112 protein-coding genes (1 of these 112 running past the window's edge) are annotated in these 112517 nt (G+C 66.9%); 42 read left to right on the top strand and 70 right to left on the bottom strand.

Translation table 11 applies throughout. The features are described from left to right. A protein-coding gene (locus ACTWPT_RS06895; RefSeq protein ID WP_443176393.1) for an ABC transporter ATP-binding protein crosses the window boundary here: on the top strand, positions 1-573 show its 3' portion. Its footprint begins 123 nt before the window's first position; the window shows 573 of its 696 coding nt (coding positions 124-696); the start codon falls outside the window, past its left edge; its stop codon occupies positions 571-573. Next, positions 570-3005, top strand: coding sequence for an FtsX-like permease family protein (locus ACTWPT_RS06890; RefSeq protein WP_443176392.1), 2436 nt, complete (start codon positions 570-572; stop codon positions 3003-3005). Before ACTWPT_RS06895 ends, ACTWPT_RS06890 begins: the two co-directional genes overlap by 4 nt. Positions 3006-3015: 10 nt before the next feature. On the opposite strand, the gene ACTWPT_RS06885 is transcribed toward ACTWPT_RS06890, so the two are convergent. After that, positions 3016-3336 carry a hypothetical protein gene (locus ACTWPT_RS06885; RefSeq protein ID WP_443176391.1) on the bottom strand — a complete coding sequence of 107 codons (321 nt, stop codon included), beginning with the start codon at positions 3334-3336 and terminating at the stop codon, positions 3016-3018. 634 nt (positions 3337-3970) lie between these two features. On the opposite strand from ACTWPT_RS06885, the gene ACTWPT_RS06880 reads away from it, so the two are divergent. Then, complete coding sequence (locus tag ACTWPT_RS06880) at positions 3971-4906, top strand: alpha/beta fold hydrolase (protein ID WP_443176390.1); 936 nt, start codon at positions 3971-3973, stop codon at positions 4904-4906. 823 nt (positions 4907-5729) lie between these two features. Here ACTWPT_RS06880 and ACTWPT_RS06875 read toward each other — a convergent pair. The 5 genes from ACTWPT_RS06875 to ACTWPT_RS06855 form a co-directional block, all read right to left on the bottom strand. Continuing rightward, on the bottom strand, positions 5730-6836 hold the full coding sequence (locus tag ACTWPT_RS06875) for an ABC transporter substrate-binding protein (RefSeq protein WP_443176658.1): 1107 nt from the start codon (positions 6834-6836) through the stop codon (positions 5730-5732). A 138-nt stretch (positions 6837-6974) separates the two neighbouring features. Further along, positions 6975-7175, bottom strand: a complete 201-nt coding sequence (locus tag ACTWPT_RS06870) for a transposase family protein (RefSeq protein WP_443176657.1) — start codon at positions 7173-7175, stop codon at positions 6975-6977. Positions 7176-8314: 1139 nt separating this feature from the next. Beyond that, entirely contained in the window at positions 8315-9232 is a 918-nt protein-coding gene (locus ACTWPT_RS06865; RefSeq protein ID WP_443176389.1) for an endonuclease/exonuclease/phosphatase family protein, read from the bottom strand. Between the two features lie 48 nt (positions 9233-9280). Continuing rightward, positions 9281-9541 (bottom strand): hypothetical protein, encoded by a 261-nt coding sequence (locus tag ACTWPT_RS06860; protein ID WP_443176388.1) that lies wholly within the window; start codon positions 9539-9541, stop codon positions 9281-9283. Further along, the gene (locus ACTWPT_RS06855; RefSeq protein WP_443176656.1) at positions 9538-10077 is read right to left on the bottom strand and encodes a substrate-binding domain-containing protein; all 540 of its coding nucleotides are present in this window, start codon (positions 10075-10077) and stop codon (positions 9538-9540) included. The genes ACTWPT_RS06860 and ACTWPT_RS06855 overlap by 4 nt, the downstream gene beginning before the upstream one ends. 395 nt (positions 10078-10472) lie before the next feature. On the opposite strand from ACTWPT_RS06855, the gene ACTWPT_RS06850 reads away from it, so the two are divergent. Further along, the gene (locus tag ACTWPT_RS06850) at positions 10473-11837 is read left to right on the top strand and encodes an ankyrin repeat domain-containing protein (RefSeq protein WP_443176387.1); all 1365 of its coding nucleotides are present in this window, start codon (positions 10473-10475) and stop codon (positions 11835-11837) included. Between the two features lie 338 nt (positions 11838-12175). Here the strand turns inward: ACTWPT_RS06850 and ACTWPT_RS06845 are convergent, their stop codons facing one another. Further along, on the bottom strand, positions 12176-12637 hold the full coding sequence (locus tag ACTWPT_RS06845) for an ester cyclase (RefSeq protein WP_443176655.1): 462 nt from the start codon (positions 12635-12637) through the stop codon (positions 12176-12178). Between the two features lie 623 nt (positions 12638-13260). Here ACTWPT_RS06845 and ACTWPT_RS06840 point away from each other — a divergent pair. The 3 genes from ACTWPT_RS06840 to ACTWPT_RS06830 are packed head-to-tail and all read left to right on the top strand — an operon-like array spanning position 13261 to position 16698. After that, a complete protein-coding gene (locus ACTWPT_RS06840) occupies positions 13261-14760 on the top strand; it encodes an arylsulfatase (RefSeq protein WP_443176386.1) in 1500 nt (499 codons plus the stop codon). 55 nt (positions 14761-14815) lie between these two features. Further along, complete coding sequence (locus tag ACTWPT_RS06835) at positions 14816-15787, top strand: formylglycine-generating enzyme family protein (RefSeq protein WP_443176385.1); 972 nt, start codon at positions 14816-14818, stop codon at positions 15785-15787. Continuing rightward, positions 15784-16698 (top strand): HAD family hydrolase, encoded by a 915-nt coding sequence (locus ACTWPT_RS06830; RefSeq protein WP_443176384.1) that lies wholly within the window; start codon positions 15784-15786, stop codon positions 16696-16698. The genes ACTWPT_RS06835 and ACTWPT_RS06830 overlap by 4 nt, the downstream gene beginning before the upstream one ends. Positions 16699-17172: 474 nt before the next feature. Here ACTWPT_RS06830 and ACTWPT_RS06825 read toward each other — a convergent pair whose 3' ends face one another. Further along, positions 17173-17856, bottom strand: a complete 684-nt coding sequence (locus ACTWPT_RS06825) for a hypothetical protein (RefSeq protein ID WP_443176383.1) — start codon at positions 17854-17856, stop codon at positions 17173-17175. Between the two features lie 3 nt (positions 17857-17859). Here ACTWPT_RS06825 and ACTWPT_RS06820 point away from each other — a divergent pair, with 3 nt between their 5' ends. Further along, positions 17860-17985 (top strand): hypothetical protein, encoded by a 126-nt coding sequence (locus tag ACTWPT_RS06820; protein WP_443176382.1) that lies wholly within the window; start codon positions 17860-17862, stop codon positions 17983-17985. A gap of 237 nt (positions 17986-18222) precedes the next feature. Beyond that, a complete protein-coding gene (locus tag ACTWPT_RS06815; RefSeq protein WP_443176381.1) occupies positions 18223-18414 on the top strand; it encodes a hypothetical protein in 192 nt (63 codons plus the stop codon). 35 nt (positions 18415-18449) lie between these two features. On the opposite strand, the gene ACTWPT_RS06810 is transcribed toward ACTWPT_RS06815, so the two are convergent. From ACTWPT_RS06810 to ACTWPT_RS06795, 4 genes are all read right to left on the bottom strand, one after another. Beyond that, positions 18450-19370 carry an SDR family oxidoreductase gene (locus ACTWPT_RS06810; RefSeq protein ID WP_443176380.1) on the bottom strand — a complete coding sequence of 307 codons (921 nt, stop codon included), beginning with the start codon at positions 19368-19370 and terminating at the stop codon, positions 18450-18452. A 113-nt stretch (positions 19371-19483) separates the two neighbouring features. After that, a complete protein-coding gene (locus tag ACTWPT_RS06805; RefSeq protein ID WP_443176379.1) occupies positions 19484-19915 on the bottom strand; it encodes a MarR family winged helix-turn-helix transcriptional regulator in 432 nt (143 codons plus the stop codon). Positions 19916-19962: 47 nt separating this feature from the next. After that, a complete protein-coding gene (locus ACTWPT_RS06800) occupies positions 19963-21024 on the bottom strand; it encodes an alkene reductase (protein WP_443176378.1) in 1062 nt (353 codons plus the stop codon). A gap of 77 nt (positions 21025-21101) precedes the next feature. After that, positions 21102-22007 carry an NADP-dependent oxidoreductase gene (locus tag ACTWPT_RS06795; RefSeq protein WP_443176377.1) on the bottom strand — a complete coding sequence of 302 codons (906 nt, stop codon included), beginning with the start codon at positions 22005-22007 and terminating at the stop codon, positions 21102-21104. A 222-nt stretch (positions 22008-22229) separates the two neighbouring features. On the opposite strand from ACTWPT_RS06795, the gene ACTWPT_RS06790 reads away from it, so the two are divergent. After that, a complete protein-coding gene (locus ACTWPT_RS06790) occupies positions 22230-22466 on the top strand; it encodes a hypothetical protein (RefSeq protein WP_443176376.1) in 237 nt (78 codons plus the stop codon). Between the two features lie 106 nt (positions 22467-22572). Here ACTWPT_RS06790 and prfH read toward each other — a convergent pair whose 3' ends face one another. From prfH to ACTWPT_RS06770, 4 genes are all read right to left on the bottom strand, one after another. Continuing rightward, positions 22573-23235 carry a peptide chain release factor H gene (prfH, locus tag ACTWPT_RS06785; protein ID WP_443176375.1) on the bottom strand — a complete coding sequence of 221 codons (663 nt, stop codon included), beginning with the start codon at positions 23233-23235 and terminating at the stop codon, positions 22573-22575. Next, a complete protein-coding gene (locus ACTWPT_RS06780) occupies positions 23232-24392 on the bottom strand; it encodes an RNA ligase RtcB family protein (protein WP_443176374.1) in 1161 nt (386 codons plus the stop codon). The genes prfH and ACTWPT_RS06780 overlap by 4 nt, the downstream gene beginning before the upstream one ends. A 275-nt stretch (positions 24393-24667) precedes the next feature. Beyond that, positions 24668-25072 (bottom strand): hypothetical protein, encoded by a 405-nt coding sequence (locus tag ACTWPT_RS06775; RefSeq protein ID WP_443176373.1) that lies wholly within the window; start codon positions 25070-25072, stop codon positions 24668-24670. Between the two features lie 354 nt (positions 25073-25426). Further along, positions 25427-25822: a MerR family transcriptional regulator gene (locus ACTWPT_RS06770; protein WP_443176372.1), complete on the bottom strand. Its 396-nt coding sequence runs from the start codon at positions 25820-25822 to the stop codon at positions 25427-25429. Positions 25823-25871: 49 nt separating this feature from the next. Here ACTWPT_RS06770 and ACTWPT_RS06765 point away from each other — a divergent pair, with 49 nt between their 5' ends. The 8 genes from ACTWPT_RS06765 to ACTWPT_RS06730 all read left to right on the top strand — a co-directional run bounded on the left by ACTWPT_RS06765 (position 25872) and on the right by ACTWPT_RS06730 (position 31389). After that, positions 25872-26921, top strand: a complete 1050-nt coding sequence (locus tag ACTWPT_RS06765; protein WP_443176371.1) for an aldo/keto reductase — start codon at positions 25872-25874, stop codon at positions 26919-26921. A gap of 280 nt (positions 26922-27201) precedes the next feature. Further along, on the top strand, positions 27202-27372 hold the full coding sequence (locus ACTWPT_RS06760; RefSeq protein WP_443176370.1) for a hypothetical protein: 171 nt from the start codon (positions 27202-27204) through the stop codon (positions 27370-27372). A 250-nt stretch (positions 27373-27622) separates the two neighbouring features. Then, the gene (locus ACTWPT_RS06755) at positions 27623-28267 is read left to right on the top strand and encodes an arsenate reductase ArsC (protein ID WP_443176369.1); all 645 of its coding nucleotides are present in this window, start codon (positions 27623-27625) and stop codon (positions 28265-28267) included. A 77-nt stretch (positions 28268-28344) separates the two neighbouring features. After that, on the top strand, positions 28345-28686 hold the full coding sequence (locus ACTWPT_RS06750; protein WP_443176368.1) for an ArsR/SmtB family transcription factor: 342 nt from the start codon (positions 28345-28347) through the stop codon (positions 28684-28686). Between the two features lie 14 nt (positions 28687-28700). Beyond that, positions 28701-29783, top strand: a complete 1083-nt coding sequence (gene arsB, locus ACTWPT_RS06745; RefSeq protein WP_443176367.1) for an ACR3 family arsenite efflux transporter — start codon at positions 28701-28703, stop codon at positions 29781-29783. Further along, the gene (locus ACTWPT_RS06740; RefSeq protein WP_443176366.1) at positions 29776-30174 is read left to right on the top strand and encodes an arsenate reductase ArsC; all 399 of its coding nucleotides are present in this window, start codon (positions 29776-29778) and stop codon (positions 30172-30174) included. The genes arsB and ACTWPT_RS06740 overlap by 8 nt, the downstream gene beginning before the upstream one ends. A gap of 106 nt (positions 30175-30280) precedes the next feature. After that, entirely contained in the window at positions 30281-30832 is a 552-nt protein-coding gene (locus ACTWPT_RS06735; protein ID WP_443176365.1) for a tetratricopeptide repeat protein, read from the top strand. Further along, entirely contained in the window at positions 30829-31389 is a 561-nt protein-coding gene (locus ACTWPT_RS06730) for a cysteine hydrolase family protein (RefSeq protein ID WP_443176364.1), read from the top strand. Before ACTWPT_RS06735 ends, ACTWPT_RS06730 begins: the two co-directional genes overlap by 4 nt. A gap of 156 nt (positions 31390-31545) precedes the next feature. Here ACTWPT_RS06730 and ACTWPT_RS06725 read toward each other — a convergent pair whose 3' ends face one another. Continuing rightward, positions 31546-32817, bottom strand: coding sequence for a M28 family metallopeptidase (locus tag ACTWPT_RS06725; protein WP_443176363.1), 1272 nt, complete (start codon positions 32815-32817; stop codon positions 31546-31548). Between the two features lie 18 nt (positions 32818-32835). On the opposite strand from ACTWPT_RS06725, the gene ACTWPT_RS06720 reads away from it, so the two are divergent. Next, positions 32836-33132 (top strand): hypothetical protein, encoded by a 297-nt coding sequence (locus tag ACTWPT_RS06720; protein ID WP_443176362.1) that lies wholly within the window; start codon positions 32836-32838, stop codon positions 33130-33132. A gap of 213 nt (positions 33133-33345) precedes the next feature. Here ACTWPT_RS06720 and ACTWPT_RS06715 read toward each other — a convergent pair whose 3' ends face one another. The 8 genes from ACTWPT_RS06715 to ACTWPT_RS06680 form a co-directional block, all read right to left on the bottom strand. Then, positions 33346-33747 carry an NAD(P)-binding protein gene (locus ACTWPT_RS06715; RefSeq protein ID WP_443176361.1) on the bottom strand — a complete coding sequence of 134 codons (402 nt, stop codon included), beginning with the start codon at positions 33745-33747 and terminating at the stop codon, positions 33346-33348. Further along, the gene (locus ACTWPT_RS06710; protein WP_443176360.1) at positions 33744-34121 is read right to left on the bottom strand and encodes a metalloregulator ArsR/SmtB family transcription factor; all 378 of its coding nucleotides are present in this window, start codon (positions 34119-34121) and stop codon (positions 33744-33746) included. Before ACTWPT_RS06710 ends, ACTWPT_RS06715 begins: the two co-directional genes overlap by 4 nt. Before the next feature lie 31 nt (positions 34122-34152). Then, positions 34153-35391, bottom strand: coding sequence for an MFS transporter (locus tag ACTWPT_RS06705; protein ID WP_443176359.1), 1239 nt, complete (start codon positions 35389-35391; stop codon positions 34153-34155). Further along, entirely contained in the window at positions 35388-35657 is a 270-nt protein-coding gene (locus ACTWPT_RS06700) for a hypothetical protein (protein ID WP_305922982.1), read from the bottom strand. Before ACTWPT_RS06700 ends, ACTWPT_RS06705 begins: the two co-directional genes overlap by 4 nt. 14 nt (positions 35658-35671) lie before the next feature. Beyond that, positions 35672-37078 (bottom strand): FAD-dependent oxidoreductase, encoded by a 1407-nt coding sequence (locus tag ACTWPT_RS06695; RefSeq protein WP_443176358.1) that lies wholly within the window; start codon positions 37076-37078, stop codon positions 35672-35674. A 32-nt stretch (positions 37079-37110) separates the two neighbouring features. Further along, positions 37111-37248 carry a hypothetical protein gene (locus ACTWPT_RS06690; protein WP_443176357.1) on the bottom strand — a complete coding sequence of 46 codons (138 nt, stop codon included), beginning with the start codon at positions 37246-37248 and terminating at the stop codon, positions 37111-37113. Positions 37249-37389: 141 nt separating this feature from the next. Further along, on the bottom strand, positions 37390-37671 hold the full coding sequence (locus ACTWPT_RS06685; RefSeq protein WP_443176654.1) for an ArsR/SmtB family transcription factor: 282 nt from the start codon (positions 37669-37671) through the stop codon (positions 37390-37392). Between the two features lie 165 nt (positions 37672-37836). Next, positions 37837-38391 carry a TetR/AcrR family transcriptional regulator gene (locus ACTWPT_RS06680; protein WP_443176356.1) on the bottom strand — a complete coding sequence of 185 codons (555 nt, stop codon included), beginning with the start codon at positions 38389-38391 and terminating at the stop codon, positions 37837-37839. Between the two features lie 113 nt (positions 38392-38504). On the opposite strand from ACTWPT_RS06680, the gene ACTWPT_RS06675 reads away from it, so the two are divergent. The 3 genes from ACTWPT_RS06675 to ACTWPT_RS06665 are packed head-to-tail and all read left to right on the top strand — an operon-like array spanning position 38505 to position 43116. Beyond that, on the top strand, positions 38505-40220 hold the full coding sequence (locus tag ACTWPT_RS06675; RefSeq protein ID WP_443176355.1) for an ABC transporter ATP-binding protein: 1716 nt from the start codon (positions 38505-38507) through the stop codon (positions 40218-40220). Continuing rightward, on the top strand, positions 40217-41923 hold the full coding sequence (locus ACTWPT_RS06670) for an ABC transporter ATP-binding protein (protein ID WP_443176354.1): 1707 nt from the start codon (positions 40217-40219) through the stop codon (positions 41921-41923). The genes ACTWPT_RS06675 and ACTWPT_RS06670 overlap by 4 nt, the downstream gene beginning before the upstream one ends. After that, entirely contained in the window at positions 41920-43116 is a 1197-nt protein-coding gene (locus ACTWPT_RS06665; RefSeq protein ID WP_443176353.1) for an MFS transporter, read from the top strand. Before ACTWPT_RS06670 ends, ACTWPT_RS06665 begins: the two co-directional genes overlap by 4 nt. On the opposite strand, the gene ACTWPT_RS06660 is transcribed toward ACTWPT_RS06665, so the two are convergent. Beyond that, positions 43097-43240, bottom strand: coding sequence for a hypothetical protein (locus tag ACTWPT_RS06660; RefSeq protein WP_443176663.1), 144 nt, complete (start codon positions 43238-43240; stop codon positions 43097-43099). The genes ACTWPT_RS06665 and ACTWPT_RS06660 overlap by 20 nt on opposite strands. On the opposite strand from ACTWPT_RS06660, the gene ACTWPT_RS06655 reads away from it, so the two are divergent. Next, positions 43208-43675 carry a copper resistance protein CopC gene (locus ACTWPT_RS06655; RefSeq protein WP_443176653.1) on the top strand — a complete coding sequence of 156 codons (468 nt, stop codon included), beginning with the start codon at positions 43208-43210 and terminating at the stop codon, positions 43673-43675. The two genes, ACTWPT_RS06660 and ACTWPT_RS06655, sit on opposite strands and share 33 nt — an antisense overlap. Here the strand turns inward: ACTWPT_RS06655 and ACTWPT_RS06650 are convergent. From ACTWPT_RS06650 to ACTWPT_RS06640, 3 genes are all read right to left on the bottom strand, one after another. Continuing rightward, a complete protein-coding gene (locus tag ACTWPT_RS06650; RefSeq protein ID WP_443176352.1) occupies positions 43581-44057 on the bottom strand; it encodes a hypothetical protein in 477 nt (158 codons plus the stop codon). The genes ACTWPT_RS06655 and ACTWPT_RS06650 overlap by 95 nt on opposite strands. A gap of 271 nt (positions 44058-44328) precedes the next feature. Next, positions 44329-45633: an FG-GAP repeat domain-containing protein gene (locus ACTWPT_RS06645; RefSeq protein WP_443176351.1), complete on the bottom strand. Its 1305-nt coding sequence runs from the start codon at positions 45631-45633 to the stop codon at positions 44329-44331. 106 nt (positions 45634-45739) lie between these two features. Continuing rightward, on the bottom strand, positions 45740-46003 hold the full coding sequence (locus tag ACTWPT_RS06640) for a hypothetical protein (RefSeq protein ID WP_443176350.1): 264 nt from the start codon (positions 46001-46003) through the stop codon (positions 45740-45742). Between the two features lie 430 nt (positions 46004-46433). On the opposite strand from ACTWPT_RS06640, the gene ACTWPT_RS06635 reads away from it, so the two are divergent. Next, complete coding sequence (locus ACTWPT_RS06635; protein WP_443176349.1) at positions 46434-46712, top strand: CopG family transcriptional regulator; 279 nt, start codon at positions 46434-46436, stop codon at positions 46710-46712. After that, on the top strand, positions 46709-47134 hold the full coding sequence (locus ACTWPT_RS06630) for a hypothetical protein (protein ID WP_443176348.1): 426 nt from the start codon (positions 46709-46711) through the stop codon (positions 47132-47134). Before ACTWPT_RS06635 ends, ACTWPT_RS06630 begins: the two co-directional genes overlap by 4 nt. A 387-nt stretch (positions 47135-47521) precedes the next feature. Here the strand turns inward: ACTWPT_RS06630 and ACTWPT_RS06625 are convergent, their stop codons facing one another. From ACTWPT_RS06625 to ACTWPT_RS06600, 6 genes are read right to left on the bottom strand one after another with little or no spacing between them, the layout of a single operon-like run. Then, positions 47522-48994 (bottom strand): glycoside hydrolase family 30 protein, encoded by a 1473-nt coding sequence (locus ACTWPT_RS06625; protein ID WP_443176347.1) that lies wholly within the window; start codon positions 48992-48994, stop codon positions 47522-47524. After that, the gene (locus ACTWPT_RS06620) at positions 48991-50964 is read right to left on the bottom strand and encodes a beta-galactosidase (RefSeq protein ID WP_443176346.1); all 1974 of its coding nucleotides are present in this window, start codon (positions 50962-50964) and stop codon (positions 48991-48993) included. The genes ACTWPT_RS06625 and ACTWPT_RS06620 overlap by 4 nt, the downstream gene beginning before the upstream one ends. A 13-nt stretch (positions 50965-50977) precedes the next feature. After that, entirely contained in the window at positions 50978-51883 is a 906-nt protein-coding gene (locus tag ACTWPT_RS06615) for a carbohydrate ABC transporter permease (protein WP_443176345.1), read from the bottom strand. Then, positions 51880-52797 (bottom strand): carbohydrate ABC transporter permease, encoded by a 918-nt coding sequence (locus ACTWPT_RS06610; RefSeq protein WP_443176344.1) that lies wholly within the window; start codon positions 52795-52797, stop codon positions 51880-51882. Before ACTWPT_RS06610 ends, ACTWPT_RS06615 begins: the two co-directional genes overlap by 4 nt. After that, positions 52788-53990, bottom strand: a complete 1203-nt coding sequence (locus tag ACTWPT_RS06605) for an ABC transporter substrate-binding protein (protein ID WP_443176343.1) — start codon at positions 53988-53990, stop codon at positions 52788-52790. The genes ACTWPT_RS06610 and ACTWPT_RS06605 overlap by 10 nt, the downstream gene beginning before the upstream one ends. A gap of 39 nt (positions 53991-54029) precedes the next feature. Next, positions 54030-55841 carry a discoidin domain-containing protein gene (locus tag ACTWPT_RS06600; RefSeq protein ID WP_443176342.1) on the bottom strand — a complete coding sequence of 604 codons (1812 nt, stop codon included), beginning with the start codon at positions 55839-55841 and terminating at the stop codon, positions 54030-54032. A 176-nt stretch (positions 55842-56017) separates the two neighbouring features. On the opposite strand from ACTWPT_RS06600, the gene ACTWPT_RS06595 reads away from it, so the two are divergent. Then, positions 56018-57052 (top strand): LacI family DNA-binding transcriptional regulator, encoded by a 1035-nt coding sequence (locus ACTWPT_RS06595; protein WP_443176341.1) that lies wholly within the window; start codon positions 56018-56020, stop codon positions 57050-57052. Between the two features lie 385 nt (positions 57053-57437). Here ACTWPT_RS06595 and ACTWPT_RS06590 read toward each other — a convergent pair whose 3' ends face one another. After that, complete coding sequence (locus ACTWPT_RS06590) at positions 57438-58031, bottom strand: TetR/AcrR family transcriptional regulator (RefSeq protein ID WP_443176340.1); 594 nt, start codon at positions 58029-58031, stop codon at positions 57438-57440. A gap of 74 nt (positions 58032-58105) precedes the next feature. On the opposite strand from ACTWPT_RS06590, the gene ACTWPT_RS06585 reads away from it, so the two are divergent. Both ACTWPT_RS06585 and ACTWPT_RS06580 read left to right on the top strand, forming a co-directional pair. After that, on the top strand, positions 58106-58528 hold the full coding sequence (locus ACTWPT_RS06585) for a VOC family protein (protein ID WP_443176339.1): 423 nt from the start codon (positions 58106-58108) through the stop codon (positions 58526-58528). A gap of 266 nt (positions 58529-58794) precedes the next feature. After that, the gene (locus ACTWPT_RS06580) at positions 58795-58935 is read left to right on the top strand and encodes a hypothetical protein (protein WP_443176338.1); all 141 of its coding nucleotides are present in this window, start codon (positions 58795-58797) and stop codon (positions 58933-58935) included. Positions 58936-58972: 37 nt separating this feature from the next. Here the strand turns inward: ACTWPT_RS06580 and ACTWPT_RS06575 are convergent, their stop codons facing one another. The 4 genes from ACTWPT_RS06575 to ACTWPT_RS06560 all read right to left on the bottom strand — a co-directional run bounded on the left by ACTWPT_RS06575 (position 58973) and on the right by ACTWPT_RS06560 (position 62802). Beyond that, positions 58973-59500, bottom strand: coding sequence for a hypothetical protein (locus ACTWPT_RS06575; RefSeq protein ID WP_443176337.1), 528 nt, complete (start codon positions 59498-59500; stop codon positions 58973-58975). A gap of 190 nt (positions 59501-59690) precedes the next feature. Beyond that, on the bottom strand, positions 59691-60569 hold the full coding sequence (locus ACTWPT_RS06570; RefSeq protein ID WP_443176336.1) for a GIY-YIG nuclease family protein: 879 nt from the start codon (positions 60567-60569) through the stop codon (positions 59691-59693). Positions 60570-60592: 23 nt separating this feature from the next. After that, positions 60593-62095, bottom strand: coding sequence for a sensor histidine kinase (locus tag ACTWPT_RS06565; RefSeq protein WP_443176335.1), 1503 nt, complete (start codon positions 62093-62095; stop codon positions 60593-60595). Beyond that, positions 62092-62802 (bottom strand): response regulator transcription factor, encoded by a 711-nt coding sequence (locus ACTWPT_RS06560; RefSeq protein ID WP_443176334.1) that lies wholly within the window; start codon positions 62800-62802, stop codon positions 62092-62094. The genes ACTWPT_RS06565 and ACTWPT_RS06560 overlap by 4 nt, the downstream gene beginning before the upstream one ends. 135 nt (positions 62803-62937) lie before the next feature. On the opposite strand from ACTWPT_RS06560, the gene ACTWPT_RS06555 reads away from it, so the two are divergent. Further along, positions 62938-64569, top strand: coding sequence for a hypothetical protein (locus ACTWPT_RS06555; protein WP_443176333.1), 1632 nt, complete (start codon positions 62938-62940; stop codon positions 64567-64569). Between the two features lie 9 nt (positions 64570-64578). Here ACTWPT_RS06555 and ACTWPT_RS06550 read toward each other — a convergent pair whose 3' ends face one another. The 4 genes from ACTWPT_RS06550 to ACTWPT_RS06535 form a co-directional block, all read right to left on the bottom strand. Beyond that, positions 64579-64785 carry a cytochrome P450 gene (locus tag ACTWPT_RS06550; RefSeq protein WP_443176332.1) on the bottom strand — a complete coding sequence of 69 codons (207 nt, stop codon included), beginning with the start codon at positions 64783-64785 and terminating at the stop codon, positions 64579-64581. Between the two features lie 435 nt (positions 64786-65220). Beyond that, the gene (locus ACTWPT_RS06545) at positions 65221-65496 is read right to left on the bottom strand and encodes an FG-GAP-like repeat-containing protein (RefSeq protein WP_443176652.1); all 276 of its coding nucleotides are present in this window, start codon (positions 65494-65496) and stop codon (positions 65221-65223) included. Positions 65497-65567: 71 nt separating this feature from the next. Beyond that, positions 65568-66212, bottom strand: a complete 645-nt coding sequence (locus ACTWPT_RS06540; protein WP_443176651.1) for an HAD family hydrolase — start codon at positions 66210-66212, stop codon at positions 65568-65570. A 77-nt stretch (positions 66213-66289) separates the two neighbouring features. Continuing rightward, positions 66290-66709, bottom strand: a complete 420-nt coding sequence (locus ACTWPT_RS06535) for a helix-turn-helix transcriptional regulator (RefSeq protein ID WP_443176331.1) — start codon at positions 66707-66709, stop codon at positions 66290-66292. Between the two features lie 402 nt (positions 66710-67111). On the opposite strand from ACTWPT_RS06535, the gene ACTWPT_RS06530 reads away from it, so the two are divergent. Then, complete coding sequence (locus tag ACTWPT_RS06530) at positions 67112-68101, top strand: alpha/beta hydrolase (RefSeq protein ID WP_443176330.1); 990 nt, start codon at positions 67112-67114, stop codon at positions 68099-68101. A gap of 44 nt (positions 68102-68145) precedes the next feature. On the opposite strand, the gene ACTWPT_RS06525 is transcribed toward ACTWPT_RS06530, so the two are convergent. Together ACTWPT_RS06525 and ACTWPT_RS06520 are read right to left on the bottom strand one after the other, a co-directional pair. Then, positions 68146-69297 (bottom strand): winged helix-turn-helix domain-containing protein, encoded by a 1152-nt coding sequence (locus tag ACTWPT_RS06525; protein WP_443176329.1) that lies wholly within the window; start codon positions 69295-69297, stop codon positions 68146-68148. Between the two features lie 135 nt (positions 69298-69432). After that, positions 69433-69960, bottom strand: a complete 528-nt coding sequence (locus tag ACTWPT_RS06520) for a nuclear transport factor 2 family protein (RefSeq protein WP_443176328.1) — start codon at positions 69958-69960, stop codon at positions 69433-69435. Between the two features lie 303 nt (positions 69961-70263). Between ACTWPT_RS06520 and ACTWPT_RS06515 the strand changes: the two genes are divergently transcribed. The 3 genes from ACTWPT_RS06515 to ACTWPT_RS06505 are packed head-to-tail and all read left to right on the top strand — an operon-like array spanning position 70264 to position 71427. Then, positions 70264-70698 (top strand): SRPBCC domain-containing protein, encoded by a 435-nt coding sequence (locus tag ACTWPT_RS06515; protein ID WP_443176327.1) that lies wholly within the window; start codon positions 70264-70266, stop codon positions 70696-70698. Then, entirely contained in the window at positions 70685-71047 is a 363-nt protein-coding gene (locus tag ACTWPT_RS06510) for an ArsR/SmtB family transcription factor (protein ID WP_443176326.1), read from the top strand. The genes ACTWPT_RS06515 and ACTWPT_RS06510 overlap by 14 nt, the downstream gene beginning before the upstream one ends. Next, complete coding sequence (locus ACTWPT_RS06505; RefSeq protein WP_443176325.1) at positions 71044-71427, top strand: VOC family protein; 384 nt, start codon at positions 71044-71046, stop codon at positions 71425-71427. The genes ACTWPT_RS06510 and ACTWPT_RS06505 overlap by 4 nt, the downstream gene beginning before the upstream one ends. Positions 71428-71781: 354 nt before the next feature. Here the strand turns inward: ACTWPT_RS06505 and ACTWPT_RS06500 are convergent, their stop codons facing one another. The 6 genes from ACTWPT_RS06500 to ACTWPT_RS06475 form a co-directional block, all read right to left on the bottom strand. Continuing rightward, entirely contained in the window at positions 71782-72105 is a 324-nt protein-coding gene (locus ACTWPT_RS06500; RefSeq protein ID WP_443176324.1) for a hypothetical protein, read from the bottom strand. Beyond that, positions 72098-73582, bottom strand: a complete 1485-nt coding sequence (locus tag ACTWPT_RS06495) for an ADP-ribosyltransferase (protein ID WP_443176323.1) — start codon at positions 73580-73582, stop codon at positions 72098-72100. Before ACTWPT_RS06495 ends, ACTWPT_RS06500 begins: the two co-directional genes overlap by 8 nt. Before the next feature lie 2 nt (positions 73583-73584). Then, on the bottom strand, positions 73585-73824 hold the full coding sequence (locus tag ACTWPT_RS06490) for a hypothetical protein (protein WP_443176322.1): 240 nt from the start codon (positions 73822-73824) through the stop codon (positions 73585-73587). A gap of 294 nt (positions 73825-74118) precedes the next feature. Beyond that, the gene (locus tag ACTWPT_RS06485) at positions 74119-74262 is read right to left on the bottom strand and encodes a hypothetical protein (protein ID WP_443176321.1); all 144 of its coding nucleotides are present in this window, start codon (positions 74260-74262) and stop codon (positions 74119-74121) included. Then, entirely contained in the window at positions 74252-74770 is a 519-nt protein-coding gene (locus tag ACTWPT_RS06480) for a class I SAM-dependent methyltransferase (RefSeq protein WP_443176320.1), read from the bottom strand. The genes ACTWPT_RS06485 and ACTWPT_RS06480 overlap by 11 nt, the downstream gene beginning before the upstream one ends. Before the next feature lie 136 nt (positions 74771-74906). Beyond that, on the bottom strand, positions 74907-75377 hold the full coding sequence (locus tag ACTWPT_RS06475; protein WP_305925567.1) for a lamin tail domain-containing protein: 471 nt from the start codon (positions 75375-75377) through the stop codon (positions 74907-74909). Positions 75378-75888: 511 nt separating this feature from the next. Between ACTWPT_RS06475 and ACTWPT_RS06470 the strand changes: the two genes are divergently transcribed. After that, positions 75889-76089 (top strand): hypothetical protein, encoded by a 201-nt coding sequence (locus ACTWPT_RS06470; RefSeq protein WP_443176319.1) that lies wholly within the window; start codon positions 75889-75891, stop codon positions 76087-76089. Between the two features lie 381 nt (positions 76090-76470). On the opposite strand, the gene ACTWPT_RS06465 is transcribed toward ACTWPT_RS06470, so the two are convergent. Next, a complete protein-coding gene (locus tag ACTWPT_RS06465; RefSeq protein WP_443176318.1) occupies positions 76471-78087 on the bottom strand; it encodes a serine/threonine-protein kinase in 1617 nt (538 codons plus the stop codon). 290 nt (positions 78088-78377) lie between these two features. Between ACTWPT_RS06465 and ACTWPT_RS06460 the strand changes: the two genes are divergently transcribed. Beyond that, entirely contained in the window at positions 78378-79451 is a 1074-nt protein-coding gene (locus tag ACTWPT_RS06460; RefSeq protein WP_443176317.1) for a Gfo/Idh/MocA family protein, read from the top strand. A gap of 114 nt (positions 79452-79565) precedes the next feature. Here the strand turns inward: ACTWPT_RS06460 and ACTWPT_RS06455 are convergent, their stop codons facing one another. Further along, the gene (locus ACTWPT_RS06455) at positions 79566-79802 is read right to left on the bottom strand and encodes a hypothetical protein (RefSeq protein WP_443176650.1); all 237 of its coding nucleotides are present in this window, start codon (positions 79800-79802) and stop codon (positions 79566-79568) included. 258 nt (positions 79803-80060) lie between these two features. On the opposite strand from ACTWPT_RS06455, the gene ACTWPT_RS06450 reads away from it, so the two are divergent. Further along, complete coding sequence (locus ACTWPT_RS06450) at positions 80061-81902, top strand: DNA/RNA helicase domain-containing protein (protein WP_443176316.1); 1842 nt, start codon at positions 80061-80063, stop codon at positions 81900-81902. A gap of 213 nt (positions 81903-82115) precedes the next feature. Further along, entirely contained in the window at positions 82116-83321 is a 1206-nt protein-coding gene (locus tag ACTWPT_RS06445) for an HNH endonuclease (RefSeq protein WP_443176315.1), read from the top strand. A gap of 236 nt (positions 83322-83557) precedes the next feature. On the opposite strand, the gene ACTWPT_RS06440 is transcribed toward ACTWPT_RS06445, so the two are convergent. Further along, positions 83558-84067, bottom strand: a complete 510-nt coding sequence (locus ACTWPT_RS06440) for a hypothetical protein (RefSeq protein ID WP_443176314.1) — start codon at positions 84065-84067, stop codon at positions 83558-83560. Then, positions 84067-85305 carry a hypothetical protein gene (locus ACTWPT_RS06435; RefSeq protein ID WP_443176313.1) on the bottom strand — a complete coding sequence of 413 codons (1239 nt, stop codon included), beginning with the start codon at positions 85303-85305 and terminating at the stop codon, positions 84067-84069. The genes ACTWPT_RS06440 and ACTWPT_RS06435 overlap by 1 nt, the downstream gene beginning before the upstream one ends. A 1409-nt stretch (positions 85306-86714) precedes the next feature. Between ACTWPT_RS06435 and ACTWPT_RS06430 the strand changes: the two genes are divergently transcribed. Beyond that, positions 86715-88172, top strand: a complete 1458-nt coding sequence (locus ACTWPT_RS06430) for an ATP-binding protein (protein ID WP_443176312.1) — start codon at positions 86715-86717, stop codon at positions 88170-88172. After that, positions 88169-90151 carry a Druantia anti-phage system protein DruA gene (locus ACTWPT_RS06425; protein ID WP_443176311.1) on the top strand — a complete coding sequence of 661 codons (1983 nt, stop codon included), beginning with the start codon at positions 88169-88171 and terminating at the stop codon, positions 90149-90151. Before ACTWPT_RS06430 ends, ACTWPT_RS06425 begins: the two co-directional genes overlap by 4 nt. On the opposite strand, the gene ACTWPT_RS06420 is transcribed toward ACTWPT_RS06425, so the two are convergent. The 4 genes from ACTWPT_RS06420 to ACTWPT_RS06405 are packed head-to-tail and all read right to left on the bottom strand — an operon-like array spanning position 90148 to position 100878. Then, positions 90148-91374 carry a PD-(D/E)XK nuclease family protein gene (locus tag ACTWPT_RS06420; protein WP_443176310.1) on the bottom strand — a complete coding sequence of 409 codons (1227 nt, stop codon included), beginning with the start codon at positions 91372-91374 and terminating at the stop codon, positions 90148-90150. The genes ACTWPT_RS06425 and ACTWPT_RS06420 overlap by 4 nt on opposite strands. After that, positions 91371-96932, bottom strand: a complete 5562-nt coding sequence (locus ACTWPT_RS06415) for a DEAD/DEAH box helicase (protein ID WP_443176309.1) — start codon at positions 96930-96932, stop codon at positions 91371-91373. Before ACTWPT_RS06415 ends, ACTWPT_RS06420 begins: the two co-directional genes overlap by 4 nt. Further along, positions 96929-98020, bottom strand: a complete 1092-nt coding sequence (locus ACTWPT_RS06410) for a hypothetical protein (RefSeq protein WP_443176308.1) — start codon at positions 98018-98020, stop codon at positions 96929-96931. Before ACTWPT_RS06410 ends, ACTWPT_RS06415 begins: the two co-directional genes overlap by 4 nt. Further along, positions 98017-100878 (bottom strand): hypothetical protein, encoded by a 2862-nt coding sequence (locus ACTWPT_RS06405; protein WP_443176307.1) that lies wholly within the window; start codon positions 100876-100878, stop codon positions 98017-98019. Before ACTWPT_RS06405 ends, ACTWPT_RS06410 begins: the two co-directional genes overlap by 4 nt. A gap of 544 nt (positions 100879-101422) precedes the next feature. On the opposite strand from ACTWPT_RS06405, the gene ACTWPT_RS06400 reads away from it, so the two are divergent. Both ACTWPT_RS06400 and ACTWPT_RS06395 read left to right on the top strand, forming a co-directional pair. Next, positions 101423-102028: a hypothetical protein gene (locus ACTWPT_RS06400; protein ID WP_443176306.1), complete on the top strand. Its 606-nt coding sequence runs from the start codon at positions 101423-101425 to the stop codon at positions 102026-102028. Next, positions 102028-103422, top strand: a complete 1395-nt coding sequence (locus tag ACTWPT_RS06395) for a hypothetical protein (protein ID WP_443176305.1) — start codon at positions 102028-102030, stop codon at positions 103420-103422. Before ACTWPT_RS06400 ends, ACTWPT_RS06395 begins: the two co-directional genes overlap by 1 nt. Before the next feature lie 415 nt (positions 103423-103837). Here the strand turns inward: ACTWPT_RS06395 and ACTWPT_RS06390 are convergent, their stop codons facing one another. From ACTWPT_RS06390 to ACTWPT_RS06350, 9 genes are all read right to left on the bottom strand, one after another. Further along, a complete protein-coding gene (locus ACTWPT_RS06390) occupies positions 103838-104770 on the bottom strand; it encodes an HNH endonuclease (RefSeq protein ID WP_443176304.1) in 933 nt (310 codons plus the stop codon). Positions 104771-104963: 193 nt separating this feature from the next. Continuing rightward, positions 104964-105212 carry a GntR family transcriptional regulator gene (locus ACTWPT_RS06385; RefSeq protein ID WP_443176649.1) on the bottom strand — a complete coding sequence of 83 codons (249 nt, stop codon included), beginning with the start codon at positions 105210-105212 and terminating at the stop codon, positions 104964-104966. Between the two features lie 772 nt (positions 105213-105984). Continuing rightward, positions 105985-106239 (bottom strand): hypothetical protein, encoded by a 255-nt coding sequence (locus ACTWPT_RS06380; RefSeq protein WP_443176303.1) that lies wholly within the window; start codon positions 106237-106239, stop codon positions 105985-105987. A 3-nt stretch (positions 106240-106242) separates the two neighbouring features. Continuing rightward, positions 106243-107631, bottom strand: a complete 1389-nt coding sequence (locus ACTWPT_RS06375; RefSeq protein WP_443176302.1) for a hypothetical protein — start codon at positions 107629-107631, stop codon at positions 106243-106245. 5 nt (positions 107632-107636) lie between these two features. Then, positions 107637-107864, bottom strand: a complete 228-nt coding sequence (locus ACTWPT_RS06370) for a hypothetical protein (protein WP_443176301.1) — start codon at positions 107862-107864, stop codon at positions 107637-107639. 150 nt (positions 107865-108014) lie between these two features. Continuing rightward, positions 108015-108428, bottom strand: a complete 414-nt coding sequence (locus ACTWPT_RS06365; protein ID WP_443176300.1) for a nuclear transport factor 2 family protein — start codon at positions 108426-108428, stop codon at positions 108015-108017. 6 nt (positions 108429-108434) lie between these two features. Then, positions 108435-109241, bottom strand: a complete 807-nt coding sequence (locus tag ACTWPT_RS06360) for an MBL fold metallo-hydrolase (protein WP_443176299.1) — start codon at positions 109239-109241, stop codon at positions 108435-108437. 34 nt (positions 109242-109275) lie between these two features. Continuing rightward, positions 109276-109902, bottom strand: coding sequence for a DsbA family protein (locus ACTWPT_RS06355; RefSeq protein ID WP_443176298.1), 627 nt, complete (start codon positions 109900-109902; stop codon positions 109276-109278). Between the two features lie 131 nt (positions 109903-110033). Next, positions 110034-110528, bottom strand: coding sequence for a MarR family winged helix-turn-helix transcriptional regulator (locus tag ACTWPT_RS06350; protein WP_443176297.1), 495 nt, complete (start codon positions 110526-110528; stop codon positions 110034-110036). Between the two features lie 307 nt (positions 110529-110835). On the opposite strand from ACTWPT_RS06350, the gene ACTWPT_RS06345 reads away from it, so the two are divergent. Further along, a complete protein-coding gene (locus ACTWPT_RS06345; protein WP_443176296.1) occupies positions 110836-111609 on the top strand; it encodes a maleylpyruvate isomerase family mycothiol-dependent enzyme in 774 nt (257 codons plus the stop codon). A gap of 462 nt (positions 111610-112071) precedes the next feature. Here the strand turns inward: ACTWPT_RS06345 and ACTWPT_RS06340 are convergent. After that, positions 112072-112517 (bottom strand): integrase core domain-containing protein (locus ACTWPT_RS06340; RefSeq protein ID WP_443176295.1); only part of this gene is annotated, 446 nt, incomplete at its 5' end.

The following is a 112517-nucleotide window of genomic DNA, read 5'->3' as shown; positions in this document are numbered from 1 at the left end:
CGCTCGGGCAGCGGGAAGACGACGCTGCTGAACCTGCTCGCCGGCATCGACCGCCCCACCTCGGGGAGCGTGGTCGCGGCGGGCGCCGATCTGGGGTCGCTGTCGGAGTCGGGGCTGGCGGCGTGGCGGGGGCGCAATGTCGGGCTGGTGTTCCAGTTCTTCCAGCTTCTCCCCACGTTGACGGTGGCCGAGAACGTGATGCTCCCGATGGACTTCGCCGCCAAGATCCCGGCCGTACGGCGGCGTGACCGGGCCCGCGAGCTGCTGGAGCGCGTGGGCATCGGGGACCAGGCCGACAAGCTCCCGGCCATGTTGTCGGGCGGGCAGCAGCAGCGCGCGGCGATCGCCAGGGGGCTGGCCAACGACCCGCCGCTGCTGCTGGCCGATGAGCCGACGGGCAACCTCGACTCGCACACTGCTGATGCCGTGTTGGAGGTGTTCGCGGACCTGAATGCCGAGGGGCGGACCATCGTGGTGGTCACGCATGAACGCGACATCCGCTCCATCGTCAAGCGGGAGATCACCCTGGTGGACGGCCGCGTTGTGGCCGACGAGAGCGTGGTGGCACGATGAGCGGGCTGATGGCGGTCAAGCTGCGCAGGGATCTGCGGGCGTCATGGTCCAGGTTCGTGCTGATGGTGGTGGCGCTGGCGGTCAGCCTGACGGTGTTCGGCGGGCTGCTGTCGGCGTGGGCCTCGATCGGCAGGGAGACGAGCGGCGCGTACATGAGCACCGAGCCGGCCTCGGCCACCATCGTGCTCGACCAGGGCATCGACCCCGCGAGAATGGCCGCGCTCGCTGAGGAGGCACGCCAGAGGCCGGGAGTATCGGAGGCGACCGGGCGCACCCAGTTCGATGCCGCGGTCGCGGTCAGCGGCCGGACGCTGAGCGTGCCGCTGCAGGTGTTCGTGGCGGCGGAGGACGACCCGATGCGGATGGCCAGGTTCGATGTGAAGGGCGCATGGCCACCGGCACCAGGCGAGATCCTCATCGGCGAGGACTCGCTGGGCTTGCTGGGCGTGGCACCCGGTGACAACCTGACCGTCAGGCCTCCAGGCACAGAGCCGCTCCAACTCCGGGCATCAGGCACCGTGTACGACCCCAGCCTGGCCCCGTCGCCCCAGGAGCAGCGCGGGCACGCCTACTTGTCAGCGACTTCGCTCCGGTCTGTTCTGCTCGACCAGCTCAAGATCCAGGTCGCCGAGCCTGGACAACGGACACCCACACGGGACCGCGCCACAGTTGTGAAGGTCGCGGGTGAGGTCGGCGCATGGCTGCAGCGCGACAAGAGGTTGGCGGTCGCCGAGATCCAGGCGCCCACCCCCTACGCCCATCCCCACCAGTGGCAGGCCGACGTCCTGCTGCTGTCGCTCATGGCCGGTGGGGCTGCCGCGCTGCTGCTCAGCACGATCCTCGTCGCGAACATGCTCAACAACCTCTTCACCCAGCAGATCCCGCAGATCGGCATCATGAAGGCGATCGGCGCGAGCTCAGGGCGCGTCGTACGCCTCTACCTGGCGATGATCCTGCTCGTGGCCACGGCGGCGACCGCGCTCGCCCTCGTCCCCGCCACCCTGATCGGACGCTCCCTGCTCGGGATCCTGCTGGAGATCCTCGGCATCCAGCCCGCCGATCTCGCCGCCCCCTGGTGGGCGTACGTGGTGATCATCGTCGCCGGGCTCGGCCTGCCGCCCCTGATGGCACTGGCACCGCTGATCAGGGCGAGCCGTATCACCGTACGGGCGGCCATCGACCACCACGGCGGCTCGAAGCCGAGCGCGGCCACCGGCGTCGTGGCCCGCCTGAGCCGCATGCCGCGCTTGGACCGCGGCCTGCTCATGGCGCTGCGCAACACGGTTCGGCGTCCCGCCCGGTTCTGGCTCTCGGTCGGCATGCTAGCCAGTGCGGGCGCGGTGTTCGTCGCGGGCATGTCACTCAACGCCGGCACCCAAGCGGTGGAGGACCAACGCCGGCAGCAGCGCTACTGGGACGTCGAAGGCCAACTGGACGCCCCAGCCCGCGAGGACGCGGTCACCCGCGCCGTACGCAACGTGCCGGGTGTCACCCGCGTCGAGACATGGCAGCGCGCGCAGATCGGCATCGCCGGGCCGGGAACGCTGCCCTTCACCCGCACCTACCCTGACCAGGGACATGGCAGCGTCTCCGTCAACACCGTGCCCGCCGACCCTGTGTCCTCGCCCCCTAAGCTGCTGCAAGGCCGCTGGCTGAACCCGGGGGAGACCGGAGCGGTCGTGCTCAGCCAGATCGTCCGCGACAACACCGTGCCGGGGCTCGGCCCAGGCGACACCGTGCGGCTGTTCATCGACGGCAAGCCCAGCACCTGGCGGATCGCCGGGGTCGTCGAGGAGAGAGAAGGCGCCGGCGGGGGCGCGTACACCACCGCCGCAGGCTTCGCCGCCGCCACCGGGCAGCCACCACTCGTCAACCAGCTCCGCGTCATCACCACCACCCACGACGAGCAGACCCGCGAAGCGGTCGCCGCCGCCGTCGACCGGGCGCTCACCGGTACGGGGATCGATGTGGGCACAGCCGCCTCGGTCAGCCGAACCAACGCCGCCTCCGCCGGCCACATGGGGCCCGTTCTTCTGGTCCTGCTCGGTATCGCACTCCCACTCGGCGTGGTCGGCGTCATCGGACTGGCCTCCACCATGAGCGCCAATATCCTCGACCGCACTCGCGAGTTCGGCGTCATGCACGCGATCGGCGCACGACCCAAGACCGTACGCCGGATCGTCGTCGCGGAAGGCGTCCTGCTCGCACTGGCGGGGTGCGTGGTCGCGGTCCTCCCGGCGCTAGTGCTCACCGCCGTCCTCGGCACCGGACTGGGCAACCTGTTCACCAAGGCACCGCTGCCCTTCCGCGTCTCGCTGCCGGCGGCCGGCGTCTGGGTCGTCCTGTCCGTCCTGGGCGCGATCCTGGCCACCGAGGCAGCCGCCGGCCGAGCCTCGCGCATCACCGTCCGCGAGGCCCTTTCGTACCTGTGAGGCGGGCTCGTCAACCGGTGGTCTCGGCGCTCCCCCCGCTGCGTCTGGTCTGGACCCAGACACCCCCTCCCGCCTGCACCGGAGCGCCGGTGCGGTTGTCGACCAGGACGGTGTGCTGGTCGCCGTTGACGGACAGCGACACCCGGCTGGTGGGCGGGGCCTCGGCGGGTACCTCTGTGGCGGCCGCGGAGGTCCCCGGGGCGAGGCCTGCGGTCGCGGCTGCGTCACCGACAGCGGTGGTGGTCGCGATGAACGTGCGCCGGGACAGTGCGGTCGCGGTCCCCTCAGACCGCAAAGGATCGGTGCGGACCGGACCCAGCCGGACGGACAAGAAACGTTGGGCTCCCGTTGTTTCCGCAGATCGCCGTCGCCGACCGGCTCACCGGCGACACCTCAGCCAGCGTGTCCCTGTAGGCCTCGCCCTCTCACTGACCGGGGCGAGGCCTTCGCACGTCCGCCACCTCCTCCTCGATGGCGCCTTCATGGGACACCACGAACCTTGGGCACCATGCGTAACAGCATGTAGAAGATGCGTCGCCCTCGGTCCTGTGTCCCCGCGCCTGACGGTGATTCGGGGTGGCCTCCAGGGTGGGCGCGCCCGGGAGGAGGCCGAAATTTGACCGACAGTCTCCGACCCAAAGGTAAAAATTTCGGTCTGTCGCTATGCCATGACTCGCACGGCCCGTTAACGTTGTCGAAACTTTGGTGCGCTTATGACCGAAGTAGGGAGGGATGGGCGAACGCCCGCCACGATGTTGAACGTTCTGTCGTTGTCCTCAGTGGCATCTGCTGTCACCCCCATTACCCGTCTCGGGGCCGATGTGCTCCGGGCGGGGACGCAGGTCGTCGGGAAGGTCTGCGACTGGGCAGGCGGACTGCCGGCTGCGGTGCTGGCGATGCCCGCACCGCTGGTCAACCGTGGCAGGGCCATTCCGCCTGCGGTTCCCTCCGCTATGGGGTCCTTTGTGGAAGCACGCCCGCTGGGTCTGGCCCCGATGACCGTGGCGTACGAGCGGTGCGGAGCCGGTGAGCCGGTGGTCTTGCTGCATGGCCTCGGGTCGAACCGGCAGGCGTGGGACGCGGTCGTGCCGTTGCTGACGGCCGGGCGTGACGTGATCACGGTAGATCTGCCGGGCTTTGGCGAGTCCCCCGATCTGCTCGACGGCCGGCCCCGCGACTTGGCCACTGTGGTGGCTGGGCTGGGCGCGGTGTTCACCGCGCTCGGGCTGGAGCGGCCGCACGTGGTGGGGCATTCCCTGGGTGGGCTGATCGCGTTGCGGCTGGGCCAGGCCGGTCTCGCCCGCAGCGTGACCGCGGTGGCCCCGGCCGGATTCTGGAGCCATACTGAGCGGTGGTACGCCTTTGCCGTACTGAACGCGGCCCGTCAGATCGCGCGCCTGCCGGAGCCGATCACGGCATGGCTCTCGCAGACGATCCTGGGGCACGCGGCCTTGACCGGCACCCTGTACATGCGCGCTGACCAGTCCGCGACGGAGGCAGTGGCGGCGTCGCTGCGTGCACTACGCCAGGCGGTCGCGTTCCAAGCCACCATGCGCGCCGGGCGCGCACGGGACCTGTTCGTCGGGGACATCCCCGACCTCCCGGTGACCATCGCCTGGGGCACAGCCGACCGTGTCCTGCCGGCGCGCCAGGCGGCACGTGCGGCAGCCATGATCCCCATGATGCGGATGGTGTGGCTGCCTGGATGCAGCCATGTGCCGATGAACGACGCCCCCCAACTGGTCGCGCAGGTCATCCTGCAAGCCACCGCCCCAAGCTCCACCGCCGAGCGGCGTGTCGTGAACTCCAGGCAGGAGATTGCCATCCCTCGCCAGTCGACGGGCCGTGCCTCATCGGCACGCCACGGACGTTCCGCGGTTGATCAGCCACACGGATCATGAATCTGTGGCGTTACCTGTTAAAACGCGGATATAGGGCGATGGGGTGGCCGATGCCGCGTTCGGCTCGCGACGCTGCAGGATGCCGAAGGCATGTCGCGTTCTCCGACGCCGGCAACCTCGCGCTACCGGTGCAGGTCATGTGAGTAATCCTGCCAGCATCGGGAGAGCCCCTGACGCTGTTGCTCGGACATGTGTGGACCGACGATCGTCAGGCCGCGGGGTTCACCCGCATGGAGGATGCCCGGCCTGGTTCCAGGGCTCGCGGGGCGCCAGGTTCGGCGTCCCAGGCCTCCTCCTCGGTCTCCCGGCCGAGGTCGGATCCGTCATAAGGTCGGAGGCGACCGAAGGAAATGGGTACCTCGTCCTCGACAGCCCGCAGCAACCCGGCCATTCCGCCTCTCCGTCGTGATCATGCACGTATGGCTCGAGACCCTAGCTGCCACGGGCGACAATCGGGAGCTATCGCGGCCGGCGGCATCCCGCTGGACACACAACACCCGGCAAGGGCTCGCCCTGGCGTCTGACCTGCCTGCGATGGGCTCGACACCTACTGGCCCACCGCCACAATTCAAGTGGAATGACTCCGGAGGAAGCGGATGGACGCCCGCCGGAAGCTGTGATCCCTTGCCGATCGTGATGTGCGTAAGGCGACGTTAACGCCCGTTCATGGCACTCTGCCCTGGTCCTATACCGGGAGGGGGCCCCAAGGTGAGCCTCGAACACAAGTCGGTGGCGGTCTCCGGGTTGATACTGGCGAGCTCGCCTATTCAACTGTCGCGAGTTATCGGCAACATGGAGCTCGATGGTGACCGTCCGTGCTCTCTCAGCTGGCGTGAAGGATCCGAAAGCGATCGGGTTCCGCCGGATCTCGATCAACGACTTGGATTGGCGCCCAAGCCCATTGCCAAACGCTGATGTCTGGCGTGCGGGAGAACTGGATCTGCCCGCGGGTGCCTTCGACTGCAACGCGCGGCCAGGATTCGGCAGTGCGCGCCCGGTCCGCGCCGTGAGAACGCAGCACATCGGCGAGGACGGCGACCGTGTCGTAGCCCTCGAAGGCGACGAAGGAGGGCGCTTCGGCCAGCCGCTCGCGGAGGGCCGTCTCGACTCGTGCACCGAGTGGGCTGAGGCGCTCGGGCAGGTAGCGCAAGAACGGGATCGCGGCGCTGTCGTCGCCCAGCAACGTCGCCCATTCGGCGAACTCCGGTTGCCCGGCCGGAGCACCAATCATGATCTCGGCGAGGCGCCGGTCGTGGCGGACAGACTTGATGATCGACACTGCCGGCTCCGGGTGGCCGACCAGAAGAAGGAGGGCCGTCGCGCGATTGTCGACGAGTTCGTCGCACACGGCCGAGGGGGCGAGCGCGCGCAAGTCGACTTCGATGACGGTGCCGCCGCGTGGAGCGAGGTAGTCCCGCAGAATGCGGGCCCCAGATGCCCAGTAGACACTCGACTCGGCTGCTACGGCGATTCGACTGTGGCCCGCGCTGAGGAGGAAGTCTGCGTAGATCTGCCAGCCGCGGGACTGCGCCGGGGCGAGGCGCGCGACCCATTCCGTTGGCTGTTCGGTGAGCGCGTCGAGAACCGCTGACGAGCAGAGGAACGGCAGGCCGAGGGCGTCGGCCCTGGCGGCCGCGGCGCGAGCGACGACGCTGTGATACTCCCCCGCCAAGGCAGCCACGCCCAGGCGAGCCAATTCATCGACGGCCGCCGCGGCCCTCTGTGGATCAGCCGCGGTGTCTCGGACCACCAGCTCGAGTGGTCGTCCGACGATCCCGCCGGCGTCATTGACGTCGCGAACGGCCAGCTCGAGTCCAGCGAGCAAGTGTTGGCCTGCCTCGACCCAGCCAGGCCGAGTCAGCGGAACGAGAGCGCCGATCTGGACGGATGATCCGTCAGTCCGCTCCGCTCCAGGTGGCGATGGTGGCATATTCATGCGTTGGCGTCTCCCGTGTGGCGATTCGGTTGCAGTATGCCCCGGTCGCAGATTGGCAACGGCCTCGGTACTGGTGAGATCGCCTAGTCAACTGTCACGAGTGTCGACAACGTCAAGTTCAATGAGGTGACCTCAGCGAATAGCCGGTAGATGGTTGTGCTCAAAATGAGTGAGAACAAGCGCCGCGCGGGCGATGTCGCCGATTCTGCCTGGACTGAGAGTGACGTGCTGAAGAGTCCGCCAACGGCCTTTGAGCAGGGCGAATCCGCGCTCGCCGAGACAGCGCAGAGCTCGTAGGAGCCGGTTGTAGGTGCGGTTGTCGGGGCTGAGGATCTGGTTGGCGGTGATCGCGGCCGAGCTTGCAGATGTCGTTCTCGCCGCGGAACCGGCACAGCACCATGACCGCCTGCCAGAACAGGGTCAAGGCCTGGCTGCCCTTGGGCGTTCCACGCAGCGAGGCCCTCCTGACGTGGGCCTCGATCACGCTGATGACAAGCCGTTTGATCAGGAGGAATGCGCAATCGGGGGTAATGTGCACAAGGTGTCCGCCAGCGCCAGGTCCACGTCCTGGCGACGGAGTTCGGCGGCCAGGCCGGCCATCCACGCTGTGCCAACGAGGCCGCCCGGGCCGAGCACGACAGCCGTTCCGACGGAAGGATCAAGGTGTGATGTCATGGCCGACAGTCTGGTACCTCAAGGACACTTGAGGTCAAGCCGATCGGTGCGTACGCAATACGTCTACCTTGGGCTCATCCCACCGGCGCTTGCGTCATGAGACACGCACGCATGCGAACAGTGTCGCGAGGAGATCAACTCAGAGGTGAACGGCGACACCACGAGCTTGGGACGATGATCGCGCGCAAAAGGGCATACGTCCTTCGGCGAGAAGCCGCAGGTCACAGGCCAAAATGCCTGGTGGAGAAGTGTGCCCTCGGCAGGTATCCCCCCAACTTGGCTGCCACTCGCCCGGACAGCAGACCCGACGAGGGAGTGGAACGGGAGGTGTGACTCCTAAGGCGGTGATTGGGAGTCAGGGCCCCAGAACGACGGTCGCCTCGGCGCCGACGGCCCGCCCAATCATTTCCGAGCGGCCCGTGGTGCTCGCCTTGCCATCGACGTCCACGTCCGTGCCTCGAACGCCGCCACCCTCGGGGAGGTCCAGGCCAAGTACCAAGGTGTCGAAGAAGAAGGCGATATCGTCGGGGAACCGTCATCGACCAGCGACTTGCGCCGCGCCGCGCCGCGTCAGCGTCAGCGTCGTGAGGACATCCAGGTCCTGCGCAGGGAGCCAACGACGCGTGTTGATCGTGTGGAAGAGTCCAGGCGTATTGACAGGGAAGCCGCGGACATGAAGCGAGAGCGACCGCTGATCGCTGCGAAGTGCGACGAATTGTTTCCGCCTTCCCGTTCTGAGTTCCGTGTCCGTAACCGCGCATGCCACCTGATCCTTGGATAAGGCACCACATTCGGGACTAGAGGCGGATGTTGGCGGCGATCGGTAGGTGGTCGCTGCCTGTCCTGGGCAGCGATTGGAGCTCGGTCACCGTCATCGCGCGGGTCAGAATCTGGTCGATGCGCGCCAGCGGGGCGCGGGCCGGCCAGCTGAAGGCGAAATCGGGAGGTGGGGCAGTCATCAGCGAGAGGACCGGGCGCAACCCGCGGTCGTCGACGGTGCTGTTGAGGTCGCCGAGCAGAAGGATGCGGTCGATTGGTTCAGCAGCCAGCGCCGCGCCGAGCCGGCGGGCGCTCTCGTCCCGGCGTACGGAGTCGAATCCGCCCAGACCGATTCGCACCGAGGGCAGGTGAGCGACATAGATCGCGATGCCGCCGTGCGGGGTACGGGCGACCGCGCGCAGCCCGCGGTTCCAGTTCGGGCCGACGTCGTGCGGGCGGATGTCCACCGGGGCCGCCTCGGCGAGGGGGTGGCGGGACCAGAGGCCGACAGTGCCTTGCACGGTCCGATACGGATACTCGGCGCGCAGCGCGGCGTCCCAGGTCGGCAGGGCTGCTGGTTCGAGCTCCTCCAGGCCGATCAGGTCCGGCCGGGTCGCGATCAGCTCGCTCGCTGTGCTGGCCGGGTCGGTGTTCTCGTCACTGACGTTGTGTTGCACGGCGACCAGGTGATGTGGCTGCTCCTCTTGGGGCAACACGTACCCGCCGAACTGGACAAGCCAGGCGGCGGTCGGCAGCAGCGCGGCCAGCGCACTCACCGCGGAGCGTCGCCACCAGGCCGAGCCGAGCAGCACGAGAACGACCAGCGCGAACCACGGCAGGAACGTCTCGACCAGGCTGCCGAGGTGGCCGATCCCATTCGGCACGGTCCGAGGGAAGGCCATGACAGTGGCGGTCATCGCCGCGAGTGCGAGCAGGACGACACGGAAGGTCGGCACGGCGCGATCTTCGCAGGCTTCCGCCACTTCCGGTATCGCCTACGTCATTCATGCGCGAACGATGATGCTCAGAGGCCATAGCCGTTCGGGGCGGTAGATGTCAGGAGCGAATCGATGAGGCGCCCCCGCAGGCAGACCCGCCAGACGCCCCGCCGTGACGTCGTCAGGGAACCGGCGCACGCCGCCGTGCCGCTCGGCATTCGTGAGGTACGGCTCGGATACCCGGGCGGCGTCCAGCTTCCCTTTCACGAGCAGGCGTTCCTTCTCAGGGAAGGGCGCCTCCACGAAGGACACGTCCCGCGGCTTCATGTCGGCATCCGCGAGCATCGCGGTGGTGGGAGCGTGCCGAGCGAATGGAGGGTGTTGGCAGCGATCTTCTCACCCTTGAGATCCCCAACGGACTGGATCTTCGAGTCCTTCTGGACCAGGAGGCCGAAGGCGCCCGGGCCTGCTGCGGACAGCGCGCCGACGACCTTGAGCGGCGTGTTGATCTTTTCGGCGGCCTGGCATTCGGCCCCGGCCTTAGCGCCTTGCGTAGCGCAAGTCGTATACCGCGACAGGCGGGAGCGCATGACCCCGCCCAAAGAAGCCCAGTTGATGCTGGTGACGATCGCGCGATTAGCCGAAGAGCAGGAGTCGATGAGCGCCTCGAAGGCCGCATTTGCGATCTCCGTTGCGGGTGGGGTCGCCGTCGTCGGCTCCGGGTCGGTCGACTCGGGTTCGCCGTTGGAGCACATGATGAAGGACAGCCGTTCGGGGATCGGTCCGCCGAGGGCACGGGCCTCGTGCATCGCGCCGAGTGTGGCCTCCCAGTTGTAGCCGATGACGGCCGTCATCGTCGGGATGGCCTCCAGGAGTTCGCGCAGCGCTGCTCAATGTTCGCGGCACAGGACAGTGATCCTCAGAATCCTCGGGGGTGCAGGCGCTGTGCCTGCTAACACAGTTGAGGGCGCACAGCACGCCTCGACGCCGAGGACTGCCGTACCGCTTGAGCAGCCAAGAGCGCGGGCTCTGGAACTCCTCCTTCCGGGCCGTCGGATTCTCCTGACCCGGAAAACTCTTCGACGCTTCCTAACGGTTGCCTCCATGCAGAGCCGATCACTACTCTGAAAGGAGCGTGCGAGGGCGCTGCCAGTCCGCGGGCAGGGATTTTCCCACCTCGAGCAGCACGTCAACGCACCGGACAAGACCAACCTCTTTCCGGCCGGGCAAGCGGACCTCGGCGACGAAGGAGGTTGCGATGTCCGATCGTCATTTCGAGCTGCCGGCCCATCCGAACCTGGAGTACTACCGCAAGCAGGCCAAGCACCTGCATCACGCGTACGCGGCGGGCGATGCGGCAGCCGAAGCCCGGGTTGCCGACGTGCTGAGCGATCGAGCCGCCGAGCGGTTCCTGCTCAGCGACGCCCAGTTCGTGCTCGCTCAGGAACACGGATTCCGGACCTGGCCCGAGTTTCGCGCCCACGTCGAAAGCCGCAGCACCACCGAAGAACGGCCGGTCTCCCGCCTCATGGGAGTCAGGCCGGGCATCTACGCCTCGATGGCCGACGCCCTCCTCGTCGAGCTGCGCCGCGACGATCCCGGCGCGCTGCAACGGTTGCGGGCCTACGTGCCCCGGCACGCCACCGCGACCTCCGCGGCGACCGCCGAGCTTCGCGACGCGCGGCTGATCATCGCGCGGGAGCTCGGCTTCCCGACCTGGCAGGAGCTCGTGTCGTTCACCGAGAAATCCCGGCGCGATCTCGACGAACGTCGGGAGAAGCGGCGGCAGCTGCACCGCGAGGCCGAAGCCCTGCTGGCCGGCGATACCGATCGGCTGGCCGGTCTGACCGCCGAGCAGGCCGACACCCTGCTGCACATGCTCGCGGGCTTCGAGACGATCCCCGGTGTCCGGCTCGAGAAGGAGCTCGGAGTGCCGCGCGCCGCAGTCGATGTCCTGCTCGGCAAGGCCACCAACCTGGATCTCCCGCTCACCTGGGCTGCCCGCTTCAACCGGGTCGAATACGTGCGGCTGCTGCTCGACGCCGGCGCCGACCCTGGCATCCGGAAATGGGGCATCACCCCGCTGGAGAACGCCATCTACCACGACAACACGGAGGTCGTCGACCTGCTCGCCGAGCACGGAATCGCCCCGCGGGCGCTCTGGACGTATGCCGCCTGCGGCCGGCTGGATCTCGTGCAGGCCTGTTTCGACGCGGACGGCAGCCTCCGGCCGGACGCCGCGTCGGCGCGCCCCGACCTCGCCGACACCGGCGCAGGCCTTCCGTCTCGGCTGCCGGCGACCGATGATCCGGAGGAGATCGTGGGGGAGGCGTTCGTCCATGCCTGCCAGCACGGCCGGATCGAGGTCGTGCGCTGGTTCCTCGACCGCGGCGTCCATCCCGACGTCGCGCCCTACCTCGGACGCACCGGCCTGCACTGGGCAATCCCGGGCGGTCGTCTCCAAGTGATCCGCCTACTCCTGGAGCGCGGTGCCGACCCATCCATCCGCGACGATCTCCTCCAAACCGACGCCGACGGTTGGCTGCACATAGCCTTCGCCGCTCGCCCGCACGATCCCGTGACTCAGCAGCTCCACGATCTGATCGAGTCTCGATCGCGCTGAGTTACTGCTGCGGGTCCGGGCTGCCCACCGCACGTATCGCCCTAGCTCTCTTCCTCTTCGAGCCCACGCAGGACTCGCCCCCCGACATTCGGGTCCGGCCGGGCAATGGTTATCTTGAGTTGTTGGCTGATCTTCACAGCATGGTGCCTCGATAGCCCAGGGTCCCGCGATGGCGATGGAGGAGTCGAACTCACGCTTTTATCGTCGCGTTCGTCAAGGGCGTCTCCGCCGTCTGCGTGAGCCTGGCCGCCGCTGCAAGCGGGCCGGAAGGCCTCCTGTAGCTGCCTACTTCCTCCCAGAGACCAACAATGGTCATCGCTGCGCGGTGCGCCTGAGGCTCAGAATGCATTCTCGGGAATGAGCCGGAGGCCGAGGGAAGCGAACACCTGCAGCTGGTCGAAGTAGATGTGGTGGCTGACGATGAGGCCACCGTCCAGATCCGCCGTGCTGCATCCCCGCACTACTACGCGACGACCGGTCGGCTCGAGTACCTCACCGCCGGGTATGAGGAAGGGGCCGAGGTGAGTGCCAGTCAGCGTCCATTCGAGCCCTGTCACGCTCGCGGTGGTGATCTTTCTCCAGAGCGTGGCACTTACGTCCGGGAAGCCGTCGAACCAGGACGAGTAGAAGGTGGCAATCTGCTCGTGCCCCTCCGCCACGCCTCCCGGAGCCACAAAGACCCCCCCGGGCCGTAGAGGCGCAACACCCTTTCCAGTGCGTGATCGTTCACGGCGTCGGCCAGCGCATCGCTGACCTGATGGTCCTCTGGCATCTTTCCTCCTTGATGCAGATGGGGGCACCGCTATCGAAGTCACCTCCCCTGAACGCCGACGGACATGCTCACCCGTTCGGCTTCCCAGGCCACGTCCGCGTGGCCGGCGCCCGACCGCCGCATTTTCTGCACGGCCTGGGAGGGGATCTCTCCGTTCATGCGTGCTTCTGGTGTGCTTGGCTCCGGGAATGGGTCGAGGAGGTTCGAAGACGCCGTCCGTTTCAGGTGTGCCCGCCCCTGACTCCGGGTGCCGTGATGGCATGTGAGGGGGCGCCTCCCCTTCGGTGATAGTCAAGCTGTTTCACAATTCAGGGTTGGTGACGCCACGCTGACGGAGCGAAACGGCAGGCCGAAACTACTGTCGGGAACCGGCCTGGGGAGCATTGCCGCATCGCTTCGACGAGCTGGTCCATGGTGGTCTCGCGCACGCCGCCCACCCGCCGGCCGAGAGCGCCTGATGGTACTCCGCGGCGCCGCGATGGCCTTCTGCTGGGCTCGCTTGAGCGTCGTAAGGCGTATGTCGGCCTTCTTGGCCGTGCCGAACTGGAATCTTGGCAGCTCAATGGCCCGGACATTCCTGTCGACGGGCGACAATGGTTGCACATTGTCTGAATATCGTTACTTTAAGTAATTGAAGTGGCTGGGGGATGTGTGCCGGAGCGACCGAACATCCTGGTCATCTTTGGAGATGACATCGGGATCACGAATCTCAGCTGTTACAGCGACGGGCTGATGGGCTACCGCACCCCCAACATCGATCGGATCGCCGAAGAGGGTGTGCGGTTCACCGACTACTACGGCGAGCAGAGCTGTACGGCGGGCAGGGCCGCGTTCATCACCGGGCAGAATCCGTACCGGACGGGTTTGACCAAGGTGGGCATGCCTGGCGCCGACATCGGGTTGCGCAGCGAGGACCCGACGATCGCCACCGCGCTGAAGGCTCAGGGGTACGCTACGGGCCAGTTCGGCAAGAACCACCTCGGCGACCGTGACGAGTTCCTGCCGACGGCGCACGGGTTCGACGAGTTCTTCGGCAACCTCTACCACCTCAACGCCGAGGAGGAGCCGGAGCAGCCCGACTACCCGACCGAGAAGGAGTTCCCGGAGTTCAGGAAGCGGTTCGGGCCGCGCGGGGTGATCCGCTCATGGGCCAACGCGGACGGCACTCAGCGCATCGAGGACACCGGACCGCTTACCAGGAAGCGGATGGAGACCTGCGACGAGGAGTTCCGCGACGCCGCGATCGACTTCGTTCGCCGCCAGAGCCAGGTCGGCACGCCCTTCTTCGTATGGTTCAACACCACCCACATGCACTTCCGTACGCACTGCAAGCCAGAGAGCAGGGGACGTGCCGGGCGATGGCAGTCGGAATACCACGACACGATGCTCGACCACGACGACATCGTCGGGGACATGCTCGCCGTACTGGACGAGCTCGGCATCGCCGAGAACACGATCGTCATGTACTCCACCGACAACGGCCCGCACATGAACACCTGGCCGGACGGTGCCATGACGCCGTTCCGGAACGAGAAGAACTCCAACTGGGAGGGCGCCTACCGGGTGCCCGCCATGGTGCGGTGGCCGGGCAAGATCCCGGCCGGTACCGTGCTCAACGACATCGTCAGCCACACCGACTGGTTCGTCACCCTGCTGGCCGCGGCAGGCGTACCGGACATCGCCGACCGGCTCACAACGGGGACAGATCTCGGCGGCACATCCTTCCGCGTGCAGTTGGACGGCCACAACCAGCTTCCCTATCTCACCGGTGAGGTGGATGAGAGCCCGCGCAAGCACTTCTTCTACGTCTCCGATGACGGTGACCTCACCGCGCTGCGGTTCCACAACTGGAAGCTGGTGTTCCTGGAACAGAGAGCCCCGGGAACGCTGCGCATATGGGCCGAGCCGTACACCGAACTGCGGGTCCCGAAGATCTTCAACCTCCGCACCGACCCCTACGAGCGGGCTGACATCACCTCCAACACCTACTACGACTGGCTGATCGACCATGCCTGGCTGGTGGTCCCCGCACAGGCCTACGTCGCCGACCTGCTCTCGACCTTCGCCGACTTCCCGCCACGCCAGGAGCCGGCGAGCTTCAGCATCGACCAAGTGATGGACAAGCTACGCGCCGCGATGGCGAGCACGTGAGCGGCACGGGCGCGCCGACGACCGCGAGCCGCGAATGACTCGCACGCTTGGGCCTATGAGGCCGCGCCACGGGGCCGACCACGCGATCCGACTCGCCGGAGGGGTCTTCACGATGGGCTCCGACGCCCACTATTGCGAGGAGGCTCCCGCTCGCCAGGTGCACGTCGACGCCTTCGCCATCGACCCGATCGCCGTCACCAACCGCCGGTTCGCCGCGTTCGCCGCGGCGACCGGCTATGTCACCGTGGCCGAGCGACCGCTGAACCCGGCCGAGTTCCCCGGCGCACCCCCGGAGAACCTGGTGCCCGGGTCGATGGTGTTCGTGCCGACGCCTGGCCCTGTCGATCTTCGGCACCTCAGCCTGTGGTGGAGATGGACGCCGGGCGCCAGCTGGCGCTGCTCCGAGGGGAGAGGCTCGAGTATCGACGACCGCCTCGACCATCCGGTGGTCCACGTCGCTTACGAGGACGCCGCCGCCTACGCAACCTGGATCGGTGCCACGCTACCGACCGAGGCGCAGTGGGAGTACGCCGCCCGCGGGGGCCTCGAGGGTGCGGCGTTCACCTGGGGCGACGAGCCGCGTCCTGAGGGTCGCATCATGGCCAACACCTGGGATGGAGACGACTTTCCCTGGCGTTCGACGGGCGAATCCGGCTGGTCCCGGACCGCGCCGGTCGGCTCCTTTCCGCCGAACCCCTACGGGTTGTTCGACATGGCGGGCAACGTGTGGGAATGGACCTCCGACTGGTGGAGCGAAAGGCACCCCGACGCGGCCGCCTCACCGTGCTGCGTTCCGCGCAACCCCCGCGGTGGCGACATCGACTCTAGCTATGACGCGGCCCAGCCCCAGTTCCGCATCCCCCGTAAGGTGATCAAGGGTGGGTCGCACCTGTGCGCCGACACCTACTGCCTGCGCTACCGGCCCGCCCGCCGGCCACAGATGATCGACACCGGTATGAGCCACATCGGCTTCCGCTGCGTATGGACGGCCCCGGCTTCCGAGCATGCGAAGGGCGCCGCGTCATGACATCGAGGATTTCGCTGCCGTCGTGGCGGCCGGGCGCGACCCGGGACAGGCTCTTGGAGTTCCTCGATGCCGTCCGCTCCGTGCCGGAGACCGATCGAGTGGCCTACTTCGACAACGATGGCACGTTGTGGTGCGAGCGGCCGAGATACGTCCAGCTTGAGTTCTTCCTGGAGGCCCTGCGCCGTCGCGTCGGGACCGACCCGTCGGTCGGCGAGCGGCCCGAGTTCGCCGCCGCCCTCAGCGGCGATCCAGACCGGGTCGGGGAGGTCGGCCTGGAGCGTATCGCGCTCGCGCTCGCCGGACTCTTCGAGGGCGTCACCCCCGAAGAGTTCGCCGCCGACGCCAGGGCGTTCATGGCGACGGCGACCCACTCAACGCTCGGCCGGCCGATGCGCACCTTGGTGTACCAGCCGATGCTCGAGCTGATCGCCGAACTGCGTCGGCTGTCCTTCACCGTCGGCATCGTCACCGGAGGCGGCACGGAGTTCGTCCGCGCCGTCAGCGAGGATCTGTACGGTGTGCCGGCCGAGCTCGTGGTCGGCACGCTCATCGCCTACGACTTCGGGCGGGACGGCTCCGGGCGCCCTGGGCTGCGCCGTACCGGGCGCATCCTCGGGGCCGCCAACGAGGGACCGGCCAAGGTCGCCAACATCCAGACGCAGCTCGGCCGACGCCCGATCATGGCCGCAGGGAACTCCGGTGGTGACCGCGAGATGCTCGAATGGGCCACCGCCACTGACCGGCCACATCTGGCGCTGCTGGTCGACCACGACGACGCCGAACGCGAATACTCATATGCCGGCCATGCGGAGACCTTGACGGAAGCCGAGCCCATCACCCGGACCGCCTCGCGCCTCGGGTGGAGCGTGGTCAGCATCGCCAACGATTGGGGAACCGTCTTTCCACGCTGATCCGCTACGGCCAGCCCCTGGAGATGCCATTGAGCACCTCGGCCGAACTCGATGCGTGATCGTGAAAGCGGAGGGTGTGTTCTTTCCCGCTGTCAGGGCGCCTTCACCGACATGCGAATGTGTGAAGGCGGTCTTGCGGCTCATCGTGCCGACTTGTGCGGCTCTCTTTGAGGATGCGCGTCATCCGGTGTCCAACTCGAAGCCCACCACCGGCGGGAGTCGAGACGGCTGGCCGGTCGGCTTCCGCCGGGAGTCGCGGAGCCGCCCATCGCGCCTGCGAGGGGTTGCGACACTGGCGGAAACGGGCCGCACACCGCTCCCGGTTGATCATCGATGTCAGGCACTGCGACCTGCAGAAACACAGGTTGTCGTGATGCCGTGCGCCCGACTTATCCGTCCATGTTCGAGCTGGAACGTCAGTCCGGTGACGAGGGCCGACACGGCGCGTGGCCCCTTTCGGGCGTATTCGATCGCCTAGCGTTTCGGCATGTTCGGGGAATTGATGCGATGGGCCGGCGAGGTGAGCAGAACGAGGCCGACGACCATGACCCAGACGGGGAAGACGATCTCCGACCAGGCGATTCTGCTGACAACGAGCACCTGCACCAGCCCGATGAGGTAGCCGGCGAGGATCAGCCAGCGGGGGAACAGGCCGAGGCGGGCCACGATGGTTGTGGTGGTCAGCGTGAACACGCCCGCCATGCGTGGTGCGTACTCGGTGAGCAGGGCGATCGTGAAGTGACGCCCATAGTGCAACAGCTCGGTCGGCGGAATCGAGCCCTTCGTCGCGTCGATCGTGACCAGGAAGGCGCTCGCCGTCGCGCCGAAGACGAAGAGCATCGCCACGTACAGCAGGCCCGCGCCGAGGAACACCGTCGCGAAGAACCTGTCCTCCCGCACGCCGATGAAGTCGCGTAGCGCGCCCATGAACCAAAGGTAGAAGATCCCCCCGAACGGCAGCAGGATCAGCGCCAGCCTCAGGGCGTGGTGGGCGGAGACGTCCGCGAGATAGGCGGCTGCCTCGAGCGGGCGCTCGGGCATTGCCCTGCGCACCAGGATCATGGCGCCACCCAGCAGTAGGGCGGACAGGATCCCTGCGGCTCCCGCGGCGCGCGGAGTCCGCAGCGCCTTCGCCGAAGGTTCGGCACTGTCCTGCATGAGGTGCCTGTTCCCGCAGAGGCGCCGGATATCCCGGTGGCAGATCTTGCCGCCGCCCTGCTGAACCGGCAGGTCGGCGTCCTGCCGATGGGCGAGGTGGGGCGCAATCCGCCAGGGGTGCGACGCTGAAAACGGCCAGGAACGGGCTATGCATCGTTTCCTATCTGACCGTCGGCATCAGGCACTGCGACTTGTAGAAACACGGGCTGTCGCGATGCCGTGCCCGACCTATCCGTTCATGTCGAGGCGGAACGCCGTTCGATGGGCAGCGTGGGTGGCGCCTCACGGCGAGACGGCGAGAGCAACACTGTGGCCACGCGCCATTTCTGCTGGTCGTGATCGGTGCCCCTGGCAGGATTCGAACTAATGACTGTGTACGACCCCGAGGACCTGGCCCACATCTCGCCCTACCTGACCGAGCACATCAACCGGTTCGGCGAGTACTCCACGCACGAGCTCGGCATCCAGCCCGAGGCGTACGACCCGAAGCTGGACGTTGATTTCACCCCGCTGCGCGACCAGGACTTGCAGGCCATCGGATTCGGTAGGGCAGCCTGAGGTGTCCTGGTCAGGCCGGCCGGGACGCGGGCCTGTCACCGGTGCGGTGCAGTGCCCAGCTCGTCGCTGTACCGGGCGAGGACGTCCTCGGCCGTGGGGACGGGGCCGAACAGCTGCTCCTGGCGGCGGGGGTCGGCGATGTAGCGGCCGGTGTCGAACCAGCGGAACATCGCGGCCATGTCCTTGATCAGGGGCATGAAGCGGCCGGCGACGGCTCCTGCGGCGCGGGCGACGGCGGACGGGACGGCCCACACCTTGATCTTCTTTCCGGCCCGGCTGCCCATCAGGTCGGCTACCTCGCGCATGCTGACCGGACGGTCCCAGCCGATGTCGATGTGCTCACCGTCGTCGGCCTCGGCGTCGACTGCGGCTGCCAGGTACGCCGCGAGATCGGAGGTGTGGACGAAGGTCAGCGGGACGGTGGTCTTGCCGATCCATATCAGGCGGCCCTTGTCGATCGGGTCGCCCGCCATGCTCGCGATCTGGTCGAGGAACGCCCCCGGGCGCAGTGCGAGGAACGGGACGCCGAGCTGTTCGAGTTTGTCCTCGGCGAGCTTCTTGTGCCAGAAGTGTGGAACATCGGGCGTCTGGTCGCTGGTGAGGATGCTGGTCAGGACGAACCGTCGGATGCCGGTGCGGTGCGCGGCCTCGGCGAGGTTGGCGTTGCCGACGGTGTCGATGTCATGCGCGTTCTTGCCGCCGCGGGTGTAGCCGGCGGCGGTGGTGATGACGGCATCGGCGCCGTTCATGGCGGCGACGAGCGAGTCGAGGTCGAGCATGTCGCCGCGGGCGATCTCCACGCCCCGGCTTTCGAGTCTGTCAGCGTCGCTGGTCGGCCGGACCAAGGCACGGACGTTCTTGCCGCGCCTGAGCAGTTCGTCGACGACCTTGCCCCCGAGAGAGCCGGTCGCCCCGACGACGAGGACCGGGAGGGTGGTGGAGTCGGTGGCAGTCATGGTTTTCGCTTTCCATCAGGTCAGGAGCGAGGGCTTGGTTGCCGAGGCCGAAGGCGATGGGACTGGGTGATGCGGCCGTTCTCGAGGTGCAGGCGGCCAGCCGCACCGGCGAGTTACTCGGATTCTTCTTGCGGAAGCGCGCGGCTGGTGAGCGCCTCGGCGATGGCGTAGGCGGTGTCGACGAAGGACTCCGCCTGCTGCTCCGACAGGTTCCGCGCGGAGGTCTCCTCCAGGGTCTGCCACAGGGCTGCGATGGGTTGGCGCATGGCACGGCCCTTGTCGGTGAGGTGGACCACCATGACGCGCCGGTCATGTGCGGCCGGCTCGCGGACGAGCAGGCCGGCGTCCTGCATCCGGCGCAGCGACTTGGAAACGGTGGAGTGGTCCAGGCCGACGCTTTCGAGCAGCTCGGACTGGGTCTGGCCGTCCCGGTCAAAGAGCTGCATCAACAGCAGTTCCTGTCCGGGATGCAGGTCCATCGCGCGAAGCAGGGCGGCGGCGTGGGCGCGGTGGGCGCGGGCGAGCTGGAAGATCGCGTAGCTCATCGGCCCTTTGCTGGCCGTCGTGGGGATGTGGGGCATGGTTCGGTGCCTCAATCCGTGTAGGTGGGGTAGTCGGTGTAGCCGGCCGCTCCGCCGCCGTAGTAGGTCGCCGGGTCGGGGGCGTTCAGCTCCGCGCCGGCGCGGAGCCGCTCGACCAGGTCCGGGTTGGCGAGCGCGAGGGCGCCGACGGAGACCAGGTCGGCCGCACCGTTGTCGATGTCCTTGGCGCGGATGGGTACATCGGTGCCACCCCGGTTGAGGATCAGCGTGGCCGGCCACTGCGCGCGCAGGGTTTCCAGCAGAGCCTCGTCGCCCGCGTGCATCACGTGGAGGTAGGCCAGGCCCAGCGGGCGCAGCGCGTCCAGGAGCGCCGGATACAGCTCGGCGGTGTCGGACTCGGCGATGTCGTTGTAGGGGTTGCCGGGGGAGATGCGCAGACCGGTGCGCTCCGCGCCGATCTCGTCGGCCACGGCGGCGGCTACCTCGACGGCGAAGCGGATGCGGTTGTCAAGGGAGCCGCCGTAGCGGTCGGTGCGCTGGTTGGTGTTGTCGGACAAGAACTGGTGCACCAGGTAGCCGTTGGCGCCGTGGATCTCCACGCCGTCCGCGCCTGCCGCGACGGCGGCCGCCGCGGCGCGACGGAAGTCGTCGACCGTCGCCGCGACCTCCTGCGTCGACAGCGCACGGGGCTCCGGCATCTCCTGGGGCCCGAACGCGGTGAACATCACGCCCTCGGGGCGGATCGCCGACGGGGCGACCGGCTGGCGCCCGTGGGGCGTGTTGTCGGGGTGGGAGATGCGTCCGACGTGCATCAGCTGGATGACGATCCGGCCGCCGGCCGCGTGTACGGCGTCAATGACCTTGCGCCACCCGGCGATCTGCTCGTCATTGTGAATGCCGGGAGTGAGGAGGTAGCCCTGGCCGTCGGCGGAGGGCTGGGTTCCCTCAGTGATGATCAGCGCGTGTGAAGCTCGCTGGGCGTAGTACTCGGCGTTCAGCTCGGTCGGGACGCCTTCCGGCGTGGAGCGGTCACGAGTCATGGGGGCCATGACCAGGCGGTGCGGCAGGGATATGCCGCCGACAGTGGTCGGCGTCCACAGAGAGTCCAGCATGCGTGGTCCTTCGGTGCGGCGAGGCCCGGGTGGGCATCGGGAAACGGCGGGCGGGGTGGATGAAGAGGCGAGCGTGTTCAGCCGACGGTGAGGACGAGCTTGCCCCGGACATGCCCGGCGTCGCTGACCTGCTGGGCCGTGGCGGCCTGGCCGAGCGGATAGGCGGTGACGGTGGTGACGATCTTGCCGGTCGCGGCGTCCTGGGCCAGGGCGGCCAGGCGGTCGGACGAGGCCTCCGCGCGACCGCTGGAGAAGGTGATGCCGAGCTGCTGCGCGCGGAAGTCGGCGATGGTGACGATGCGATCGGTGCCGCCCCGCAGGGTGATGGAGTCCTCAAGGGCGCCCTTCCCGGCCAGGTCGAACACCGCGTCCACGCCGTCAGGGGCGAGCGCCCGGACCCGCTCGACCAGGCCCTCGCCGTACACGGTCGCAGTGGCGCCGAGCGAGGCGAGATATTCCTGATTCCCGGGGCCGGCGGTGCCGATGACACGTGCTCCGCGGGCCGTGGCGAGCTGAACCGCCAGGGTTCCGACCGCTCCCGCCGCGCCGTGCATCAGCACGGTCTCCCCGGCGGCGACACCCAGCAGGTTCAGGACCCGCTCGGCCGTCTCACTCGCCACCGGCAGCGCGGCCGCGTGCTGCCAGTCGAGGGCGGCGGGCTTGGGGGCCACGATGGTGGCCAGCGCGTACTCGGCGTACGAGCCGGTGTCCGACCAGCCCAGCACCGCGTCGCCCACCTGCACGTCGGTCACGCCCTCACCCAGGGCGTCCACCACGCCGGCGAGCTCGCCGCCGGGAACGGCGGGGAAGGTCGTTGGGTACACGGCCTCCAGCATCCCGGAGCGGATCTTGCCGTCCAGCGCGTTCAGCCCGGCAGCCTTCACGCGGACACGGACCTGCCCGGGGCCGGGCTGCGGGACCTCGATGTCCGCCTCGTGCAGTACTTCCGGGCCGCCGAAACGGTCGAAAACGATGGCTTTCATGACAACTCCTAACGTTGCGCCACACATTAGGTGGCTAGACACATAATCACTGTAGCAGCAATATGTGGCTAGCCAAGTATTTGCTGCCGCCCGGACCGCGCGAGGTCGACTGCGGCCGGGTCCCGCCTCGGGACCGGGACGGCTGCTCCTGCGGGTCTCACCGCGAACGGGTCCTGTGGACCGCCCCTCTACTCCGATGCGTATGGCGACGAGACGTCCGTCGTGCGCATGCACAGCGGCAACGGCCCGCACGAGGAGATGGATCGCCGCGCGATCGCCTGCTTCGACCAGGCTCTCGAGGACGTAGGGCTGACCACGGGGGAGCCGCTCCGGCAGGTGTTGCACGACTACTTCGCCTGGGTCACCACCACGGCCATGGCCCGCTATCCGGAGTCCGCGGACGACGTACCGGAGGGCCTGAGCATCCCCCTGTGGTCATGGGACGGCCTGCAACGCTGAGTCGTCTGCTTTCTCACACCGGATCGGGGTACATCCGCCGGCTGGGCCGGGAGACCGACCGTCGCGGCGTTTCCTCACGGGCCCGCACTTACGCACGGGCCGCGACTCACCGCCGTCGCCGGCGCGTCGGCACCTGTGGAGTCTGGTCCTGTTCCGGTGCCTCGGGGCGTTCGACGCGGGTGGGGTTGCCGCGTACGAGCTCGTCATGGATGCCCCGGCGGGCGGCGCTGACGGCGCGCTCCGCCACCTCGTCGCCGTGCTCGATGCGCTCTCGCAGCAGCCGCAGGGCGATGCGGCGGTTGAGGCTGAACTGCCGCTCAGTGTCGACCACGACGACGATCCCGGTGGGCCGGTGGGTCGCCCGTACCGCCGTGCTGGCCTTGTTGCGATGCTGACCGCCGGGGCCGCCGGTGCGGCAGGCGACGATGTCGACGTCCGCTTCCGTGAACGTCGTGCGAGGGATGTCGACCTGGCACGGCTGGGCGATGACGTACCAGTTCTTTCGGCCGATGCCGGCCCGGTATGGGCTGGGGGCCTGCCAGCACAGGGTTCCGGTCCACGAAGCGGCGAACGCCTCGGCGCCGTCTCCTGCGATTCGGATGAGGACCGACCGGTAGGTGCCCGGCCGGTCACCGGGAACAGTGTCGGCCCGATGGGTCTCCAGGTCCTGCCGGGTGGCGTCGCCTTCCAGGCGGTGCAGCAGCCGGGCCAGGGCCCAGGCGCACTCCTGCGGGCCGCGCCCGGCGGACAGGAGCAGGTGGACGCTCACGACCGCCCCCGCTTACGGCGGTGCTCCCGGTGGTCTCTCTGGTCGGCCGTCTTGTACGTGACCAGCGGGATCGTGGTGGCGACGGGCGTGGCCAGGTCATGGTGGACGAGGTCGCCGATCACCTGCTCGATGCGCTTGTACGCCGACGGCGCCTCCTCGAACAGCAACTGCCGGTCGCCACACACCACCAGCGACCCCATGGGCGTGCGGCGCAGCTCTTCAACCGTGTGCTTGGCCTTCCCCCGGCGCAGCGCGTCCGCACGGGACATCTTGCGACCCGCGCCGTGGGCCACGGAATGGTTGGCGTCCGGCCCGGCGTGGCCTGCCACGAGGTAGGACGGGGTGCCTCGCGTACCGGCGATGAGCACGTCACGGCCGTCACCCGGCGCCGCCCCCTTGCGGTGCAGGTAGCTGCCGTCGCGGACCTCGACCAGGTTGTGGCACTGGTCGACGATCGGCTCGGTGGGCTCGGCCCCCAGGGCATGGGCGACCCGGGCGGCCAGCAGCCGCCGGTTGAGCGACCCCCAGCGTACGGCCTCGTCATGCATCGCCAGGTAGGCACCGGGATCAGGAGCGGGGCCCGCGCCGTGCACCTCGGTGTGCGCCCGCAGGATCCGCTCGCCCAGCCCTCGGGAACCGCTGTGGACGATGAGAACCAGGTCGCCGGCGTCGAGCCCGAGCCGGCTCGCGTGCTCCGGCTCGAAGACTGTCCCGATTCGCGCCAGCTCCACGAAGTGGTTGCCCCGGCCGACCGTCCCGAGGCCCTCGACGTGACCTGCGGGGATGTCGCCCTTCACCACGGCCCAGGCGGGATCGTCGGCATCCTGCTCAGGGTCTAGCGCACGATCGAGATCGGGGAACCGCGCGGCGAGCTTCTCGGGGATGGCGCGCTTGAGCTTGATGGGGAACACGGCGATGCCGCAACCGATGTCGGAGCCCACCAGGAACGGGTACAGGACGGTCGACGCCATGGCGGCGCCGATGGGGGCGCCCTTGCCGGGGTGCAGGTCCGGCATGGCGGCGACGTGCATCATGCCGTCGAGGGCGGCCACCTGACGGCACTGCGCGACGGCATCGGACTCGATCCAGCTCGTGGGGGAGGCGAACACGGTGACCGTGGCCGCAGCGGCCGGAGGCAGGGAGTGTTGCTGAGACAAAGACGCTCTCTTCGCTGAACAGGATGTGGGCATGCGGGCATCACGGCGGCGAGTGAGCGCCGTGGATCTCGAAATAGCGGTGCTGTCCGTCAGAGCCTCATGGACACCACATTCCCCGAGCCCACCACGCGAGGCAAACGATTTTCGGCCGGACCCCGATCGCAGAGCCGAACCCCGACCGCGTGAATGGGCCGCCCCGTCACCGTTGATCGTGCGCACGCCGTCGTGTCACAGGGGCTCGAAGCGGACCCCTGTGACACGAGGCTGACATCCCATCAGGCGGCGTCGAGGGCTGCGGTGATCTTGCGGGCCATCTCGGCCGTGGTGGGGCTGGGCTCGCTCTTCTGGCCGTGGCCGGCGGCCTCGATGGTGACGAGAACGGTGCGGCGGAAGTTGTCGGCCTCAGCGGCGTCCAGCTGCTGGAGCAGGGTCATGGACGCGGTCAGGGCGGGCAGCACCTGGTCGGCGAGGGCGGCGGTGGTCTTGCTGTCGTACAGGCCCTTGGGCGCCTTGGTGAGCACGTGCCCGACGACGCCGGTGGCGGAGGTCAGGGCGATGGAGGCCTGGGTGGCGGCCTTGTGCGGGGAGCCGGCAGCGCCGGCGGCGGTGATCAGGGAGACGGCGCCCCAGGCGGCGGTGCGGAGGGTGTGCTGGTCCTGCTCGGAGAGGGTGATAGCCATGATGGTGTGTTCCTTTGTGAGAGGCGGGTTCTTGCTGGTGCCCGGTGGCCCCGGCCTCGTGGCCGTGACCGCCGCGCCGTTCATGGCCTTTACGATCGCCGACCCCTCTGATAGCGGGCCGTCGCCGTGCTGACGCGGCCGCTGACACGGCACGTATGGCCGGCGCTGGAAACCACCGTGCCGACGTCAGACCTGGCCACCTCCGTGGATCTCTGGACCCGCGGGCTCGGTTTCATCAACCTGTTCACGGTCCCCGGCCAGGTCACGGGCCTTCGACGGTGGGCGTTCCAGGACGCTAGGCTCGTCCCGGCCGGCCCCTCCAACGGTGAGCATCGAAGCAATCCCCGAAGAGGCTTAGGGCGCACAATCTGTGACGTTGTCCCGCAAACCCAGACGGCCCTCGTAGACAGCCACCTTGTGGGTGATCAGCTTGAGGCACTGGTCGAGTTCATGCATCTGGGTGAGCACCCGTTCCCGATGTTCGCGCAACACCTCCAGCCGTTCCACCTCGTTGCCTTGGCCCGCCCTGACGAGCTCGGTGTAGCGCCGGATGTCGGTCAGGGGCATGCCGGAGGCCCGCAGCCGAATGCAAACGCCCAGCCAGTCGACGTCACCCTCGCTGTAGACCCGGTGCCCTGCGATTCCCCGCCGTACCGGCTGGGCCAGCAGCCCCTCCCGCTCGTAGAACCGGAGTGTGTGCACGCTGAGCCCGGTGCGCTCGGCGACCTGGCCGATGCTCAAACCCGACATGTGGCCCAGTTTGACCTAGAGTCGGCTCTAGATTCTACGGTTCCGAAGTATGAGATATCGCATCCTCGGCCGCACTGGTATCGAGGTCAGCACCCACTGCCTCGGCACCATGATGTTCGGCTCGGCCGGCAACCCCGACCACGATGACAGCATCCGCATCATCCACACCGCCCTCGACCACGGGATCAACTTCGTCGACACCGCCGACATGTACTCGGCGGGCGAATCCGAGGAGATCGTGGGCAAGGCGCTGCAGGGCCGGCGGGACGAAGTGGTGCTGGCGACGAAGGTGCACTTCCAGATGGGGGAGGGGCCCAACCGCAGCGGCAACTCGCGGCGTTGGATCATGCGCGAGGTCGAGGCGAGTCTCAAGCGGCTGCGCACCGACTGGATCGACCTCTACCAGATCCACCGCCCCGACCACCGGACCGACATCGAGGAGACCCTCTCCGCACTGACCGATCTGGTACGGCAGGGCAAAATCCGGGCCTTCGGCAGCTCGGCCTTCCCGGCGCACGAGACGGTCGAGGCCTATCACGTGGCCCGGCAGCGCGGCTTGTACCGGTTCCGCACCGAGCAGCCGCCGTACAACATCCTGGCCCGCGGCATCGAGGGCGACGTCCTTCCGACGGCGCAGCGGCTCGGCATGGGCGTGCTCACCTACAGCCCGCTGGGCTGGGGGTTCCTGACCGGCCGTTTCCGCAAGGGGCAGCAGGTCGACATGTCGCGGGGCCGCGCCGCGCTCGCGCCAGAACGGTTCGACCCGTCTATCCCGGTCAACGCAGCCAAGCTGGAGATCGTCGAGGAACTGGTGAAACTGGCGGACGAGCTCGGCTGCACCCTGCCGGCGCTGGCCGTCGCCTTCGCCGCGTCACACGCGGCGGTCACCTCGGTCATTCTCGGCCCGCGCACGATGGAGCAGCTGGATAGCTTGCTGAAGGGCGCCTCGCTGGTGCTCGACGACATTGTGCTCGACCGGATCGACGAGCTCGTGCCGCCCGGCACCAACGTCTACCACCCTGTCGGCCTCTGGAGCCCCGCGCCCCTGACCGACCCCGCATTGCGCCGCCGCCCGCTCGGCGACCGCGCCGCGAGCTGACCCAGAAATGAAATATTGGCGGAGGTGACCATCTGCAAAGGGGCAGGTGACGTTGTCGGACATCACGATCTTCGGCACTACGAGCGGCATGGCACGCGGATCGCTCGGATCGGGAGGCGCGGCCATCCTGCTCCATGAAGTACGCAGAGTTCTCCTCCCGGCGCTGGGCACCCAGGGGTTCACGTCCCTGCGGATTCGCGGAGTACGTGTCACCGGCCCGGCCGGGCACCGGCCGGATCTCGAATTCAAGGTGCCAGGCGCAGACAGCTAGGCGAAGACAATGCTCTCCAAAGAACAGCATGCCGAGTTCCTCGCCAACGCGAAGAAAGATCTGGCGGCGGGCGTCGATATCGACGTGCTGACGAGCCGGAGGCGGAACCGTGTCCTGATGACGCCAGCTTCCCTGGCGGAACTACGGGCCGTCGTGCGCGGCGGCAGGCTTGGGATATGACGCAGGATCTGCGATGCCTGGGTCGCCGCCGCCGCCGCCACCGACCTCCGGTCGGGCGCTCAGCTCCGTGGCAATGAGGGAAAGAACCTGCAGGTCATCGCCGTGGCCCGATAGACCAGCGGGTGGGGGTGTGGGGTATACGCATGGCCATGATCGAGCGCTGCACCACCGCCCGACCGCCGAGCTCAACCGGGCTGGTTCATCTTCGATATCACCAAGCCGATGGGCGCCAACCGGGGATAGCTTGAGGGTGACGGGGGGCTCACTCGGACCAAACGCACCTAATTGGCACGACGCCACCACCGCACGTCGCCTGGGCGATGAGTTCACCGGCACGTTCGGCACCGAGACCATCGAGCGGTTCCTGCACACCAGCTACGACCAGTTCGCCAGCAAGGCGGCGGTCGCCAACTTCCTGCCACTGCTCGCCGAACGGTTCGCCCGTCAGCGCCTGCACGCCCTGGCCAGGGTCGAGGGCCACCACGACGGCCGCCCGATCGTGCTGTTCCTGTGCGTACACAACGCCGGGCGCTCCCAGATGGCGCTCGGTTTCTTCACCGAGCTGGCCGGCGAGCACGCCGTCGGCTGGTCGGGCGGCTCGGAGTTCGCCTCGGAAGTCAACCCCGCCGCGATCGCCTCGATGGCCGAGCGCGGCATCGACATCTCCCGCAAGTACCCCAAGCCGTGGACCGAGGAGATCGTCCGCGCCGCCGATGTCGTGATCACCATGGGCTGCGGCGATGCCTGCCCGGTCTACCCCGGCAAACGCTACCTGGACTGGGAGCTCGACGACCCGGCGGGCAAGCCGGTGGAGGAGATCCGCCCGATCCGCGACGAGATCGAGCGCCGCGTCCGCGCCCTGCTGGCCGACCTCGAAGTGCCGGTGAGCAGCTGACCCCGTCACGAGCACGGATAGATGTCTGTCAATATAGACGGAAGTCGACATCGCCGGTATCGATGCATGGAGAGTGAATGGAACTGCTCGAACTTCTGGAGTGCAGCCCGCCGCTGGCCCGCGAGCCACTCGACGCCGACCAGGCCGCGGGCGTGGCCCGCGTCTTCAAGGCGCTGGGCGACCCGGCACGGCTGCGCATCCTGTCGATCGTGGCCAGCCGCGAAGGCGGCGAGGCCTGCGTGTGCGACATCACCGATGCCTTCGAGCTGTCCCAGCCGACCATCAGTCACCACCTGAAGGTGCTCAAGGACGTCGGCCTGCTCACCTCCGAACGGCGCGCGTCCTGGGTGTACTACCGGCTCGTCCCCGACACGCTCGCCGAACTGTCAGCGCTGCTCAACACGCCCGCCACGGTCTGAGGCTAGGAAGCTGGATGTCGTCTACAACTGTCACGACCAAAAGTTCGGGCGTGATCGGCGGACTGTCCACGCTGGATCGATTCCTGCCGGTGTGGATCGGGCTGGCGATGGCCGCCGGACTGCTCCTCGGACGGTTGGTGCCCGGCCTGGACACGGCGCTGGAAGCGGTGAAGATCGGCGAGATCTCGCTGCCCATCGCGCTGGGCCTGCTGCTGATGATGTATCCGGTGCTCGCCAAGGTCCGCTACGACCGGCTCGACACCGTCACCGGCGACCGCCGCATGCTGGTGGCGTCCCTGGTGTTGAACTGGATCGTCGGTCCGGCCCTGATGTTCGCTCTGGCCTGGGCGCTGCTGCCGGACCTACCCGAGTACCGCACCGGGCTGATCATCGTCGGCCTGGCCCGCTGCATCGCCATGGTCCTCATCTGGAACGACCTGGCCTGCGGCGACCGCGAGGCCGCCGCCGTCCTGGTCGCCCTCAACTCCATCTTCCAGGTCATCGCCTTCGGCGCGCTCGGCTGGTTCTACCTGGAGATCCTGCCCGGCTGGCTCGGCCTGTCCCAAGCAGCGCTGGACGTCTCGATGTGGGACATCGCCCAGTACGTGCTGATCTTCCTGGGCATCCCCCTCCTGGCCGGGTATCTGTCCCGCAAGCTGGGCGAGCGGTCCAAGGGCCGGGAATGGTACGAGACCCGCTTCCTGCCGAAGATCGGCCCGATCGCGCTGTACGGGCTGCTGTTCACCATCGTCATCCTGTTCGCCCTGCAAGGGCACACGATCAGCGAGCGTCCATTGGACGTGGCCCGGATCGCGCTGCCGCTGCTGGCCTACTTCTTCCTCATGTGGGGTGGCTCGTTCCTGGCCGGGCGGGCCATCGGCCTGCCCTATGACCGCACCTCCACGCTCGCCTTCACCGCGGCCGGCAACAACTTCGAGCTGGCCATCGCGGTGGCCGTCGGCGTGTTCGGCGTCACCTCGGGGCAGGCGCTGGCCGGGGTGGTCGGCCCGCTCATCGAGGTGCCCGTCCTGGTCGCTCTGGTCTACGTCAGCCTGTGGGGGCGGTGTCTGTTCAGCAAGGAGCCCGCTGATGCCTAGCGTCCTGTTCGTCTGCGTGCACAACGCCGGCCGCTCCCAGATGGCCGCCGGGTGGCTCTCCCACCTGGCCGGCGACCGCATCGAGGTCCGCTCCGCGGGCTCGGCGCCCGCTGACCAGATCAACCCCGTCGCCGTCGAGGCCATGCGCGAGGTCGGCATCGACATCACCGCCGAGGAGCCGAAGGTCCTTACCGTGGACGCTGTGCAGGCCTCGGACGTGGTCATCACCATGGGCTGCGGCGACGCCTGCCCGGTGTTTCCCGGCAAGCGCTACGAGGATTGGAAGCTCGACGACCCGGCAGGCCAGGGCATCGAGGCCGTCCGACCGATCCGCGATGAGATCCGTAACCATATCGAGCAGCTGATCAAAGAGCTGCTCCCCTCCGGCTGAGGACGGCGACGAAAGTACAGGCAGGTGGCGTGCCCCCGGCTACCCACGCGATCACTCCCATCTCCCCGGTCGGGGTCTTCGCGCCGACGCCGCCTGCCGCGCCGCCATGACCGGCCCGAACCCGGCCGCCGAGCAGCCGCCGACCGCACAAGAGGCAGCCATGGTGGCGCAGGAGGCCATCGCCGTATTCGCGGAGATGGTCCTGGGGCGTCACCGGCTCCTGGGGTTCGCGCACCCCGACACTCTGGCCGGCCTTGGGCTGCTCGCGGGGGTGCTGGAGGCGGCAGGGCGAACGGAGGAGGCGCTGGCCCTGTATGAAGTGACGCTCGCCGGTCACGAGCGCGCGCTGGGCACTGACCACCCGGACACGCTGGCCACCCGGGCCGACCTCGCCCACGTCCTGCAGTCGGTAGGACGTGCGCACGAGGCCATCGCGCTGGTGGGAGCGTCTCATCGGGGTCGGCCGGGCCGGATGATGCGCGCTGACGACCGCGGCACCACGCGCCGTCACCGCCACATATGGCCCGCCTGCGCCGCAGTCGCTGGCCCTTACGCGAATCTGTCCCACTATCGTCGTACTAGATCGACGACAACAGCGCCAAGGATACGACCGTGGAGGATGGCCGATGGCGCGCCGTACAGACAAGGAACCGTATGACCACCACCGCGCTCATCGTCGGCGACCTGCAGGCGGGCATCGTGAACAACTACCCCTTCGCCGCCGACGTGCTCCCCGTCGTGGAGAAGGTTCTCCCCGCGGCCAGAGCCTCCGGAATCCCGGTGATCTTCATCCGTTTCGGGCTCCGGGCTTCAGGCCTTGATGTGGCAGCGGGAAACCAGTTGATCAGCGGCCTGCACGGGGCGGGGACGCTGTTTCACGAAGAATCCCCCGAGACGCTCGTGCACCCGCGCATTGAGCCGTTGCCGGGCGAGGCCGTCGTCCTCAAGCGCCGCGCCAGCGCCTTCGCGGCGACCGACCTCGATCGGCTCCTGCGCGCCCAGCACATCGACTCCATCGTGCTGACCGGTGTCGCGACCGGGGCGATGATCGCCGCTACCCTCTACGACGCCTCCGACCGCGACTACCACGTGACCGTGCTCAGCGACGCCTGCGCCGACGGGGAACCGGACGTGCACGACTTCCTGATCAACCGCGTCTTCCCGGCCAGGGGTGCTGACGTTCTTACCGGCCACGAGTGGACCGCCCGCCTGTGACCAACCGTCAGCATTGAAGATCTGAGCCATGCCCGCGATGAGAGGGCGCATTGACCGCTCAGCCTTCGATGACAAGAGCTCAAGGTCCGATGTCGCGGGACAGGCGGGGCCAAACCCGACGCGTAGGTGGGGCCCGCTCACACTCATAGAGCCAGGTCAGGCCGCGCACCGGCCGGACAGCAGCCACACGGTGGCCACCAGCAGGCGGGCCGCTGCCACAAGGGTGTCCGGCTGGACGCGGTCGGGGGTTTCGGCGGGGGTCTGGTAGCCGGGCATGCCCATGCCGATGCCGATCGCGGCCAGTCCGGCGGCGGCGTAGCGGCGGTTGTCGGAGGCCATGGCGCCTGCCCGCAGCGGCACCCCGGTCCGGCGGGCCGCCTGGTCCAGGACGGCCAGCAGGGCGTGGGCGGGCCCGCCCGCCTCGACGGAAGCGGCCTGGTGCAGCTGGGCGGCACCATCGAGGTTGATCACCAGCGTGTCCGGCGGCAGGGCGGGGGCGTGGTGGGCCGACCCCCATGCGCCTGCTTCCTCGGCGTCCAGGAAGGCCACCGTCAGCTCCCGCACCGCAGGTGCCGGTGCGGCCGACAGGACGCGGGCGGCCTCCAGGACCGCGGCCACGCCTGAGGCATTGTCGGCGGCCGCGGGCAGCCGCCGGTCGGGGTCGTCGCCGACACCGTCGTAGTGCGCGGTCAGCAGCACCCGCGACCTGCCCTCCCGGTCATCGCCTCCCTCGAGGTGGGGGGTGTGCGGGAAGCGGGCGTAGACGTTGTGGCCGCGGGTGGCGATCCGCCGCAGCGGCATCGACCCGGTCACCTGGACCGGGCCGCCTGCCAGGGCTTCGGCCATGCGCGCGTGCACCTCGGTGTGCAGGGCGATGACGGGCACCTGGCGGGCGGGCGGGCCGGCGATCATCTTGGGCATCCAGCCGTCGGCGTCGGCGCCGCGTGCGGTCAGCACTCCGGCCGCACCCTGCGCCTCGGCCCGCTCACACACCCGCGCCCAGTCTCCGGCCTCGGCCAGCACCCACCGGCCGCGCAGGCTGGTCTCGGAGGGCCCGGCCAGCGGGGCGGAGCGCGGGCGGGGCAGCTCGGCGGAGGCCAGGTGCTCGACGAAGTCGCGGCGGTGCGCCAGGCGCCGCGCCCGCCTGCCAGCGCTCCATTCGAGGACGGGGGTCTCGTACAGCTCGCGCACGTCCGCCACGTCGAAGCCCGACAGCTGCACCTCGGCGCCCAGCTCGCCGAGCCGCTCGGCGAGCCAGGTGGCGGCGGCGTGGCCGCCAGGCGTGCCCACGCGCCGCCCGGCGTAGCGATCGCCGGCCAGCTCGTGCACCGTGGCCCGCATCCGCGCCACCGATACCCGCTCCACGAGGGCCGGCAGGTCCAGCTCAGCCCGGTCCACGTTCGGGGCCGCGGGGATCATCCGCAGCATCCGGTGGAGGTGGCGCCGGTGGCCGAAGCGGTGGCGGTCGAAGCGGTGGCGGGCGCCGGGGCCTGGCCGCAGCAACCGGCCTGGGCGGCCTGCTGCGCCGCGGCCGGGCTGCCGCAGCAGCTCGTGGCCGCCTCATCAGTGTCACTCGCGCCGGAGAGGCTGGCGGTGGGGATGGTGGTGGGGGCTCCGCAGCAGCCTCCGGCCGCGGGCGGGGTGAACGCCTCGCGCACGTCGCCGATGAAGCCGCCGCTGCTCTGGTTCGTCATGGTGTTCCCCTTCACGGGAGCGGCGGAGGCCGCCACCCAAAACAGTTAGATGGATGTCTAATCAGTAGTCACCATCTCATGCTGATTAGATACTCGTCAAGATAGATGGCGGTCGAATTATTCGGATGTCGTCTGGCTCAGCGGGCGCGTGGCTGCTATAGCTGGGCGGCGAGTTGCCGGGCGGTACGGCGGGCGCCGATGAGGGTGGCCGCGGAGGAGCCGATCCAGTCGCCCTAGCCGAGCAGGTGCAGACGTGGCTCGCTTACGGCTTGGGTGCCTTCGGTCGGGATGAGCCCGTCATGGCCGCGCAGCCGCAGCGGCACCAGATGGCCCAGGGCAGGGCGAAAGCCGGTGTACTAGATGATGGCGTCGGCATCCAGTGTGGTGCCGTCGCTCCAGGCGATCCCTGTGGGTGTGAGGCGGGCGCACTCGGGTAGCCGCCGCCGGGAGGCGAGGGCATCATGCGGCAGGGCGGCGAGCTGTACTGAGCGGATGAGAACAGCCGCAGCGAGGGCCGGGCATGCCGCCACGCCCCGCCCGATCGGTCTTGGGCGTCGAGGGTGACGAAGTCGCCCTTGGCGCGGCGCAGGTAATAGCCGGCGGCTAAGCCCGCCTGGCCACCGCCGATGACCAGGACGTCGACCGCGCGGGGTTGATCGGTCATGCAGGGGTGAGCTCCAGCTCACCGGGCCTGCTGGACGCGGGCTCGGTGAGCGGCGCGAACAGAGCGCCCAGCTTGTTCACCGCCTCGGGGATGATCCGGTAGTAGGCCCAGGTGCCGCGCCGCTCGCCGTCGATCAAGCCCGCCGTACGCAAGACCTTGAGGTGGTGCGAGATCGTGGGCGCCGTCAGGTCGAAGGCGTCGGTGAGGTCGCACACGCAGGCCTCGCCTCCGGCGTGGGAGCCGATCATCGACAGCAGGCGCAGCCGTACCGGATCGGCGACGGCCTTCAGCATGACCGCCAGCTCGGCGGCGTCGGTCTCCGACAGCGGCTCGCGCGCGATCGGCGCGCAGCACTGGATCGTGACAGCGGTCATCCGGCACCCCTTACTTCGAAATCTATCGAAATCATACGCGATGGTAGGCGACCAAGGCCAACGCGGCGATCACACAGGCGGCGGCGACCGCGCCCATCACCCAGACATAGCCCACTGCTTGGGCGAGCGCGACCGCTCCCAGCGGAGCGAGGGCCTTGTCAGCGACGGAGAACGCCGCGATACGGCCGGACAACGAGGCGTAGGCCGCGGTGCCGTACCGGCCGACCAGCAGGTGCGGCAGGGTGATGGAGGCGATGCCGAAGCCGAGCCCGAATCCCAGCACGCAGCCGATGGCACCCGGCACCGTACGCCCGACCAGCGGCAGCAGCAGGACGGAGACGCCCTGCAGGGCGAAGATCGCGGCGGCGATGAGTGCGGCGGGCAGGCGGCGTTGCAGGCCGGTGGTAAGCAGGCGTCCGGTCACCGACAGCACCCCCAGGAGTCCGGCCAGCGTCGCGGCCAGGACGGGTGAGTGCCCGAGGTGGATGAGGTAGGTGATGAGCAGCACCGCCATCACCGCCGCCGCGCCGCCGTTGGCGGTGAAGGCGAGCACCAGCAGCCAGAACGGCCGCCGACGGGTGGCGGCCTTGACGATGCCGGCACGCTCTTCCGCGGTGGCGGGCTCGTGCTTGGCGTGGGTACGGCGGCGCAGGACGAGCGCATGCAGGGGGATCGCGGCCACGCCGTAGATCAGCGCCAGGACGACCAGAGCCTGGCGCCAGCCGTACCACTCCACCAGCAGCCCGGTGAGCGGCAGGAAGATCGAGGAGGCGAAACCGGCAACGACAGTGAGCGCGAGCAGGGCGTTGGCCCGACCGCGTTCCCGGGCAAGGCCGTCGAACCAGCTGACGATGACGGCGAAGGCCGACTCGTAGAGCACCATGGCGCAGGCGATGCCCATCGCGGCGAACACCGCGTACAGCTGCCACAGGCTCTCCACTCGCGACCAGGCCAGCACGGCAGCCGTGCCGAGAATCGATCCGGCGGTCATGAGGCCACGGCCGCCGCGGGCATCGAGCCGGCGGCCGACCAGCGGCGCGCACAGCGCGGCGATCAGGATCGACAGGGTGAGCGCGGCGGCGATCTGAGCGTTGGTGGCGTGCAGGTCGCGGGCCATCGGCGCGAGGAAGACGGAAAAGGCGTAGTAGAGCACGCCGTACCCGATGGTCTGGGTGACGGCCAGCGCGGCGACGATCCGCCTGCCGTAGCCGGGAAGCGGCTGACCGCCGCCCCTGGTTCCTGGGGCGGCGGTCTCGGTGGTGAAGCTCACTCCGGCTCGCTGGAGCACGAGATCAGGCGGCGGCCGTCCGCGGTCGTCGTCCACTCGTCTCCCGTTTCGGCGATGAAGCCCTGGGCCTCCAGCCGCCAGGCCAGGGTGCCGGCCATGCGGGCGATGGCCGGCGCGAAGCCCGGGTTGGTGCTGGATCGCCGGGCGCTGACCAAATGGCGGCCCAGCTCTTCGGTGTGCAACCGGCCGTGGTCACAGATGAGGCGCAAGGCCTCCTTCTGGGCGGCGGTGGGATATCCGTCTGACATGTCCATCCCTGCTTTCAGCCGCAGCAGCCGCCGCCGTCGCTGGAGGCGCCGACGGTGGCCAGCGGCAGCGGGGTGGCCAGCAGGCCACCGCTGATCCCGGTAGCCAGGCCGACACGCTGCTCCTGGGCCTCGGCGAGGTTGGAGGAGCACACGCCGGTCTCCGGCAGGTCGAGCTGCACGTCGCGGGCCGCCTCCCAGTCGCCCGCGATGGCCGCGACAACCGAGCGGACCTGCTCGTAGCCGGTGGCCATCAGGAACGTCGGGGCACGGCCGTAGCTCTTGACGCCGACGGCGTAGTAGCCCGGTTCGGGGTGGGCCAGCTCATCGACGCCGTGCGCGGGCACGGTGCCACAGGAGTGCTGATTGGGGTCGATCAGCGGGGCCAGCTGCCGGGTGGAGCCGAGGATCGGATCCAGGTCCAGACGCAGCTCGGAGGCGATGGAGTGGTCCGGGCGGTAGCCCGTCGCGGCCACGATGCGGTCCACCGTGACCGACTGCTCGGCACCGGACGGGTCACGGCTGACCACGCTCACCTGGTCGCCACGTCGGGTGACGGAGTGGGCGAAGAAGCCGGTCAGCAGCTGGATGCGGCCCGAATCCACGTGGGCGCGCAGGCGGGTGCCGAGCGCGCCGCGTGCGGGCAGCGCGTCGGCCGCGCCGCCGCCATAGGTACGGCTGGCGCTGCCCGCACGGATCGCCCAGGTGATCTGAGTGTCGTCGAGCTGTGCGAGGGCGAGCAAGGTGGTGGCTGCCGAGTGACCGGCGCCCACGACCAGCGTGTGCTTGCCCTCGTAGATTTCACGGTCGGCGCCGAGCACGTCGGGCAGGGCGTGGTCGACCAGCTCGCCCGCCTCCCCCTCGCCGTAGGCGGGCAGGCCGCTGGCACCCAGGACGTTCGGCGTGAAGTAGGTGCCGGAGGCGTCGATGATCGCGCGGGCCGGCAACTCCTCACCGCCGTCGAGACGGATCAGGAACGGGACGTCTTCGCGGCCGCTGGTCCGGACCCGGTCATAGCCGAGGCGGCTGATCGCCGTCACCTTGGTGCTGAGCCGTACCTTGTCGCCGAACAGCTTGGCCAGCGGAGCGAGATAGTCAGTGATCAGCTCGGCGCCGGTGGGCAGCCACTCGGGGTCCGGCTCGCTCCAGCCGTCGGCCTCCAGCAGGCGCTTGGCGGCGGCGTCGATGTTGAACCTCCACGGGCTGAACACCCGGACGTGCCCCCACTGCGCGACCGAGGCGGCCACCTGCTCGCCGGCCTCCAAGACCAGGAAGTCCAGGCCGCGCTCGGCCAAGTTGCCGGCGGCGGCCAGACCGACCGGGCCCGCGCCGATGACCACCACCGGCAGCTCGCCGGCCTCGATCCTGCTCATGGGCTGCTCTGCCTCCAGGGGCGCAGTGGTGCCGCAGCATCCGTCACTCATGATTGCCTCACTCGCATTCGGTCGTCGGGTGGCTAGCGGAGCATCAGGCTCGTGGTGCGGGCACGATCGATCGCGGCGCCGGCCCGGCAGGCGGCGTCGCAGACCTCGCCGCGGATCTCGTCGAACGTGACGGTGGTGTCACGGCGGAACCGGCGCAGTAGAGCACGCATCGCACATCTCCTGTTTAGATGACTTTCGAAGTAATAAGCAGCATGCCGCACTGATTAGAGATCTGTCAAATTAGATATTGGCCTAAGTTGCCGGGACGCCGGATCGGCGCGAGCTCGATCGAGGGATGACCTGGTCCGGGCCTATCCGCACCCGCCGGCGAACGGGCCGTCCCCGGGAGGGCAGCACGCCTGCAGGGCATCCTGCAGATCCGTCAGGGCGCGTCGCACGCCGTCGGGATTAGCGCGGTAATGGACGGTCTTCCATTCGCGCCGCCCGGTGAGCACCCCGCCGTCGCGGAGCGTCGCCAGATGGGTGGAGGCGGCCGACTGGGCGAGCGAGAGCCGCTCGGCCACCTCGTTGACCGTCAACTCCACCCCGCCCTCAAACAGGAAGAGGATCTGCTGGCGGGTATCGCTGGCCAGCGCCTTGAGGAAGCCGCGGGCCGCGTCAGTCAGCTGGATCCCGGCGCATGGACACGATCGTCATCGAGCGCTCGCCGGGACCGCATGAATCCGGCTTGATGTCCGCGCCGATCGGGTCGCACGTGGCGGCCTGAAGGGCTGCGCTGGATGCGTTCGGGGGAGGGATCAGGTTTCGAGCAGGGCCTGGCAGATGCGGCTGGCCTCGTCCAATAGCCGCCGTCTGTCGTGTGGCGCATGGAGGATGTGGTCGGCGATTCCGTGCATGACGTGATAGAGCGCGATGGCGGTCGCTCCGGGGTCGGGGAGGAGCGCGGTCTCTTCGAGGAGGTCGCGTAGCGCGTCGATGGCGAGGTTGGGCCGCGGCTGGTCAACCGGCTGCGCGGCGTGGGACTCGTGCCGGAAGAGGACGTCGTGCAGGCGGGTGTCGGACAGGTATTCGGTGATACCGGCCAGCAGCCAGGCCTGCACCCGCGCGATGCCGGTCTCCTTGTCGGAGGTCTGCCGCTGGCGTGCCACGAACCGCTCCACATAGCGGTCCCGAAGGGCGGCAAGGAGCTCGTCCTTACTGGCGAAGTGCAGGTAGAAGGTCCCTTTGGCGACTCCCGCGCCGACGACCACGTCATCGATCTTGAGGGCGTCCACGCCGTGGGTCAGGACGAGTGACTCTGCGGCATCGAGCAGGTCGCTGCGCCGCTCCTTGCTGGGTTTGGTCCTGGCCAACCTGCCTCCTTCCGGCTCCTGCCGACCCTAGTGGATGCGCGCACCCACCTCTTGTCAATGAAAATCGTTTCCGCTAAGTTGCGACTGACTGTCAGTCAGTTTAGGAGGCGATCATGAGTGTGTTGAATCTGGCCGTGCGTGCCGCCATGGTGCCAGTGGCGGGTAGCGTCGCCTTTGCGACCGGCATCGTGGTCACCCGGCTGGTCCAGGCCTGGGGACTCGCGACGCTGCTCGCCGCGCCGCTCGCCGGCCGCCCCTGGACGTCGGCGCTGTGGGGGTTGTGGCTGGCGGCGGCCATGGTGGCGGTCCGCGCTCTGCTGCTGTGGGCGTGCGAGTCGATCGCCGAGGCCATCGGCCACAAGGTCACGGTGACGGTACGCCGCCGGTTACTGGAGCACCTGCTGGCGCTGGGACCGGCGTACACGGCGGCCCGGCGTACCGGGGACCTCGCGGCGACCCTGGTGGAGAGCGTCACCGCGATCGCGAACGTGGTGGCCAGGGGACGCCCCGCCCGGCTGCTGTCCTGGATCGGGCCCCTGCTCGCGGCCGCGGTCGTCGCGGCCGTCGACCCGCTCGGCGGAGCGCTGCTCGCGGCCGCCCTCGTGGTGATGCAGCTCGCGCCGCCCATCTGGAACACGATCGGCAGGAGCGGCCACAACCGGGTGTTCGCCGACCTGCACGCCATGGACGCCGGGTTCGTCGAAGCCGTCCAGGGCATGGCCACCGCCAAGTCCTTCGGGGCCGCGCCGCGGATCCGGGACCGGCTGGCGGCCCAGGCGGAGATCGTGCGCGTGGCGAGCATGCGGACGCTGGGGCTCCTGTTCACGCAGACCCTGGCCGGCCGGTGGGCCGCCGCCGGCGCGGGGGCCGTGGCGGTGGTGCATGCCGGCCAGCTCGCTCTGGACGGGCGGATCTCCGGGACAGCCGCGCTGACCGTGCTGCTCGTGGTGCTGGTCGCGTTCGTGCCGGTCGAGGAGGCAGGCAGGCACCTGCACGCGATGTTCGCCGCCTCGGCGGCGGTGGCCAAGCTGGACGCCTTCCTCGCCGAGCAGCCACCCATGCCCGTCCCGCACGATGAGCAGGTACGCATCGGCGCCGCACCGGTCGTCGCAGTGGAGGACCTCTCCTACCGCTACCCCGGCCGCGAGGAGGAGGCGGTGACCGGCCTCAGCCTCACCATCGAACCGGGGCGCACGGTTGCGCTCGTGGGGTCGTCGGGCTCGGGCAAGAGTACGGTCGTCGCGCTGCTGGCCCGGCTGCTCGACCCGGTCGCGGGCTGCATCACCGTGGACGGGCACGACCTGCGGAAAGTGCCGCTGGACCAGTGGTGGCGCACCATTGCGGTGGTCAGCCAGGACGCGCACCTGTTCCCCGGCACCGTCGCTGAGAACATCGCCCTGGCCCGCCCGGACGCGCCTCTAGAACAGGTCGAGGCCGCTGCGGAGGCCGCCGGGCTGGCGGCCGACATCGCGGCCATGCCCGGCGGTTACGACACCGAGGTGTACGAGCGCGGCGGCCGCCTGTCGGGCGGGCAGCGGCAACGCGTGGCCATCGCCCGAGCGCTGCTGCAGGACGCGCCGGTGCTGATCCTCGACGAGGCCACCGCCGCGCTCGACCGGCACACCGAGACCACCGTCCACCAGACTCTCGACCGGCTGCGCCGCGACCGGGCCGTCCTCATCGTGGCCCATCGCCTGGCCACCGTGCGGGATGCCGACGAGATCGTCGTCCTGGAACGGGGACGCGTCGTGGAACGGGGCTCGCACGACCAACTGCTCAGCCGTACCGGCACCTATCACCGTCTCGTCCAGGCAGGAGCCATGCTGTGACCACACCCATGGACCGCCCCCTGCGGCGGCTGCTGCCCTACATGGCATCCAGGCCGCTCGTCTTCGCCCTGGTCATCACCTCCGGGCTGATCAACTACGGCATGGTGACGCTGCTGCCGGCGCTGACCGCGTACGTGCTGGGCAGTGGGCACTCCCTCACCCTGGGGATCGTCGTCGGCGTCCTGGTCGCGGGTGTCGCCGCGTGGTGGCAGCAGCACATCGGACACGACTGGGCCTACCGGCTGCTGAAGGTGCTGCGGCTACGGCTGTTCGACGGCCTGGAGCGGGCCACTCCGGGCAGGGTGCTCGGCCGCAGGACCGGCGAGCTGGCCGACATCGCCAAGAACGACGTGTCGGCCACGGAGATGTTCTTCGCCCACACGGCCGGGGACTATGTCGGCGCCGTCGCGGTCTCCCTGGTCGCGGTCGCCGTCGTCGCGTCGGTGGACGTGCCCAGCGCCGTCGTCGTGGCCGTGATGATGGTACTGGTCGCCATCGTGCCGGTGGTTCCGGCGCGGCGGGCGGCCGAGCAGGGCCAAGCCGTGCGCGCGGCGGCCGGGGCGGCCGCCGCCGACACCGTGGACGTCATCCAGGGCCTGCGGGAGCTGGCGCTCGCGCGGCGCGGCCGGGACACCGTGGAGCGTGTGCTCGCCCGTACCCAGGACCTACGCGGGCGACACCGCGCCTATGCCCGGCGCGCGGGACTCGAACTCGTCGTGTCGGAGTCGCTGCTCGGCTTCGGCCTCGTCGTCCTGGCCGCCGTCATCGGCTTCCGGGTGGCGGCGGGCGCCGTGGAGCCCCGCTGGCTGCCCGTCGTGATCGTCCTCGGCGTGTCGGCCCTGGCTCCCATCGTGACCGTCTCGGCGACCGCTCGTACGCTCGGTGACGTCCGCGCCGCGGCGGCGCGCGTCCTGGCGATCATCGGCTACCCCGCGCACGTGCGGGAGCCGGACGCGCCCCGGCAGGTGCGCGACCCGCTGCCTGCCGTGACGTTCGACCGGGTCCGCTTCGGCTACCCCGGAAACGCGGAGGAGGTGCTGCGCGGCGTCTCGTTCACGATCGAGCCTGGGGAGACCGTGGCCCTCGTCGGGCACTCGGGCGCGGGCAAGACCACGCTCGCCAACCTGCTGCTGCGCTTCTGGGACGTCACCGCGGGCGCGGTCACCGTCGGGCGGGCCGACGTACGCGACCTGGCCACCCCCGAGCTCCGCAGGACGGTCAGCGTCGTCCCGCAGGACATTTACCTCTTCCACGACACGATCGCGGACAACATCAGGCTCGGCCGTCCCGACGCCACCGACGCCGAAGTCGAGCAGGCGGCCAGGCTCGCCGGGGCGCACGACTTCATCACCGAGCTGCCGGACGGCTACCGCACGCTCTGCGGCGAACGCGGCGCCTTCCTGTCCGGCGGCCAGCGCCAGCGCATCGCCATCGCCAGGGCCCTGCTGACCGGCGCGCCCGTTCTCGTTCTCGACGAGGCCGTCTCCAACCTCGACACCGACACCGAGCGCGCCCTGCACGACGGCCTATCGGCAACCCGTGGGACCCGCACCACCCTCATCATCGCCCACCGCCTGTCCACCATCCGGCGCGCCGACCGAGTGGTCCTGCTGGACGGCGGCACGATCGTGGCCACCGGCACCCACGACGAGCTGATCGCCGGCTCGGCGGCCTATCGCAGGCTGACCATGGAGGCGGCGTGACCCGCCCCCTGGTGGTGATCGGGTCGCTGTTCCTGGTGTCCGACATCGGCTACTCGTTCTTCTTCGCCGGGCTGGGCACGATCCTGCTCGGCAGGGGAGTCTCCCTGCAGAGCGTGGCGCTGATCAACCTGCTCGGGGTGATCTACTTCGCGCGGTTCCTCATCGGGCCCGTGGTGGATCGGTACGGGCCGGCCGGGTTCGGCCACTACCGCGGCTGGCTGGTCGGCACGCAACTGGCGATGGTCGGCGCCCTGCTCGTGCTCGCCCTGCTCGACCCGGTGGCGGATCTGCCCGCTGTCCTGGCCGTGATCGCGGCGGTCCTGGTGATCTCGGCCTTCCACGACACCGCCGTCAACGGCCTGTCGGTTCGCCTGCTCCCGCCCGCCGGACGGGGCACCGCCAACGGCATCCAGGTCGCCGCTGCGAGCTTGTCCATCCTCCTCGGCTCGGGCGGCGCCCTGCTGTTGTATGCGTGGGCGGGGTGGGCGGTGACGTTGATCTCTCTGGCGGTGGTGTTCTGCGTCCCGCTCGCCGTGCTCGCGCGCTTCGCCGAACCGCCGTCGCCGGGGGAGACCGTGTCGTGGGGGGCGCTGGCCGGACCGTTCTGTTCACGCCGGACGGCGGTGTGGACCGTGTTGGTGGTCCCGCTCGTGGCCTTGGGGGTGTACCTGGCCACCGCCGTGCAGTCGGCGATGCTGCTCGCCGCTGGATGGGAGATGGAACGCATCGCGCTCACGCAGTACACCGTGGCCCCTCTCGCGGGCATCGCCGCCGGCCTAGGGACAGGCGCCATGATCGCCCGATGGGGCAGGCGGCGTCCGGTCATCATGATCGGCCTTTTCACGGCCATCGCGCTGGCGGGACTGTTGCCGCTCTCCACCGGAGCGGGCCATCGCGCCTTGGCCACGGCGGCCGTCGTGGGCGTGGCGATCGCGTACTCGGCGCTGGCCACCTGGATCTACACGATCGCGATGGACCTGGCCCGTCCCGCGACCGCCGCCACCGACGTCACCGTGCAGGTCTCCGTCCTGGGCGTCCTGCGCATGCTGCTCAGCGCCGCGGGGCTCGCACTCGCGGGCGTCGCCGGATTCCCGTTGCTCATCGCAGCCTCGGTGATCTTCTCACTCGCCGGGACCGCCGTAGCCGCGGCGTGGGCCACCCGGCACTCACCTGTCACATCACAGATGGGATGACCTTGTCGGCGAGCGCGGCGACCAGCGCCCGCGCCGGGTCGGAATGGCAGCCGAGCCCCGCGGCCGGGGGGAGCGGCCGGAACGGGTCCGGATCGCCTGGCGCGTGGTCTCCTCCGACGGTCACCCCATCGAGGGCGAGATCCCTTTCACCGTCACCGCTCCACCGGCCGCCCCCACACCCACGGCAAGCCTGCTGATCATAGGCTGCCGTCAACACGAGCGGTTCAGCGCAGATGATGCACCGGACGTGCGAAAGCCGATGACAGCCTCGGTGACTTCCGCAACCGAGCGCCGTCTTCGCCTATCGGTGATCGTCAACGATGCCAATCAGACAGGCGACATCCCCACCTCACCATCGTCGCCCTGTCGTTTCTCGCGGCAACTGCCCCGGTGCCGGTCGTGGCCCGGCCGCAGCACGGCGCGGTACGGCCTGCCCATCGGGTGCAGGCCGTACCGCGACCCGGCTATGCGCCGATCCGCGTGGAGGCGTTGCCCTCCAGCCGCTGTAATGCCTGGCGGGCCGCATTCACCACGAGGAGGATCACCAGCAGGACCGTGAACATGACGAAGTACACCGTGTGTTCCTGAAGCTCGGCCCTGTCGGCAGCCCAGACGTCGAGGGCCGAGAAGGAGATGAACCAGGCCATCCAGCCGAGGACCGCGGTGGCCAGCAGGCCGATGTGTCGTCTGACCAGCGCGATGATGGCGATGACGCCGAGCGCGAGCTCGACGGTCTTGGCCGTCCACAGGGCCGCAGGTACCCATTCGGCCCCCAGACCGACGGTGGCCTCCAGGTAGCGGGTGATCTGGGGAACGCGGTCTTTCCAGCCGAGCGGTAGTTCGGCGAAGTTGAACACGCCGAACGCCGCGAGGAATACCCCGATGGGAACGAAGATCCGAGGCCAGCCGGCCTCCTTGACGTTGAGCAGTCTTTCGACCATGAGAATTCACCCCGTTGCGTTGCTTGGACCCCCACCTCGTTCGACTCGTGTAAGGGCATGCCGTCTTGGCCGGGATGATCTCGAATATCTAACATATCGCCACATTTGCCACTTCTGGCGCAGGGGCCGATGGTGTCAGCCGTACCTACGTGGGCTGGTGCCGTCCGACGCCCTGTGTTGGGGCCGACGAAGAAGGCCCCACGGCATCAGGGCATTGGCTTCCGCATCACAGCGCGTGCCTTGCCGCCGCGGTGGGCGAGGTCGGCCCGCCTCATTCAGTCGGCAGGTCGAAACGGCCCAGCACCTTCCTGCCGTCGGTCACGATGATCTCGAAGCTGTTGTCGCCGCCGGCGAAGGCGAGCTCGTCGTCCCCGTCGCCGTCGTAGTCCCCCGCCGCCAGCGGCTCGGCCCGGCTCACCCCGTCGACTGCGCCGCCGGCGCGCAGGCCACTCGGACTGCCCCACCAGATCCGGACCGGATCGTAGAAGCGGTTCCCCCCGCCGAAGGCGAGGTCGTCGCGGCCGTCCCCGTTGAAGTCACCGGAGATCGCCGGGCCTTGGGTTCCCTTGAATGTCCCGGTACGGCCGTCCCCGTAATAGACGGTTAATGTCTCGTGTACCGAGGGCGCCTCCGTCTCGTAGCCGGGCTCGTCGTTGCGGCTGCCGTCATCGCCGACAGCCACGTCCCTGGCGCCGTCGCCGTCGAAGTCGCCGAACGTGGCCGCCATTCCCTTGTTGAGCTGGCGCCCCACCTTCGACAGGCCGCCGGGCCCGGCGGTCAGCAGCCAGCCGGAGGTCTGCTCTCCGTCGTCGCCCTCGTACACGATCAGCCCGGTCGCACGCCGCCCTTCGATCCTGTCCACGGTCATCCGCCAGAACTCCCTGCCGGTCGGCGACGGCTGGACGCTCTGGCGGCTCGCAACCCCCTCGCGGCTGAACGGACCGTACAGGATGACCAGCTTCGCGTCGCCCTGGTGGCTGGCGGGCGGGCTGGACATCGCCACGTCCGCGGCGCCGTCCCCGTCGAAGTCACCGGCGACAGCCCGGGACGACTCCACGTCGGTCTCCGTGGGAGGCACCATCGGAGTCGAAGGTGTCCTGGCCTCGATGCCGTGAGGGCCGCCCCAGAAGATGTGCGGCCGCATCGGCTGGTCGTCGCGCGGCCGGCCATGTCCCAGGATGTCGCCGAAGCCGTCGCCGTCGAGGTCTGCTCTGACGCCCGCGTCGATCAACCAGGAACGGAACACATCCGACGAGACGATCGTCCGCTTCCGCGGGTGGAGGCCCCGGGACGAGCCGTACACGATCGCCAGGTACTGCAGGTTCTTGCGGGGCAGGTCGACCGCGACGACCAGGTCCGCGCGGCCGTCACCGTCGACGTCGTCGGCGCGCCGCTCACCCTTGGCCGTGCGAGGCGTGGACGTCGGGAGCGCGGCGGACGTGGAGGCCGTGGGTGTGGAGGGGGCAGGCGATCGCGAGGCCGTTTGGGGCTCGGACCGAGGCTGGGGCCGGAGTTCACCGCCGCATGCCGCGAGCAGGAGAGTCAACGCCAGCCAGATCATCATCCTTCGCGGCACAGACATAGAGCCTAATCAACCGCTGACACTGTTATGGGCGCTAGGCCGAGCCGCACGGAGCGAGCCGCGCCTGGAAACCTGGGCGCGGACAAGCGCTGAGATCTCCTCACTCATCGAGAAGTTCGGCCATGCCGACGACCGGCCGAATCCCGAGTTTCCTGTCCTCAAGCTCTTCCATGACGGCTTCTGGGAGCTGGACGAGTCCGACGTCCCAGCTGCCAGCACGAGCGCCGCCCAGCGATGGATGCGCGACCACGCACCCATAGGTGGCCTGCGACCATGGGTCCACACCATCGTGACCCAGCACGCGGACGTACGCGCGCAAATCGTGCTGCTCCTCCTGGCGAAGTACTTCCAGGGCGTCGACCACGACGCGCTGCTCACCACAGTGGGGCTGTCGACCGATTCGGATGCTGAGGTGCCCTTCAACGAGGGCACCCCGATCCCGCAGCGCCGACAGTCCACCCACGATGCGAGTGATCCGCGATTCCGCCCTTGCGCAGCAGATCAAGGACTTACACGGACACCACTGCCAAATCTGCGGTCTACAGCTCCGGCTCCCCAACGGGTCCTCATGGTCCCTCACCTTGGTCGGGGTCCGCCATCCACGATCGCCACTCGGGTGCCGACCCTGCAGCAGCGGCGAGACACAGCCTGTCGTCGGTTCCGCTGGATAGGCACCGCTACCTCGCTTAGCAACCATGTGATGCGGGGCAGGTCCCCGTTGACCTGCCCGCCTCTCATCGGAAGCGCACTGAAGCGCTGGTAAGGAGGCTGATACCTGGAGTATGGTCTCTAGTATGGCGACTAAGAAGGTAACGGTGACGATCCCCGAGGAACTTCTCGACGAGATCCGCGCGGAGGCGGCCGAGCGCGGCCTGTCGGCGTACGTCGCCGAGGCGTTGCGCTTCAAGCGTGACCGGGACCGGTTGCTGGAACTGGTGAACTGGCTGGGGGAAGAATACGGCCCGGTCACCGAAGACGAGCGCGTGGCAGCGATCGAGGAACTGGAAGATCTCGACGCCGAGCACGAGCGCCGCCGCGCCAGTGGAAAGCGCAACGCAGGAGAGGCTGCGTGAGCAAGCGAAGCGGTGAGCGCGGGCAGACGCCGCTGCGGATCTTCGTGCTCGACTGCGAGGCCTTGTCCCTGGCTGTGCGGGGCGACCGGAAGATGATCGCCTGGTTCGATCTCGCCGCTCGAGGCCAGGCGGAGGTGGTGACGTCTCCGATGACGGTGGTCGAGGCATACGACGGCAGGATCACCGAGCAACGCTGGGACTGGGTACTCTCCCGGCTCAACGTTGCTGACATCGGGAAGGACCAGGCCCGCGAGGCCCGCCGGCTTCTGGCCGATGCCAAGCTGCACGGCCACAAGTACGCGATTGACGCCGTGCTCGCCGTCATCGCACGACAACAGAAGGGACAGGTCACCGTCTTCACCTCGGACGTAGACGACCTGGAGAAGCTCGTCCCGGACACGATCGTCGTCAAGAAGGTATGACCTTTCTGCGCTCGTCACCGGATGTGCGCTCGCCTTTAGGAGAGTGGTGGCTGGACGGCTGGTGTTCGTACTCTGACCTGCACAGATGGTGGGCCCCATCCGCACCATCTGAAAGATCATCCCGCGCATGTCCCCGCGCTCGTCGAGGCTGGCCACCACGTCACTTGGTGGCCAGCGGACCCGGACTCCGGAGCCGACCACTCATGAGTACGCTGCGCGACAGCCTCTCAAGATTCAGGAGGAAGGCTCGAGCTGGCTCGGGAACTGGAATGTCACCCGAACATCTTCTGGAGCAGTTCCACTGCTGCAGGCGGAGACCGCTGGCGGGGGAGACGTCGGTGACATCCAGCACGTGTCACGGATCCCTTCTGTGATCGGTGGATGAGATCAGCGGAGGCGGAAGGTCGCCACGCCGCCGGAGGGAAGCTCGTAGGAAAAGTTCGTGCGCCCCATGGAGACGTTGAAGCGCTGGCTGCCCGATCCCCAGTCGTCGTTGACGGCCAGGAGGTAGATGGAGCCGTCGGGGTTGCGGAAGGTCACGCCGATGACGGATCCGGCGTAGAAGGAAGTGCCCAGGCGGACGGCTCCGCGCTTGATGAACTTGCTGGCGTGACCGAGGACGTAGTACTCGGCGGTCGGGGTGGCCTTGCCGGTGGCGGGGTCGATGGTCACGACGCCGAAGCAGGTGGCGCAGCCACCGTTGCGGGGGCCGCCGGCAGGGTCGAGCGCGAGGTTCCAGGAGATCACGGTGGACGCCCAGTGCCGCGTTCCCCATACGGTGAGCTGCCGGGTCTGCCAGTGCAGGGTGTCGGCGAAGGTCGTCGCCGGGTTGGCAGACCGGCTGCCGGAGCATTCGGTGAGGAGGATGTCCTTGCTGGGGTAGGCGTCATGCGCGGCCGACATGCGGTCAGGGTCGCCCGCGTAGCAGTGGAAGGCCAACCCGTCGATCTCCTTGGCGGCCTGCGCGTCGGACATCAGGGTCTTGACGTACTCGGGATCGGCCGGGTCTTCGGCCGGTCCGGAGTCGTTCGGGTGCAGGCTCCAGTTGTGGTCGTAGCCGAGGATCTGAGTGTCGAGGCCGGCGGCGCGCAGCTTGGGACCGAGCGCCTTGATGACCGCGGCCGCCTCATCGGGCCGCAAGTCCATGCCCGGATAGCCGTCGGGGTTGCGGTTCTGCGGCTCGTTCTGCACGGTCAGCGCGTCGACCTTCACTCCTTCGACCTTGTACGCCTTCACGTACTTGACCAGGTAGTCCGCGTAGACGTCGACGGCGTCGGGCTTGAGCCTGCCGCCGATGAGTGAGTCGTTGGTCTTCATCCAAGCGGGCGGCGACCACGGCGTGCCGATGATCCGCAGCCCCGGGTTGATCGCCTTGGCGAGCCTCAGCAGGGGCAGGATCTCCTTTCGGTCGTGGGCAATGGAGAAGTGCTTGAGCCCCAGGTCGGTTTGCCCTGCGGGCATGTCGTCGTAGGTGTAGTGCGGTCCGTTGACGAAGTCGGAGGAGCCGATCGGCTGGCGCAGGTAGGACAGCCCGAGGCCGCGACCCGAGGGGGAGAACAGCGAGCGCATGATCTCTTGCTTGTCCGGCGAGGTGAAGATCAGGTGGGCGGAGGAGTCCGTGAGGGACGCGCCGAAGCCGTTGATCTTCTGGTAGGTCTCACGGGGGTTCACGGTGATGGTCGGCGCGGCGGGGTCGGCGGGCTGGAGGAGATCGGTACGGTCGGCCAGCAGGTTCCGCTCATCGCCAGTGGTCAGCCAGACCCGGGCGACCGGCTTGGGCTCGGCGTTGGCCGGGGGTATGGCGATCGTGGTGCCCGCCAGGAGGGCGAGGCCCCCTAGCGTCATGGCTGTTTTCTTCACGCGACGTTCTCCTCGATGGGGGTGGACCCGCCGATCCGGCACAGATCGGCGGACGCAGGCGCGGCGATGTGCTCGCCGTCGAAGCGGATCGAGGCCGAGACGGCCGACCCGAGATGGCTGTTGGTGGCCTTGACGAGGTGGTCGTGGAGTCGGCCCGCGACGACACGCAGGACGGCCGCGCCGCCCCTGGCCGCGACGATCTCGATCTGATGGGTGCGGCCCCGGTGGCGGACTTCCAGTTCGATCACCGGATCGGAGTCGCTTTGGACAAGGACGGTCACGTAGCAGACGTCGTGGCCGGGGTGGATTCGGAGGTAGGCGTCAGCCGTACCGGACAGGACGGTGATCCGATCCTCCGCGGTGAGGTTGCGGGGCGCGATGCGGTGCAGCGCGTCGGCGAGGATGGTGCAGGGTTCGCCGTGCTCGTCGTCCAGGGGTTCCGTACCCTCCAGGTGGACGTGTCCACCGGCGGCCAGATGGGCGGCGAGTTTCTCTTGGACTGCGCGGTGCATGAACTGCCCGCCGTGAAGAGCGATCCGGTCGTGCCCGGCCAGGTCGGCGTACTCCAGATCGACGATCCGGTAATCGCGGCCGGCCGTGCGCATCCGGTGGTGGAAGTTCAGCAGTGGCCGTCCGCACTGCTCGGCCGCGCCGGGTGACCAGGCGCCGATCGCGGCGTAGGGGGTGTAAAGGCCCCAGGTGGCGTAGGTGACGGGAGCGCATTCGAGGTATTCCGTGCCGTGCAGCGTGAAGTAGTCGGCGAGCATCTTCACGGCCGCGGCCTTGCCGGTGGGGCGGCCGTCGCCGTCGATCGGCGGGCAGTCCGGGTAGGGGGCGGACAGGACGGCGTCGAGCGCGGGTGTCCAGTCGGTGGTGGCGATCGCGGTGTAGATGTTGAATCCGGTTGCACCGGCCGCCAGGGCGAGGAGGGTCTGGTGGAAGCTGGTGGCGCCTGAGGCGTAGGCGGTGTCGTACAGCTTGGAGAAGCCCCAGTTCTCCTCCATGTTCGGTCCGGCGGCGCGTTTGGCGGCGATCACATAGCGGGCGTGGGCGGACCGGTCGGCGGAGACGACGCCCATCCAGTTGGTGAAGCCGTACTGCAGGCCGTCCCAGGTCTCCGGCCGGACGCGGGCGAGCCAGGAGTCCAGGTCGCCGTCGTCGCCCGCGGGCGGGTTGAGGTTGAGCACCACCGGGACGGGTGGGGCGAACGCATCGGTCCAGCTGCGCAGCACCTCTTTCAGATAGGCGGCGTGGAAGCGACCCCAGTCGACGTGCTGGAGGGGGGTCGCGGGGCCGCGCGGTGGCTCGACCTCCGCGAGGGCGGTGTATGCGGTGCCGTGCCGTGCGTTGTAGCCGGCGACGTCTCCGTACTCACGGGCCAGGACGGTATGGAAGAACTCCAGCCCGGACGTGCTGTAGTCGTATGCCGACAGTGGGCGGGCGCCGTTGGTGAACAGGCCTTCGTTCCCGATCTGGCTCCCGATGATCGGCCCTGTGGGCGTCACCAGGTCGGGGGTGAACAGGGCTTGGCCCGCCTCGCGCAGCCACCGCTCGGCGAGCGCGGCGAAGCGCGAACCGAGGGGGGCTGGAAGCGGCCACGGGACGGCGCTGCCGTCGGCGTCGAGTTCGGAACCCGACCACGTGACGGGGGCGCCGTCGGCGTCCAGCTGCGGCTCGATCGCGGGATCGGAGAGGGGGCACACCCAGTCAGGCAGACCGCCGTAGTTGAGCTCGGCGTGGACGAACGGGCCAGGCTTGACGATGACCTTCAGCCCGAGCTCACCGCAGAGCTGGACGAAGGCGACCGCGTCGGTCAGGTCGGGCGGTGCGGCGGCGTCGGGCTGGTGGTGCCGCCACGGGATGTAGGTGGTGACCACCCTGACGCCGGCAGCAGCGACGAGGGTGGTCAGGCGGTCCCGCCATACCTCGGGGCGGTCGCGGAAATACGGGTACTCGGCGGTGATGAGCAAAGAAAGGCTCCGATTACTTGAGGCCGGTGAACTGGATGCCGTCGAGGATGCGGCGCTGGAAGATGAGGAAGATGAGGATCACGGGCATGACGGCGACGACCGCTCCGGCCATGACGAGGTGCGGCTGGGCGACCCGGCCCGAGGCGAGCGCTTGAAGGGCCAGCGGCAGCGTGTACTTGTCCTGGTCGCTGAGGATGACCAGGGGCCAGAGCAGGTCGTTCCAGTGGAAGATGAACGCGGTGATCGTCACGACCGCGAGGGCCGGCCGGGCCATGGGCAGCGCGATGCTCCAGAAGATCCGCAGCCGGCTCGCGCCGTCCATCATGGCGGCCTCCTCCACCTCCTTGGGGTGGGTCAGGAAGAACTGGCGGAGCAGGAAGATGTCGAACGCCGACACCAGACTCGGCACGATCAGGCCGGTCAGGCTGTCGGCCATGCCGAGCCACTGGGTGACGTAGACCTTCGGCACGAGCAGGGCAACGCTCGGCAGCATGATCGTTGCCAGCAGCGCGGCGAACAGCCGGTCCCGCCCGGGAAAGGGGATGCGGGCGAAGGCATAGGCGGCCAGTGCCGAGCAGAAGACCTTGAGCGGGATCAGCACGGCGACGACCAGGACGCTGTTCAGGAACGCCCCGCCGAACCCGCCCAGCTCGAAGACCTCGGTGTAGTTGGCGAGGGTGCCCGCCCAGTGGCCCTCCTCGGTTGTCGGCAGCAGGTGCGGAGTGGAGGTGAACACGTCCTGCGGCTGCTTGAACGAGGTGGCCACCATCCAGGCGAACGGGGCGAGCGCGACGAGTGAGCCGGCTGCCAGGAGCAGGAAGGCCAGGACGCGCAGCGGGGCCGGGGCGCGCCGTTCCGACCGGCGCTCTGGGCGTCGGTGACCCACCGGACGGCGGGTCCGTTCGGCGAGCAGGGTCATGAGGCGGCGTCCCTTCGGCTCAGGCGGAACTGCAGCGCGGTGATGAGCAGGGTCGCTATGAACAGCAGGAACGACATGGCGCTGGCCACGCCCATCTCGCCGTCCCGGAACCCCGACACGTACAGCTGCAGTACGTAGGTGAGGCCGGCCGACTCGGGTCCGCCGATGTCCCTGCCGAAGAGCACGTAGACGACACCGAACATCTGGAGCGCGAAGATGATCCCGGTGACCGTCAGGTAGAAGGTGGTGGGGCGCAGCAGCGGGAGCGTCAGGCTGAACAGTTGCGCGCGCCGGTTCGCGCCGTCGATCTCGGCGGCCTCGTACAGGTTCCGCGGGATGCCTTTCAGTCCGGCCAGGAAGATCAGCATCGCGGTGCCCGATTGCCAGGCGGCGATCAGCACGAGCGCGGGGACGACCATTTCCGGGATGCCGAGCCAGTCGGGCCCGTCGATCCCGATCAGGGCGAGGACCTCGTTGATGAGGCCGAACTGCGGGTCGTACAACCACCGCCAGATCGCGGCGACGGCGGCTTCGGCCGTCACGACGGGCAGGTAGAACGCGAGCCGGAAGAAGCCCTGTCCGCGCCGGACAGCGTCGATCAGGTAGGCCTGGACGAACCCGGTGAACAGCGCGGCGGGCACGGCCAGGACCGCGTAGAGAAGGGTCACCCGGACCGAGATCCAAAAGTCGGGGTAGAGATCGCGGTCGAAGAGGATCTCCTGGTAGTTCCGCAGGCCGGTCCAGCGGGGTGTGGAGGTCATGTCCCAATCGGTGAAGCTGAGGAACAACGCGCCCGCGGCGGGGACCGCCATGAAGATGATCGTGTGCAGGATGGCCGGGGCGACGAAGAGCCAACCGACGAACGTGTCGGAGCGGGCGCCCTTTCGGGCGCCCGCCTGCCGCATCAGCTCCATCCGAGGACCTTGGTGGCCCGGGTGGCGGCGGCGTTCAACGCGTCGGCCGGCGATGTGTCACCGTCCACGCCTTCCTCGATGGCCTTGGCCAAGACGTCGTCATTGACCTTGATCCACTCGGTGAGCGCGGGACGGGGACGTGCCGACTCCAGTTGCTGGATGACGATCTTCATGTCGGGGTCGCCGGCCAGCGCTGAGGTGGCGGCGGCCTTCTTGTTGACGGGGAAGTTGCCGGTGATGTCGGCGTACTGGGCGTTGTGCTCTGCGCTGGACAGGAACTTCAGCCACTTCCAAGCAGCGTCGGGGTTGTCGGCCTTGCTGAACACGACGCCGTTGTCGCCTCCGATCGTGGAGGCCTCCTCCAGCTTCTTCGGCAGCAGGGAGACGCCGAACTTCAGCTGGGGGAACTGCTCGCGGATGCCCAGGACGTCCCAGGGGCCGGAGAACGTCATGGCGGCCAGGCCCTTTTGGAACGCCTGGTCGGTGTTGGTGATCTTCCTCGGGGAGCTGGTCAGCAGGGTGCGCCACAGGCCGAGCGCCTCCTGGCCCTGGGGGTCGTTGAAGGTGATCTTCTTGGCGGTCTCGTCGACCATCGTTCCGCCGGCCGACGCGACGAATGCGGGGAAGATCCAGGCGCCGAAGCCGTCACCCTTGGGCAGGGAGACTCCGGCGACATTCGGGTGCTCGCGGTGGACCTTCTCGGACGCGGCGATCAGCTCGTCCCATGTGGTCGGCGGGGTCTGGATGTACTGCTTGTTGTAGAAGAGCACGACCGTGGTCTGCTGGAGGGGGATGCCCATCAGCTTGCCCGCGACCTTGTTGGTGCCGAGCGCGCCGGGGTAGTAGTCGGCCTCGTCGATCGTCCCGGCGGGGACCTCGGCGAGCTGTCCGCCGCCGGCGAACCTGGCCATCTGGGGCTGGTCGAGGTAGCCGGCATCGGGGGCGCCACTGCCGTTGAGCGCGGTGGCGAGCTTGGTGTTGTAGTCGTCCTTGGGGACCTCGGTCAGCTTGATCTTGATGCCGGGGTTGGCGGACTCGAAGTCCTTGGCGAGCTGCTTGACCTTGACGGCCTGGTCGGGCGTCGGCTGGTAGTACCAGAAGTCGACCGTTTGCGTCGCGGCCTCCTGGGCGCTTTCGCCTCCGCAGGCCGTCGCCGCCAGGGCGAGCGCGAACAGGGCTGTGGCAATCCTCATCGGTGTTCTCATCTGGGATTCCTGTGGTTCGGGGGCGGATCAGGAGTACAGGTTGAGTTCGTGGATGGACCACCAGTTGCCGGCCGAGCCGGTCTGGACGATCCGCAGGTAGCGCTTGGTCTGCGTGGGGAAGGACACCGTGGTCGTGGCGGCTCCGCTGCCGGAGGCGATCGCCGTGCCCCACGACTGGGGGTTGTCGGAGGCGTAGACCTGGAAGCCGCGGGGCTCATCGCCTCCCGCGGAGGTGAAGTGCAGGGTGGTAAAGGTGCGAGCCTGGCCGAGGTCGACCTGGAACCACTGGCCGTTCACCTGGGCCTGGCCCGTCGACCAGCGGGTCGACTCGTTGCCGTCCAGCGCACGAGCGGGAGCATCTCCGGCGGCCGACACCGAGGCGGTGGCCGTCCAGCCGGTCCGGCTGAGGATGCCGCCGGGGGTACCGGACGGGGCGGGCCAGGTGTAGGTGGCCAGAGAGCGCGCCGGGAGGCTGGAGGCGAAGGAAAGGCCGTTCTCCGTGACGGAGAAGGGCTGCGCCGAAGTGGTTGTGTTGAGGGCGACGAGGACACGGGAACCGTCGGGGTTGGTGAAGGCGACGTTCTGGACCTCGGCGGAGCTGGTGGAGCCGACCCTGACCGCGCCCGGCTTCACGAACCTCGCGGCGTGGGAGAGCACGTAGTACTCGGCGTTGCGGGTATAGCTGGAGCCGTTGATCTCGACGACGCCGTTGCAGCGGGTGGAGCAGCCGCCCTGGTGCGGGCCGCCCGACGGGTTCAGGGCCAGGTTCCAGGTGATGGTGGACTCGCCTCCGTTGCGGGCGTTCTGCACGAGCAGGTTCTCGGCGTGCCACATCAGCGTGTCGGCGAACGTGGTAGCGCTGTCGGCGCTGTCGGTACCACTGCACTCGGTGAACATGACCCGCTTGCCGGCGTTGACGACCTGCTGCTGGGCGGAGACCTGTCCGCCGTAGCAGTGGAATGCGGCACCGACCAGGTGGGAGAGGTTTCCGGCCCTCGAGAACACGTCGAGGGGGTAGTCGGGGCGGTCCCAATTGTGGTCGTAGGCCCAGATCCGAGTGGTGAGCCCCGCGGCGGTGAGCTTGGAGTCGAGCAGCTTGATCAGATCGGCCTGCTGCTGGGACGACATGGCCATCGACGGGTAGCTGGTGGTGAACAGCGGCTCGTTCTGGACCGTCAGGTCGCCGACCGGGACGCCTGCGGCACCATATGCCTGCACGAACTTCACCAGGTAGTCGGCATAGGTGCCGACATACTCGCTCTTAAGCGAGCCGCCGTTGAGGTTGTTCGAGTCCTTCATCCAGGCCGGTGCGCTCCATGGGGAGCCCATCACCTTGAGCGCCGGGTTGAGCTGCCTGGCCTGGCGGACGAGCGGCAGGATGTTCTCGGTCTCGTCCCGCTGGACGCTGAACCGCGACAGGGTCGGGTCGGCGGCGCCGTCATCGTAGGTGTAGAAGTCGGCGGTCCGGTTGAAATCGGTCGCGCCGATCGGCTGGCGCAGGTAGTTGAGGCCTGCCGTCTGGAACAGGTCGGCCATCAGCGCGTTGCGCTGGCCCGTCGGCATGGCCGCGATCAGTGAGGCGGAGGCCCCAGTGATTGAGGCGCCGAATCCGGCCATGGTCTGGTGGGTCTCGGCGGGGGACACCATCACGTTTCGTGCCAGGGCGGGGGCGCCGAACGCGGTGTCGGGCTGCCGGGTCAGCTTGGCGGATCCATCGGCCGTGGTCAGCCAGACCTGGACGGGTGTCGCCGCCTGAGCCGACGTGGCGTGGAGGGGGAGGGCTCCTCCTAACACACAGCCGAGGGCCGTGGCCATGGCGAGGCATCGTCGCGGGTGCATGGTGCTCCTTCGATGGGGGGTGAGGGAACTTCGAAGAAACAAAATGAAACAAGTCTGTAAAATGTTTCGTGCCACATGAGTACCCGCACGGCTCCGCGCTGTCAAGTGTTCCCTGTACACGGCCCTGGAGATCGAATAACGGTATGCTGTGCGTGTGAAACGAAGTGATGTAACTTATGGTTAGGCGACGTAGCGGCAAGGTCACTGTCCGAGCCATCGCCACCGAGGCGGGCGTATCGATCGCGACCGTTTCGCGGGTCATGAACGGCCATGAGTACGTCGCGCCAGAGACCCGCGCCCTGGTACAGGAGGCCGTGAACAGGCTCGGAAGCACGGCCGTGATCCCCGGCCCTGCTTCGGAGGACCCTTCCAGAGGGACCGTCTACGTACGCTGCCCCTATCTGCTGACCGACTACTTCGGGATGATCGTCTCCTCGGTGGCCGAGACCCTCGACCTGCACGGCCGCCGCCTCATCCTCAGCGCGGGCGACGCGGCCCGTGAAGCGAGCGTCATCTCCGGGCTCCCCAACGCCCCGGACATCGCCGGAGCGATCTTCATCGTTCCCTCGGAGACCAACGAGGAACTCGAAGAGCTACGCGCCCACGAATTCCCGTTCGTCGTGATCGATCCGCGCCTCCAGCCGCCACGCGATATCGCCTCGGTCTCGGCCTCTCACTTCGCCGGCGCCCGGAACGTCACCGCCCACCTCGTCCAACTCGGGCACCGTCGCATCGGCGTCATCGGCGGCCCTCAGGAATGGCTGGCCAGCGAATACCGCCTCGCCGGCCATACCTCCGCCCTCGCCGACGCCGGACTTCTCACCTCGCCCGAGCTCATCGTCCGCAACCGCGAACCGGTCACCGACTGGGGCTACGACTCCGCCAGCCGTCTCCTCGACCTCCCCGAACGCCCCACTGCCATCGTCGCCTTCAACGACAAGTCCGCCGTCGGCGCCCTGCGCGCCGCCTTTGAACACGGCCTCCGCGTACCCGAAGACATCTCCATCACCGGGTTCGACGACCTCTACCTCAGCCTCAGCACCCTTCCTAGGCTCACCACCGTCCGCCAGCCCCTCGAAGAGATGGGCCGCATGGCCGTCAGCCTCCTCATGCGTCTCATCGCCGGTCACACCGTCGAGGCTCTCCACATCGAACTCGCCACCCACCTCGTCATCCGCGACTCAACCGGTCCCGCCCCGGCCACGCGATAGGAGAAAGGCCCTGAGAGCCGCGATTAGCAGGGGATAACCCGGTTGGGGTTTGTGCGGCGGTACGACTGCTCCGCGTTCCCTCCGGAGGTGCGACGGGCTCACCTATGCCAGATTCGCCTTGTCGGAGGAGTGGCTTGCCACCAGAGACTGGGTCCGCGCCATGACGCACTCCTGACCAGTCCCGTAGGTCCGACTGCAGCCGCCGTGCTCGGCGACCTCTTCGTCCTAGGGATGTCGCCGGGCTCGGCCTGGACCAACCCTGGCGGATCTCCGCCCAGTCGTCTACCTTGACGACCCTCCAAAGAGTGGAAGGGGCAACATTCAGGCGTCGCCGAGCGGAAGTGCAGGACCGCAGTGCCGGCTCGGCCGTTCGGTACCGGCCGCCTCATCTGATGCGTAGTGCGTCCAATAGCTGAGCCAGGGCGGCCTGCGTGGCCGGCAAATCGGCGGGGTCATCCGACTCGGCGAGCCACAGCGCCGCCTCGTTCATCGCGCCCGACAGCAGGTGGGTCAGCGGTGCGACAGGCTGGGGCGCGATCGTCCCCTGTTTGATCAGGACGGTGAGCACGTCGGCCAGGTGGCGGGCCGAGGCGGCCTCGTCCATCGCACGCCATTCGTTCCAGCCGAGTACGGCGGGGCCGTCGATGAGCATGATCCGCTGAATGCCGGGGGCGGTACTGGCGGTCAGGAACGCCTGGCAGCCGGCGGTCAGACATGTCCAGAGGTCGTCGTGGACGTCGGCGGTCTGCGCCACCGTCTGGGCTACCTCTTGCTGCACCTGCTCCAGGACGGCACGGAACAACTGGGTCTTGCTGTCGAAGAGATGGTAGAGCGCGCCCTTGGTCACCCCGGCCTCGGCGACGATCTCTGACAGGCTCACCGCGCCATACCCCCGAGCTGCGAACAGGCGCCTGCTCTCCCGCAGGAGGGCCTGCCTGGTCTGCTCCCGCTGCTGTGCTCTGACACCGCGTGTCTTCACGCTTCCCTCCCTTGACATACCGATGGTACGTCAAATACACATTGGCGTACCGATGGTACGCGAAAGGGGTTCATGTGGAACTGACCAGCTTCTATCCGGTGATCTGCACCACCCGGATCGAGGAGTCCCGCGACTTCTACACCGGGCTGCTGGGGTTCGAGACGATGTTCGAAGCCGACTGGTATGTCAGCCTGCGGCGTCCCGGGACACCGCCCTATGAGCTCGCGCTGCTCGACCATGCCCACCCGACGCTGCCCGAGGCGTATCGCCTCCCTGTGCGCGGGCTGCTGCTGAACTTCGAGGTGGAGGATGTGGACGCCGAATGGGAGCGGCTCGTCGTCGGCGCGGGGCTGACCGCCGAACTCGAACTGCGCAGCGAGGACTTCGGACAGCGGCACTTCATCGTGGCCGATCCCAACGGGGTCCTGATCGACGTCATCACCCCCATCGCGCCATCGGCGGAGTACGCCGACCAGTACGTCGATTCCCGTCGATGAATCGTGCTCTCCTGACGCCACGGCTCCTAAGAAACGGGCTCGTCTACGACACCGCATCGTGCTGTGGAACACCCGCTACCTGGACACCGCGCTGGCCCAGCTGACACCGCCCAACGACCCGAATCGCAGCCCTGGCCGGACGACATCGGCCGGGCCAAGCAGCGGGACAAAATGGGCCGGAGAGCAATGACCGCCAGTGGCTCTGGTCAACAATGGGCTCTGACGCCACAACTGCACCACGGTGTCAGTACAGGCAGGAGTGCGACGTGAGCGACACGACCTTCACGATCCTCTGCCCAGTGGAAGTGCGCTGGCCAGACGGACGGGAAACATCGTTGAGCGGCAAGCAGCGCACCGTGCTGGCCAGCCTGCTGCTCCATGTTTCAGACGCTTCTCATCCACGCTAATGATCTACACCAAGCTGGCGCCAAAGATCACGGGACACTAGTACCTGCGGCAATCGTGCTTGGCGAGAACCAGCGTCATCCCGGCGACCTGGTTGGTCTTGTAGGACACGTAGAAGAGATAGAGCGCCTTCTTGTTGCCCGGCACGCTGGCGGTCGGATAGCCGCCCGGACCACGCCGCAGGTCGGGGTAGGCGGTCTTCAGTTGCGCCCTGGTGGAGCCGATGCCGATGCCCTGAGGCGTCTTGAGGCCAGAGGGTGCGACGATCATGGTCGTGCCGTACTTCTGGGAGATGTACATCCCCACCCGGTAGTTGGGGTACGGGTTCTCCTTCAGGTCCCAGCCCGTGCATCTGGCGTGGTCCCCGACTGATTTGCGGACGATTCTCCCGGTCGCCTTGGCCTTCGCGGCGCTCATGCCGAGCTTCAAGTTGCCGTACCCGTACGGTCCCAGCGTCGCCTTCCGGGCGGCGAACGCGGCGGGCGCGACGGCGACCGGCACGAGCCCGCCTGCCAGCACCACCACCAGCGCCGAGCGGCCGATCCATAGAGCGTTCGTTCGGTTCATAGTGTTTTCCCCTTGATCTTTGACTTGATCACTTTAGTGAGAGTGCGGGTTGGTTGTTGGTGATTCGCGAGTTGCGGGCGAGCGCCGCCGCACTCGGATCACCTACCGGCGCTGGCTTTCACGAAATCGGCCCTCTCGGAGATCCCCTCATGTGGTGGGATTCGATCGACTGCCTCAAGCGGGACGACCGTCACCGCGGCGTGCTCGTCCACCGCGGCTTCTGGATCCACAACCTGCCCAGGCTCATGTTGTGGTGCCGCTTGCGCGGGCACCGGCCAGTGGTGGACGAATACGGTCCGCACTGGTTCGGCGGCGATGCGGCACGCTGGGTGGCCTGTGACCAGTGCGGCGTACGACCCGACTCGCAGGCGATGCGTGAGCTGGGCTCGCGCACGTGAGGGCCGGGCCCGTGGCCGGACCGCCCGACCGGCCGGGCGGCCAGTTCGAAGCTGAGCGCCGCCGCCGCACGATCGCGCGCCGCTGTCAGCACCTCACGCGCGGTCTCGGCGTTCGTCCCATCGAGCGCGGAGATGACGGCTGCGGCCAGCCGTGTTCTGGACTGCGGGCCGATGCCGCGCCTTGTGGCAATGTCGCGTTCGGTGGCTGTCAGCCGGCCACGCGTGTATGACAGCGGGAACGCTCGGTGCAGCCCCGAGGCCGTCTGCCGTGTCCTCGTTCCGCCGAGGTAGGGACCGAAGCCGACGACCCCATCAAACCGCGCCATGTAGCTCGTCCGCACCCCGGCGGTGTGTGGACGCGTGTCGACCACGATGTAGATCGACGTCTCCTCACCGGCTGTGCGATTCCAGGGGGGCATGCGGGTTTCCAGCAAGTTGCGTTCGAGCCATGCGGCCTCGTGCACGGAGTCGCACGCCACCGCCTCGACTCGGGCGACTTGGGCCACCATCTGCGCCAGGTGCAGGCGATCGCGCAGGTCACCCCAGTAGGACTGCACCCGGCTCCGAAGATCGGTGGCGCATCCCAGGTAAAGGATCTGGCCGTGCCGGTCGCGGAAGCGATAGACGCCAAGCTGGTGAGGCAGCCGTGCTGCCGAGGACCTAGCTGACACCAGGCCGAGTCAAACATCGGCCGTCAAGGGGCGGCGGGACAAGCTGCCGGCAGGGTGACGGAGAATTCGCTGCCCGAGCCGTGCGGGGATGTGCGCAGTTCGATGGTCCCGCCATGCGCCTCGGCGATCGCGCGGGCGATGGCCAGGCCCAGTCCGCTGCCGTGGCGGCGTACCGGGTCGCCCTGATAGAAGCGCTCGAACAGGTGGGCGCGTTTGTCGGCGGGAATGCCGGGGCCTTCGTCGGCCACCGCGAGGCGTACGCGGGAAGGGGATCCGTTCACGCTGACGTGGACCGGAGTGCCGGGCGGCGTGTGCTGGAGGGCGTTGCCGAGGAGGTTGCGCAGAAGCCGGCGGAGCCGTTCGGCGTCGCCGGTGACCGTGGCCGGGCGCATCTCGTCCCACGCGGGGGGATCGCCCAGGAGGAGCCGTTCCCCGCGGACCTCGCCGGCGTGCACCTCGATGGCGCGGGACGTCGCCGTCAGGGTGATCGTACGGTCGGGCGCGATCACCCTGGCGTCGGAGACGATCTCGCTGACGAGCGCCTGGAGATCGACGGGCGCGGTCTCCAAAGGGCGTTGCTGATCGAGACGGGCCAGCAGCAGCAGATCCTCGACGAGGCGGCGCATGCCAGCGGCCTGGTCGGCGATGCGGCTCATCGCCGTCGTCGTCGCCTCGGGGTCGGGAAGACCACCCTGGAAATACAGGTCGGCCCAGCCGCCGATGGTGCTCAGCGGGGTGCGCAGCTCGTGAGACACGTCGGCGACGAATCGGCGGAGCCGTTCCTCGGCGCGCCGCTGCCGATCGAACGCCTGATTCAGGGCCACGGCGAGGCGGCCCGCCTCCGTGTGCGGATGGCTGACCGGAATGTGCCGGGCCCGGTCGCCGCCCGCTATGGCGGCCGCGGCGGCGGCCATGTTCTTGAGCGGGCGCAACCCCACGCGTAGCACGCCGAAGGCCAGGCCGATGAGGGCGAGCAGCGCCACCGAGGTCACGATCGCCTCGGTCACCGCGACCTGATGGAGTGTGTCCTCGTCGTCGCGCAGGGAGACGGCGACGATGACGCCGGCGAGCGGCGCCGAGGCACCTGGCTCGACGTCCAGCGCGTGGTAGACGATGCGGTAGGGGTCGCCGGCGACCTCAAGCCGTTCGCTCCGTCCCGGATCCCGGCCGAGTCGCGCGACAGCGGGCGCGCGCAGGGCCCGGATGAGGGCGTCGCGGGCTGGATCTTCGGTTGAGTGGGCGGTGAAAACCCGGCCGGCTCCGTCCACCAGGGCCGCCTTGACCCGGTCCCGCCCCAGGACCAGCACCGCTTCCTCGATCGCCCGCACGCCATAGCCGCGGGCGAGAACCTCGTCGATGCGCTCGGACATGCCGGTCAGCCGGCGCTCGGCTCGGACAGTGAAAGAGGAATGAAGCAACGCGTAGGTGGCAAGATCGGAACCGACCAGCCCGACCGTGACCAGCACTATGATGCCGGCGAGCAGCCGCCCACGCGTCGTACGCGGAATCGGCCGGAGCCCGCTCACCGTGACGGCACCCGCAACGTGTACCCGAAGCCGCGGATGGTGTGCAGCAGTGGCTCCTCCTTGGTGTCGATCTTGCGGCGGAGGTTCGAGACGAACTTCTCCACCACCCCGGCGTCGCCGCCGAAGTCGTACTGCCAGACCTGGTCCAGGATCTGCGCCTTGGACACCACGCGGCCCGCGTTGAGCAGCAGGTAGCGCAGCAGGCGGTATTCGGTGGGGGACAGCTCGACCGGCTGCCCGGACCGGCGGACCTGGTGGGCGTCCTGGTCCATCTCCAGGTCGGCGTGCCTGAGGACCCTGTCGGGCGCGCCCTGCGTACGCCGCAGCAGCGCGTGCAGCCGGGCGACGATCTCACCGACGCTGAACGGCTTGGTGACGTAGTCGTCGCCGCCGAGGGTAAGCCCGGTGATCTTGTCCTCGGTGCCGTCGCGGGCGGTCAGGAACAGCACGGCGACGGTGTGGCCGCCGAGCCGCAAGCGGCGGACGACCTCGAATCCGTCGATGTCGGGCAGCATCACGTCCAGGATGACGATCGCCGGCTCGAACTCGACGGCCGCGCGCAGCGCCGCCCTCCCCGAGGCGGCACAGGCGACCCGCATGCCCGCGAAACGCAGCGTGGTCGCCAACAGCTCGACGATGTGCGGGTCGTCGTCGACCACCAGCACGCGAGCACCGGATGAGCGTGCGGACTCCGCGGATTCGTTCATCGATCTAGCTCCTGACGTCCTGCTGATGAATGCTAGCGGCGGGCCGGGAACCAGGGTGCCGACGATCTCGGATCGTCAAGAAACCGTCAGGAAAGCGTCCAGCGGACGGCAGCGTGCCGCCCCACCATGCCATTCATGAGTTATTCGACCAGGCCGCGCGCCGCCATACTGATCAGCGCCGTCGTCACTCTGACGTTGACCGGTGCTGTCCCGGCGGCCGGCGCACAGCGACGAGACGACAACGCCTGCGCTACCGCCGGGTGCCTCGGCGGCCAAGCGCTGCCGCCGCCCGTGCCGGAGAAGGTGGTTCAGCACGTCGTCCCCCTGCCCGCCTCGATCACGAGCGTGACATTCCCCGGCTACACCGCCGACGGATCACGAATCCTGGCCGCGGCGACGTCGACCGGCTTCACCGGCACTCAACTGGTGTCCTTCACCGAGGACGGCACCGACGTGCGCTGCCTGACCTGCGGGACGGGGAACGGCGCCGACGTGCTCAAGCCGTTCGCCTTCCCCGACGGCCGCCGGGTGCTGATACGCCTCGGCGCCCAGTCGCCCTCCTCACCGGCGGATCACGGTGTGGTGGAGTGCGCTCCCTCGGTACTCGACTGCCGCGAGGCGACGATCGTGCCGATCGTGCCGCCGTCGGCCGATGACCCCAACGTCGTGCAGGACCAAAGGGAGCTCCGGGTGGCTCCGGACGGGGTCCATGTGGCGCTCTCACAGATCCGCCGTACGGCCGGAGGCCTGCCCTCCGGAGTGGGGATCGTCGGCAGGCTGGTCCGGCATGGTGACGCCTACCAGGTGGAGGACGCCCGGGCGGTGGCGGAGGGATCGGGTGAACTCAAGGGATTCACCCCCGACGGCCAACAGATCACCTATACCCGGTTCCTCAACGCGTTCGAGGCCGGCAACCCCGACGACGTCACGGTCGACCTGCGTACCGGATCGGAGAAGCGGGCGACGACCGCACTCGACTGGGACGAGGACATCGACTTCTCCCCTTACCATGCGCAGGGCCGGTGCTGGATGGTGGTCGGCAGCGGCCGCGGCGCCGGGCTGCTCGAAACGGTTTCGCAGGTCCGCCGGCCGACGCTCATCGAAGCGGGCCTCTCGTCGCTGCCGTTCTCGGTGTTCAACCAGCCGCAGGTCGCCGAACCCTGGCTGGTCGACGAGTTCGACGCCCGCGGCGACTACCTCGGGCAGCCGCTCGCTCCCGGAGCCGTGGCCGGCGGCTGGAACTCCAGAGCGAACTTCACCTGGAAGCCGGACGGCACCGCCGTGATCTTCGGGCAGCAGCAGATCGGCGGCACGAAGTCACGGGTCGTGCTCGCTCGCCTGCCGCAACGCAAGCCCGGCAGGGCCGTCACCGGCCCGGCGACTCCCACGCCGGGTTGGGCCCCGCCGCTCGCCGGCTATGTCCCGGCGGACCCGATGCCCCCGAAACCCCTCGACGGAAAGGTCTCCGGCCGCGCTGAGGTCAGTCTTCGTCCCTCCCCGGTGCCGGACTACGATTTCGTGATCGAGGTCGCCTACACGAACTTCGCCGACGAGCCTGGATTCGTGATCGATGGCGTCGAGCGCAGCTATTTCGACCGGCCGGGGGTCAATGGGGCCGATTCCCTCTACAGCGCGGATCTCGTGGTTTCCGGAGGCCATACCGGATATCTCAAGGCCGACAACGTCCTGATCCGCCCTAACGCCATCCGGGGCACCATCGAGTCCCGAGTGGACGACCGCCACCTCACCCTGGGCCCGCTGCCCTAGCGTCGATCGTCACCAGGTGCCGGGCAGCTCGTGCATGCCGTAGACGGCGGCGTCGTCCTTGAACGCGAGCTGCTCGGCGGGGACGGCCAGTCGCAGGCCCGGGACCCGGCGGAAGAGGGTGCTGAAGACGATCTCCAGCTCCACGCGGGCGAGGTTCTGTTCCAGGCACTGGTGCGGGCCGTAGCCGAACGCCAGGTGGCTGCGGGCGTCGCGCATCCAGGTCCGCCCGGAGCATCTGGTCGATCAGCGGCTTGAACGGGTCCAGCCGGGACGGCCGGGGCGGCAGCGGCTTGCGCGGCTCGGGCCAGACCGAGGCCAGCGCCTTCTCCACCGTGCGGAAGCCCACGTTGTGCTTGCTCTGGATGGCCCGGATGGACAGCCCCGCTCGAGAATCGCGGCGGATCGCCGCGTACAACTCGACTTTGGACTTGGGCTGCACCAGCGCCACCTCATCCCGCGAAGCACATCAATGCTCTCACCGCAAGCCCTCGGGCGCTGTTACTTCTCAGCGACATCGTCTTCAAGAAGAAACGATCGCTGTCGCAGCAGACCGTTAAACGCTGTCACTTGTCACCGACAGAACCAGTCAATGATCGTAAACGCTGTATCGCCTGCCGGCGGCCACGCGACGATGGGCGAGGTCGGCCCGCCTCATTCAGTCGGCAGGTCGAATCGGCCCAGCACCTTCCTGCCGTCGGTCACGATGATCTCGAAGCTGTTCTCGCCGCCGGCGAAGGCGAGTTCGTCGTCCCCGTCGCCGTCGTAGTCCCCCGCCGCGAGCGGCTCGGCCCGGCTCACCCCGTCGACTGCGCCGCCGGCGCGCAGGCCACTCGGACTGCCCCACCAGATCCGGACCGGATCGTAGAAGCGGTTCCCCCCGCCGAAGGCGAGGTCGTCGCGACCGTCCCCGTTGAAGTCACCGGAGATCGCCGCCTTTGATCATTGTGCGTGGGAACCCGTTGAGACGACCATGATGTGACCGCGGCGTTGGGCATTGATCACGAAGCATCGCGGGCGAGGAGGGCGCGACCGAGTGCATATGCCTCGGCCAGATCGTTGCCGCGATAGCTGACGGTCGCCAGTTCAGAAAGGTGATGATCGGCGTTCACCGCGACCGTCTTGGTCAGCCACCGGAAGAGCGGAGCATCCGACATCGAATCCCCGTAGGCCACGCACCGTGAGCGCACGAGGTCGTACTGCCCACACATCTCCTCCACAATGCGGACCTTGTCGCGTGGAGTGAGGATTTTGGCGGGATCGAGCGGCTCCAGGAAGGGAAGCGCCGGAAACTGGGAGGCCACCACGGCATCGAAGCCCAGCTCAAGAAGATGCCGTGCGAAGAAGTCAGGCGACATGGTGATCACCACGCAACGCTCACCGCGCTCACGGATGTCCGCGCAGACCTCTCGAATACCGGTCAGCCACGGACTGGCGGCGAATGCCTCGGCGACAGCCGACGGCGTCAGATCTCGCCACAGCTCATGGATAGCGGCCGCGAACCCTCGGGTGTCGATCTCACCGGTCGCGAACCGCGTTTCCAGCTCGACCAGCTTCTCCGTAGATCCGAGATGCCGGGCGATCTGCAGACTGGCCGTCGATCCCTCGAGCAGCGTTCCGTCCATGTCGAAGACGTGCAGAGTCATCACAGCACGTAAGTGTGGGCGATCGACCGCGTACGACACCAACGGATAATCGTGCGCTCCAAGGCCCAAGCCCCTCCTCACATCGACAAAGGCTCGGCGCGGGCAGACCGTTCATCGCGTACCCGGAATCGGTAGCGCAGCGGTGACTCACCCACCTCCCGTTTGAACGCGGTGCTGAAAGCGCTCTCGGACGCGTACCCCAGCTCGACCGCCAGCGCCCCGACGCGGACATCGCCGTCACGAAGAGCGCGCTGCGCCAGCAGCATCCGCCAGCGGTTGAGATAGGTCAGCGGTGGCACGCCCGCCACGGTCCGGAAGCGTTCGGCGAACGACGTGCGCGACATCGCCGCGGCCCGCGCCAGCTCCTCCAACCCCCAAGGCCTTCCGGGTTCGGCATGCATGATGGTGAGCGCCGGGCGCAACCGTTCGTCGGTCAGCAGTCGCAGCTGTCCCTTCCGGATGAAGTTGGCGGCCGGGACGGTTCTGGCCAGCGGCACGACACCTTGGTCCGGACGGTTTCGAGCGGAGTTGTTCAGGTCTTTCTGTCGGCGAGAGGACTCAAACGTCTGGGGTAGTCGATCGGCATGAGCACCGATCGGGCGCCAGCCGACGCCGCAGGCCACCGGACCGGCCGGCGGAGTCGAGCTGAGCATCTTCGAGCTGGACGGCGCGGCCATCGTGTCAGCCCCACAACGGTCGGACCCGTACTGGCCGGATCCTGATCGGTCTCCGTCGGAGGAAGCGGCCAGGGGTGTCGCGCCGCGGGGTTCGGGGTTCCCTGCAATATGTCCAGGAACGGGACGGCTGTTGTGCCTGACGATGAGTCGGGGTGTGGCCGGGGTGCAGACAGGGGCCGTACCCGATGCTGCGCATGACGGTGGCGGCTGACGCTGTTTGCCATGACTCGCATATGGAGATCCCGCGGCGTCCGGAGGACGGTGTCGATCCTCCTCGCCGCCCTGCTGGCGCTCTGCGCCACCGTCGGGCTCGGGCCGGCCGCGCTCGCCGCGCCGGCTCGCGCGCACGTCGTCGACGAGCAGCGGGTACGGCCCCGCGTCGTCGACCTGACCATCGACTCGCCCGCCCTCGGCAAGACCGCGAAGGTACGGCTTCTCACCCCGGACGGCTGGGAGCGGCGCGGCCCCCGTGACCGCTGGCCGGTGCTCTACCTGCTGCATGGCATAGGTGACTCGCATGAGACCTGGACCCGTGACAGCGACGTCGAACGGCTTGCCGAGCTGCGCGACGTCCTGGTCGTGATGCCGGAGGCCGGGTTCGCCGGCTACTACACGAACTGGTGGAACGACGGGGCGTACGGGCCACCGGCATGGGAGACGTTCCATCTGACCGAGATGCGCCGCATCCTCGAACGCGACTACGGCGCAGGCAAGCGGCGGGTCGTCGCGGGCCTGTCCATGGGCGGCTACGGGGCTTTGGTCTACGCCGCTCGGCATCCCGGGCTGTTCCGGGCGGTGGCCAGCTACAGCGGGCCCGTCCACCTACTGCATCCCGAGCACGTGCGCAGGTGGCGGGAGGCGTTCAAGGAGGCGCCGGAGTACCGCGGGCTCTGGGGCGATCCCGTCGCCCAGCGCGCGATCTGGAAACGCCACGACCCGTACGCGCTGGCTCGGCGGCTGCGGCCCGTTCCGGTGTTCCTGAGCTGTGGTGACGGGCGTCCCGGCCCGCTGGACGAGGCCGGAGCGAAGGCCGACGAGATCGAGGCGTTCGACAACGTGCTGAACCGCTCACTGGCCAGGCGGCTGGAGCGGGTCGGGGTGCGCGTGACCACCGACTTCTACGGGCGGGGCACGCATTCGCCGGCGTACTGGGAGCGGGAGCTCCATCGGTCGCTGCCCATGCTGCTGAGCGCGTTGCGGTCGGCGAGATAGCTCAAGAGGGCTGCCCCAGCAGCACACCCGCGCGGTGGGGGGCCTCACCGTCCCGGCTCGGGAGCGAGGGGTGGGCCATCGGGGAGGCCGCCCGAGTCGCGCCAGGTGGCGAGGAACCCCTCCGCCACGGCGCACGAGCCCGCGAACGGGCCGCCGGGGTGCTCCAGCGACGTGGCGGTGAGCCGGCCGACCCGCTGTCCCACCAGGGCCCGTGCCGAGGCGGCGTCGGAGACCTGGCCGGCTCGTTCGGCGAGGTAGCCGATCGTGGCGCCGGCGCCGCAGACGAAGTCCGCCAGCGTCACCACGCCACGCTCCAGCAGCGTACGCAGCCCGGCCGCGGTGTAGGGCACGTTCGCCGCCGGGGCGACCACGCGGGCGCGTACCCGGGCGGCGCGCTCGGCGGTCAGGGTGCCGGTCCGCGCGCCGGGCACCAGCACGTCCGCGGCCGCCTCGTACAGTGCCCCGGCGGGATGCACGGGCAGACCGAGCCGGCCGACACAGGCGTCGCCGTGCTCCGCGCGCAGCCCTTCCAGGGCGGTGACGTCCAGCCCGGAGGGGTCGGCCACGCAACCGTGCAGGGTCGAGAGGGCGACGATGCGCGCGCCCCGCCGCGCGGCCTCCCGCACGACGGCGCCACCCACCTTGCCGAACCCCTCCACCGCGAGCGTCCGCCCGGCCAGACCGCCGAGCGCGGTCTCCGCGGCAACGACCACGCCCAAGCCGGTCACGATGGTGTCCACCAGCTCGCCGCCGACCTCTTGGTGCATCACCGAGTCGGTACGGTAGCCAGGCAGCGGGGCGAAGTCCTGCGTACGCGTGCCCAGATCCGAGGCCGTGAGGAAAACGCCCTTCTCGACCAGCGGAGTGATCTCCTGGCAATAGCGGGCCACGGTGGCCGCCCGGTCCTCGGCCTTGGCCCGCAGCACCGCCTTGGCACCGCCGATCCGCTCGCCGAGCACGGCCAGCTTGTACGTCATCGCCCGCGCCAGCAGCCTGGACACGTATCCTTGGACCGCGTTGCGTGCCGAGGCCGGAGGCTCCTGCTCCCACACCGCCGTCATCAGCCGATCGACCGGAACCGTCCGGCCCGCATTGAGCATCAGCATTGCCAGCACCGAACGCTGCTGCGCAGTGGGAGGGCCGAGGAGCGTGTCTCCCGCCCAGATCCCGACGGGCCCCAGCAGGCGAAACTCCACACCTTCCGGATGGTGCGCCTTCGCGAGCCTGCTTCCTGGCCCCGTCATGACTCGGTGCCCTGCGGGTTGCGGTTGACCTCGGCGACGTCGATGTCTTGCATCTCCTGGCCCTTTGCCAGATATGACCATGGGATCTCACTCACCGGTTGGTGGAATGTTCCCCCAGTACTCGTGCAACGCGCTGATACGCTCACCCGTCACTCTGACGATGATCGTCTCCCAGTTCAGGTAGCCGGCCGTCGAGGGCGAAGCGCCGCGGGAGTCGTACTCGTACAGGACCCGATCGCCCATGGTGGTGACGTTTCTTCGCCGGCCCTGCACCCTATTGCCGTTGTCCGCGTGGAACTTGGCCCATGCCGCGATGGCCTGCCGCCCGGCCTCGCCCTCGTGGCGCCCTCGCCACTGGCCTTCGGGGAACCAGAAAGAGAAGCGCGGTGTCAGCATGCCCAGGAACGGGTCCCATTCCCCGGTGCGCCAGCCGTGGTCGAAGCGGTCCATCGCCCGGTCGGCCACGCGACGCACGCCACCGGCACCCTCCGCGGAGATTTCCGCCGAGGCGTGCCTTGAAGCGGTCAGTACGGCCGCGCCCGCAAGGGTGCCGACGGCGACCCCGAACAGGGTTCGTCGGGACTCAGGGTGTTGTGCGGAAGGACGATCGGTCATCGGGAGGTCCCTTCTGTTGATCACGAAACGGGATTAGAGCATGAGCACCCGAAAGATGCCGTAAATGCCGGCCCTTGCGTTTTAAGGTCGCTGTCCCGTGACAGCGAGCCTTGAGCTTGGCGCGGAGGGATACCCCGATCATGTCGCCGGTCCGGTTGCGCGGGTGGCGGTCCAGGCTGGTGAGGGATGCCGCATGTGCGGGTGCGTAGTAAGTCGCCCTCCGTGCTGGGGCTTGCGGGGCAACGATCGCAACCTATAGGTTGCCAATTAATGGCAACCCGCGGGTTGCGAAGGAGGGTGAGCATGGTTTCGGACGCGATCGAACGTGTGCTGGTGCTGCGGCACCCCATCGAGCGGGTGTGGGCCGCGCTGACCACCGCGGAAGGGCTCTCGCGGTGGTTCGGCTCGGTGGCGGAGATAGATCTGCGGCCCGGTGGGCGCGCGTTCTTCCGTTGGGACGACCTCGGCGAGGAGTCCGTCGCCACCATCGCGGTGGTCGACCCACCACACCGTTTCGCGTTCAGGTGGGCAATCGCGGGCCTGCCGGAGGATGACGCTCTCCAGACGCTTGTGGACTTCACCCTGGAGCCCGTCCCGGACGGCACTCGGCTGCGCCTGGTGGAGCGCGGGTTCGCCCAGGCCGCCGACGACGTGGCCCAGTCTGCCCGCAAGGCCAACAGTCAGGGATGGGACACGGAGCTCGTCGACCTGGGGGCCTACCTCGATGCGGCCGCCTGATGTGGAGGGGCAGGCCGTTGCGGTGTTCGCGGCGCTCACCGATCCAACGCGGCGGGCGCTGCTGGAGGAGCTTGCCCGCGCCGGGCCCGCAACCGTCACTGATCTGGCGCGGCGGTTGCCGATCAGCCGCCAGGCGATCGCCAAGCACCTCGGCCAGCTCGCCGAAGCGGGCCTGATCAGCTCCGGCGAACCGGCCGGCCGCCGCCATCCCTACCGGTTGGAACCAGCCGCCATTCGCACGGCCCAGGTGTGGCTGGCCAGGCTCGCCAACAGGTGGGATGACCGGCTGGCCGCGCTGGAACGCGCACTGGACACCACTGACACGAACCAAGGAGTCACGCAACAATGAGCAAGCCTGAATTCACCGCCGGCCTGAACCTCGCCATGAAGATCCCCAAGGCACAGTACGAGGCCACCGTGGCCTTCTACCGCGACACTCTGGGCTTCGACGTCAAAGAGGACGACGTCTCCTACGCTCCGACCGTCTCGAGAACTCATTCGGTGCGGTTCGGTCCCAATACGCTGTGGCTCGACTGTGTCGACAACTACAGCCAGCCCGACCTGTGGCTGCAGCTCCACACCGATGACCTGGACGCGGCAGCGAGCAAACTGGCCGACATCGGTATCCACCCGTGTGACGAGGTCGAGCCCCTGGAGAACCTCAATTCCAGAACCCACTGGATCAAGAACCCAGCCGGTGTCATACATCTGCTCGCGGAGTCCGGCTGATCCTGATGTCCCGATGAGGTGAGCAGCCACCCTCGGCGGTAGCGCGGAGCCAAACGCCCAGCTTCCCGAGTCGCTCAAGCTTCGGGTTCTATGGTTCTTGGTAGGCCGTGAAACGGCGATCTTCACCCGAGCGCGGCGCAGCTTCTCGATGGTGCGGGGTCGTCCTGGACGACCGGGTGGCGGCGGTGCTCGAGCGGGCGATGCCTGGGTGGGTGCCACGACGGAACTGACTACTACCTGTCCATAGCGCTGCTGGCCGGAGGGCTTCTGCCGCTGGAGAGATTGCCCAGCGGGTTGAGGCTCCGAGACGCCGCCCCGCAGTTGGCCGGGAACTTGACACAGAGGGGATTCGCCTCAGGACGCAACGCGCAACTCGAAGTCCGGTGCGTACAGGGCGGGGTCTAGCAGCTCACTGGCGGGGACTCCTGCCTTGTGGGCCTCGGCGAGAATCTGCTGCATGCGTCCTCTCACATAAGCCATGTCCGGCTCGGGATCCTCGATGCGGGTGAACCCCGCGGCCTGACGATCGTCGGTCCACACATGTCCGAGCAACCGCCCGTTGCGGTCGTGCACCGCGGCCCGGCGTTTCGGGCCGGTGGCCTTGAAATCGTAGGAGTCGTTCTCCGAGGCGAACCTGGCGGTGACATCGTAGAAACGAGGATTCGGGGTGTCAGCCATCGACGGGTCCCTTCCAGCCGAGGTCAGCATCCATGGATGGTCGGGCGTCCCAGTCGGGCGGCTTGGTCCAGCCCTCCGGTACGACGTCCGCTTCCATGTACCACTGGCCGTCCTTACGGTACACATCGCGCACGATGTACGACGTGCCGCGGCGCAAGAGGATCTCTCGTTCGATCATCAGTTTGGTGATGGGGAACATGTTGAGCGCTTCGTATCCTTTGGGCACCCGTAACATCACGCGGAGATCCCCGTCGAACCCGGCTCTCCGGCCCACGCTCGTGCTCAAGTAGCCCGGTTCGGTGAGGACGCGGCCTGCCAACGCCTCCATATCGTCGATTGAGTTGATATCGACCCCCAGCGACTCCAAGAACTTCTTGCCCACGCCTCTGTGCAGGACCACGTCGGATGGCAGATGAGACTTGGCGATCGCCCGGTCCATGGCGGCGACATCGTCGGCGACGTCGGGAGACAAGACAAAGCCGGGATCGGCGTCCTTTGCCCGCAGTTCCGGGTTGATCTTCTTGTAGCCGATGCCGCCGTAGAAATCCAATGCGCGCAGTTCCTCAGGGGTCAGGTCCGGTAGCGGCAGGTTGTCCCGCGCCCATGCACGTCCTTCGGCGTTGCTGACGTGCCGTACGGCATCGTCCAGAGGATTCGCACCCGCCACCGCCGGCGTGCTCTTCGAGGCATCGATCAGGCCGCTGTCGCCGGAGGGACGCTCTTCGATGCGCGAGAGCGAGGTCGAGGGTTTGGGGTTTATCACGCTCTTGGCCGCCTTGCCCAGTGCTCCGACCGCCCGGGTGGTGCCTGAGACTGCGCTGCTGGAGCCGCCCGTGGCGATGGCTGCGATGATGTCCGGGATGAGGCGGCCGAATGCCCGCTCGGGATTTGAGGCCCAGGTATCCCAGTCCAGCGCCGACTTGGCGAACTCAACCGGGTTCTGAACGCCGTAGAGCAGGCCTTGGGCCAGGTCGCTCATGTTGCGTTGCCAGCCCCAGAAGTCGACGATTGCCCGGTTGGGCGAGTAGTCGATCACCATCTTCCCTAAGCCGGCGACGCTCTCCACCGCGCCCTTGGCCGCTTCTGTAAGCCCGTCGCCGGAGTTCAGGTTCGGGTCGAAGGTGGCCTGGATCTGTTGGCCGACGCGGTCCCAGAAGCCGCCGGTCGTGGGGAGAACCGCTCCGGGGGCGAAGTAGGAGTCGTCGACAGAGATCGGCGGCTTGCCCGCGCCGAAGAGCTCCGGCTTCTCCAGTTCCATGCGCTCTAGGAGGACCAGCCGCTTATTGATCTCAGGGCCCTGGGTTCCGGCCCACGCCGCTACTCGGCGGATGGTGTCGGCCGAGGTGGGCAGCAGCCACGCCCGGCTCAGTAAGTTCCATAACTCGTTGCCGATGGAGTCCAGCGACGTCTCAGCCTGGCGCAGTGCGTCCTTCAGGCTGCGGACTCCCTCGGGGACCATGCCCTCCAGTTGGCCCATGGCTAGCCGGGGCTGTCCGCTGGCGTACGGGCTAACAGCGCCCAGAGTTCGTCTACCGCACCGGCGCATGCCCCGAGCAGGGCTTGGCGCTGAGAGGTCAGTTCGTCGGCGAAGCGTTGAGCGGCCGGGCCGGTCCAGATGTTCTGCGCCATGAGGGCGACCGCGCGGTCGAGACCGGGCCTGGCTTGATCGGTGAGCTCCTCGGCTCGGCGTAACGCCTGTTCCACTTGCTCCCGGGTCATACGTGACTCCTTGGGTGCGACGATCAGGTTTGAGACCAAGACATGAGGCCATTGGACGTCCCCCCACCTACCGCAGCAACCGAATCGTCAGGATTGGTCTGAAGTGTCAGATGGTGCCGACGCCAGCCCGCGAGAGCATCCCGGACGTGGGCGCTTCAAAGGCCTCACGGCAGCAATGACCTGGGAAAACACCCTCAAGATCACCTCAGTCATATCCCCAGATCATGGTCCTACGGCTGTGGAGACCAGTGCTGCTGTGGCGCCCGGCCGGTACCGCCGCCAAGTCGCGGTGGGCTAGGACTCGTAGGGCTTGTGGGCCAGGAAGAAGGCTTGCCGGCCCGATCGGGGCTTCTCGCTCTCGTCAGGCTCGCGGATCAGCTGAGCGTCCAGGACAAGCCCGGCATCGCTCAGGAGTTCAGCGATGTGCTCAGAGGGCATCCAGTAGATATCGATGGCCATAGCCTTGGTTCGCGTGGCGACGCTCATCACCGACCTTGAACGCAATCAGCAGATGACCGCCCGGGGTCAGCACCCGATGAATCTCGGTGAAGACCGTCGGCAACACCTCTGGCGGGGTGTGGACGGTCGAGTACCAGGCGACGGCGCCGCCAACAGCCTCGTCCGCCAGGTCCAAGGCGGTCATCGATCCCTCTTCGAACCGCAGATCCGGATGGTCTCGGCGGGCGACTGCGACCATCTCCGGCGACAGGTCGATGCCGAAAGCGTTCACCCCGAGAGACTGCAGGTGGGCAGTGATGCGGCCGGGGCCGCAGCCGAGGTCCGCGACTTCCTTGGCGCCCGATGCCTGTACGACTTCGGCGAACGCGGCCAGCATGGCGCGATCGAGCGGCTTGCTCACCAGTTCGTCGCGGAGTAGCTCGGCGTAGTCGCCAGCGACGGTGTCGTAGGCCACTTGAGTGGCATGCAGGTAGGTGGACTCAGTCATGGCCAAGGACGATAGCCCCGTCGGCAGCCGTCAGTCAGCTGGCGTGGGCTGGTCCACCTGGGCGCGGCCTTGGGCTCGCCAAGCCCTGAACGCGATACCGGCACCTGCCGGGGGCCGTTTGCATGTCCGGTCGAGGTCAGCAGATCTTGTAGTCGTCCCGCGTCGAGTTGTACGAGCAGGAGTCCACCAGCGTGCCAGACGGGTTCCGCAGGTACGCGGTGTCCCTGGCCTGGTTCCAGATGTAGGCGAAGGTCCCCCCGCTCCTGCCCCAGTAGCGCGTGGTGGTGGTGTTCTTACCTTTGCCGGTCCGCACGGTGACCGTCTTCCCGGCTCCGAGGGTGAATGCGCCGAATGTGTAGACGTGATCCGACCGGTTCGTCTTGTCGCGGAGGGTCCACCCCTTGAGGCTGACAGCCTTCTTGGTCGTGTTCTTGATCTGTGCGTATTCGCCGTTCAGGCTGCTGTTCGCGCCGAAGTCTGGCGAGCCGGGCGAGTCGTAGTAGATCTTGGTGATTTGAATGGCCGGGCCCGCCGCGTAGGCGGGCTGGGAGACGACGACCACCCCAGCGGCCAGCATGGCGGCCGTCAGCAGAGATCGGGTACGCACAGGGATACTCCTGGGGTGGGGGACATAATCCAAATCAATTATATTGATGGCATTAAGATACCGATGGAACGTTCCTGCATCGGTTTGGTATCCGATAGAGCTTTTGCGTACCGGTCGTTCATGGGGGATCGGCCTGGTGTGCGCCGCTCGTAGCGGACACGATGTCGGAAAGACCGTCAAACAGGACCATACCGTGACAGTGCAACACTGCGCAGTTTAAAGATCACGTCCAGAGCTGCGTCTTCCGGAGGCCTGGGAGGAAAGAACGATGAGGGCCGATCTCATTGAGAAATCGGCCCCTGACTAGCATGAACTCTTCCAATTAAAGCTGCCGCTGCTATTCGAACTACGCAGACGGAGCACAGATCACGAAGGCGAGCGCACCGGTTTGGATGGTTCCTCCCTCAGGGATCTTGATTCGGACAGTCCAATCCCTTGTGCTGGGTGTTCCATCGCTCCGTACTGGTCCGTTAACTGTGGTGATAGTGCCAGGAGACGGATGCCACCAGATATGCTGACCACCGCCGATAACTACCTCGCCATCGGCACACTGAAGGGTTGCACCGTAGAACCCTCCGTAGTGGTTCTGGAACTCTGCCCTGATTATGCGCGTGGACCTGATGCCGGGAGCGCCGTCCTTGCCGTCTTTCCCGTCTGCGCCCTTGAGCGAGGCAAGGAATTCAGCTTCGGTTCCGGTGAAGCCGTTTTCTAGGGCGATCTCGTAGGCGCTCTTGCCGTCGTTTCCGGCGGCACCCGCGGGCCCAGTCGAGCCTTGCGGTCCAGGTTCGCCCCTGAGTGAGGAGAGGACTCGGCCTCGGTGGCCGCGGCGGAATGCCGTCTGCGCCTGGACGGCCTTGTTGGCCGAGAGCGAGCCTTCAGGGACGTCGACGGTGGCCGCCTCGTCGAAGTACCGCTCGGCGCCGTGGGGCCGTCCCTGAAAGGAGGCGGAGTATCCGAGGGTTTGCAGTGCCCAGTTCCGGAGCGTGGGCGGACCTTCCGGCCGACCTGGTCGAAGAGGCACTCGCACTCTGGCTGCTCACGAGAGGCTTCAACCCCGCCACGCCAGGCGCCTTGGGCCTGGTGTTGGCACCCTTCACTGGGGCCGGTGGAGGGTGAAGTCGTCGAACGACACGGTGATGACCCCGCCTCCGGCCTCCGGCACCCGCGCGGCCAGGCCGACCTGACTGGTCGCGCTGTCGGGAAGCGTCTCCGAGTCGACGACGTCGATCGTCTGGGTTCCGTCGATCCACAGCGTCAGGCGGGTTCCCGCGTCGGCCTGCCGGCAGGCGGCCTGGATGCGGACCTTCTGCCCGGCTCGTGGCGCCTGGGCCTGTACGGGAGGCGTTACATCGAGATTGGTCCCTTGAGCGTTTCTGATAACGCGTGCGACGCCGTCGAGCCCGAGCAGGAACGCGTACCCATTGGGCACGTCTTCGTCCCAGCGGCACAGGAGCCCGAAGCTTGCCCGGCCCGTCGAGCCCTCCTGCACCTGGGCCGTCACGCCGATCATCACCTGGCGTTCGACAGTGGACGCATTCTTGGCGGGCACGGGGGAGAGGGCCGCATTGCTGGGGTAGCTCTTGTCGGCCATGAGCGAGAAGACGCCCCGGTCGATCTCGTAGCCGCGCATGGTGCGGTTGTCGCCTTCGGCGTCGGGGCTGAAGGTGTAGCCGTCCCAGTTACCCCGATCGCCGAAGTCGTCGCTGTAGAGAAGCGTGCCGCTCGCCGGCGCCTCACGCTGCACCATGAGGATCACGCCCGCGACAAGCAGCGCCGTAAGACCGGCCGCGACTCCCGCGATCCACCGCCGCGACTTCGCGGGGATCGAGGTGGACGGCTCTCGCCCCGGCGGCGAGGCGTCCGTTACGGTTCGCGTGTCCGCCGAGGATGCGCGGCCGGCAACGTCTGGATCGTTCCCCGTGAGGCTGCGCAGCAGGTCGGCGGCGGTGGGCCGGGCGCCGGGGTCCTTGTCCAGGCAGGCGGCCAGCAGCGGGCGGAGCTCGCCCGGCACGCCGGACAGGTCGGGGTCGCCGGCCGTGATGGCGAACATGAGCTCGGGAATCGTCGCGCCGCCGAAGGCGCGACGCCCCGTGGCGGCGAACGCCATCGTGCAGGCCCAGCTGAACATGTCCGACGCCCCGCTGGGCGGCTGCCCGGTGAACTGCTCGGGGGCGAGGTAGGCGGGGGTGCCCATGACTCCGGCCGCGGTCGTGGTGTGCTCCACGGTGCTGGCGATGCCGAAGTCGATGACCACCGGACCCTCGGGGCCGAGGATCACGTTGCCGGGCTTGAAGTCGCGGTGCACGACCCCTGCCCGGTGGATCGCGGCCAGGGCCGTCAGCGTGGCGACCGCCAGCCGGTGCAGTCCGCTGCCGGTACGCGGGCCATCGGTGGCGACCGCCTCGGCCAGGGACCCGCCGGGGATGTACTCGCTGACCACGTAGGGGCGGCCATGGAGCACGCCCACGTCCAGCACGCGGGCGGTGCAGAAGGGGGCGAGCCGGCGGGCGGTGTCAGCCTCGCGCAGGAACCGGCGACGGCTTGCGGCGTCGATCGCCGCCCTGTGGTGCAACATCTTGATCGCGACGTGGGCGCCCGACGGCGCTTCCCCGAGGTACACCACGCCCTGCCCGCCCTCGCCCAGCACGCCGCTCAGCCGATAGTCGCCTATCCGCTCGGGCTCTTCCGGATCCAGGGAACGCGGGCTCACGGCCCACCTTCGATCTTCTCGATGTCGTGGTGCGGAAGCCAGGATAAGAGCCGTTCGCTCCCCGTACAAGCGGGTGCGCATCATCACGGCAGACGGCCCGCCTGGCGTCGGCAACCTGATCACGAGGCCATGCCGCTCGGCGGCGCTCCTCCCGCGGGGCGGCCGGCCTGCGCGGCCACCGGTAGGCGGCCCTCCGCTGATGGGCTCGGGACAATAGAGCGTGCCGAGTACGCGATTCCGGAGTCGCTCCGGCAGGAGATCGCTCCGGCTCCCAAGGAGGTCTGGCTTTCATGACAACGACGTTCGGGGCGATCGGCAGCGGGCGGCGGACCCGGTTCTTCCTGCGGTTGGCCGCGGCCATGCCGGACCGGTTCAGGGTCAGCGGCGTCGTGACGCGCAGCGCGGATCGGGGCAGCGAGATCACCGCCGAGTGGGGCGTGCCGGCCTTCCGCGCGGTGGACGAGTTGCTCCGGCGTGATCGGCCCGACTACATCGCCGCGGCGGTGCCATGGGCCGCGATGCCGGACGCGATCCGCGAGGTGGCCGGGCACGGGATGCCGGTTCTCGCCGAGACGCCACCCGCGCCGGACCTCGCCGGGCTGCGATCATTGTGGCGGGACGTGGGCGGCACCGGCCTGGTCCAGGTGGCCGAGCAATACCTCCTGATGCCCGGACACGCGGCCCGGCTGGCACTCGTCCGGGAGGGCGTCATCGGCGAGCCCACCTCGGTCCAAGTCTCCTCGACCCACCTGTACCACGCTGTGTCGCTCATCCGCGGCCTGCTCGGCATCGGCTTCGAGGCCGCCGAGGTACGTGCCGGCGCGTTCGAAGCACCGCTCGCCGACCCGCTCGGGTCCGACGGGTGGACCGGGGACGACAGGCCGCAACGGCTGACCACGACCATCGCCACCCTCGACTTCGGCGGCAGGATCGGCCTGTACGACTTCACCGACAACCAGTGGTGGAATCCCCTGCGCATGCGGCGCATCGTGGTGCGCGGCTCGATCGGCGAGTTGGCCGACGACCGGGTGGTCCGGCTGATCGACCCCGTGACGCCGGTGGAGTCCCGGCTGATCCGGCGGGAGACCGGCATCGACCTCAACCTGGAGTTGCGTGACCTCAAGCACATCAGCTTCGACGGGCGAGTGATCTATCGCAACCCGTTCACCGGCGCGGCCCGGTCCGACGACGACATCGCGGTCGCGGACATCCTCGAGCGCACGGGCGCCTGGGCCCGCCAGGAGGGCCCGCCACCGTACCCGCTCGCCGAGGCATGCCAGGACCACCTGATCAGCGTCGCCATCGAGACGTCAGTGAAGACCGGCGGCCCGGTCACCACCGGCGAGGAGGCCTGGGCGGGGTGAAGGATCTCCGCGCTCCTCACCGGACTGTGTCGCGCGTCCGTCGCCGGCAGGACTTGTTGCGAACCTCCGCCGACGACACCTCCGCCGCCGACGTCAATCGGAGACCAGCACGGCTCACCCCTTCAGCTGCCCGGCGCGCAGCCGGGCCAACGCCTCGCGGGCGGCGGAGAGCGGGAACCGCCGCCCTGGGGAAGCGGGCCCGGTTTTCCGGACACTCAACCGCCCGCCTCCGCTACCGACCACCACGAGCTCCCCGTCGGCGCGAAGGCTCCTGGCGGACAGGTCGAGCGTCGAGTCGGTGCCCGCGAAGTCGAGCACGACGTCGACGCCGTACCCACCGCTCGCAGCCAGCCGGCTTCGGCATGCGTTTGCAGTTCACGGATCTTCCGCTCCACCCCAGCGATCCGTTGCGCATCGGAGGCTCTCGATCGGCTGATCGGGACTGGATTTAGTGAAGATCCCGGTAATCTCAGGACGTATCGGTGATGCGGCCCGACGGGCTTCCGCTCTGATGGCGGACACGCCCCCATACCGCACGAGTCTTTCGTGCTGCCTGGGGGTAGATCCGTGGCCGTTTTCCGGCATTCGGCGGAAAGTCTGGTCCAGCTGGTGTCCGAGTCGGTGCCCGAACGCGTCCTCAGTGATGTGATCGCGGACAACCTGCGCGCCACCCAAGGGATCAATCCAGGTAGGGGTGAACGCAAGTCCTGGGACCGGAGCATCCCGATCCTGGCCAGGGATCTGGTCGAAGCCGGGCTTGGCGGCGTCGAGATGCTCATCGAGTACCAACTCCCATTAACCAGCAAGCGGGCCGACGTCATCCTCGCCGGGCGCGACCGGCGAACGGGCGCCGACTCCTACCTGATCGTCGAGCTCAAGCAGTGGAGCCAGGCCGAGCTGTACGAGGACGACGCCGATCTTGTCCTGGTGTCGGGCATGGGCGATCGGCCCAAGCTTCACCCCGTCGTGCAGGTGCGGGGCTACTGCGAATACCTGGCCGATTTCGTCGGGGCCCTGGATCAGCACAGGAACGCGGTGCGCGGGGTTGCTTACCTGCACAACGCTAGCGATCCGGACATCCACGATCTCTATGACCACGTCGAGGACGAGCGCACCCGGCTCTTCAGCAAGACACGTAGGGGCCAGTTCGTCGACTACCTCAAGGCTCAGTTCGCGCCCGAGCCCGGGGCCCTGGCGGCCGATCGCCTGCTGTCCAGCGCCATCCGCCCGTCCAAGCAACTGCTGAAGGTCGCCGCGGGCGAGATCAAAAACCGCGACCAGTTCGTCCTGCTGGCCGAGCAGCGTCTGGCCTACGAAATGGTCCTGCACGCGGTGGAGAAGGCACGGGCGGACAACTCGAAGCAGGTAGTGATCATCACGGGAGGACCCGGCTCCGGCAAGAGCGTCATCGCGCTGTCCCTGCTGGGCGAGCTCTCCGATCGCGGCTACTCGGCTCTGCATGCCACCGGTTCGCGCTCCTTCACCGAGACGATGAGGCGCGTTGTCGCCAGGGGATCGACGCGGATGAAGGCGATGTTCAAGTACTTCAACAACTTCATGACCGCCAAGCCCAACGACCTGGATGTACTGATCTGCGACGAGGCCCACCGTATTCGCGAGACCTCGGCCAACCGGTTCACCAGGTCGGCCGAGCGGTCGGGCCGGCCACAGTTGGACGAGTTGATCGCCGCGGCGCGGGTGCCGGTGTTCCTGCTGGATGAGCATCAGGTGGTACGGCCCGGGGAGATGGGGCGGGTCGCTGACATCACGGCCCATGCCGATTCTCTCGGCCTTGCCGTACACCAGGTCGATCTGGACGCGCAGTTCCGCTGCGGCGGGAGCCGCAAGTACGAGGACTGGGTGCTGCGACTGCTGGGCCTGGACGGCGGCGCTCCGGAAGCATGGACGGGTGACGACCATTTCACCGTTTCCCTCGCCGAGTCGCCATACGAGTTGGAGGCCCTGTTGAGGAGCAGGCTGGAAGCAGGGTATTCGGCGCGGATGACGGCGGGATTCTGCTGGCCCTGGAGTTCCCCGAACGGGGATGACAGCCTGGTCGCGGACGTACGAGTCGGTGACTGGGCGCGGCCGTGGAACGTCAAGGGTGACAGGGCCGTAGGGAACGCTCCGGCCAGCGCCTTGTGGGCCACCGCGCCCGGCGGGTTCGAGCAGGTGGGATGCGTCTACACCGCCCAGGGCTTCGAGTACGACTGGAATGGCGTGATATTTGGCCCGGACCTTGTCTATCGCGACGGCAAGCTGGTCACCGTGCGCAGCGCCAGCAAGGACCCAGAGCTGGTGCGCAGGGGAGTCAGCGACGAACACGCGGACCGGCTGATCCGCAACACCTACAAGGTGCTGCTGACTCGCGGCATGATGGGCACCACTGTGTATTCGGTCGATCCGGCGACGCAGGAGTTCCTCGCGGGGCTGCTGGAGCCTCGTGTATGAGGGCTCGCTGGCCTTGGCGATACGCGCGAGCATCGCCTCCTCCAGGCCAGCCTGGGTGCGGTGGATGGCGGAACTCCCAGGCGCCGACCGTCACGGTGATCGCGTCGAAGGACCCCGAGCCCGGGACCTCGTGTTTGGCGTCGGCTGTGATCACCGTGACCCTGTCGCACTATCTGAGCCCGTGTCGGATAAATCGGACCATAAGCTTGCGCTGTGGGACTCTCCGATCTTCGTCGTGAAATGATCCTCGCCGCCATGGCGGAGTACGACCGGATAGGCCGGGATGCGTTCCTGGAGACGTACGGGTACGGGCCGGCCCGCGGATACTTCCTCGTTCATGAGGGTCGTCGCTACGACTCGAAGGCCATCGCGGGCGTCGCCCACCGCGGAGTCACCGGGCGACCGCTCCTGCCTGAGGAGTTCTCCGGCGGTAGGGAGACCGTGGCACGCCATCTCATCCGCCTGGGATTCGACGTCTCCGCTCTCGGCCTGGCGCTCGGCGAGCACACGATCGAGACCTTGCTCCTGAAGATCGATTCGCTCCGCACCGACAGGTCCAAGCTGACCGACCAACCCCGCCGGCATCAACCACTGACGCTGTTATGGGCGTTAGGCCGAGCCGCACAGACGGAGCCGCGCCTGGAGACCTGGGCGCGGACAAGTGCTGAGATCTCCTCGCTCATCGAAAAGTTCGGCCATGCCGACGACCGGCCGAATCCCGAGTTCCCTGTGCTCAGGCTGTTCCACGACGGCCTTTGGGAACTGGACGAGTCCGACGTCCCACCGGCCAGCACGAGCTCTGCCCAGCAATGGATGCGCGACCACGCACCGACGGGCGGCCTGCGACCGTGGGTCCACACCATCGTGACCAAGCAGGCGGACGTACGCGCGCAGATCGTGCTGCTCCTCCTGGCGAAGTACTTCCAGGGTGTCGACCACGACGCGCTGCTCACCACGGTGGGGCGGTCGACCGTTCCGGACGCTGAGGTGCCCTTGAATGAGGGCACCCCGATTCCGGAGCGCCGACAGTCCACCACGATGCGAGTGATCCGCGATTCCGTCCTTGCGCAGCAGATCAAGGACTTACACGGACACCACTGCCAAATCTGCGGTCTACAGCTTCGACTTCCGAACGGGTCGTACGCCGAAGGAGCCCACATCCGTCCGGTCGGCAAGCCGCATAGCGGCCCCGACGAGCCCGGCAACATCCTCTGTCTTTGCCCGAACGATCACGTCCTCTTCGATCGGGGTGGTCTCACCCTCACGGACGATCTGCTTGTCTGCGACGAAGTCGCCGGCCAGATCAGAGGCAGTCTCCGCCTCGCTCCGCAGCACACGATCAACATCGCCCACGTCGCCTACCATCGCCAGGTGGCCCGCCAAGATCGCGGGGCGGACTTCGGCTGTGCCGCGCACTGACCGTCCCTGATCACTGGCCAGCAGTTCCATGGCCAGGGCGACACTCTGGCATCCTCCTTAGGAGAGTGGTAGCTGTCCGGCTGGATTACGTGCTCTGACCTGCACAGATGATTCGCACCGCCCGCATCGTTCGAAGATCATCCCGCGCATGTCCCTGCACCAGTCGAGGGTGGCACTACCTCACTCGGTGTCACGCGGACCTACACTGCGGGACGCCTGTGCCGGGGTGAGTCCGCCTACGGAAGCGTTCGAAGGGCGACCACAATGCTGGCGACCATCAGGATCAGCGCCAGGACCTCCAGCAGCAGTGCGATGAACAATAGCCTGACGCGCACCCTGTTGACCCGCCTCAGTTTGACCAGCAAGCTCGCTTGAAGCTGGTACTCCTCCCGCGAACTCTCTTCGTCGGCGATGTGCCAGTCGGGCTGATCGGCCGCCTTGACCAGTTCGGCGTCGTCGATCACGTATGTACGCACCGGCAGGTTGATGAGCAAACCCGTGATCGAGGCGGCGATGAGTGCGCCGAAGGCACATGTGAGCAACAGCACCGTCGGCTGTGGCACGGCATAGGCTTGCGTACGCGCGGCCAGTGAGACGAAGCCGAGAACGATCGCGACCAGGGTGCCAGAGGTTGATATGACGACGATAGCTCGCTGTTCGAGTGCCCCTTTGAGTGCCCGTTCGTCGGCCAACTGGTCCAAGAGGAGGGAGAGGTAGCGGCCGCCCGACGGTGCCTTCTCCGTCATCAGCCGAGCCTAGGTTTGATCGTCGGTCTGGGGGATCTAGGTTGCCGCGACAATACTCTGATTGGCCACTGTAGATCCCGCTCCGGCAACAGGTCCGTCGAAACCTCCCGCCGCAGGTTGAGATCTTGGGCTGCGGCGATCACCGCATCAGCAAGACGCAGTTCCGCGCCGATGCTGTCCATTTCGGCCTTGATCCGGCCGATTCTCTGCTCGATGCCCAAGCCTTCCGCCTTCGCATCTGCCAGCCGTATCACCGCGGGCTGTTGTTCGAGGTAACCGGCGGTCATCTTGGCCAGGGCGCGCCGCAGTCTCCTTGGGAGCCTGCCGGACGCCTTACCTCTGTTCAGCAGGTACAGCAGTGTGCGTGAGGGCGCGCGGTCCGCGATGCCAAGTGGTTTCCCCGCGCGCAGCCGCGCTGCCATCCACCGGCAAAGACGTGCCTCCTCACCGTCCCATCTGACAGCGACATCGTCCAGCTCTTTCGCAATTTCAGCGCGGTATCGCTCCCAGTCCTTGGTGACCGCCTGGGCCGCCACCCTCCGCGCGCCGATATCACGGCGATTGGCGACGCGTGCCTCCTTCGCCGACTCTAGTTCCAACTCCTTTTCCCTGATCCTCGGCAGCACGGGTTCGATTCTCGTCTTGATCTTCTTGAGGAATTGATACACGCTGGAATCCTCCTCCAGCGGAATTGCGAATACCGTCCGCTCCTGCAGCGAGACGACCACGACGCAGGGCACTAAGGACTCCGGTATGCCGAAGAACTCCTGCATGTGAGTGACAGCTCGGGTGAGCGCTATTTGGTGCTCACGCAAGGGGCTTGGTGGGGTCGGTGTGGCGACAGCGGTGGAAGTTTGCCCTTTGGGCCGGCGTACCTTGGGCCGCTCCGCGGCCATCCGGACCGCCCATGGGGACACGCGTGAAGAGCTGTACAATTTACGCTTGTTCGAGGCGCACTGCACGCCGTCCACCAGTAGGACCTGCGGCTCGTAGCTAGACCACGTTGCACGTTCTGAGGACAGTGTGATGCGCCCGGGCGCGGGGGTGAACACTCCCAAATAACGTCCGGTGAGGTCGTCGATGTCCGCCCAGTTCCGGAAGAACGTCCGCTGCAACTCCGGAGCATCGGCAGAACGGGCGAGCAGGAACACCAACCCGGCGAATCCACCGTCACTCAGGGTGCGAAACGGCAGGTGCAGAAACGCCTTGACCGAAATCTCTGCATCCCAACTGTACATCTTCGTCCCTTACAGTCTGAGTACTACCATACGGTGGAGACGCCATAAGGCTTTTGATGATCAGAAGTATGCACTACGCCCCGCTTACGCAACTCACGATTCTACCAAATACGTGTTCGACGTCGAGCGCCATGTGTTCACATCCGCTGACGCCAGCACGTCCTGCGCGTCGGTTCTTGACGGCATGAATACGCATCTTCATGCGACAAGGAGCAGCAGAAGCAAGGCGTACGTAGCACGCTCCCAATGCCGAAGCGGCTCGGCGGTGTCAGTGTCGCGTTCGACGTACACCGGGAGCGCCTCGACCGCTCCCTGGGCGTTGATGACCGCGTGCACCCCAGTCGGCGCTGTGCCTTCTCCGCCCGGACCGCACCGACCGGGCCGGCCGCCTGCCCGGCCCGTGCCCACGCCGCTCGCCACGGCCGCCGATCTTCGGCGTCCAGCCCACAGGCCCGCAAGAACAGCCCCATGCGCCCCCAGGTCGACCGCGTTGTGCCGCTCAGTAGGTCGCTACCCTTGCGGGACGGCTGTCCGCAACATCGGCTTCACCTGCATCTGCCCTGGTCACGACATGGAGCTTTATGATCTTGTGGACAGCCAGGCGTTGCTATACGTCAATTAGGGACGGCGGCCCGCCCTCATGCTCGATGGCAAGTGGACCCGTACCGCAGGGCCGCCAGGCCCGAGGAGCGGAAGCCACGCGGCAGCATTCAATGAAGCTACCGTGGGGAGATATTTGGCGATGTAGACACACCCAACCTGACCAAAACCACTCGGCTCGGATACCCACAGCATGCTGGGTGGGCATCTCCGAACCGCGCGGTCGTTCCGTTCGACCATGGCCGCGGCCAGTCACCGATGACGACCTCGTTCACCAGGGAGTGCTCTGGGCGCGGATCGCTCCAGGGCCAGCAGCAGTCGGCGACCATGCGGGCTGTTCCCGGCTCGGCGCGCAAGGGTAGTCTCGAGTTCCCGGCGTGAGTGCACGAGCGTATTTCGAAGTCGTTGTCGCCGTTCCACAGCGTCGGACCGCCGTCCGCGAGACAAGTAGTCGAAGCATTACTTCCCGTAGGCGCGTCTGTCGCTGCACCTGAACTGTCAGATCAGCACGTCGAGGCCGCTCCGTTCAGCGTCCGTGAAGCAAAGCCGGAGTGGCGGCTGACGCGTGTGGCCTTGCTCGAATCCGTAGAGCCCTACTGGATTGTTGTCGTGGCCAGTCGCTCTACCACCTGGCTCCTCGCGGCTGGCAGATCAGTCCTGAACTCGACTGAACTGAACCAAGACGAGGCGGATCACGGTCACGATCGGGGCCAGATCCGCATCCCCTTCGGCTAAACGATCAATTTCCCAGGAGGCCTCGATGCAGCTACTCTCGACCCAAGGGCTCGAGCAAGTCATTGGGAGAGGCGATGGGCCAGCAGACGCACCGCAAGGACGACCTCATGGTGTCCTCCAACTTCATCCGCGCAATCCGAGAGTCGGGTTACGTAAGCCTCGCGACCGCGCTCGCAGAGCTCATAGACAACTCGCTGCAGGCATGCGCGACGGAGGTCAAGGTCACGATCACGCGCCCCAAGGCAGGCGCACTTCCGGAGATCCGTGTCGAGGACAACGGGGAAGGCATGTCCCGATCACAACTTGAGGCGTGCCTCCGGTTCGGCGGCTCGTCACGCTTCGACGAGCGGCTGTCGTTCGGTCGGTTCGGTATGGGGCTGCCCGCCGCATCCCTCAGTCAGGCTCGGCGAGTGGAGGTGACCTCGTGGCAAACCGGTCAAGTCTCATACGAGGTGGCCTTAGACGTCGACGAAATCGCCACTGGAACCCCGGTTGATCTCCGTGCTCGCCGTCGATCTACCAGCACCACAGGGTCCGGATGCTTGGTGCTTTGGCGAAACTGCGACCGCATCGAATACCGGCGCCTCGCTTGGCTCGATCGCGCCCTGCACCGCGACCTTGGACGGATGTACCGGCGCTTCCTGAGCAACGGCGACCTCGCCCTAACCATCAACGGCAGGAAGGTTGATCCAGTCGATCCTTTGCTGCTCACGGCGAAGGTTGAGGGGCAAAGCGCACGCCTGGCCTTCGAGCCGCTCCGCTACGAGCTCGCAGCATCGTCGGGCGAGACGGCCTTCGTTACAGTTCGGTTCGCGATTCTGCCGGTTCACCACTGGCATCATCTGGATAACATGACCAAGCGACGCATCGGTATCGTCGGCGGAGCCGGTGTCTCCATCCTCCGTGCCGGTCGCGAGATCGCAAGTGGTTGGCACCTTATGGGCGCGAAGCGAAAAGAGAACTATGACGACTGGTGGCGCTGTGAGATCGAGTTCGATCCCATCCTCGATGAACACTTTGGCATAACCATCAACAAGCAGGGCATCCGACCTTCCCAGGTACTCCAAGAAGCCCTCGGGCCAGAGTTGGAGTCGATTGCCAGGCTGTTGAACTCGCGCGTGCGCCAGGCCTTCGAGGAAGTCAAGTTTCAAGCGGCGACGGAGATGTCGTGCCGGATAGCGGAGGCCGCGGATGTCGACCTGCCCGTCATTCGGATGGCTGGGAAAGGCTCAGGCGCCCTAAGTTACCGAATCGGATCGGAGCAACTACCGATCGAGACGATGTTCATCGCGGCCCTGAAGCGGCGCACGCTCGACGTAACATTCAACGTTGACCACCCCGCCTTCGCAGCGTTGTACCGCCCTCTCCAGACGCTGGGTGACGAGGCGGCAGGAGAACTGCGCATCGCACTAGAACTATTCCTCCTGTCCTTCGCCCGCACCATAACGCTATTGGAGCGCAACGGCCATAACTGCGATGCTCTCCTGCAGCTGTGGAGCAGGACCTACGGACGGATGCTCCAGAAGTCATGAAACAAGACGTCACGCTTGTGCCCCTCAGCCTTCCAGCCGATGCCTCCCGTCAGGAACGGCAAGGGTTCGCCCGGCTCTGCACTCTGCTGGCGATCCCTTCGGAGGATGCAAAGCCCGTAGGCGACTACGACCACTGGATCCGGGCTGCCAAGATCAAAACCCTGTACGACAAACCTCTGCTCGCTGCCGCTGCTCACGCCGCGATCGATCTAATTAATCAGGGCTGGACCGTTCGGGTCGACAGGTCCGGGGCTGTCTTTTCTCCTCCGTCGGTACACAGTAACCGCGAGGCTGAGAAGGCCCGGATCCGACGTCAGGAACTCCTCCGTCGCGATGAGCAGCTTAGGAAGGGCAGCGTTCGGAAATTTGTTGAGGGCATGGAGCGCACGCACCAGCATGGCAACCGTCTGGTCTCTGTCTTTAACTTGATGCGTGACGGCCGAGAACTTGCGGACGCGCTTCAGCATGCCGGTACACCCACAGATGTTATCAAGCCCTACGTTCAGATTGTCGACTCCTCGGTCTGCGAACTGACCGGTTTCAAGCTCCACGACATCTGGCGCTACTTCCGCCACACGTGGTCCAATGCTTACGCGACCGTACCCGGCCGCTCGATGCCGATTCTGATTCGGGACGGTGCCACCGAATTTCACGCTGTGATCGGGCTAGCGGCAATCTCCAGCCCAGTTGTCCAGATCGCTGAACGCGACCACTGGATAGGCTGGGAGACCGACCAGTTTCTCGAGCAGGTGCATGCTGAGCCCACTGACAGTATCGCGTTCTGGCTGGCTCAGCGGATCGAAGCTCAACAGAGTGAAATCTATGTCGACGATCTCCTCCGCGATGGAGTTCTTCAACCGACCGACCTGATGACGCCTAGGCCGGAGGTCGTCGCCCGCCTGCGGGCTGACGCCGAGCGGCACCGTCAGAGGCATCACCAGGCCAGCACGATCCGCGAGGTCCGCAACATCGAGCGCAACGCGTGGGTGAATCGCGCTACGACAGACCTGTTTCGGAGCAAGCGTTCGTCGGCGCTCGCCGAGGCCCTAGAAATCGCTACCCTGCTCGGAGCCTATCTCTCCCCGCCTACAGCCGAAGGACTCACCAAGGCCTTTTCGGATCCTAAAGCTCGGACGCAGATGCGTCGCGTGGTGCGTCGCGCACGAGGAGAGCGGGTCGGCACCGTCATCGCCGATCTCACTGTCTGCGGCGCCGTGGCGCCTTACAGCGCACTGGCGGCCGGGAAACTGGTGGGGGCGCTGGCCGTCTCGCCCCGAGTGCTGGCTGCTTACCGCGAGAAGTACGCACGCCCAAGTGAGATCGCCTCCGCGATGGCCGGTCGTCCGATCCTGCGCGAGCCTCGGCTCTCTTTCGTGGGGACCACGTCCCTCTATGGCACCGGTTCAAGCCAGTACAACCGTCTGTTTTGGCCTCCCGAGGTGATGGGGGGTAAGGGCAACACTCGTATGGGCTTCCACGAACTCGGACGGTCGCGCTCGTTCGGAACCTCCCACTTCTCCGAAGAGACCGTTAACGCTCTGGTCCGACTTTCGACGCTGCGTGGCTCGCTCGTCCGGGTCAACAGCCTGTTCGGCGAGGGCGTCAGCCCTCGACTGCGCAAGGTACGGCTAGGGCTCGCCGCACTCGGTTGGCCCGCCGACGAACTACTCAGGCATGGGCGCGAACGCATCCTCTACGGCGTTCCGCTGGTCGAGAACCTGCGTGACTATTCTCTCGGCATTGACCAGGAACCGAAGTACCTTCTTAATCCCGAGTTGCCCGAGGCGGACGCTATGGTTGCCGCTTGGTGGCTTGAGCGCTGGTGCCGGCGGAGGGCGACGCGCCAAGATGTCCTTGAGTCCATGCGTTCCCACCGGTTGGTCCGGCCGGTGCGGCACGGTGCTCGTGTACCGCTGCCTGTCGGAGACGAAGTGCTCCCTATCGTCACCGAACTGCCGAGCATCGTTGGACACCACTAATCGGTCAGGACGAATACCTCTGATGCTGTGGTTAGTGTCGCTGAGGTCACCCTGGTCACGGGATCGTCGAGTTGCAGATTCAGCAAACGAACCCGACGGCCAGGCGGGAGCACCGGCATGGTCGCCCCTGTCCGCAACAGCATAGTTTTCTGGCCGCTGCGTTCACTGAGCAACCACCAACTACGCGTGCCGTTTTGGGGCCCCACAACGCCCTGGCAGTCGAACCACGTTCCAGTCGAAAGCGTGAGGGCGTCCGGCGCCTGCTCCCAGTAGGCATCGCAGAGCTGCCGCACCTGGCAGAGTGCACATTTCTGCTTACTCGGGAGGGCCTTCGGCACGGACGCGACCAACTCAGTCTCCGCAGCGGCGATCCGCTGCCTCATGGTCTCCTCCAGATTGCGCAGTTGGGTTTCGTCTGGTGCAGATATCGTGACGTCGCGACTCGGATAGGCGGCGGTCAACTCGGTCGCTGGCCTCCGGTCGGGGTTAGCGATTCGGTCGAGGTCCCACAACAACGCGTAGAGCCGGAGTTGGTCGAGGTGACCCGGATCCTCGACGCCGGTCTTGTAGTCGGTGATGCCCACACGGTCCTGGGTGACGGCGAGAAGGTCGACGCGACCTATCAGTCGGAGCGCTTCGGCAACCAACGGTATTTCCGGATGCGTACCCGGTCCTGCAGGCCTTCTCCCGAGCCCCCTAGCCAACGTGTCAGAATCGGACTGGGACCCAGCGCCCCACGGAGTCGCGGGCAGAACGGTCCGGCTCAAATACACCTGCACCTGACTGCGAGCGTGAGGCACGCGATCTCTGAGTTCGACACTGATGCGCTTCATTCGATCATTGTCCAAGCGAGGATTCCCGTCGAGCATGGCCAACCGATCGTGCAACGCCATCTCTACAACGGCTGTGATGCCGCCGAGGTCGCGGAGTACCTGGGCTGCCTCAGCGGTCCGGGGCGACATGCACCCCGCTGCCACCAGCTTCCGGACGATGATTTCGAGTGCCGCATGTACAACATCTCCAAAGAGCGCCGCAGCCACAGGAAGTGGAGGGTAGCCGCGCTTTCCCCAGAGCTCTGGATACTCCGCCCGCGACAACATCCAGCGCCGCGGACACGCCTCCATCTCTTGTAAGGAGGAGTAGCTCCAATACGTAGGTTGCGATGGCAAGACTGCCTCGGACGCCTCGACGCCGGTGGCGAACGAGACCCTCTTCTCGCTCACGTCAGCACCCTCAGAACCAGTTGGCTGGCGAATGGCAGATTGCGAGAGATCACCACGTCGTCGATCAGACTGACCGGGACGCTGCCGAACTCCTTGGCTTCGCGCAATTCATCGGTTGGTGCCGCGCCAGGGGTTAAGGGACCGTGCACGCCGAAAATCCACTGCTGGCTATCCTGCGTCGCCAGGATGGGCGCGGTGACCGACCCGATCCCCTCGATCTCGATCGCGGCGCCTCGCTCGAATCGGATGCCGGCGATCCTTCGGCCAATGAGGTCCTCGAAGAGCCTGTCGGCCGACCGTTCGAGCCGTTCCTTGTCCAAGGCTGGCAGGGTCCCGTGGATCAGGTAGCGCAGGAGACTGGCGCCGACGCGCCGGTCGAGAAGGTTGTGCTCGAAGCGGTTGCGGAAACTACGCAAACAGCGATAGCAGGACTCATCGCAGTTTGCCGGGCAATCTTCCAGTCGTTCCAGTGCCCTCTCGAAGATCTCCATTCCGTAGTCGTGGACCCGGCGCGTGAAACCTGCACCGCCAGCGAGCGTGTCGTAAACGTAAATTTCGGCCTCGAGCCCTTCGCTACCCAACGGAGTCAGCGCGGGCCGGTATTCTGCTTGCAGTTCCGTCGCCTCAATGTCGAGCTTTCGAGTCGCGGCAATCGTCAATGCCTCAGCGACGGTACGGAGCGCGATGTGTGTCGACAGAAACGCCGGCCTCAGCGTGATCGGCGCAGCCACTTTCAAGCGAACCAGGAGCACATCGGAAATGAAGTCGGTGCCGAGTACCAAGCCGCGCGTCGAAGCCGAGCCGGAGCAATTCGGTTCTTTTTCGTCAGGGTAAGGCTTCTTGTGCGTTCCGATCACCACGTCCGACGCGGTCGCCGTCGGTTCGATGAGCCCGCAGCGGGTGCAGTAGGTGTACCCCTCGCTGCGCGGGCCGGTATTACTGACCAGCAAGGTTTCGCGGCGGTACGTCTGCTCTAGGCGATCAGTGACTCGCTGCCAGGAAGTCTCCTCGGTCGGCCCAGGCGCCATGAGCTTGGCACGCGTGGCATAACTGAGCGCGGGCGCGTCATCGGGGCTTGTGCCAGGATTCTTATCAGCGCGATGCGCAAACCCCGGCGGACGCATCCAGTTCTTCGCCTTGCCGAACTTCCCCTCAGCGCCGCAAGCCGGGCAGTCGCGCTCCTCTCCGCGCTCGGCCTGGTCGTAGGGAAAGTGCTTGGCGTAGTGGCAGACCTGGCACTCGAAGTAAAGTAGCTTATCCCGCCAGGCTTGAAAACGTTCCTTCTGGACCGGTGAATAGACGGCCTCCGAAGTCCACTCCTTGTTATCGATCCATACCACTTTCCCCGGCGCGTACTGGCTGAGCGCCACCGGGAGACCCTGACTGGGCGCGTAGCGGAACTCGGCACTGTACGGCGTCGATCGATCGAGATCGAAGACGTGAAAGGCAACGACATCTGTGGGAAAGGCGTAGCGCGGCAGCACTCCTTTGTACAGCAGTCGATCGAGTAGATTCGTCTGACTCCGTCGGGCGCTCAGTTCCTCAGCACCGTCCTCGCTGGGGCCCTCTGCTTCCACTTCATCGGATTTCGGTGGGGCGTCGCCCGCGGAGGTAGTCGGCAGGCTATCACCGAGGTCGAGGTCGAGGGCCTTGTCGATCTCGTGAAGCGTCGTCGTGACGACGCCCCCAAGAACGGATTCGCGGCCGGCGTGGCTCAACTCATCGGGAAGCCACGACGCAACCTCCTCGAGCAGAGTGCTCTCCTTCGCCCTTAGCCACTCTTCCAAATCCATCCGGTTCAACGGTGATGTTGCTCTCGCAAATGCCTCGACAGTTCCCAGGACCTCAAAAAGCTGCGGCTGCTCGTCCGGGGCGATCGCCGGCAATCGATCCTGGTGATAGCGCTGAAGCAAGTACGCGGTGACGTGACGCCGAGCGATCTCATTGTTGTCCATTGTCAGCACTGGGTCATCAACTTCTCCTCGGATCATGAGCTCTGGCTGACGGAAGTAGTGGTCATCGTGTGTGTCAGCGCTTCCGAAGGCCAGTACGGTGGCGACCGCATTGCCCCGACGACCCGCCCGCCCTGCGCGCTGCTGATAGTTAGCGCGTGATGGTGGCATGTTGCGAAGAGCGACGCCGGTCAGGCTTCCGATGTCGATGCCCACTTCCATGGTCGTCGTGCAGGACAAAACATCGATGGCGGCGCGTGGTTGATCTCCCTGGTGGGCCATGCCGAAGTCGACGTCTTGGAACAACAGTTCGTGCTCTTCCGCTTTGGAGAACACTGCGTCGAATTGGGCGGCATTGAGCTGCGCCGTGTGCTCGGCCGCAATGATACTCATGGGCGACTCAGGCGGGTCGCTGAGTGCCCGGGCTGAGCTGGCCCGGTAGTAACCCTTGCGGGTCTGGAAGACGGGATCGGTGTCGGGGTTGAGAGTCCGGACTCGGTCGGCATCGCAACTGACGCACCGCGTTATACCGGGAAACGGCCGCTGTGTAAAGCGGCAACGCATGCAATAGCCCCAAGGCCCACCCAATTCCAGGGCAACATGCGAGGCCAACAACCGGAACTTGCCACCCACTGGCTCGCAGAAAATTCTGAGCAACTTTTGGAGCCAGCCGTCCCTGAACTTTTTCTTAGACGCGCTCGAATCGAGCCAACGCTCGATCGATCGAAACTTACCAGTATGCGGCTTGACGCCACCCTTCGTCTTCCACCAGTCACCGTCGGTCATCGACGGAAACCAGATTCCACGAGTGGGAGTGCTCCACTGCGCCAACCACAACCGCACAAGAGTAAGCTTCGCCTCGGCGCTAGTTGCGATACCTTCGATGTCCGGCAGCTCTGCAAGCAACACGTCTGTCAGATCCGCCCGCTCACGGAGTGAGGCCAAGCCCAGGGACGAAAGCCCGTAGTACTTGTCCGTGAGGGTTGCGTACATAGCGCGTAACAGCGACTGCGGGGGCGGGGCGGTGGTCAGGAGCGGCACCAACTCGGCTAAATTGCCCTTGAGCGCACCCCTATCGATCGCCCGCGCGACCTTGCTCAAGATATCGAGTGATTCCGTGGGACGCAGTTCCGGACGGAGCCGCACTGACAGCAGCCGCGCTCCCACCATGACGGTCAGGTACAGACGTTCCAAGCTGAGGGACTTCGTCAGCACCTCTTGATCCGCTAGCTCCCGCCATCCGCGTAAGATCAGGGGCCGAATGACGTCCCGCATTGAATAATCTTGTAGGTTAGGAGCTAGACGGGCGGCGACCTGCCTGGAATCGGAAAAAGCTAGTACCTTGCGTCCGCGCAATGGCGCAAAATCAGTGTATGGCTGTGCGCCTGGGGGTTGGACCTCGATCTGACGTGTCACCAGTGCCTGGAAGGGCTGATCACCCTTCGTCTGATGATCCTGCACAGATGAACGGCCAAAGCCCGCGAGTTGCCCGCAGATGCCGCAGGGTTTGAACTCTCCGTTCGCCTCGACCTCGTCGTCATCGTCATCACCCTTGACGGACTCTCCTCCCCGAAGCCGAGGAATGAAGACACTGCGGTTGCGGGCGCCGAGTTCTTCCGAATTAAGCCGACCGGTGACCAAATCGAGGTCTGCGGGGTCGACATTGCCCTCGGATGGATCCTCGAGCAGCAGGTCGAGAGGCTGGAGTTCGGGGATGGAACCCGATGCGGTCTGGAACTCTCCCCCCGGTTCGTGCCATAGGTATGACGGCTCCAGGACGTCATCGGTATAGGCTCGAGCGTAGGCAGAGCCGCAGTGCCGACAGGTGTACAACTCAAAGACCCTGGCGCCACAATTACAAGTTGCCTGCGGTTGCGCGTAGAGCTTGCCGACCGGTCCCGGCACTGGGTGCGCCTCCCGGTCGACCTCCGGACAGTCGGGGTCGAGGCAGGCCCAGAGGCCGGGCAGACCGCGAAAGAATGCATGCACGCGACACGGCAACAGACCTGCGTCTTCCGCCGACCGGCGCGCTGCGCTCCCTAGCGCTACGAGCGCAGAAACAGCCCTGTCGGCAATCTCCTTCTCAACCGTTGGAAAGATGAGCGCACCCAACTCCTTGACAGGCTGTGCCTGCTTCATCGTCTCGTTGACCAGCAGATTCATAGGGCCGAAGGTGCTGAGTGCATCGTGCAGCACTTCGCCGACTGTGGCGCCTTCCGCCACAGCCACCTCACGGTAGTCCAAAAGCCCCTGAACAGCAGCGATGCGGGCCTCGTTGCCCTCGCCCTCGTAGAAGGAGTGCATTGGCACTGCAGCCAGAACCTGTGCATCCTGGAGGCTGCCCCTGTCGGCAAATTCCCGCAGGGCGTGCTGCCCCTCCACGGTCCTGAAGTCGGCTTCGGACTTGCCGCTCAATTGTGCGGCGAACTTACGTGCATATTCAGGGCTCGCGAAGCTCGCACTGGTGCAGATCACCTGCAACTGATCCGGGGCGATCCCTAGCCGTGCGCGAAGGCGGCGCAGTAGAAGTGCGACCTCGGCGCCAGCCGCGCCCCTGTAGAGGTGGGCCTCATCGATGATCAGGAGGAACTTCTCGTCGGGATTGTTCACCAACCAGGCCCGCGTCGCATCGAACACCGGCCGCTCGAGCGGGCGCATCAGCATGTACTCAAGCATCGAGTAGTTCGTGATCAGGACATCGGGAGGGGCCTCCAGCACCTCGTGGCGTGTCAGCAGTTCGGGGTCGTCGGGCTTAAGGACCGCCCGGACAAAGTCGCCCACCTTATTCTTCCAGCGGGAACCTTTCTCGCCGTACCAGGCTTTCAGGTCGGCCTTGGCAGGCCATTTCCCACGCGACCTAAGCTTATCGATGAGAGCTACGGCGTCATCATGCCCGGCCGACGAAGGATTGGCCGCCTTGTCGATCAGGAGAATGTAGAAATCCTCGATCGAGCGCAACCGCGTCTGGTCCTTCTCGACCTTCCGCACACCGGGATACAAAGTTCGGCTGGTGTAGCGGGCGAAGCGGGCCGGACGGCCGGCCCACGCGCCGAAGTGCGCGGTGACGCGTGGATCGCCCAACAGCAACCGGAGGCGACCCAATTGGTCGTTCACCAGCGCGTTCATCGGGTAGAGGATCAAGGACCGCACAGCCGGGGCCGCGAACGACTCGGGTTTGTGGGCAGCTTCTGCCGCAAGCTTCGCCAGCATCGGCAAGAGGAACGACTCTGTCTTTCCCGAGCCAGTGCCTGTTGTGACCGCCAGACTGAGGCCATCCCGAGCCGTCCACTCGAGCGCCTCGGCTTGGTGGGTATAGGGCGGGTCATACAGTAGCGGCCCCAGCCCCCCCAGGTGTGTCGCCAGGCTCTCGAAGAGCACGTGGACAGCAGCATCCAGCTCGAGATCGGCAAAGCCGCGTTTCGTCTGGTAGCGGGGGGTGCTCTCGATGAATGGCGCCCGGAACAGCACGCCTTCCTGCTCGAGTAGCACGCGACGCTGCTCGATCAGGGTGGGGTGACCAACGTGGTAGGTCGCCTCAATGTAGTCCCGAAGTGCAGCCTGAATTCTAGTGACCGTCTCAGCGATCGTAGGCGCTTCCACTGTCACGCCACCTCTCCCTCTTCCATGACGCACATCCACAGCATGTCAGCAAAGAAAGCCGACAACTCGCCGATTACCGAACACGGTACGCGATAGGAAATCAACGCTCCCCTCGTCGGTGAGACAGGGGTTCCCACGAGTTCGAGGTAGCGCTGGGCCCACCCGGGAACGGGCCCGAACAGGTCTAAAATCCGGCTCCCGTCCGCTCCTGCAGCAGACCGGACGCGCAGCAGTTGTGGCCGGCCCGCCACGGCATCGACGGCTGCCTGCAAGCGCCATGCCTCATCGCACCCTGAGGCGGCAGGGTCATCGACCGGCAGGTCAACAAGGGCGCGAGGCGTGCCGTGCTCGATACGCACGAGACACCACAGGTCTGCACCATAGGCCTGCGGTCGACGGGCAACGAAGTCCCCAAAATCGCTGTCCGAAAGTTGCCGCCGACGGCCGCGGTAATAGCGAACGGACGTCTCTGAGTCAATGACTGTCAGACCGTCGACTTGACCAGACTCCGCCGCCCCGTCCAATCGCCGACACATGGCCGCAACAACAGCGGCCGCGCTCGCCGCACTCGGGCTCTTGAACCAGTGCTCACGGCGGATCTCATGCAGGCCAGCGGCATGCAGTTGGGCAGGCGCGAGCTCGGCGTCGAGTGCGAGGGACCGCATATGGCACTCGAACTGCACCCTCGCGCCATTTGACTCGTCGACGAGCGGGGCGCCATTGGGCCGTACGCCCAGCAGGAGGTACTGCCCGGGCGCCTTCGTCACATATGAGGGCGGACCCAAGTAGAGCTGTCGCCCTCCCAGGTCCCTCGGTCGAGGGAGTTCGATTAGATCACCGATCGATACCAAAAGATCCAATTGCCCCGCGACCTGGTCACGAGTTATCGAAGACGACTCGTCGAGCGCGGCGAGGGCCTCAAGCACGGCATCCACGAGTTGACGCGGCGTGGCCGGACATAGGAAGGAGGCCGCACGGCGAAGTGAGGCACAGAGCGCTTCCTTGGAGAATAGGTCAATTGCTGACTCATCCAGACCTAATGCCTGAACTGTGCGTTTGGCTGCTTCTTCGCCGGTGAGGGGGACTATCCTCATCTATTGCCTCCTGCGCCCGAATGGTCCGATGTATCTCGTAAGTCCTGAATCCCCAGCACTGCGAATCGAGCTGCCCGAATGAGGGTGGGAGAGCGAAGTGCAGAGTCTAAAAGATTGTTACGTTCAGTTTCGTCCCAACCTGCGAGACACCCAGGCCTGCTTGCGAGAAGCAGCAGAAATTCGGCGGCAGCATGCAGGTCCTTTATGTCCTCGGCGGCCGCGACGGCAGCGATCGCATTGGCGAATCCCTCGCTCAGCGCGGCCGGCGAGTCCAACCATCTCCAGAGATTGCTGGCGATCTGCTGAGCCACACCACGCTGCATTCGAGAGTCGCCCACAAGTCGTTGCATCTCATCCAACACGTCCGGTGGCTTGCCATCACCTACAGGGACGCGTTTGCGTTCAAGGCGAGCCCACCTGCTTCCGCCGATAAGGGACACAAGGGCAGTCGTGACTGCGTCAAGCACCTGCTCCAGCTGGCGATCGGCAAAGGGATCGGGCGGCCGATCAGCATCTAGCCAGCGACGGTGACCATAGATGAGTCGTTGTATCTCGGACAGCGACTGCTTTGCGTACTGAACGACCGGGCGGTCATTTGGCCTCTGGCGCAGCCAGTTAGGCTCGGGCGGCAGAATGATTGCCGCGGTCGCATTGCCGGACGTCGCCTCAAGCATTCCGCCACTAGCTGGGACGGCAATCGGCGCACGGGGATCGCGTTCCTCGCTGACCAGGGGTGCCTCCACCCGGAACAGGCGCACCTGGGTGTTCCCATCTGTACGATCGATTAGGCGTGCCTCATGTCCACCGCGGCGCCGCTTGGTAAGCACCCAGCGGAGTGGGTAGAATCCCCGCTCGCAAATCAGCGAAGCGAAGCCGACTCCGCTCCGGGACACCGAGACTTCGCAGGACTCGGCCTCGCCGTAGCAACTGAGCATGTTTCCCTTGCGCAATTGCTGTTCCGCGAACCTCTTCCATGCGCCATCACTGAAGGGGAGCGAGATGTCCTGACCACACTGTTCCAGCGCCTGTCCAGCATCGTCACGGAGTACGATCGTCAGTTTCGCCTTTGTGTGGATCGGTCCATCGATCGAGAGGCTGACCCGGCCATCCAAAAGTTCGGTCAGTTTCGGACGAGCTGGTGATGCAAACAGCCGGATTCCTGACCCCTCCGTCGCTTCTGCCGAGGCTGCGTGGGGGTCGCGTATTGTCACCATAACCGAACCACCTGCCAGTGACGCGCCCGTGCCTGTCGTCAGTAACGAAACGTCCACCTGATGCCTGCCCACGGTGAGGTTTTCAAGAGCAAAAATGAGCTCTGGCGTGCTGGTAGGCCAATCGAGCACGAAGGGGATGCCGTGATCGATGGTCACCACACACTTGTCCGTGGCCCGAGTAGACCGCACCGCCAACATTGCCGGCTCCCCGGTTAGCCACTCAACATCACCTTCCCCGTCCCACGAGCCTGGCACCAGCCCGACCGGTCCAATAGAGACATGTGACAGTACCGACAGCCCAACCGCCGCAAGCCGAACAATGTCCGCTTCGTCAACCGTTTGTGGCACCTTCAGGTCGAAGGCGTGGACTCCGTCAGCTAGGACAGTCGATTTGGCGGCCCATGGCAGCGCCGGAAGGTCACTCTCGACCCGTCCGACCAGGCAATACTCCTGGCCGGGCCGCACGAACTTGCCTTTCACCTCAATGGCTGGCCCGGCCGCTTGCTTCCGAAACACCCACCATGGGCCCCGGCTGATGGAGCAATGCTCGGCGATCAGACTGTTCACGGCCGGTGAACCGCGCTCCAGTTGAATAAGAGGCACATCGGACCGGGGCCACGCGAACAAGGGCACTTTGTCCGGGTATACGAGTTTTCCTCGGGGAAGCGGGCTACGGTGGCCTTCCACCCTCGGACGCAGATTCCGGAGTTCCTGTTCAACTTGCTTCTGTCGAGCCCGCAGCGGCGTAAGATCGGGCAATTCCACATACGGACGCCAGGCACCATTCTCGCTCTGCAGCAGAAGCTTCGGGCCGATGGTAGCCAGGCGCTGCTTCACTGGTTGCGCAGATGCAGAGCCCGAACTGTTCGTACGGAACCCGCTGGAGCGTACCAAGTCGGCCGACAGCTTGGCACGGGTCAACCAGGTGCGTGACTGTCGCTCGCGGGACAGCCCTTCGACCAGGCGATCAAGTGTCGACCGCACCAAGTAGGGGGAGTCCTCGTCGTCGCCTGAGAGCAGTGCCGCGGCGACCTGGCCAAGGAGGCTTTGGTTAGTGCAGAAGACCTGGAAGCGCTCGCTGTATCGGCCTGTGCGTGACGCCAGGCATGCGCCCAGCGCGCGGGGGTCACTCAACAACTCTGTGGTCAGTACCGCGCGCGACTCAAACAGCAACTGGGCCAACTGCCGCTGGAGGTAGGTTGGCATGACGGCATGTGTGATCGGCCACGCAATGATGTTGAAGTTCGCGGCGAAGCTTCCCTTCGGCTCGGCACCGCCGTAGTCGACTGAGAACTGCTTGAACCACTGCTTAATGCGGTTTCGGTTGGTGGAAACGTTCCATCGGTGGTTGCTCTCCCAGCCTGGTGTCTTCTGCGCGAAGAGTGGCCAGTACTCGCCCCCAACATAGTCGTAACCGATCTCAGCGGCATACACCACAAAGGGCAACCACCAGGCGCGGCAACGAGCATCGAGCCCCTGCGCGACAGCCCCACGCACCGCAGCACGGAGCAACTCAACATCAACTTCGCCGAGGTCATGCTCCAGAGCGAAGACCGGAGCCGCTGGCTGCAGTATCTGGCGATGTTCGTGAAGCGCCTGAAAATGGCGATCGAGACGTTTGTGCAGGTACTCGAGAATTTCCACGGAACCACTGCGTGCTATCCCCTCCACACTCGATCCACCTCCCTTCGGGTTCACCTTGGCCTGGAAACAGTGTGGAACAGGGCACTGACATTTGGGGAGGTCCATCTGGCGAGGTGAGCCAGCGCCAGCAGCATTGCCGTCTTAGTTCCAAGCGTCAACACGGGCATCGGCGTTGAGATGCCTGAGTGCTGACCATGTCGGCGAGTGAGCGAGCGGTGCGCTCGGACAGCGGTAAAAGAGCAGATAGGGAAGGCAACGAGGCGCCTGGGCGGGTCACCGAATCTTGGACGCCTGCTGTCCTACCGGGGGTCTCCCTCATCCCGACATCAGCCTGCGCGCATGGATAGAGACCAGCGCCATAGGAAGTCACATCCGAGCATCGGCGGTGGCACAGTCTGGCAGGCGCAGAGATGTGCCTACTACCTGATGGGTCGAATGCTGCCCACGGATTTTCTATGACGAAAGGTGCGAAAGTGGACAGTTTGGGTCATTTGGGTAGGTATCTATGGCTGACGTACCTCCTAAGACAGGTTACAGTTTTGGGATGCCGGGCGAGGCGATGCATATCAAAGGTGCAGATGGGGCGCGACGCGCGAAGCGGTGGCTCGATTCGACAACCCGGGTGCGTTCGTCGTGGACGAACGAAGACGAGGTACATGCCTCGCGACTCGAGTTTACCTGGCCTTACGGGGGGCAGCCGTTTTCCTTCGACGTTGGGGGAATTCTAACTGGCGGGGAGTTTGAAGGGCACTTCTTTGCGGCTGAGTGTAAGAACTATGACAGCGACTCCGATCAGGGTACGCATTTCGATGACTGGGTAGCAAAATGCTATGTAACCCGGAGAGATCACGCGCGGCTAGCCGATCACTTCATGTGGATAACCTGGCATCCATTCCGCGTCAAAACATGGACGAAGCTGTGTACAGCCGACACTGTGAAGACCGGTCTCCTTGTTCCTCGAAATGCTAAGCGTGTATTCGACCAAGAGGATGCCGAAGTTGCCCGATCTCTTATAGACGACTCTCTGGCAGAGGACATTGCAAGCCGAATGTGGTTGCTTGTTCTTTCCGAGAAGCAAGAGAAGCTGGTCATTACTCGCGAGCATAGAGCGCTAATTGTCGCCCATCAGATCAAGGAGGGAGAGTTTTAATGAATGACTTCTCTGCCTTAATCGCGGATTTAGCTGCAGATGAGCCTCTGCAGAATGTGGCGTCAATCAAGAATGCAGTTATCGAGCGAATTAAGGAAACGGACGCAAACGTCACCGTCGAGTCAACAGAGTATTTCAATCATACCTTCGCCCCGGATTTGGTATTGCGATGGCCATTGGATGGCTCGACTCGACGCGTATACTTGCGTACGAGTAGTAACACTAACTATCTGAGAGAAGACATTGCGCTAGTAGCAGGCGTTGGCCCAATATTCATGCCGTTGCTCCCACTCGGATCCGAGAGCGGCCATGAGGACCTCGAACGGGAATCCACCCAGAGTAATACTCTTGTCGCTGACCCATCGACCATCACAGCCTTTGGCGAAGAAAGTCCACAGCGAGCAGTTCAAAATTTGGTTGCTAGAGCGGTCCTACAAGGCGGCCGCGGACATGTAACACAGCAGCGCGCACGCGCTATTGGCCATGCTATTGGCCAGGGCTTCGTTGCAGCGCAGAATGCCAATGTGAACATGACGCGGCGGGCGATTGACGTAACTGAGTCACTCATGGATCTCCAACATGCCGACCAGCTGACACGCTTGCTTCACGCAATTTGGCTTGGCTCCGGGGCGCCGGCTTCGGCGTTTCCAAGCTCTACTGGTATTACTGCTAATCTAGATGCATCTGCGCTTCAGTTTTTGCTAGAAATCGCGATAACTGACGATGGCGATTTCTGGAGGCGTATAGGTTCGAGCTTAACGCTCGAGCGGCTATGTGAAGTAGAGGTGCCCGCAACGTCAAATGGCCTGCAGCAACTTATCGCTGTAAATTTGGACCGATTGCGGGCTAAGAGTTGTCAGGTAGTCAGTCATCCCAAAGGAGAACGCGGCTATCCAGCTCCTCGATGGCTTGTCAAATCAGGCTTCCTGACTATGGCCACCGAACGTTATAGCGCGCACTTCTCGCCCGGCCCTGCATCATCTATCCCCGCGGAGAGGAAGAGCAAGGAGGATCATATCAACCTTCAGGAGCTAATCAGTCGGGCGGACGCGGCAAGTGTGAAAGTGACTGAGGTTACACTTGAAGTCACAGGAGGGCGGCAGCTCGACTATAAAGCTCCAAACGATTCGGACATAGTAAGCGATGATGTACTTCAAGAGTTAGGAGGGATGCTCGGGCCGGACGCTATCGTTCGCGCCGCTGTATCTCCTCTCGGCGGCGGGGCTCGTCAATTGCGCTGCGACTTCAGCAGAAATTCAGGCTCTGGTCGAACAGGAGCGAAGTTTAATTTATTGGAACTGCTTAGTGTTGCAATTCCGCTTCTGAGAACATTGGTCTCGAGCGAGAGGGATTTTATCAATAGAATTGTAGAGCCGTTTGATACTTCGCAGTAGTTGATGGCGTCTTGTTTCGCATTGTCTGTGAGCTGCAATGTTCGGGTGGATTTGTGCTCGGGCGGTGCTGGCCGCGACCGGCCGGAGAGCCGCAGCGCGGCCAGTGACCCGCCCGCCGCACTGGCAGGCCGCCGCAGGCGGGCTGCCCTTGATGAATGTAGAGAAAGTTCTCATCCGCGAACGACGACTCCCTGCGAACGACGACGTCAAGCATCAACTGAAGGTTGACAGAACGACGACTGTGCGACCGATGGCGAGGAGAGATCACTGTTTGCAGCGCGAAGTCAGATGATGTACGGGGTGTCCGCTTAGCTCTCGTTGAGCTTAGCCTCGGCGGATGGACTTGCGAAGCTTCCCAGGCCACACACGACAAATCTGGGCCCGGGCACATCTGTTCCCAGTTGTTCCGTTGGGCCTACGCCCTCCGGAAGATCTCCTCGAGGTGCCACTCGAGAGCCTCACGATTCGGCCGGTCCCGAGGTCGGGCTGGAACGTTGATTTCCTGCCCGGCCTGGCGGTAGAACTCCTCGCCGTTCCCGAACTCCTCGCGTAGCCTCGGGCTGACTTGCAGCCGGTGTTTGGGATCGATCGCCAGGTAGCCGCGATCGAACAGCGTGTGCACATCCGACCGGAGAAGTAGTCCGTTGTCCAGGCGATGTTCGCCGCCCACCGCGACCGGACGGATGTGGGCGGCCTGCAGGACGGGCCGGATCCGGTCCCCAGTGATCGCGCATTGTCGTTCGTACGCATGGAGGACCACGGCCTGAAAGGCCTGCTGGCCGAGCCTGCGTGGGGCCAGCCGGGGATCGCCGTAGACCGGCCCGTCCCGGTGCCACGGCTCGGACAGGTCGATGTTGATGCCGATGCCGATTCTGTGCAGCAAGTCATGGAAGTAGTCGGCAGCCGTGTGAGTTGCGAGGTCGTAGCTCTTGCCCTGCACGATGTTGGGTGCGAAGTCCGGGGGTGGCCCGGCGATCCGATCTTCCGGGAAGAAGAAGATGTCTCGAATAATGACGCAGCCGATGACCGGGTCCTCCCCAGGGGCTATCGGCCGGCTGCGGTACCGCCCAACCTGGTGGCGCAGCTCAATCAGGCTCGCAGTGCCGTTGCCCTGCCCAAAGAACTCCCAAGCCTCCGAGACGCGAAGGGGAGCGAAGCCGCTGAAGAAGCCGCCGCCGACCACTCGGTTGTGGGGGTGGTGCGTCTTGAAGAAGAATGGTTCGCCGTGGTCAAGCGCGCGGAATTCGCGACTGCTGGAGGGGCGCCAGAAGTTCACTTCGGTGAGGGCTGGGTGCGCTGAGAGGAATCGGTACCAGCTCTCGTCGGTTATCCCGACATACGCTTTCACGGCGCAATTGTGCAAGATTTTGATCACCCTGGCCAGAGGGCTGATGCTTGATCATCGCGGGACGGGTAATGGCCCACAGTCCCTTCAAAGGCGAGTTGCCGCCGGATCCGATGGAGGATAGGCAGCCCGGGATGACCGCAGCAGGCCTCGGAGCTGAGCCGTGCCCACAACGAACGTACGGGGCGTGCTCCACTCAGCCCTCAGGCGGTTGTGCTTCGCCAACTGGGCTAACGAAGCTGCCGAGGTTGGGCACGGTGTAGATCAGGCCTTCTTCGCGAAGCTGGCGGACTGCCTTGCGGATGGTGTCGCGGGCTACGCCGAACTCTTGGACGAGACGGACCTCCGACACCAAGTACTTGGGCGGGTACTCGCCGGCTGTGATGCGCATGCGAAGGACGTCGGCGATCTGTTGCCAGCGGGGCCGGTCTGGCTCGAACTCCATCACGTCTCTAAGGGTAGAAAGGGGCCATCATAGGTCTTCACTCGCCTCTAGGGATCTATTGGTATCTCCAGAGGCCCCGTGGGGTCTATAGGGGTAGACAGGCCACGTCATTGCTCGTACGCTCGGGACATGGCAATACCTGGCTATGACCTCGACGTGCTTCGTGCGGCGTTCCCTGCCTGGTCGCTCTTCCGCAGCGACGCAGGTGTGTTCTATGGGACCCGGCGTGGTGTCCGCCTCCGGGACGCTGACATCGACAAGGGGCTACGTCAGACGGTAAGCGCAGAGGACGTCGACACCTTCGTGTCGCTGCTTGTGGACCAAGGTCGGATGGTGGTGAGGTCGTGAGCTGTCCGCCTTCGCACTTCGACTATCACAGCCTGCACGTGGCGCCCGCTCACGCACAGCCCGTTCGGGTGAGGTGGGCGCCGAGTGTGCCCCGCGCTGAGCGGCTGCGGATCCGCGAGCACACGTGCTCCTGCACGTATCCGATGTTCGAGCTCTGTACGGCGGCCGGCCTATGGTTCGTCCGACGAATCTCGGACGAGAACTCCGCGACCATCGTCGAGAGCGCCTGGATGTCAGCCAGCGCTGCTCGGGATCTGTGGCTGCAGATCGTCACAGGCCAGGCGGAATGAGACGACTACGGGCGGGCACGGATTTCCATGCTCGTTCGCCGTCCGTCAACCGCGGCATGGACGTTACTCTGCGGGCGTGGGAGCGTCGGCATGTTGGCAGGAGGGCTGCATCCGGTCCTTGCGTGAGTCCTGCTCTACGTGCCGAACTTTTCCCGGAACCGGGTCATCATCCGCTCCGCCTCGGCCTCACTGAGCTCGACCAACTCGACGCTGGACTCACCGCGGCGCCAGTCTCCGATGACGCTGCTGTCATGCCATTGCAGGTCCCGTTGGAAGGTCTCCTCCACGATCCCTCCATCCGGGAGGATGCGCCGCCTTGCCAGCCCGCCGGGCTTCTCTCGGGTATCGCCCGAAAGCAGCAACCCATAGTACGTGACCTGCTCTTCCATGGGTCAGTCCTCCTTGTTCACGTACGGGATATCGCGGACTCCTGGCGGCTCCGGCACGGCCTCGAAGATCTGTGCCTCGTACTTTTCCAAGCGCGCCTTGTCCTGAGGGGGCAAGTTCTCCTTGTACTCGTATATCTCGTGGGTGACCTCCTTGGCCCACAGGCTCGACGGCGTATGCATCTGCACCTCGAACAGCTGCCCATCAGGCCCGCGCCACCGCGTGTTGACGCCCTTGTACTTCGACGCGTCACTCCACGATGGCTTCTGTACGATCAGCTCAAATCCTTGCTGCTCCAACGCCTTCTTGGCGTCCGCGACACCCTTGGCGTAGCGATCTTCGCTGAAGGTGAACGTGTAGCGGATCCCGTCGTGCATACCCGTACGGATGAGTTCCTCGGGGGTGCGGTCCGGGAAGTCCCTCATCAGCTTGGCCAGCTTTTCCTTGTAGCGGTCGGGGCCCTTGAGGACGTGTTCCGGGAAGCCTTCCATGTCCGCGTGAATCTGTCGCGCCGCCGATTGAACGCCCGACGATATGCCCGGCTCGGCATCCTTCGCCCGGGCCAACGCTCGGTCTGCCGTGACATTGGCCTCCGGGTCAAGGCTGAACCCCTTCCACTCCCACGTACCGTCCGGTTTGATCTGCGCGGGACCGACTTGTGGCCCGGCCTTTGCCTTGGCCACCTTGACCAGGTCGGCGATCTTGTCGACGGCGCTCGCGGCTCTGCTCGCCCCAGAAGCCGCGCCACTCCCGCCCGCCGTGGCAGCCGCCATCAAGAGGTCTGGGGTGAGGCGGCCGAAGGCGCGCTCGGGGTTGGTGGTCCAGGTGTCCCAGTCCGTGATGGCCTTGAGGAGCTCGGTCGGGTGCCGGATCCCGTAGATCAGGCCGTGCGCGCTGTCCTCGACCTGTCGCGCCCAGCCATCCGGGTCAAAGGTTTTGCGTACCTCGGAGAACTCCCACAGCATCCCCGCGAGCCCGGCCGTGCTCTCCAAGGCGCCCTTGGCCACCTCGGCCGCGGGGTTGCCAGAGTTCTGGTCCAGGTCGAAAAGGGCCTGTGCCTGTTGGGCGAGGCGGTCCCAGAAGCCGCCGACCGTGGGGAGCGGTTTGCCGGGGGCAAACAGCTCCGACTTGACGAACACCGGCTGGCCCGCCTGGACGGCCGGGTCATGCGCCACCAGGCGTTCCAGCAGCACGACGCGCCGGTGGATGTCTGGGATCTGCTGCTCGGCCCAGCCGGCGATTCTCCGTATCGTGTCGGCATGCGTGGTGGCCAGGCCGGCGTGACGCAGAAGGCTCCAGAGCTCGTTCCCGGCGGACTCCAGCGTCGAGTTGGCTCTGCGGAGTTCGTCCTCCAGCGCCCTCACACCGTCGGGCACCATGCCGTCGATGTCCACCAGGGTTACTCCGGGGTGCGGGCGAGCAAGGTGCGCAGGTCGTCGACCGCCGACGTACACGCACTGATCAAGGCTTGTCTCTGTGCCGCCAGCTCGCCGCCGAAACGGTCGGCTGCCGGGCCTGTCCAGATGCGCTGGCCCATCAGTCCCACCGGCCGGTCCAGGCCGGCCCTCGCCTGGCCGGCCAGTTCCTCCGCCCGCCGCAGCGCCTGCGCGATCTGCTCTCGCGTCATGGGACCTGCTCCCTGGCTTCTCGGACGCTCCGCTCGTGCTGAACGGATGCAAGCGCCATTCCAGAGGCATCCCGGAGGGGGCGACAAGCCGGTTCGCAAACTCGGTCTGGTTCCTTGGCCACCCTCGCTACGAAGGTCGGACCCGCTTCGTCAGGGGTGCATGGCGTCGCGGACCTTGGCGGTGTCGACGAACTGCTCGAAGCGCACGATCAGCCCGCCGCGCACCGTGAAGTGGTGGGCCACGCGGACGTCGAGCGGCTTGCCGGTGGCCTTGTTGGTGGCCGTGTAGCGGGCGAGGACGACGACGTCTTCGCCGTCGACGACGTAGGTGTCGTCGTGGGCGATCCAATCGGACCACTCGGTGGCGAGCTTCTCCATCACGTTCGAGGTCACACCCTCCGGCGTGCGATAGGTGCCCGCGAGGGGGAAGCCGGCCATCTCCGTCCACTCCACGTCCGGGGCGAGAGTGGCACGCAGGGCCTCGAGGTCACCGGCCGCGGAGGCCAGATACTGGCGGCGTACCACGTCAGCGGGAGCGGCGAGGCCGGTGGTGTGCTCTGTCATGTCGCCTCAGCCCCAGGTCATCTCGCCCGTGGCGACCTTGGCGCCGATCTGCGCCGCGATCAGCATGCCGTGGGCGGGGTGGCGGGCCACCAGCGCCTCGGTCAGCGCGGCGCCGTCCGCGGCCTTGGCCAGCTCCTCCTCGAAGGCGACCAGGTACTCGCGCGTGCCGGCCATGGCACTGGCGTCGGCGGGGGCCGTGGGCAGCCGGTGTCCGGGCACGACGAGCTGTGGCTCGAGCGCGGCCATGTCGTCCAGCAGGGCGATCCAGGCGGCACGCTGCTCGGCGTTCGGGGTGTCGGCGACCCATACGTGCTCCCCGGCGAAGAGCAGCACGCCGCCGAGGATGGCGCGGTGCTCGGCCTGCCACAGGTAGTGGCGGTCCGGCAGTTCGGCGACGCCGCCCTTGAGCTCGAATCGGTGGCCTTCGAAGGTGATGTCGCCGGTCAGGGGGGTGAGGCCGACCAGCCGGGTGGGCAGGTTCGCGCCGGCGGCCGCCCAGGCCTTCAGCTTGCCTTCGTACGAGTGCTGGATGTGTTCGATGACGTGCTCGGTGGCGATGAACTCGGCGCCGGGGAAGGCGTCGGCGATGACTTCGGCGCCGAAGTAGAAGTCCGGGTCGCCGTGGCTGATGAAGACGGTGGTGAGCTGCTTGCCGGAGTCCAGGATTTCGGCGGCCAGCCGGTGCCCGTCGGCCCGGGTGAAGCCGGCGTCGACGAGGAGGGCCTCGTTCTCGCCGATGACCAGGGTGGCCGTCTTGTTCTTGCTGCCGACGGGGAAGTCCAGGTCGAAGATCTTGAATTGGAGCGTGCTCATGGAGTCCTTCTTTAAGGGTGGGGGAGAGGGAGGGTCAGGATGCGTCGCGGGTGGCCTGGGCGGACAGACGCCGGTCCACCTCGTCGGTGGTGGCGTGTCCGCTCGCCAGGACGACGGCGCGGTCGCCGTCAACGGCCAGCAGGGTAGGGAATGCGTCGACGCCGAGCTCGGCCGTGCGGCGGAAGTCGGCCTCGGCGGCAGCCTGCGCCGCCGGGGAGTGGAAGGCGGCGACGACGGCGCCGGCATCGAGCCGGGCCTCCTCGGCGACCTGCCGGTAGGTCGTCGGCTCGGACAGGCTCTGCCCATCGACATAGAAGGCGTGCTGGAGGGCCACGGCCAATTCCGCCGCCCGCTCGGGGGCGTTCTGGCGCAGGGCGGCCATGCCGCGGGCGGCGGCCTCGGAGTCCATCACGAAGGAGCCGTCGGCGATCAGCCGCTCATACCCCTCGCCGAACTCCGCGCCGGTCAGCTCGTTGATCTTGGCGTTGGCGCCCTTCACGTAGCCGAACTCCCGGATCGGTACCCGGCGGGCGCCGGTGAACAGGCCACCGGAGAGGACCTCCACCGGCAGGTCCGGATGCTTGGCGGCGACCTCCCGCAGCGTGCGGGAGAACCCGTGCGACCAGCCGCAGTACGCGTCGAAGACGTAGACGAGCTTCATGGGGAACCTCTGATTGTCCTTGCGGTGCCCGCGCTGCGCGGGCGAACTATCTGAGGAAACAGTATCTGACTCGTCAGGTATTTCGGCGGGCTCACGTGACTTGTGTCACACCGAAGGACATCGCGCCGGATTCAGCGCATCCGTGGCAGCATGTCTCGCGCCGTATGGCTGAGGATCCGCAGATCCTCGGCGAAGCGCTCGCGATGGGCGGGGGGAAGCGGCTCCAGGAAGTACCGCTTGATGTTCTCCACGTGTACCCGCGCGACCTGCACCGCCGCCTCCTCTCCCCGCTGCGTGAGCCGCACCAGCCGCCCTCGCCGGTCATGGGGATCGTCGGCCCGCTCCACCAGGCCGGCCGCCTCCATCCGGTCCACGAGCCGCGTCGCACCCCCCGTGGTGAGCACTTGTTCCTGTCCGATGGCTCTCATCGACAGTCCCGGCGCACCGGCCCGGCCGAGGATCAGCAGCACCTCGAACATCAGATGGCTGATCCCGAACTCCTCCTCGATCGCCCGCCCCAGGATGTACTCCAGCCGGTTGGCCGCCCCCTGCAGCCGTCCGAAAGCCAGAATCAGCTCGTCGTCCGCCGCCTCCTTCGCCGTCGAGATCTCCGCCTCGGCACCCACCGCACCGCCACCCCTTCTGCTTCGTACGAGAAATACGCTCCATCGATCATGCCGACCCGAAGGACGGAAGCGTCTCGTAACAGTGAACCGGCTGCGGCATGTCGCGGTTGCATCGAGGGTGACTTACGGACCCGCGGGGCTTCGCCGCCACCCCGGGGGCGCCACTTCGATCGCATCGCCCGGCCGGGGCCGCAGGCGCAAGGGCTCGGCTCAAAGGTCACTTGATCTTTCTGCCCGGTACTTCGGCGTCTTTGAGCTCAGAGAGTTTCGCTACCCGGCGGCCGGAGCGCCGTGATACACAACCGACGTGCAAAACTTCTTGGAGTTCCCCGAGGTCCTGCGGCTGATCGAAGACCGCTCGGCCGCGTTCCGCGCCGCGATCGCGTCCGCCCCCGACCTTGACGTCCAGGTCCCGACCTGCCCGGACTGGACGCTGCGCGAACTGGCGCAGCACCTCGGCGACGGCCGCCGCCGCCAGGCCGCCATCGTCGCGGCGGGCCCGGACGCTGAGCCCCCGGCGAGGACGGACCCGAAGGGCGCCCCGACCGCGCCCCGCGATCGCGAAGCCCTGGACGCCTGGCTCGCCGAGTCGACCGAGCTCATGCTCGACGCGATGCGCGAGGCCGGCCCGGACCGCGGCTGCTGGACCTGGTGGGGCCGCTCGCAGGCCCCGGAGACCAGCGGAGCCGTGGCCCGGCACCAGATCCAGGAGATCGCCGTCCACACCTACGACGCCCAGCTCACCCAGGGGGCCGCACAGCCGCTGCCGACGGACGTCGCGGTCGAGGGCGTCGACGAGTTCCTGACGACCGTCTCGGCGACGACCATCCCCTGGCCGTTCAAGCCGGCGACCATCGACCTGCACACGACCGAGGGCCGCTCCTGGCGCCTGACCCTCAACGCCGACGGCGTCCGCTGCGACGACCTCGCCGCCGACGCGGAGCCGGGCGACATGGCGATGCGAGGCGCAGCGAGCGAACTGGTCCTCTACTTCTACGAGCGCGTCCCGCTCGACGGCCTGGAGACCACCGGCGACACCGAGCCGATGGAGCAGCTCGCAGACTGGGACCCGAACGCGTAAAACGCGCACTTGTGACGCATCTGTCGGTGGTGCGCGCGCTCCTGCGGGCGCCACTGGGCCCGGGGTTGCGGACATCGCGCGGCTGCGGGCCTGCTGTTCAAGGGCGAAGGGCGCACCTGCGGGCGGCTCGCGCTCGACTGGGGACAGTGCGCGGCGGGTGCAGATTGCTGGGACTGACCTCGTAGATCAAGCAGCGAGTCGGTAGCGGGCCCGGTGGTTGCTGTTGTTCTTGGTCGAGGTGGAAGGTCCAGTAACGGTCGAAGTCGCGGCAGAAGCCGCCGGGGAGAGGTATGGTGCATCGTCGTCACCTGCGACAACGAAGAGGAGCAGACCCGCCTACTCGAGCGCTTGGCCGATGAGGGATGGCAGGTCCGCGTGCTCATGTGACCCGGGCTATCGAGCGGCTCCACCCAGGCGGTAGGTGTCAAGTCAAGTGCGACAGGGACTCTGCCGAGATGATCGCTAGGCGGCCTCCTGCGCGGGCGTGGATGCGCTGTTCTGGTCTTCTTCGGGCTGGTTGATGTAGGCGACCGTTGGGATCTTGGGCAGTCGCGGCGTTCGGGTGAACCGGTGTGGATTGGCCGTGCGGAAGCGTTCGACCATCTGCTCGCGCCGGTCCTGGATGGCCGGGGCGGTGCCGATGTGCACGGTGAATGGTGTGTGCAGGCCCAGGCCGGCGTGGTAGTGCTCGTGGTTGTAGTAGCCGAAGAAGTGGTGGCAGAACGTCTCGGCCTCGGCCAGGGAGCCGAACCGTTCGGGGAACACCGGGCAGTACTTGAGGGTCTTGTTGTGAACACGAACATGGGAGGTGGAGTGGGATGGCGCTTCACTGAATGTGGTGCTGTATGGGAGATGGAGTTTGCTGGCCCTCCAGAGTCGCTCTGCGGGGAGAGGCTCTAAACCACCCC

Origin of the sequence: Nonomuraea sp. 3N208 (assembly GCF_052245935.1) — a bacterium.
Lineage (GTDB): Bacteria > Actinomycetota > Actinomycetes > Streptosporangiales > Streptosporangiaceae > Nonomuraea.
This window is presented reverse-complemented; position numbering and strand designations above follow the sequence as displayed.

Bases quoted from the DNA above. Each gene is read 5' to 3' on its own strand.
- ACTWPT_RS06635 (WP_443176349.1), top strand. From the start codon at position 46,434: ATGGCGACTAAGAAGGTAACGGTGACGATCCCCGAGGAACTTCTCGAC.
- ACTWPT_RS06470 (WP_443176319.1), top strand. From the start codon at position 75,889: ATGCTGACCACCGCCGATAACTACCTCGCCATCGGCACACTGAAGGGT.
- ACTWPT_RS06480 (WP_443176320.1), bottom strand. From the start codon at position 74,770: ATGACTGAGTCCACCTACCTGCATGCCACTCAAGTGGCCTACGACACC.
- ACTWPT_RS06750 (WP_443176368.1), top strand. From the start codon at position 28,345: ATGGAACTGCTCGAACTTCTGGAGTGCAGCCCGCCGCTGGCCCGCGAG.
- ACTWPT_RS06695 (WP_443176358.1), bottom strand. From the start codon at position 37,078: ATGAGTGACGGATGCTGCGGCACCACTGCGCCCCTGGAGGCAGAGCAG.
- ACTWPT_RS06770 (WP_443176372.1), bottom strand. From the start codon at position 25,822: ATGTCGGGTTTGAGCATCGGCCAGGTCGCCGAGCGCACCGGGCTCAGC.
- ACTWPT_RS06560 (WP_443176334.1), bottom strand. From the start codon at position 62,802: ATGAACGAATCCGCGGAGTCCGCACGCTCATCCGGTGCTCGCGTGCTG.
- ACTWPT_RS06425 (WP_443176311.1), top strand. From the start codon at position 88,169: ATGAAACAAGACGTCACGCTTGTGCCCCTCAGCCTTCCAGCCGATGCC.
- ACTWPT_RS06850 (WP_443176387.1), top strand. From the start codon at position 10,473: ATGTCCGATCGTCATTTCGAGCTGCCGGCCCATCCGAACCTGGAGTAC.
- ACTWPT_RS06805 (WP_443176379.1), bottom strand. From the start codon at position 19,915: ATGAGCTACGCGATCTTCCAGCTCGCCCGCGCCCACCGCGCCCACGCC.
- ACTWPT_RS06600 (WP_443176342.1), bottom strand. From the start codon at position 55,841: ATGCACCCGCGACGATGCCTCGCCATGGCCACGGCCCTCGGCTGTGTG.
- ACTWPT_RS06795 (WP_443176377.1), bottom strand. From the start codon at position 22,007: ATGAAAGCCATCGTTTTCGACCGTTTCGGCGGCCCGGAAGTACTGCAC.
- ACTWPT_RS06595 (WP_443176341.1), top strand. From the start codon at position 56,018: ATGGTTAGGCGACGTAGCGGCAAGGTCACTGTCCGAGCCATCGCCACC.
- ACTWPT_RS06460 (WP_443176317.1), top strand. From the start codon at position 78,378: ATGACAACGACGTTCGGGGCGATCGGCAGCGGGCGGCGGACCCGGTTC.
- ACTWPT_RS06485 (WP_443176321.1), bottom strand. From the start codon at position 74,262: ATGCCCTCTGAGCACATCGCTGAACTCCTGAGCGATGCCGGGCTTGTC.
- ACTWPT_RS06860 (WP_443176388.1), bottom strand. From the start codon at position 9,541: ATGAAGCCGCGGGACGTGTCCTTCGTGGAGGCGCCCTTCCCTGAGAAG.
- ACTWPT_RS06365 (WP_443176300.1), bottom strand. From the start codon at position 108,428: ATGACAGAGCACACCACCGGCCTCGCCGCTCCCGCTGACGTGGTACGC.
- ACTWPT_RS06400 (WP_443176306.1), top strand. From the start codon at position 101,423: ATGCCGGGCGAGGCGATGCATATCAAAGGTGCAGATGGGGCGCGACGC.
- ACTWPT_RS06385 (WP_443176649.1), bottom strand. From the start codon at position 105,212: ATGGAGTTCGAGCCAGACCGGCCCCGCTGGCAACAGATCGCCGACGTC.
- ACTWPT_RS06575 (WP_443176337.1), bottom strand. From the start codon at position 59,500: ATGAACCGAACGAACGCTCTATGGATCGGCCGCTCGGCGCTGGTGGTG.
- ACTWPT_RS06735 (WP_443176365.1), top strand. From the start codon at position 30,281: ATGACCGGCCCGAACCCGGCCGCCGAGCAGCCGCCGACCGCACAAGAG.
- ACTWPT_RS06700 (WP_305922982.1), bottom strand. From the start codon at position 35,657: ATGTCAGACGGATATCCCACCGCCGCCCAGAAGGAGGCCTTGCGCCTC.
- ACTWPT_RS06710 (WP_443176360.1), bottom strand. From the start codon at position 34,121: ATGACCGCTGTCACGATCCAGTGCTGCGCGCCGATCGCGCGCGAGCCG.
- ACTWPT_RS06815 (WP_443176381.1), top strand. From the start codon at position 18,223: ATGACTGTGTACGACCCCGAGGACCTGGCCCACATCTCGCCCTACCTG.
- ACTWPT_RS06360 (WP_443176299.1), bottom strand. From the start codon at position 109,241: ATGAGCACGCTCCAATTCAAGATCTTCGACCTGGACTTCCCCGTCGGC.
- ACTWPT_RS06490 (WP_443176322.1), bottom strand. From the start codon at position 73,824: ATGACCCGGGAGCAAGTGGAACAGGCGTTACGCCGAGCCGAGGAGCTC.
- ACTWPT_RS06395 (WP_443176305.1), top strand. From the start codon at position 102,028: ATGAATGACTTCTCTGCCTTAATCGCGGATTTAGCTGCAGATGAGCCT.
- ACTWPT_RS06430 (WP_443176312.1), top strand. From the start codon at position 86,715: ATGGGCCAGCAGACGCACCGCAAGGACGACCTCATGGTGTCCTCCAAC.
- ACTWPT_RS06675 (WP_443176355.1), top strand. From the start codon at position 38,505: ATGAGTGTGTTGAATCTGGCCGTGCGTGCCGCCATGGTGCCAGTGGCG.
- ACTWPT_RS06605 (WP_443176343.1), bottom strand. From the start codon at position 53,990: ATGAGGATTGCCACAGCCCTGTTCGCGCTCGCCCTGGCGGCGACGGCC.
- ACTWPT_RS06410 (WP_443176308.1), bottom strand. From the start codon at position 98,020: ATGAGGATAGTCCCCCTCACCGGCGAAGAAGCAGCCAAACGCACAGTT.
- ACTWPT_RS06520 (WP_443176328.1), bottom strand. From the start codon at position 69,960: ATGACCGATCGTCCTTCCGCACAACACCCTGAGTCCCGACGAACCCTG.
- ACTWPT_RS06550 (WP_443176332.1), bottom strand. From the start codon at position 64,785: ATGCGCGACGCCCGCAGCCACCTGGCGTTCGGCTACGGCCCGCACCAG.
- ACTWPT_RS06355 (WP_443176298.1), bottom strand. From the start codon at position 109,902: ATGAAGCTCGTCTACGTCTTCGACGCGTACTGCGGCTGGTCGCACGGG.
- ACTWPT_RS06800 (WP_443176378.1), bottom strand. From the start codon at position 21,024: ATGCTGGACTCTCTGTGGACGCCGACCACTGTCGGCGGCATATCCCTG.
- ACTWPT_RS06370 (WP_443176301.1), bottom strand. From the start codon at position 107,864: ATGACGCGAGAGCAGATCGCGCAGGCGCTGCGGCGGGCGGAGGAACTG.
- ACTWPT_RS06510 (WP_443176326.1), top strand. From the start codon at position 70,685: ATGCGGCCGCCTGATGTGGAGGGGCAGGCCGTTGCGGTGTTCGCGGCG.
- ACTWPT_RS06725 (WP_443176363.1), bottom strand. From the start codon at position 32,817: ATGCTGCGGATGATCCCCGCGGCCCCGAACGTGGACCGGGCTGAGCTG.
- ACTWPT_RS06615 (WP_443176345.1), bottom strand. From the start codon at position 51,883: ATGACCCTGCTCGCCGAACGGACCCGCCGTCCGGTGGGTCACCGACGC.
- ACTWPT_RS06540 (WP_443176651.1), bottom strand. From the start codon at position 66,212: ATGACTCTGCACGTCTTCGACATGGACGGAACGCTGCTCGAGGGATCG.
- ACTWPT_RS06810 (WP_443176380.1), bottom strand. From the start codon at position 19,370: ATGACTGCCACCGACTCCACCACCCTCCCGGTCCTCGTCGTCGGGGCG.
- ACTWPT_RS06775 (WP_443176373.1), bottom strand. From the start codon at position 25,072: ATGGCTATCACCCTCTCCGAGCAGGACCAGCACACCCTCCGCACCGCC.
- arsB (WP_443176367.1), top strand. From the start codon at position 28,701: ATGTCGTCTACAACTGTCACGACCAAAAGTTCGGGCGTGATCGGCGGA.
- ACTWPT_RS06435 (WP_443176313.1), bottom strand. From the start codon at position 85,305: ATGTACAGTTGGGATGCAGAGATTTCGGTCAAGGCGTTTCTGCACCTG.
- ACTWPT_RS06530 (WP_443176330.1), top strand. From the start codon at position 67,112: ATGACTCGCATATGGAGATCCCGCGGCGTCCGGAGGACGGTGTCGATC.
- ACTWPT_RS06650 (WP_443176352.1), bottom strand. From the start codon at position 44,057: ATGGTCGAAAGACTGCTCAACGTCAAGGAGGCCGGCTGGCCTCGGATC.
- ACTWPT_RS06890 (WP_443176392.1), top strand. From the start codon at position 570: ATGAGCGGGCTGATGGCGGTCAAGCTGCGCAGGGATCTGCGGGCGTCA.
- ACTWPT_RS06690 (WP_443176357.1), bottom strand. From the start codon at position 37,248: ATGCGTGCTCTACTGCGCCGGTTCCGCCGTGACACCACCGTCACGTTC.
- ACTWPT_RS06380 (WP_443176303.1), bottom strand. From the start codon at position 106,239: ATGGAAGAGCAGGTCACGTACTATGGGTTGCTGCTTTCGGGCGATACC.
- ACTWPT_RS06875 (WP_443176658.1), bottom strand. From the start codon at position 6,836: ATGCCACCATCGCCACCTGGAGCGGAGCGGACTGACGGATCATCCGTC.
- ACTWPT_RS06765 (WP_443176371.1), top strand. From the start codon at position 25,872: ATGAGATATCGCATCCTCGGCCGCACTGGTATCGAGGTCAGCACCCAC.
- ACTWPT_RS06825 (WP_443176383.1), bottom strand. From the start codon at position 17,856: ATGCAGGACAGTGCCGAACCTTCGGCGAAGGCGCTGCGGACTCCGCGC.
- ACTWPT_RS06505 (WP_443176325.1), top strand. From the start codon at position 71,044: ATGAGCAAGCCTGAATTCACCGCCGGCCTGAACCTCGCCATGAAGATC.
- ACTWPT_RS06495 (WP_443176323.1), bottom strand. From the start codon at position 73,582: ATGGGCCAACTGGAGGGCATGGTCCCCGAGGGAGTCCGCAGCCTGAAG.
- ACTWPT_RS06830 (WP_443176384.1), top strand. From the start codon at position 15,784: ATGACATCGAGGATTTCGCTGCCGTCGTGGCGGCCGGGCGCGACCCGG.
- ACTWPT_RS06500 (WP_443176324.1), bottom strand. From the start codon at position 72,105: ATGGCTGACACCCCGAATCCTCGTTTCTACGATGTCACCGCCAGGTTC.
- ACTWPT_RS06555 (WP_443176333.1), top strand. From the start codon at position 62,938: ATGAGTTATTCGACCAGGCCGCGCGCCGCCATACTGATCAGCGCCGTC.
- ACTWPT_RS06730 (WP_443176364.1), top strand. From the start codon at position 30,829: ATGACCACCACCGCGCTCATCGTCGGCGACCTGCAGGCGGGCATCGTG.
- ACTWPT_RS06440 (WP_443176314.1), bottom strand. From the start codon at position 84,067: ATGACGGAGAAGGCACCGTCGGGCGGCCGCTACCTCTCCCTCCTCTTG.
- ACTWPT_RS06715 (WP_443176361.1), bottom strand. From the start codon at position 33,747: ATGACCGATCAACCCCGCGCGGTCGACGTCCTGGTCATCGGCGGTGGC.
- ACTWPT_RS06610 (WP_443176344.1), bottom strand. From the start codon at position 52,797: ATGGAGCTGATGCGGCAGGCGGGCGCCCGAAAGGGCGCCCGCTCCGAC.
- ACTWPT_RS06515 (WP_443176327.1), top strand. From the start codon at position 70,264: ATGGTTTCGGACGCGATCGAACGTGTGCTGGTGCTGCGGCACCCCATC.
- ACTWPT_RS06740 (WP_443176366.1), top strand. From the start codon at position 29,776: ATGCCTAGCGTCCTGTTCGTCTGCGTGCACAACGCCGGCCGCTCCCAG.
- ACTWPT_RS06760 (WP_443176370.1), top strand. From the start codon at position 27,202: ATGCTCTCCAAAGAACAGCATGCCGAGTTCCTCGCCAACGCGAAGAAA.
- ACTWPT_RS06835 (WP_443176385.1), top strand. From the start codon at position 14,816: ATGAGGCCGCGCCACGGGGCCGACCACGCGATCCGACTCGCCGGAGGG.